This is a genomic window from Chitinophaga sp. S165, assembly GCF_003182155.1.
Lineage (GTDB): Bacteria > Bacteroidota > Bacteroidia > Chitinophagales > Chitinophagaceae > Chitinophaga.
The window spans coordinates 1-115,343 of the sequence record NZ_QGTG01000006.1 but is presented as its reverse complement, the minus strand read 5'-3'; the positions used below and the strand labels follow the sequence as shown (position 1 = coordinate 115,343).

The following is a 115,343-nucleotide window of genomic DNA, read 5'->3' as shown; positions in this document are numbered from 1 at the left end:
GCGCGTTGATGTTAAAATGGCTTCCCGTTACATCTGCATATAATGCATAAGCGCGGATATGAAAAGGCTGTTTAACGCTGTTAATAACCCGGAAGCTAGCCTCCCCTTCCACCTCCACTACCCGGGCAGCCACGCTGTAAGTGGCGGGGTACCTGATGGTACCGTCTGTATTTATCCAGACCAAAGTACCATCGGGCAGCGTATCTTTTGATCGCTGCCCGTTTGCCGGGATCTTTCTGAAAGATGCTGATTTCTCAGAACGCATCACAATAAGGTAGATACCCGGTCCCACTATCAGAAAAACCAGTGCCGCTACTGCGTACAGGTAATTGAGGCGATGTGAATAGATACGCCTGATAGGCAGGGTACTGTCTGCAGGAATAGGACGATCTATAGCCGTAGCTTTAGATACTACCGGCATCCAGTGCTCGTCAAATGCAGGAACAACCGGAGAATCGTCTTCCAGCAGCTTCGTTTTCTCCACTACCCACTGATTATGCCTGGAGGTGACGCTACTATGCGACACATCCTTCAGACATTGCCTCACCGACTGATGTACCGCGTTGATAGCACAGGTTACATTATCTACAGACAGCTTCATGGCGGTTGCTATCTGCACGGGGGACATTCCTTTCAGCCGGTGCAGTTCATAGATATGCCGGCGCTGTTCGGGCAATGCTACGATCGTATCATGGATCATGGACTGATACGCCCTGTAATGACGCATTTCCGGTGGAAGGTCTTCTTCGTACAATGGTGTGGGAAAAGGTTCATCAGGCGCTGTGTCCTGCAGATAATTATAACACTCCTGCAACCCTACCGAGCGCAGATAGGCATCCAGGTCTTTTATAAGGGGCAGTTTATCTCTATGCAACCAGATGATAATAAAGGTTTCCTGTAATACGGCACTGATACACCGGGGATCTCCCTTCAGGATAACAGCGATATCTGCATATACGAGGGGAGCTGTAGCCCTGAAGAATCGGGCAAACGAGGTTTCATTGCCATCGGCAATACTTTGTAACAGTTCTTTCCCGTGGTAATTAATCTCCAGCATATCCCGGCTATCTTAATAGGAATATACGAATTATATTGCATACCGCTCCATCGTCTGCGCCAGTTGTTCAGGCGCCATCACACCATCCGGACTATTCCCTGTAATTGTCGCCTCTGGCATCCCTTTGAATGTTGCAGACGCGGGTTCCTGTACGAATACAATACCACCACCTTTCTCTATAGCCTTCGCTCCTTCCAGGCCATCCATGCCCATACCTGTAAGGATGATGCCTATCGCCTTTGGACCCGCATATGCGGCCAGGGACCTGAAAAATATGTCCACTGCAAAGTTGATGATCTGCTCGGGTCCGCGGGGTATAAGTCTCAGTATACCGTCTTCAATCACCATGTATTTACCTTCCGGGATCAGATAGATATGATCGGGGTTTACCCTCATATCTTCCGCTACCCGCACTATAGGCAATGGCGTATACGTTTGCAACAGTATATCAAGTTTACTGGTATAATTCCTCAATAAGTGCTGCACAATTATGTATGCAACGCCTGTCTTCTTAGGTAAATGAGAGAAGAATACCTTTAACACCTCCAGGCATCCGGCGGAACATCCCAGTCCCGCAATGTAGAAATCTGGTCTCATCATGTTCTTCAATTCTTTAATGAACTAACATTCAAATATTAGGCTAAACAGATGCTCATGAGATTGCTGTTGACATACTGGTAAGGTCTTTGATCTCATTCATATATGCGCAAAAAATCCCCATCTTCAAAGTCTTCCGGGCGCACAAGGGCTAAGTTCCCCGCTACGGTATCGCCCATGCTGGCCACACTGGTAGATAAACCGGTATCGGAATCCGGCTGGATGTATGAAGTAAAATGGGATGGCTATCGCGCCATAGCCTTACTGAATAAGGAAGATATACACCTCATTTCCCGTAACAATAAATCATTCGATAAGAAATTTTACCCTGTGCTCAACGCATTAAAGGCATGGAATATCCACGCGGTTGTAGATGGGGAAATAGTCGTGCTCAAAGAAAGCGGGAGCTCCAGCTTCGGTGATCTGCAGAATTGGAGAAGTGAAGCCGATGGTGAATTGATCTATTATGTGTTCGATCTTTTGTGGCTGAATGGGTATGACCTTACACAACTTCCCCTCACACAACGCAGGGAATTACTGGAACAACTGTTCCCCGCACCTGATATTATCCGGCAGAGCGCAAGTTTCAACACCTCTCCTACCGAGTTCCTGGCTGCTGCAACAACGTTGGGCCTGGAGGGTATCATTGCTAAAAAAGAGGATAGCCTCTACTATCCTGGCGCACGAAGCAGCGAATGGTTAAAGATCAAGATCAACAAAAGACATGAAGTTGTTATAGGTGGTTTTACCAGGAACGAAAACTCTTCCAAACCTTTCAGCTCTTTGCTGGTAGGTGTTTTTGAGGATGGAAGGCTACAATACACAGGTAAGATAGGCACAGGCTTTACTACTGCACGGCAAAAGGAAATGATGCAGTTATTCAAATCACGTATCATTAAAAAATCGCCTTTTGCAACCGTTCCTGATATCAACAAGCCTTCACGTTTCCGCCCTAATCCTCCCAAAGCAGTGGCTACATGGTTGAAGCCCGATCTGGTATGCGAAGTAAGTTATGCTGAGATCACTTCGGATGGCGTAATGCGTCACCCCTCTTTCGAAGGCATGCGGGAAGATAAAGCTGCTAAAGACGTCGGAAAAGAAACGCCGCTACCTGTTAAGAAAGTAACAAAGAAAACAGGTACCGCTATTGCTCAGAAGATGTTAACACCTGTCATAGGCGGTAACCGTAAAACATTGCTTAATCCATCCGAAGATACCCAGGTACGGAACATCAACAAACACGAATTAAAGTTCGCTAACCTGAATAAAGTATACTGGCCCGATGAGAAGTATACCAAGCGGGATATGCTGAACTACTATTACCAGGTAGCGCCCTACATTCTTCCTTATCTGAAGGACCGTCCTCAGTCGCTGAACAGGTTCCCCAACGGTATTAAAGGCAAAAGTTTTTATCAGAAAGATGTAACGGGAAAGGCTCCCGACTGGATCAAGACCTTTCCTTATCATACCAGCGACGGCGAAGACAAGAACTTTATGGTGGGGACAGACGAAGCAAGCTTGTTGTATATGGCTAACCTGGGCGCTATTGAAATGAACCCGTGGAACAGCAGGATTCAAAAACCTGATCACCCTGACTGGTGTATTATTGACCTGGATCCGACAGAAAAGAATACCTTTGAGCAGGTAATACAAACAGCGATTGTCACCAAAGAAGTACTTGACAGTATCAAAACCCCTGGATATTGCAAAACATCCGGTTCCACCGGCATACATATTTACATACCGTTAAACGCAAAATATACTTACGATGAATGCCAGTTGTTCGGTAAATGGATCGCTACACAGGTACATGCGGCATTGCCTTCATTTACCAGTATAGAACGCATGACGCGCAACAGAAAGGGCAAGATCTATGTTGATTATTTACAGAACAGGCCTAAGGCCACACTGGCAGCCCCTTACTCATTACGTCCAAAACCAGGTGCTACGGTGTCCATGCCCTTACACTGGGAGGAAGTAAAAAAGGGACTAAAGATGAAAGACTTCAATATCACTAATGCTATTGCCCGCATCAATGAAATGGGCGATATATTCAAACCTGTACTCGGCAAGGGAATTGATATGAAGAAGATCTTACGTACAATGCAATGATGATATTTATTTATTAACCTTTAAATTCTACATTATGGCAAAGTATTCAAAAAAAAGCCAGGACAAAGTGGAAGAGAATATGCATGAAATGAAGAAAGGAAAACTGAAAAGCGGCAGAAGCGGAAAGAAGGTCACTAATCCTAAACAGGCTATTGCAATAGGATTATCAGAAGCCAGGAAATCCGGCGCTAAAGTACCTAAGAAGGCAGCTGCAAAGAAAGCTGCTCCAAAGAAAAAAGCGGCTGCTAAAAAGGCTGCTCCTAAAAAGAAAGCTGCTGCGAAGAAGGCCGCTCCGAAGAAAAAAGCTGCTGCGAAGAAAGCGGCTCCAAGAAAGAAGGCTGCTGCTAAGAAAGCTGCTCCCAGGAAAAAGGCGGCCGCTAGAAAGGCTGCTCCAAAGAAGAAAGCTGCTGCGAAAAAACGTGCTACGCCTAAAAAGAAGGCGGCTTCTAGATCTTGATGATTAGATAACGGGAAGACTGTAAAATGGCTTATTTCAACGCTGTATTTGCTATGGCAAATTCATTTTATGGTCTTCCTTCATAAATCGATAATTAGCTTTGTTTTCCTCAACACAAACATTAAAACATTCCCCTCAAGTGAAGATGTCAAATTCAACTCCAGGTCAGCTTGTTCTCCAGGTTCTATTATCTTGGTTTCTGTTAACATAAACTTATTCTCCTGCCCCTCAGAATCTCTTATCTGCAAATGCTCGCTCATGTTCGTTTGATTAAAAACACATCTGATACTGGAATTATTTTCAATGGTAATTGACAATATCAATTCCTCATATTGAACTGTAATCTTTAAATCTTCCACAATTGTCGGAATGTCTTTTCCCGACCAGATAATACTTGTTTCTATCCCCAGTAATCTTTTAACGAGATCACCTGCGTCTGTATAAGGATTTAGTTCGTAAACAGGCGTATCGGGCAGTAATCCGGAAGATGTTAGCTGATACCGAAGCCATGCCGAATTTTCCAGCGCAATTTCTGTCTTGTCTTTCAGCTTTGAAAACGTGTCAATATAAGTTTTCTTTTCATATTCAGGAAAATACGCACAGGTTAACAATCTTTGAATAACATCTTTGGACTTAGCAAAAGCAACATTTGATTTCTCAAAATGCAACAATATCCAATGCTCAAAAGAAATACTGGAAAATGCTATATTCACCTTCTTCCCATGAACCGGCTGATTGGCCAGCTCAAATGCTTCTTTATGTTTATTCCTATCAAACACAACCCAAACTTCATCAAAGTCGTCGATCCTCGATTGCGCTTCCTTAACAAGACCTAGTGCATGAGAAGAATGCATTTTATCATTCTTATCCGGATATATAGTTATTGCAAGATTAAAATCTTCTTCAACCATTTCCTTTATCCTTTCAAAGTATATCGGTTCGGTATTCTTGCCTTCACAGGCAATGAAGATTGAAGTAGGAGGAACTCGTTTTTTCTTACTCATTATCAAAAATGAATTCTATTTCCTTAATCTTTGGCTGACCACCAAATTTTCCGTTCATATACCATTTATCAAAAGGAGTATCGTCCCTAACGCCTTCAAAATCTTTTGCAGAGAACAACTCAGTAACACCAAATTTATCCTTCTCTGAAAACCAGATCTGATCTTTTCTGAAAACCTCTTTATCCAGCAAGGTGACCTCGTGCGTTGCAACAACCAGTTGACTGTTCTTTGTGTTGCTGACAGGATTATTAAATAACCTAACAAGGAATTTTGATAACTTAGGATGAAGACTGTTGTCTAACTCATCAAAGAAAATAGTTCCACCTCTTTCAAGCCGCTTCAGAATAATACCTCCCAATGCAAATAAGACATTTGTACCGGCTGATTCTTCTCTTAACGGAAGTTCCTTTACACCTACTTCATTTCCATTTTTGTATACTGTATGCTGTGCAGATACCCGGCTTCTTGTTATATTGTAATGTTCTTGGTCCAGGTCGTTCGTCCTGAAGGAATTTCCCCTATTGTCATCCAGATTTTCTCTGATACTTATGCCGCTGATCTTAGTATCGGCTATTCGGAGTAACTTATTTATTCTTTTCAGTAGGTTGTCATTCTCTGGTAACAATAACTCATTAGCAATCTCCTCCCTTAAACTATTAATTCTGATAATATCAAGTGCATTCCAGACTTCAATGCTATCAAAATAAAGATATACGGCTGTCAGAATTTCGTGAGGCAGGTCCCTTCCAAATTTAGATAACAACAACTGATTCCTGAACACCTGATATTCTTTATATCCCAGATCTTTCGACAATTTGCCTATATGTATAAAGTCGATATCCTTGCCGGTATTTTTTTCCGTTGGAGCGGCCCTTTTGAAGAGATTATGTTTTTGTCCCTTTGGATAATAGTCAAGCTCTTCGAGCAAAACCTCCTGTCTCGTGAATTCAATTGAATACCGGTATTTGATATAATTAGTTTCTGCAGGCAATGCAAAGTCGATTGACATCTTCGTTGGAGCCTGATCCGTATCCTGATCAAATAAAAAAGGCTCGTAATAACGTATACTACTTTCAACTCTTATATCTGTAGACTTCTTTATGAATTCTGTTAAATTGTAAAGAGCCCGTATAAAATTAGTTTTACCCGAAGCATTAGGGCCGTATATCACCGCCGACTTCAATAACCTCACTTTCTGCTGATTGGCCAGTTCAATTTCAAAGAAATTGTCTGCTTTACTTTGTCCTGCTTCAGCTTCAAGAGTGAAATCAAATGTATCCCGGATGGAACGGAAGTTTGTAACCGATACGCCTAAAATCATGACCAATAGTTATAAATCCTACACAAAATACACAAATTTAACGATAATTAGGACTATTCGTGAGATAAAAACAACCTTTCCTGCTTCTCCTTCCTTCCCGGTCAAAACCCTTTCCGTTCAACCCTCAAATTTTGCATATCAGATAATTATTATTTGTTTCGCACTAAATTTACACCTGATGAAATCAAAATTGTTGCTCATTGCTGTATCACTGATGGCCATTAAAGCCACGGCACAGCAGAAACATACAATTAGCGGAACCATTAAATCCAAAGCCAAAGGCGAAACCCTTATCGGCGCTACCGTGAGAGTCAGCGGAGGCGGCGGTACCGTTACCAACGAGTACGGATTCTATTCCATCACCCTCACAGACGGCAAACACAAACTGGAATACAGCTCCATGGGCCTCCAAACCGGCCAACTGGAATTCGTGCTCCGGAAAGATACCGTTATTAACCTCTCCCTGGAAGACGAATCTGTTGCCCTCGGAGCGGTAACCATCACCGGTACCAGCACCAAAAGAAGCCTGAGTACACCTCAGATGGGCCTGGAAAAGCTGACTACCAAAGAGATGAAGAATGTGCCCGTATTACTGGGCGAAAGGGATGCCATCAAAGTTATCCAGCTGCTGCCAGGTATAAAATCGGCAGGTGATGGTAACGCCGGTATGTACGTCCGTGGCGGTGCTGCCGACCAGAACCTGATACTGCTGGACGAAGCGCCTGTTTACAATGCCTCCCACCTGCTTGGTTTCTTCTCTACCTTCAATTCCGACGCGATCAAGGACATCGCTGTATATAAGGGCGGGATGCCTGCACAATACGGCGGCCGTCTGTCATCCGTACTGGATATCAAAATGAATGATGGTAACAACCAGGACTTCGGCGTTAGCGGAGGCATCGGTCTTATTTCCGCCAAACTGAACGTGGAAGGTCCTATCCAGAAGGATAGGTCATCCTTCCTGGTTACAGGCCGCCGGACCTATGCCGATATGTTCCTGAAACTGTCCAGCGATTCCAGTCTGAATAACAATAAGCTTTACTTTTACGATATCAACGCCAAGTTGAACTATGAGCTGGGCGATAAAGATAAGTTGTACCTCTCCGGTTACTTCGGAAAAGATAAACTGGGCGTTGGCGATCTGTTCGGTCTGCAATGGGGTAATACCACTGCTACCCTCCGTTGGAACCACATATTCAGTAACAAGTTGTTCTCCAACACTTCCCTCATCTACAGTAACTATGACTATACGATCTCTATCAACAGCGGTTCTGTAAATGCAGATATCTATTCGAAGATCAGGGACTATAACCTGAAAGAAGAGTTGCAATGGTACCCATCATCCAGCCATAGCGTTCGTTTCGGTATCAATTCCATTTACCATACCATTACGCCCGGGCAGGTTACTACTTCTGAAACTTCCCAGATCAATGCCAGATCGCTGGAAGACCGCTACTCGTGGGAGAATGCCGCATACCTGACCGATAGCTGGAAGATGTCTGACAACTTAAGCGTTACCTATGGTGTTCGCTTATCTACATTCAGCATCTTGGGTAAAGGTGATTTCTTCAACCTTGATAAAGAAGGCGAGATCCTGGATACCCTTCATTATAAAAAAGGAGAGTTCGTGAAGACATATGTCAACCTGGAACCGAGGCTGGCACTCAGTTACAAACTGAACACCACTTCTTCCCTGAAAGCTTCTTATGTACGCAATACACAGAATCTTCACCTGATATCCAACAGTACTACCAGTAGTCCTACGGATAAATGGGTGGCCAGCACCAACATCATCAAACCTGAAATATCTGACCAATACTCCATCGGCTTCTATAAAGACCTGTTTAACGGCGACTACGAACTGACTGTTGAAACTTACTACAAATCTTTACAGAACCAGATCGATTACCGAGATGGCGCGAACGTTAACTCTGTCAGCAACGCCATAGAATCAGAGCTGTTGTTCGGTAAAGGACGTGCTTATGGTATTGAGTGGTTGTTCAAAAAGAGAGTAGGTAAATTCAACGGATGGGTAAGTTATACACTTTCAAAAACAGAAAGACAGATAGACGGCATCAACGACGACAAGTGGTACAATGCACGCCAGGACAGGACGCATGACATAGCGATCGTTGCCATGTACCAGCTGAGCAAGAAGTGGACCTTATCTGCCAACTGGATCTATTACACCGGGGACGCTGTTACTTATCCTTCCGGAAAATATCAGATAGATGGTCAGACCGTATATTACTTCACAGGCCGTAATGCCTACCGTATGCCGAACTATCACCGTCTTGACCTCGGCGCTACCTTACAGCTGAAGAAACGCAGACGCTGGTCGTCAGAGCTGGCTTTCAGCGTATACAATGCTTATGGCAGGGAGAATGCATATACCATCACTTTCGAAGACAGTAAGGAAGATCCAAACAAGACAGTAGCTAAACAAACTGCGTTGTTCAAATTCATTCCTTCCATCTCTTATAACTTTAAGTTCTAATGACCATGCGTTATACATATATCCTACTAGGCGCAGCGCTGTTACTCGGCACTGCCTGTGAAAAAGAGATCGATCTTAATCTGAACGGCAATGACAATAAACTGGTGATCGAAGGTGTGCTGACAGATATCAAGGGCGATTGCAGCGTGAAACTCAGCCGGACGAAAGACTTTGCTGACGACAATACATTTGCCGGCGTTTCCGGCGCGAAGGTGCAGATCTTCTTCAATGGCGATACTACCTTGCTGGCAGAGACGACCACCGGCGTGTATACTGCTCCGGAATTATCTGGCGTTAGCGGCAATACATATGGATTGCTGGTTACCGTAGATGGTGAGCAATACTCTTCAACCTGTCGTATGCCATCGAAAGTACTGATGGATTCTTTGTCTATTGTAGAGGAAGATCTTTTCGGTGATATCACCAAAGTAACTAATGTCAGCTTTAAAGATCCTGGTAGTGAAACGAATTTCTATCGCTTCCAGCAGTATATCAGGGGCAATAAGGTAAAGCGTTATTACGTACGCAATGATGATCTTACTAACGGCAATGACATCAATGCACGTTTGTACATACTGGGTGAAGATGATGATGATCATGAGTATGACATCAATAGCGGTGACGAGGTAACTGTAGAGATGCTCAATATTGATGCTTCTGTGTATAAGTATTTCTATAGTCTCAGCAATAGTGCAACTGGCGAGAATGATTCAGCTACGCCTGCAAATCCTGTGAGCAATATTTCGGGAAATGCGATCGGGTATTTCAGTGCGCATACTGTGGAGAAGAAGACGATCGTAGTGCCTTAGTTGTTCTGGGCCTCTTAAACGGTTTGCGAGGCGCCGGCTGCGGTTTCAGTAAGAGATCGCGGTCGGCGCCTCTTTGATGTTACCTCACTCTCGATGCCTCCCAGCCAATCATTGCCATTTTACGGGTGCTTCCCCAATGATATTCGCCAAATTCTCCATTTGACTTAATAACCCTATGGCAAGGGATCAGGAAGGCTACCGGATTGCTTCCTACAGCTGTTCCAACTGCCTGATATGCCCGTTCTGCATTGGCGGCGGCAGCTACCTTGCCGTAACTGGACAGATCGCCCATAGGGATCTGTAATAACGCTTCCCAGACCTTCAGCTGGAAGGGCGTACCTTTCAGATGCAGCTTCACCTGCTCCAGCGTATTCCAATCCTGGGTAAAAAAGTATAATGCGTTTTGCTGGACCATATCGAGTACCTGCTGGAAGCGGGCATTGGGGAACTGTGCCTGTAAATGCCGGAAAGCCAGGTCCCGGTCATCTTCAAATGCCAGGTAACACAACCCTTTGGAAGTGGCCGCCAGGATCAGGGGGCCAAAAGGGCTCTCAGCATAGCTGTAGTTGATGGACAAGGCTTCTCCCCCGTTCTTATATTCACCCGGCGTCATTCCTTCAATTTTCATAAAAAGATCATGTAACCTGCCGGTTCCGGAAAGGCCTGTTTCAAGGGCGGTATCAAAAAGGGAAGCTTGTTTCTCTTTTAATAGCGCCTTTGCATATTCTACACTGAGATATTGTGTAAATTTCTTCGGACTAACACCTGCCCATTCCGTAAACATGCGTTGAAAATGGAATGGACTGAGGTACACATTTTCCGCTACTTCCTCCAGGGACGGCTGTTTCCTGAAATTGGTCTTCAGGTATTCAATTGCCCTGGCAATCCTTTCATAATTGGTCAATTCCTGAGAAATCATATCTATTTCATTTACAATACAAAAGTACCCATTCTCATTTATGACATAAACCCGATTCTTGCGGGGTTCATAACACCTAATTTTACCGTAATTTTGCCCCCTGATTATGAACACGAACCTGCCAATATTCGATATTCCGTCCACAATCCGGTACTATCTGTCTCTTGACAAAAAGGTGACACAAAGTTTCGGTATGGACAAGTACGATGAGCTGCTTCACCCCAACAATTTTGCTGTATTGAGCAACGAGGGAAGCGTGAAAAGCGGTCCTCCTATCAGGACTGATCATTATGCGGTCATTCTATGCATCAGAGGCACCTGCCAGAAAACGATCGGCGCCTTCACTTTCGATGTAGGCCCAAAATCTTTGCACATCGTATCGCCTAAACATACTACTTCTTTTGATAATGCCTCCGACGACCTGTTACTGTACATGGTCATGTTCAAGAAGGAGTTTATCACGGACACTTTTATCAAACAAAGTGCACTTGACCCCCTGATAGACCTCAATCCTTCCTGCGCCCCTGTATATACACTGGGAGACATGCATTTTCAGAAGACCAAACAGCTTTTTGAAAGGATTGACCGGGAATACCGCGAAAGCAACCCTTTTTTCCTCCAGATAGTGCGTTTACAGGTAGTAGAATTGCTGTATGAAGTGAACAGGGCCTTTGAAAAGTGCCAGGAGAGCCGCCCTAACCATCAGCTCACCAGACAATATGCCACTTTTGTCAATTTCCGGGACCTGGTCGAGGAACATTTCCTCGATAAAAGGACCGTCCAGGAATATGCCGATATGTTGCACATCACAGCCAAACATCTGAGCGAGATCGTCAAACAGGAAACCGGTAAAAATGCACTGCAGGTCATTCATAGCCGGCTGTACCTGGAGGCAAAACTGTTACTTACCACCTCCTCTCTCAGCGTTAAAGAAATTTCAGATCAGCTGAACTTTGATACCAGCTCACACTTTAGCCGGTTCTTCAAGAAGTTTGCGGATGAAAATCCGTCTGATTTCAAGAAATTATCTGTCGCGTAATCCGTCTTTCCCATCTACAAATATAGCGAGGGTGTTTTCTTAACAGGAGACACCTTCTCCTTTTATATCCTTCACTGTCCCGACTTCACTATACAATGTTAGGAAAGATTGTAAAACGTTTTCTGACAATGTATGCAGGACGCAAAATCGCGTATGCAGGACGCAGAATCGTGTATACAGGATGCAAAATCGCGGGGACGAAATGCATCCACTACCTCCCCAAAACTCGTGTAAACCCCGTCAGGACCAAATATCACGTGTGTTAACCAGGAGCAGGATCAATCTTTCATTTTGCGGTGTTTCTACAAGGTTTATACAAGCTTTATCTTACGTTCATCTTACGTTCAAAGACGTAAGATGAACGTAAGATAAAGCTTGTATAAACCTTGTAAAGTCCAGTTTGAATGCGCCTGGTTTCGGCTCAGTAAGGCAAACGAAAAGGCCGTCTCAAGTAAATGAGACGGCCTTACTCCATTGATTATAAACCCCTTAACAATTATGTCCTATGCTTGTCCTATGTATCCTAATGTTTATGCTTATAATTTGAAAGTGTATGCTACTCTTAGACCTATCAGATTAGCAGATTCGCCGTTGTCAACAAATTTTGAGTTACCGTCGAATTTAACCCCTGCGTCCAGGTAGTTACCTTTTCCAATTGGGATCAGGTAACCAATTTGTGGGCTATAGGTGAAGGCCGCTGTTTTATAACCGGTCGGACCATTGGTGATAAAGTTTACTCCGGCCTGTCCCTGTACATACAGATTATTGCTCTGGAAAGGATAATACCTTAAACCAGCCTTAACGGGAATCCACTGCAAATCATCTAAACCCGGTACATCTTCTGCGAAAACATTTGCAAAGCCTGCGTTCACATTTACATACAACGTTTTCTTAAAGATGGCATAATCTGCCTGTACGGAACCGCCTAAAGACCACTTGTAAAAATCGCTGAAATTCCCAACCGGTATTCCTGCTTCCGGACCTGCACTCAAAGAGAATGAAGGTCTTTGTGGTTCACTGTTGCCTTTCGTTTGTGCCTTTACTCCTACTGCTACTGCTAATAATAGTGCTAATGTGCTAATGCCTGTCTTGATCATCTTTTTCATCGTTCGTTCGTTTAATTTTTCTGTTAATCTTCAGTTCTGTTTATCGCAGCTGCTTTAATCAATCTGATGACACAAAATTATACCGTATCACATTGTCCATCAATTCCAAAAAGACGGATAAATCAACCAATTTTTCTGATCACAATAAAAATTTTAGACGCGCAGAAAAATTGGTTTCTTAAACCGTGATATTGGTTTTTCATATACCCTTTTCAGGTGCTACATTTGTGTCACGAAAAAAATAATTACAGTAATAAACAGTTGTAGGTTTAGGTAGAAACGGGTGTAATCATACACCCGTTCATTTTTTTTATACCCCTGTATAACCCACTCAGTAAGGAGTTCCGGCTTTAACAACCGTTTAGTAAGTAATGGTAATACCTGCACCAACTCCCATATCACTGTCATAATGCGTAGAAAGGGACAGATATTTCGTCATGATGTATCTGAAACCTGCCATGTATTCTTTATCTGTGTTAGCCATAAAATTAAACCGCAGTCTTCTTGTAATGGGTACATCTTCACGGCTTAACTGCACGCGTACACGTCCGTCAGTATCTACCGATGCATCTACAATGATCAGCAGCGGCAGTGTATATTCCACACCCGCATGTAATACGCTCCGGAAGTCTTTTGTATTGGATTGCCCGAACAGGTTCTTTTCTTTCTCACCATGCATTTTGCGATAACGTACGTCCCATCCGACATAAGGGAACAACCATTGCGTCGGACCCAAATATCTACCGAAATGACTTTCCGTTTCATACCCGTTGTCGCCATTCAATCCTACTCTCCATTCAGTACTTAACCTGTAACGGGTATTTGAGAACGCCAGTTCACCATCACTGCCATTGCTTTCAAGGCCGATCCTGGCAGACGGATGGATCTTCCTGTCATCCGCATATATTTTACGGATGGCTTTCTTCGGATCAGGTATTTCAGGATTAGCAGGAGAATCTTCGTACGTAAAGATGCGGCCCATACCACTCATCATGTGATAGAGGATGTGACAATGAAAGAACCAGTCGCCACTTTCCGTAGCTGCAAATTCTATGGTATCTGTTTCCATTGGCATAATGTCCAGTGTATTTTTCAGTGGAGAATAATCTCCCTGTCCGTTCAATACCCTGAAGAAATGCCCGTGAAGATGCATTGGGTGACGCATCATGGTACCATTGTAAAGAATGATACGGATGTTCTCTCCTTTTTTGATGAGGATCTTATCCGATTCAGATACTGTTTTGTTATTGATGCTCCACACATAACGGTTCATATTACCGCTAAGATTAAAACGCAATTCCTTTACGGGAGCATCCGGCAGATTGGTCTTTACCGGAGATTTCAACATAGCATAGTTCAATGTTACACCCGGATCTTCATCATACATCACGGCGTTCATATCCATCTGCTGAAGGCTCATCTGCATGTCCATATCATTCATCTGTCCGTTCATTTTCATCATGCCGTTCATCATCTTCATCCCTTCAAAATATTTCAGGCGGGGCAGTCGCGTTGCTTCATTCCGCGGACCACTACCCAGGAACAGAGAAGTTGCTTTAGTCCGGTCTTCCGCTGTGGCAAGGAATTCATAACTGCTGTCTGACGGAAGACTGACCAGTACATCATATGTCTCGGCCACGCCTACTATCAGCCTGTCTACTTCTACGGGCTCTACATCCATACCATCATTTGCTACGACGGTGATCTTGCCACCCGCATAGGTCAGCCAGAAATAAGTAGAAGAGCTGCCGTTCACCACACGCAGCCTTACTTTATCGCCAGCTTTGTACTGTGGCTGCACATCTACGGGTTTACCATTGCTGAACAACTGATCGTAGTATACATCGCTGACATCCATTGCCAGCATCCGTTTCCACTCGTTGGTCAGTTTAGTGGAAAAGTTTTTTGCCTTGATAGCTTCTGCATAACTCTGTACGCTGTTCTTCCTTACTGCATACCAGTCTGTTGCTGTATGCAGCGAACGGTCCACCTGATGCGGGTTCTCATTTGTCCAGTCGCTTAACAACAGTGTATGTTCTTTCTCATCGGGCGCATTTCTTTTCCTGATGATGAAAGCGCCGTACATGCCGCTTTGCTCCTGGAACATGGTGTGAGAATGGTACCAGTAGGTACCATTCTGCACGAGCGGAAATTTGTATAAGTGTGTTTCACCTGCTTTTATAGGTGCAGTAGTAAGATAAGATACGCCGTCATACCGGTTAGGCAGGATCAGGCCGTGCCAGTGTATGGAAGTTTCCATATCCATTTTGTTATGCACATAGATCTCGGCAGTGTCTCCTTCTGTAAAAGTGAGTACCGGCGCTGGTATGCCGCCATTGATCACCATCGCGTGTATCATCTTTCCCTTGCTATGGATCATTGAATCTGATACAAACAGATCATAACGGACAGTGCGGGGCACCTGTGAAAAAGCTGCTGTAAAGGACAGCAATACGATTACTGTTAACAGAAAACGTTTCATCTCTAAAGTATTAAACTGTTCCGGATTATTTGATTGTCTCTTTTACATTACCGCAGGTCAGCATTTTCTTACCGTAATAAGGATTCTTTACGGCAGCTTCCTCGCTTAACCAGTAGCTCTTCTGCATAGGACAATACAGCTGATATACCGGATCTGTGGACAGTTTAACGGCTTTTGCCAGGGTGTAGATATTGTTGGAGAATGTCTTGAATTTTTCGCGCTGTGCGTTGAGATCTGTCGAATTCGAAATTGCCAAAGCATCCGCAGAAAGCTTGTCTTTTAAAGGCATAAATGCTTTGTGCTCGTCGGCAGACAGTGTATTCATGTCCACGCTGTTGATGGCCTTTACAAATGCATCGGCTTTAGCGGCTGCAACACCTGCATCACTGCTTACAAGTGCATTTTTTACGTCGTAATAAAGCGACAATAATTGAGATAAAGATGGATTGGCAGCTTTCGCAGAGAAGGTTGCAAGTAATATAGTAGTGGCTATGATAAGACTTTTCATGTTGATTTGTGTGATTGTTTGAACAATAGGAATTAACACCTTAACAGTTATTAAGGTTTGCTTGTACATTCAAACAATGATCAAATCTGGAAAGACTGAATGGACACACGGATGTCCGTAGGAGGAGGATCCTGCGGCGGTGTTACATACCTGCGCAGTGTATTAAGATAAGCCTGTGAAGGGCCGGAAAGATATATTACTGGGTAGATGTACACTAATGCAGGAAGCTGCACCACTTCATCCTGCTGGACGTTACTTTTATCAAGCTGTTCGAATTTGACCATGCCATCGCCACAGCATTCATGCGGCGCTTTCTGGTGCTCATGATGCATGGCATGCATATCGTGCATGTGACGATGCTCGTTTGACCACAGATCACTTTGTATAGCGCAGGCAAAACCGACACCCGTATTCAGGAAGAATACAAGTAGCAGGAAGAGCGCCCGGAGTGATATGATGGTCTTTTTCTTCATTGACACAAAGATACAGCGGGTCCCGGCATAGTTGTTATATAATTCCGGCAGGAAGTTATATAATTTATGGAAGTGGTCAGTACGCGATCTTACACATCGTCACCATACCTGTTCTCGCCGTCATCCCTTTTTCAAGTATGATACTGATCTCGGCCAGCGTTTCCTTTTCTGCAAAGAAGCCATTGACAGTAAGCGGCTGATACCCGTTTTTCATGATCGTAAAAGGGTGTGTCTCTTTCAGGTCAAGGTATAGTGTGAAAGCGCCGGAAGCATCTGCGGCGATGGTGTCGTGTTTCCCTTCCAGGCTGATAACTACCCCCTGCAATGGCAGAAGGGTATCTTTGTTTCCGGAAAGCATCTTTTGTTCTACTACCCTCCCATGAAGAATAGCGATGGCTGTGTCTGGCTCTGTACCACAGTTAAAGGTATCGATCCGGCTTTCATGTTCGGAGGCGCAACTAGAGAATATGGTCCCAATAAATAGACAAGGGAGCAACATGCGGTTTAGCATCATGACATCATAAATTAATATCGAGGTGTACCCTAATGGCGTTCTGTTATAGCGCCCTTTCTGAATTCAGAAGGGTTCATGCCTCTGTACTTTTTAAAGATACGGTTGAAGTGGCTCTTGTCTGTAAATCCGAATTCGTCTGCAATTTCTACAATGCGCAGATTACTATGCAGCAGCCTGTTTTCAATCAGTTTAAGCTTGTAGTTGGTAATATACTGCTGCATCGTTTCGTTTGCATGCTTTTTAAAGTACCGTCCCAGGTAGCTCTCGGAAATCCCCAGGTGTTTGCTGATATATTCGGCTTTGATCTTTTCTGGCTGATATATATGCTGCTGGATATACTGCAGGATATCCAGGGCCTTTTCTTCTGTTTGCTCACTTATTTTTTCAGGCAATCCGGCGGCGATATTCCTCGCCACGATCAGGATCAATGTGTTCACATATTGTTGTATCAGCTCGCGATTATACAGGGCGTTATTCTCCTGTTCCCGTACGATCGCTTCCATAAGAGGGCCGATAATACTATTGTCGGCAGTATTCCTGATGATACAGCCTGGTTGATGACTGGCATTCTTGAGGATAAATTCCATTCGCTCCTGATCTGTCAGTTGCAATTTGTTTGACCTGATATAGAGATCATTGAAACGGATGAAAAGGAATTGTGTTGGCTGATCTATTTCAAAACAGTGTGCATCTTCCGGTGTAAGCAAGAACAGGTTTCCCGCTTTATAAGGATATCGGTCCTGGTTGATACGCTGATCTCCCGAACCGGATACGATGTACACAAATTCAAAGAATGTGTGTTTATGTTCCGGCCGGGGACAAACATCTAATACTTCTTTCAGTAGTATCTGGAAAGGTTCGTAAAGATTGTCTCTGATCATGTGCCTAAAGGTACGCTAAAAAGGCTAATGGAGGGAGCGTTAACACTATCTTTTCAGCCGGGATGCTGCCAGCAGGATGAGGGCTACTATCAATAGTGTGCGGACTATTTCACTGTAACTGCTTTTTTGCATAATGAATGCTTTAACTCTGGTCATTTTTGAGGTCGTTTTATATAGGGTGTTTGAAAATGAAAGGCCCGGAAAAGAAGCTGTTTCCGCGCTTCCTTTCCAGACCATCAAAATACTTTGTAATTGCTGTAATGCTCTGTCCGTACGGTTTATATCATCGTAGAATAATCAGTAGTTCTACGCAGGATCTTCCGCAGTATTACGCTTATTTAACTCATTATAAGAGAGTAATTTGCATACTCATCGGACAGGAATTTCACTTTGGCAAGTTTCGCTCTGTGTAAATGGAGCGGAACTTGTAAAGTGGAATTATCATTTACCAGATAGTGGTAAAAGAAAGATTGCCGTTAACTACCTGTGCATAGATGATACCAAGTGCTCTTGGTCCACCTGCAGTGTAGGCGCCACCACTTCCCTGGAAAGCAATAGGGCCATAGGTAACTCCATTGTTGGTATAAGTGATAAATGATGGAGTAGGGCCACCCGGGCTGATATGCCATACAATATCACCATAAGGGGTACCGGTCAGCGTACCATCAGTATCATAAAAAAAAGCAGTTTGTTTCGCAGGCACTTTCTGCGAATGGCTACCAGCAGCGTTTAATCCTGAAAATGAGAATAAAAGGCATACGATCAGGGTAATTGGGAAAACTTTTTTCATAAGATAACTATGTGATTTGGGTTAAGAAATAATCTCATACACAATATAAGATTATTTCTTAATGATAGCAAAATTATACATATCTATAAACGAATCCCTACCTGCACTTTACCGCTGAATGGCGCCCCTTCGGTGTAATACCAGATGCCGGAGGATGCATTGCCTGCTTTTCTGTCGCCGGACGCCATATATCGTTCATTCGTAATATTGTCCAGCAACACGCGTATAAAATATTTGCCTCGGTCATATGCTACACTTGCGTCCAGCTTCGTAAAATCGGGAATGTCAATGTTTGCAGCAGTACCTCTTTTAATAGCCGTCGTTTCTCCGAGGCTAAAAGACAATCCTTTGAGACTGCCATTCCTGATACCATACATTATCCAGGCGTTCACCTGTTGTTTAGGCCCCCTGGCATAACGTTTACCTACATTAGCTTCATTAGCGTCCTCACTGATAATGGACGACATAAGTGCATAATTCACGGACACGGTCAGATTATCCACCGGCATTCCCAATACATCCAGCTCCAGCCCCTTACTTCTTACCTGTCCTATCTGACGTGTCATACCTGCTGCTGCATCATAAGACAATACATTATTCCGTTTGATGACATATCCCGATACCGTAGTGGACAATAATCCACTGAACCATTCCTTTTTGATACCGGCCTCTGTATTTTTACTTCTGAGGGGAATATATAAATCTCCATTTGCACTGACACCGACCTGTGGCTGGAAAGACTGATCATACAAAGCATATACACTCATGCTGTTCAGTACCATCCACGTAATACCTGCTCTCGGCGTAAAAGAATTGTAGTAATAGTTTTTCTTCTGAGGAGCAGAATAACTTCTTTTGGATACTTCATTGTAAGTAAATCGTCCACCGAAAGAAATGATCACTTTCTTACCAATACTAACCGCATCATAAGCATAAGCGGCCAGCCATTCGTTGAAAGTGTTGTAGGTGTACAACTTATTGAACAAGCGTAGGCTATCTGTATTCTCACCATACTTCAGGTGATATTGATCAAACGGAAACAACCTGGAGCCTACTGCCTGGTAAATAGAGTCCTGTGAATTAGTATAGTCGATCCCTGTCAGTAAACGATGTGTAAAAAGCTGACCGGTCTTGAATGTACCGTTCAGAAACAACTGTGAAGAACCTGTTTGTCCTCTTCTGCGATGATTAAAAGTACTACGCGTGGTTGTGCCGTCGGCGTCAAAGCTTACCGCATTGAAAGTGCCGCCTTTGTAAAACGTCCACTGATCAAAGGGTGAAGTTTTAAATGAGGATTGGGACGTAAGTTTCCAATTATCGTTAAAGGAATGTACAAACTGTAGTCTCACAGTATGCTCATCTGCCTTTGAAACAGGCAATCCTGGATCGGCCATATAATTGTTCCGGCGGCCGTCTTTAAGGATAGTACTGTCGTAACCGCCCTTCGTGAATTGCGTACCATTTTCCGCACGGCTTAAGATCATGTTATACTCGAGTAACAGATATGTACGTTTATTGAAATTGTACTGTACTACCGGCGATAATACATATTTCTTTTTATTGAACCAGTCAGCAAAATAGTTTTGTGTTTCTACGGCGCCATTTATCCGATAAGAAAACCCTTTCTCTTTTACAGCACTGCCATAATCTATTGTTGCGCGATAAAAGCTGAACGACCCTGCGGTAGCGGTCACATTAAAGATCCTTGATTTTCCAGGCGTTTTAGTCACCACGTTAATAGCACCGCCAGGCTCACCATACCCATTGATAAACCCTGCAGGCCCTTTCACTACTTCAACGCTTTCAATGATAGACTCGTCTTCCTGTGAATTTTCATAGGTACCTCCGCCGATAAGACCATTGCGGGAAATATTCGCATTGAAGCCGCGCATGGTGATCGTATTGGCGCCAGAGAACACATTATCGGTAGAGAGGTATACGCCACTGGCGTTACGCAGTGCATCTTTCATTTCAAAACCGCCTTGCAATTGCAACAGGCGGTTGCTGATACCGGTAATGTTCTGCGGCGTTTCCAACAGGCGTCCTCCTAATTTGAGCGTGGCAGAGAGGCTGTCGGTCTTTACGGTGCGTTTTCTGGTTTCCACATTCACCTCCCTGAGGTGTCGGACTTTCATAGAATCTCCGGAGTGCTGAGCCTGTGCTGCCAGTGTGATGAGCAAAGAGAATAGCAATAATCGGTACATTTTATTCATGGTGCATATTTTAATGGTGATCATGTTTGTTCAACAGGTAAAGGGCAGCAACACCCAGTATAACGGACAGGGACAGTAAATAAAATGTGCCCCGCAATATGCTGCTATAAATAGATAATGATGTATGATGAAAAACGGGTATACTGGCGTAATCTGCCGGAGCAAACACTTTGTGGCTGAAAAAGAAAGGAAAGAAATAGGATTTCCATTCCTGGTGAAAGTCTTTTATTTCGTTCTCATAATGACTATAGTCTGCTACATCTGTATGGGCCACCTGGTTGAGAAGCGACTGAGTATAGACTGCCGGACAATAGTAGTACCCTGTTACCATTTCTTCGTGTTGTTGTTTTCGGATAGATTCATCCTTTGCTACAAAGCGGTCCATCTTTCGCGTTACCATATCATAATAGGCCATTAAACGACGTGAACTGGCAGCACTTGTATCATAGGCTCCTGCATCCCGGTAACGGGGATAATGGGCGTAAAAGCTATCCAAAAGTGCTTTCCTGGGCATATCCCATAATGCCCATTCCTGTTCACGCTGTTCTGCAGCAATGGTAGCGGTCTGAGTGGTCACTTTCCTGTCGTCCGCCTTCAGCCGGAAGAATGCAGGTAACAGGATCAATAACAGGATCCATGCAGTGATCATAGCAGCGATATTAAAGCCGGAAGATTTTCTGAAGGCTGCGATTAAACATATCAGCATACACCAGAAAAATATATAGGCGGCAGTAACAACACCCCAGGGCAATAATTCGTACCATCCACCACCTTGTATAATAGGGACTGCACTTGCCAGCAGCATAAAAAGCAGAAAGAACAACATCCATCTGATCAGCATTCTGGCAAGTAAAAGGACTAGCGGTTTTGCACCCTGCATTAACAGTAAGGAAAATGTTCCGTGTTCCTCTTCTCTCGACACGATGTTATAACTTACTCCTATTAACAACAACGGAAAGATGTAAACCAGTAAAAAGGACAAGTCGATATTGCCCGTCAGCAACTTCAGAGGATTATTGATCTTCTCCTCACTATGCAGGTAACTCCAGTTCACTTCCAGGCGATGGTAGTAACCGGCAACATCACTCATCCCCAGCGACAACATGGCAAGTGGAGCAGGTGGCAATACCGCAGCAGGCTTCAACTGGAACTGCACTACCGCAGGATGGGACAACTGCCTGTAAATACTTTTCCCTTCAGCTGTAGCCGTATCCGCCGTGGCGAATCTATTTACGAGACTATCAAAACGATGTGTATCGTTCGTGTAGATATCTTCCAGTGTATTCTTTCGCTCCTGTACTACTGTATGTCCATAATAGAGCGCGGCAATGCCGGTGACCGTCAACAACAATACCACGGGAAAAAACAAACGGTAACGTAGTAACCATTTCCATTCAAATCGGAGGATAGTAATGAAGCGGGACATCAGTAGAATATTGTTTTACGTCTGTTGAAAAAAAGTAGTCCGGCAAGCGGCATACACAACCATGCGATCAATGCCAGATAAGCGGGCATCAGTCGTTTATAAACCTCTTGTACCGGTGGTTGTATATAAGAAAATGGCTTCATCTGCCTGTAAAATTCCGGACCTGCTTTTCCTCCCTGCTCAAGTTTGTTATTCAACTGGCGGATAAAATCGTTCCGGTAATTCCGGGCTGCACGTTGAAAATGTGTAACAGCAGTAAGATCGGTACCGCATAATCCCATAGAGATTTCCCGCAATGCCATGAATGGATCTATCCATCTCGCATAGGCGTCATAGCTATTTTGCGCTTGTATCAGACTATCCACAGCTCCCATGTAAGTTTCATAGATACGTTCATTGTAGTCTTCAGTAGCCTGCATCCATAACGCCGCTGCATTAACGGGCAGACGTGAAAGACTATCCACCCGGTACTTCTTTAGCAGCGAGTCGTTGAATCTTTGCTGACGCACAGTTCTGGGCGACTTGCCATCCAGACCAAATTTCTCTGCATCGGACATTTTCTTTTGTACCGAGAAATGAGAAGGTAAAGGTGTTCTTCCTTCTGATATGACCGATAGCATTCTTGGCAGTAAGATGACGGTCGCCAGCCATACACCCAACAGGATCAGCAAGGCAGTACCAGATCGTTTTACCATGAAAGAGATCATCACACTCAATAAGGCAAAGAAAGCAGCATATATGAAATACGCGAACAATATTCCTGCAAGGCGATCATAACTTACCCGATACGTATCCTGCTGTATTATCAGCAGTGGTATGAGCACCAGCCATGCTGTGACAAGCAGTAAACCGGTTAATAAAAGTGCTGTCATTATCTTTCCAGTGAGCAGTAAACTATTTCCTGCACCCTGCAGTTGCAGGAGTTGCAATGTGCCGGCTTCTCTCTCTTTAGTATACATATCAAAGCACAGAAAGATCAGGAACAGCGGCAGGAATAACTGTAATACAGTGGCCACTGTCAGACTGCCGAAACGTACATAGCTGCCGGACGCAGGTACCGGAGGAGCAAGAAAACCATGCTGCTTATGCGCTTCTATACGGTATACATTACCAGTGAAATCTGTGATGCCTTTATCAAATGAATATAAGAGGGAAGGCTTACTGAAAACGTAAGTACCATAATGCGCAGCGCCATGTGCATTATCTACGTGTAGTGTTTCCCACTGATGCCTGAAAGTATCGGACGCCTCCTGTTGCTCCTGCAGTAACATATTCTGCGAACGCTGTGCCGTGACCAATGCTGCACACAGCAGTATACAAAGGATCAGCCATACAACGTAAATAGCAGGCATGCGGGAGTACATCCGCAATTCTTTGACGATTACAGTTCTTAGCATAAAGGCTTAATTATAGCAATAGAGGTCCTGTTACCGGGGGCGAGGCCTCACGCGGTACAGTATGACGTTGTTACATCAGTTTCGATAGTATGTGTATTATTTCACGGATGTAAAGATAAGGGTAGATTTTATTATTTGCAACAATGTTACATTTATTTATATTTGGTCTGAAAACCCGACAGCATGTTCAAGACGAAAAAATTCCCACTCTATAAACAATCTGATGTAATGGACTGTGGTCCCACCTGCCTGAAGATGGTGGCAATGCATTATGGTCGCCGGTTCCCCTTGCAACACTTGCGGGAATTGACTAAGAGCACACGACAAGGCGTGACGATATCCGATCTTATTGCCGCGGGGGAACAACTGGGTTTTAAAACATTCAGCGCGGAACTGCCGTTCACGGTACTCTCACAAAAAGCGCCTCTCCCCTGTGTATTGCATTGGGAGAAACAACATTTCGTTGTGTTGCACGATATCACAGCTACACATGCCTATGTAGCAGATCCTGCTTTAGGCCGCACTATCATGTATACCAAAGATCAGTTCATGGATGCCTGGCAGAAGGACGCGGGCAGCGGCACAGGCAGAGCGCTGTTCCTCGAACCTACAGCCGATTTCTATGCGCAGGAAAGTATCACTGAACCGGTTGTTTCATTAAAGACTTTATATCCTTATCTGCAAGCTCATAGAAAACAGTTACTCCCTGTGTTTGGCACGTTGCTGCTTGCAGCGGGATGCTCTCTACTTGTGCCAATACTGACAAAAGCAGTTGTAGACAAGGGGATCAATTCACATGACATTCCGCTCTTACTATTGATATGTATTGGGCAATTAATGTTGTTCCTGGGTCGCATGGGAATGGATTTCATTCGTGCACGGCTACTGTACAAACTCGGCACACGTATCAGTATTCAAATGCTGCGCTCTTTCATTCTGAAGCTAATGCGATTGCCACTTCCATTTTTTGATAATCGTCATGCAGGGGACAATATGCAACGCATTGCTGACAATCAGCGGGTGGAAGACTTTATGACATCTGTGTTTGTTACGTTCGTGATGGCTACCATCACCACACTTGTGCTGGGAAGCGTATTGCTTTATTACCACCTGCTGATCTTTTTGCTCTTCCTCGCAGGAGCAATATCGTCCATCATCTGGGCAAACTCATTCCAGGAAAAAAGAAAGATGCTGGACCAGCAGAAGTTCAAAGCCCTGGCGGCCAATCAGCAAATACTGCTGGAGATCTTCGGGGCCATGCAGGAAATCAAACTCACCGGCAGTGAAGACATCAAAAGCACGCAATGGCAGCAGATACAGGAAAGATCATTTGATCTGAAACTGGACAGCCTGCGCATGGACCAGTTTATGCAGGGCACTGGGCTGTTCATTAATGAGGTCAAGAACGTGTTGATCACATCGCTTGCAGCAATACTGGTTATTAAAGGGGAACTATCCCTGGGCACGATGTTAGCCATAACCTATATCTGCGGGCAATTAAACACACCGGTACTTCAACTGGCAGACTTCATCCGGTCTTCACAAAATACTCTTTTCAGCATGCAACGGATGGCAGAGGTGCAACATCAACCTGATGAAGATCAGCATGAGCAGGCAGTCCTGCCACTGACCGCAGCCAATGGTCAGGATATCGTATTAAAAAATGTACGCTTCCAATATGGCCATCAACACTCTCCTATTGTACTGAATGATATTCATATTACTATTCCCGCTGGAAAGATAACGGCTATTGTAGGTATGAGTGGCAGTGGTAAGACGACCTTACTCAAACTGCTACTGAAATTCTATGCACCGGTGAAAGGGCAGATCATGATCGGCGACCAAACACTTTCTTCTGTGAATGCAAGATCATGGCGCAAGCAATGTGGCGTGGTGATGCAGGACGGCTATGTTTTCATGGATACCATTGCCAATAACATCTATTGTGGTGCTGCAGACAGGAACACAGAAAGACTATATGCAGCCTGTAAAATGGCAAACATACATGAGTTTTTTACGGCCATGCCATTCGGTTATGATACCATCGTTGGCAGAGACGGATATGGTCTCAGCCAGGGACAGCAACAAAGATTACTGATCGCGAGAATGATCTACCGGAATCCAGCCTATATATTCCTGGATGAGGCCACCAACTCCCTGGATGCACATAATGAACGCGCTATCGTAAACAGCCTCGAACACTTCTTTCCTGGTAAAACAGTCGTCATAGTGGCACACAGGCTCAGTACTGTCAGGCATGCACACCAGATAGTTGTTATGGAACAAGGTTGTATCGTGGAATGCGGTACACACGAGGAACTGATACGCAGTAAAGGAGCTTATTATCATCTTATTAAAAACCAGCTGGAACTGGGCCAGTAAATAACCACGATCATGACTTTACAGGTATTCCCTTACGCATTTGTACGCTACACTTCTTTGCACCAGCAGGAGATGAATGTATTCGATCCGTCCGACAACATGCAGTTAGTCTTATCTAACCTGCGCATTTTACATGCAAGGAAGGAAGAAAGCAAAACACTTTTATGTGAGGAGCTTTTCAAGCAGATACAACAAGCCACTGATGACAAAAAACGACAGCAGCTACTCAATATCAAACGAGCTGTATTCAATGATAAGCTGCTTAATATCCCAGCTGGTGATGTAGGATTGGAAAAAGCCATCTCGCTTCATATGCAGGTGCTGTCCGCATTCCATGATATCGGCGATCAATGGCAGCAGATATTCCAGGATGAGATGATCAGGCACAGACAGGCGTTAAAAACATATGCAGAACAGGAACTGTTATGTAAAGGCATCCTGTTATCCAGTCATACATTATATACACAATTACCGTCATTCATCTCAAGGGACCCAAGTAGATTTCGTCACAAGGAATTGAAAACAGAATACAGCCTGCTGAAATACCTGACAAGGATGGCCTATAAAACTTCTCCGTTCAGTACATTTACGCATACCGGCATAGCTGTTCCTGAAGACGGTGAAATCCGATCCTCCCTTACATTGTCTGATTCCATACACGCTGGCATACGGCTAAACAATAAGTTGTTTGACTATCTGAGGCTACTGATGGTACATCATCCTGCATTAAATGAGATACTGGAAATACGGCTTAATCCAACGATACAAGACAAAGGGGCTTATCTTCAATTCCTGGCAAGCTACAGGAATATAGAATCCTTCCAGAAAATGCCCACCAGTGATATCACCAGCTGGTTGTTTTCTTTTCTCTCTTCACAGGAAAGACCGGTAACACTTGGTACGCTCACAGATACACTGTCAGCCTACGTGCCTGACGCAGACAGGTCTCAGGTGAAGTCATACTTATTGCAGCTGGTGGCGAACGGATATATAGAAACCGGTGTTGGTTGTTCAGGCATAGATCCGGATTGGGACCAGGCACTGATCACCTACCTGCAGGATAACGAAAAAAGCGTAGCCGCAATAAACCCACTCTTACGCCTGTTACAGCTATTACGTGACCAACGGCAAGCCTATGCTACAGCGACTGCAGCCGCCAGAGGGAAGATAATACAGGCAGCTGCTGCTGCACTGGAGAAGACGCTCGTCCAGCTACAGGAAGAAGCGGGACTATCCGGTCCGACTACGACCGGTGACGATCTGGCACATCAGGTGCAACAGGAAGCACGTACGCAAAAAGAAGGATTCAATGTAACGCGTTTCATGCTACAGCAGTTCCCTTCATCCGGTATTTTTTATGAGGACACCTATACGTCTTCTATGAGCACCTACCCTTCAGCAGAAATGCATACACTGGCAGAGAAGGCAGACCGGCTTTGTACATTGTTGGAATCACTGGATACCATGCAGTCAGAACGGATAAGAATGCGTGATTTCTTTCTCCGGCATTTTGATGCCGATCAACAGATTTCCGTTACAGAATTCTACTACAAATATTATCAGCTGGAAAAAAAAGTACAGAAGGAGATGTCAAGATCACACGTCTCAGTACAGGAAGATACTATCACCACAAAGTTGAGGCAATTACTGCAACTGAATGATATCAACGATGCCGGTGATGTTATTCGTCTGACAAATCCCGACTTCAATATATCTCCCGTAAGTACAACCACAGCGAGAGGAATGTTTGTCCAGCTATTCCGCCAGGGAGAGGAATTGTATGGCGTTATCAATAACTTGTTACCAGGGATGGGTAAAGTAGCCGGCCGATTCCTGGACCTTTTTGATCCTGCGGTCACAGCCAGCTTCAGGGAATGGAACGGTAACCTATATCCTGATAAGATGCAACTGGAGTTAAGTGATGGCTCAAGCTTCAATGCCAATATACATCCGCCATTATTATCCCAGGCTATCCGAATACCTGGTAGCCACAGTAATTACAGTGTTCATCAACAAACAGGCGTAGAAAATGTAGCGGTAAGATATAATCCCGCGACATCACTTTTATCGCTGGTCTATGTTCCTGATGGCAGAGAGATCTTTGCATATGATCTTTCCCTTCAATCATTTTTTAACCGGTCCAACTTCTATCAGCTCCTGGCACATTTCAATCCTGAACAGCGGATACCGCTCCGTAAACTTATTGAAGTGACCGATGAGAAATATGCAGCAGCGTTCAACATCACGGAAGCGGACATCATTTGCAAGCCCAGGATCACATTTGAGAAGCATATTATATTACGCCGGAAGGCTTGGGTAATTAAAGCCCACTCTATACCACAACAGGAAAGTAATGAAACAGATGCCGCCTATTACCTACGACTTAATAAGTGGCACGCTGAAAGCGGGATACCTGATCGTGTGTTCTTATTCCTTAAATCTTATGCTATACCTGCTACAAAAGAAGAGAAGTCAAATATGGCCAAAGATGATTACAAACCGCAGTACATTAGTTTTATACAACCGGTAATGGTGAACTTGTTTAAGAAGCTGTTAAGCAGGGCCGGCCAATATATTTATGTAGAAGAAATGCTGCCTCATGTATCACACCTGCAAGATACACCTGTAACAGAACACCTCATTCATTGGTATAAATACTAAAGTGATGCAAACGAAATGGCTTTCTGCATATCTGTTTTCCAATAAGGGGCTAAACAAAATATTGTGTGAACAGATCGTTCCTTTTCTGCAAGGAGCAGACGGGCATCTGCAAACATCAGCGCCGTACTTTTTTATCCGTTACGGGGAGGGCGGTCCGCATATACGCCTACGGGTAAAGATCCGCGAGGAAGACGAAAATATGATGCGGAAAATGCTCGGCAGGTATACTCCGGTACAGTATACCCCATACATACCGGAGACAGAAAGATATGGTGGACCATCTGCAATTGTGCTGGCAGAACAGCAGTTCTTCCTGTGCTCTGAGCATACATTATCGCTGTTCAGTCGCCCGGATTGGGATAACTCAAAAATATTTGTGCAAGCTATACAGATGAATATGGCGTTGCTGTACGCATTACAGTCTACACCAAATGAAACAATAAACATTTGCTCTCAGTTTATCAGGTCCTGGCTACCCAGATTATACAATGGGCGATCTGATATTCCCGGACAGGAGAAATATTTCCTGTTATTAATGGAAAAGAAATTTGAACAATACGCACCACTTCTTCTGCCACTATCAGTCAACTTCTGGACAACCTTACAACAGGAACAGTCGATATTACAAACTTATGCTGACAGGCATATTCCGTTATTCGGATATTATCAACGGCTGATCAATGATACGCAGAAAATGCGGGCTATTATGTGCAGCCTCCTGCATATGCAGCACAACAGACTTGGCATCCAGAATGCAGACGAAGCTTATATAACATTCTTCACCATGAAGTGTATGGAACATATATATGAACAGACTAACTGAACAAGTTTTGTTTGAGCATGAAATATACCGGATAGCAGATACCCTACTGACATCATTACAGCAAGACGAAGATGGCAGTTACTGGCAGCGTAAACGGGTATCAGAAGATGGCGTGGTTACCTACCTGCCAGAAACTACCGATATTTTTAACGGCAGTGCCGGTACTCTTTTATTCTTTCTGGACCTGTACCGCTATCAGCCCGACAGCCGTTATATTGATTGCTGCAACAATGTACTGGACCGTTTACTCAGGAAAACCTATACTACAGTTCCTGCGTACTATACTTTTTATACAGGCGCAACAGGACTGATCTATTTATGTATCCGCATGTATGAAGCGACAGGCATTTACAGGTATATTGAACAAGGTATTCAATTGGCCATACATCTGAAAAATGGATTCAGTAACGGTGTTGTAAAAGATGATCTGTTAAGCGGGCATGCAGGTAATTTACTTGCGATCAGTTATCTGTATGCGCATAGCGGAGAGATGTCACTGGTGAATATCATAAAGGACATCTGTGATATACTGATCAATCACGCGAGGATCTCAGATACCGGATTGAAATGGGATAACGAAAAATTTGCTTATGATAGCCTGACGGGGTTTTCCCATGGCGCGGCAGGCATAGCATATGCGCTGCTCGAAACGGGAAGATATTTCAAAGATGAAACGCTATGCTGGTTGGGCGAACAGGCGCTAGCATATGAAATGCAATATTATGACGCAGAGAAAAACAACTGGATGGACCTGCGGTTGAATAGTCTCAGGATACCGCCCGGAGAAATCATTGACTGGGACTTGCTATCATTCAAACCACGGATGAGTGATGCCTGTTCATGGGCACATGGAGCTACAGGCGCAACGTTGTCAAGACTGCATGCATATCATATTACAGGAAATACCAGGTATGCAGAACAGGCTAATCTGGGTATACAGCGAACATTGCGGGACATCTCAGCACCCTCCAGGAATAATTATACACTTTGCAGCGGCTACGGCGGTCATATCCTGTTACTGCTGAAAGCATCGGATGTATTGGTTGATGCATCACTGTATACAAAGGCTGTAATGTATGCACAGAATGCACTACATTTCTTCCGGCGGCATGGTACTTACAACACTTATTCGGCAGCAACACACGATGATCCGGCCTTGTTATCGGGCCTGGCAGGAATAGGATACCTCTATCTTCAGTTCCTCCTTCCCTACAGGGGTAATACTGTCCTCCATCCACAGATACCTGGCGATGTAACAGATCATGGAAGTCTTATATTGTACAATATAGCAGAGGTAAAAGCAAATATACTGGGAGCTCATTTTAAACAGACCTTGTCATTACAACAACCAGATATAATATGTTGGAAGAGGGTACAGAACATACAGGAACTTGAGCAATACCTCTTGAGACAGATCTGTAATGATCCACAGATCGAACTGTCAGAAATTTTCGAGTTTGAAAGGGGGATGACAACACTGTGGAAAATGCATAAAGGCATGCTGTGTTACAGAAAGAAGGGACAACAGTTACAGAGCATCTGCCGGAAAATAATAGCGTACGACGATAATACCCTGTTAAATAAAAAGCTGGTGCTCTGTTCACATGTTAAAATACATAGCGCACAAGCGGGATATAAAGTTATGTACTGCCAGGAACAAGGTGTTTCCATTCTTTCCGTGAACCGTTTACCAGGCCTGATACTTTCACAGCTACAACAGGCTAAGACAATAAACGATGTCGTCAACAACATCACTGCACATCATTTCCCCGGTCAGTCAACGGACCAGCAACAGCAAATAGTTATCGCCATTCTCGGACAGGTCAGGCTTTTACTGCAATACGGGTTGCTTACAGCAGCATAATAAAAAAAGCCGGGATAACTGTGACACCATCCCGGCCGGTTGTATGTTCTTACGAACAAACGTCCTGCATTAGCAGATCACGGTTTCGCATTCATGACCTTCATCATCTGTTAATTCAGTATGAGTAGGGTGCGAGTCTGTAGCATCGTGACCAGCAATACCACCTGCAAGGCGGCTGTTCATTTCGCTGTCAATACTTGTTACGAAGCTTTCGATCCGGAGATCGTCCAGGGTAAGTCTGAACTGATTTTCTTTCATAAAATAGTCTTTAATTGTTATGCCTACTATTCTGAGGGTTTCGGCTTCTCCCCGATTGCAATCAATTAAAGATAGATAAAATGCATCATTGTTTCAAAAATTACTCCATATTTATTTTTAGTATGACAGCATTTTTACTGATTTCAGGTGTACTTCTTTTTCACTTCACCAGCCAGTAATATACCGATACCTACAAATGCGAGGACTGCAACGGCTTTCAGCAATGTCTTCGTTGCACTGACAGCAGGGACATATTCAACACCGCTGATGCCTGCAACAGCGGGATCGTTCGAGTAACGGCCATTCGCAGGTACTGCTTTTTCTTTGAAGTTATCCGCCAGTTCCTGCAATGCTTTGAGCGCTTCTCCTTCCATCGGCATACCATGTCCTGTAGCTACGATAGATGGCTGTAAAGAGGCCAGCGTTTGCACTGATCTTTCTGCGGCATCCCAGTCGTAAGTAAAGTATCGCGGAGGACCTGAAAGGACCTTCTTTTGTTTCAATACAGAAAATAACGATTCCTGCTGTGTAGTCACAAAAGCATCACCTGCCAGTAACACATTATCCTGTTCACGGAACAGGCTTATATGTCCCGGAGCATGGCCAGGTGTATGGAAATATCTCCACTCTTTCAGGCCGGGTATATTCCCCTGTTCCGGCAGTAATAGTAATCGTCCGCCGAGGTCAATGGGGCCTCTGGGGAACAGAAAGGAGAGATAAGTAAACAATCCGCCACCGGCAGAAGGATCGGGCGGCGGATAGGAAGAACGCCCTGTCAGATAAGGTGCTTCCAGGTAGTGTGCATATATTGGGACATCCCATTCATCGGCCAGTTGTTTTACCGAGCCTGTATGATCGAAATGCCCATGTGTAAGGATAATGGCCGAAGGCGTGGCCTGGGGCCAGAACAACTCCTTTGCCACTCTTTTGATCCTGGCTGCAGACGTAGACAAACCGGCATCCAGCAGTACCCAGTGATTGGTCGTGGCGTCATGGATGAAGTATACGTTAACGATCTTGTCCCGCAACCCCCATACACCGGGAGCTACATAGAACCACTCATGCGTTGAGCATGCTTTAATTTTAACCAGCGCTTGTTGTTTTTTCATATTTTTCTGAATTAACATGAACACTGGTTATAACATCTCAAAACTCATGCTGGGTCGAACAGGCACAACCGTAACTAGTCTTCTTTGCTCCCATCGTCGGCCATTCTCACTATTCTCGGAGAGAATTTTGCAACAACATCTACCAGGTCCTTCTGCGCATCCATCACGATGTTGATATCCTTATAGGCCATAGGCGCTTCATCCAATCCGGCCCCGATCAGCGTTACATCATTGGCTTTTAATATGGCCTTCATTTCCAGGGAAGTAATATTCTGTATAGCGGCGGTACGGCTCATCTGACGGCCTGCTCCATGAGAAGCGGAATTGATCGCATGCTCCTCTCCTTTTCCTCTTACCAGGAATCCCGGAGCGGTCATAGAACCCGGAATGATCCCCATTACGCCTTTACCTGCTGGCGTAGCACCTTTTCTATGCACGATCACTTCTTCCCCGTTCCAGGTCTCTTTCCATGCAAAATTGTGATGGTTTTCCACTTTAGCCAACAGTTTACCTCCTATAGCATTCGCCAGTTTATGATGGATCACTTCATGACAGGCAGAGGCGTAGTCACCGGCCAGGTTCATCGCCAGCCAATATTCCTGACCAGCTTCGCTGTTCATATCCAGATAGGCCAGGTTAGCGGCTTCTTTTGGCAGCTTACACAGTTCTTTTGCCAAACGGGTATAGTAACCAGCAATGGTAGCGCCCATCCCCCTGGAACCGGAGTGGGACAACAGGGCAAGATATTTCCCTTTAGGGATATTCAGCGGTTGATCATCTTCAGCAAATTCAATAATACCCCATTCCACAAAGTGGTTCCCTCCACCGGAAGTACCTAACTGGGAATATGCTTTATCTTTCAGCTGTTTTATGAACTGGGTCATATTGAACTCTGCCCGGTCCAGTACGGCGTGTTCTGTACGGTGTTTTCCCTGGTAACCATGACCTGCGCCAAACCGGGTATGCTCTATCAGTTCCCGCATATATATATCCTGGTTTTCAATAAAGTGTTGCTCAGAAATATCAAAGATGGACAAGGCCATACGACAACCGATATCCACACCAACACCGTAAGGGATCACCGCATTCTTAGTAGCCAGCACTCCACCTATAGGCAAACCGTAACCCTGGTGGGCATCCGGCATTAAAGCACCTCCTACCGTAACCGGCAGCTTCATTGCCGTATCCATCTGCCGTATTGCGCCCGCATCAATATGATCAGCACCATACACCGAGAATTCTCCGGCGGTATCGTTCAGTATAATTGCGCTTTGTATCTCCTTCGCTTCTTCAATCATCTTTGTGGCAAGATCTTCCAGGATCTCATGGTCAAGAAAAGCTTCCGGCTGTTGTAACACATCTTTCATAAGGGACAGCAGGGTTTCACGCTCAGACTCCTGGTAATGTTTTTCCAGTACTTCCAGCGCCAGGCCGAGTATCTTACCCTGTTGATAACCGATAGCTAACAGATCATTGCCCTTAATATTGTTCATATGCATTTCTTATTTCGTTATAATAATAATGCAATATTCAATAAGGTATGCGCAGCTTTTTTGCGCACTTTGATCTGTTTAATATCTTTTTTTAGAATAGGCTCATTTTCATCGTCTTATAGCCACAATATTTTGAAAGGCGAAGATCTCAAAAGCCGCAACATTGTATTCTCCCAATGCGATCAGTCCGTCGGGCAGCATACGGTAGAAGTCATACCCGGGCAATATGTCTATTATGTCTTTGAAGAAGGTGCGCGAAATAACGTTCATTTCATTGAACTCTACCTGGACTACTTTTATCATGCCTTTTGCAATTGCCTGTCGCGCGCCTTTCAATACGTTCAATTCATTTCCCTCCGTATCAACCTTTAGTAACGCGATCTCCCTGATTCCATTATCTTCTATAAACTCATCGATAGTGGTCAGGTCAATAGCAATCTCTTCTACTTCGCTCTTACGGAAATCGGCAATTACTTCCTTGTACATACTGGCATGCTCTGAGCCTTTATTCTCGATGTAGTCGTAAATAAATGTCGTCAGCGCAGTCTCTCCTGCTCCCTTTTGTACCGGAATGAAATGATGCATGGATGCCGCCTCTTCCAGTTTATTGTAAGCCACAGGATGTGGCTCGAACGCGTAAATAGGCAGGGACACCTTCCTGTTACGCAACATCACAGAGTAACCGCCAATGTTTGCGCCCACATCGAGGATCACACCTTTATTGAACCTTCCGGTGGAGATCATATATTTCACAAAGGCATCTTCTCCGCTTATATAATCGTTTTCATGATTCATGATCCCCAGCCCTCTCATACTTAATTTATACAGGAGCAGGTTAATAGGATAAAGCGCTTTCCGCGCGAAAAGAAAGATATACACTTTTCTCAGGGTGTCGGTAACTGGATTCATTGTTTGGTTAGTTGATTTTTTGTGGAGATTATAATTGTTCCTGTAATCCTGTCATTACATTATGTACGGGCATTCCTTTAATACATTCATACCTGTCATATCCTGACAGATAATTGAGGTTTCCTTTTTTGTCGCGGCTTTCACGGAAACGGGAATAAACATATCCTTCTTCAGGTGTAAGCGCTTTCAACGGTCCCAGCCGGTTTTTCTTTATGAAATAAGCATTATTACCTATGGAATTAGAACCTACAAATGCATATCCTTTTTCTTCGGCCAAAATACACAGGGCCTTCAGAGAAGCCCCAAAGTATAGATGGCTGTAGTGTACCCGCTCTCTGACGAAATCCGGTTTATAAGGCACCGTTACCGCCCTGTCAATACCAAATACACTGTTATATTCCGCTATTACTATTACCGGCTCTACCACGTTGATTGCTTTCCATACCCAATAGTCATTACCGTCGATATCAACAGACAATAGTCCTATTTCTCCTTTTAGGCCCTGTGCAGTGATCAGGTCATTGATGTTCTCTGCCGTTATAAACGCCTGTACTGCTTTCAAGTCATGCTGATAATAAATATCATCCGACATTATATAACGGATGCTCTTTTGCGATCCATCAATTACAAGTCCTGACCAGTTATTATACTTCAGGAGGAAACGGGTATTTGACTCCACATAGTTTTCCACACCAAACTCTATGAATGTGGTTTCCGGAATATGTACCTTATTGATAAGGTATTGAATGATGCCATCGTCGCCCGTCTGTGAGAAGACTTTAAATTCAGCAGATGAAATATTATCAAGAACAGGCAATGCTTTATTCTGCCTGGCCAAAAGGGTACCTAACAATAAGAGGTCTGTTTGCTGGGCTTTCCGGGAGGTGTACAAAAAATGGTGCAATACATTCACCAACTTCTTCAATCGTTTCATCAGGAACATGGTAAGTGTTAAGTAATCGGAGCGCTCTCCTAAAATATGTTACCCCCATAAATACATAATAATATAATTATTGTTCATTTTGCGATAATTTCTAACATGTGCGATCCTACGCTTCTTTTCTGCATACCCAATATGACAAAGGCATACCTACACTTACATAACTTTCCCGGCATTTTTGCGCATGTGATATTTTTGTTTTAATTTGCTTCAGTCTGAGAATGCGTTAATCAATAAAATCTGCAAAGAATTATTTGCATATGATGGTGCCCCAACTGTCATAAGGTGTTTTATTGTTTCTACTTGATTACCGTTCCATGACTCCTAACACGTCTTCGCCAAGATATTTTTTTAGTCTGGATGCTATAAGAGGCTTTGCTGCGCTTATTGTTGTCCTATGCCACTGGCAATTCTATTTCTATAAGGATCAAACTATACAAACCAAACCCATAGAGGAGTTAGGGCTGCCATTATTCTCGTATCTATCCATCTTTTACCATCACGCTTTTTTTGCGGTAGATCTCTTTTTCCTCTTATCAGGGTTTATCTTCTTCTGGTTCTATGCCGATAAAATAGCCGGCAGGAAAACACCTTTCAGCAACTTTATCTGTTACCGGCTAACGCGCCTTTATCCTGTTCACTTTATTACGCTGCTGTCACTGATAGTATTACAATACATTATGGTGAGCAGAACGGGCCATACCTTCATTATGCAGAATAATGATACCTGGCACTTTGTGCTGAACCTGTTTGTTATACACAGCTGGGGATTTGAGCCGACACCTGCACTGAACGGGTTTAACGGCCCTTCCTGGTCTGTATCGGTCGAGCTGTTGTTATACCTGATGTTCTTCTTCATCAGCTGGAAAAAACTAAATCGTAATAAGGGACTGCTGATAATGATCGTTGTAGCGGGCGCTGTTATACAATATTTCTATTCTATGATAGGCCAGGGAATTTATTCCTTCTTTCTGGGAGGGCTTACCTATCATCTCTATGCCTGGCTTACTGAAAGAAAAAATGTACGCCGGGTCACCACTATCGTTACTATTGCCGCTATTGTACTCTGGGCGGTCGTATTGACAGAGTATGCATTTTCGTATATAAGGGATTTTTCAATGCTATTGATGAAGAAAGTATTGCCAGGAAAAGATGTAACATTTGATACCGCTTTGTTTAATCTATCCAGGAATACTTTTTTCAGAACTATTATTTCGCCTGTCACTATTCTAACACTTGCATTGTCGGAAACAACGAGAGGAGGCCTGAAAATAAAATGGGCGCTGGTATTGGGAAATGCCAGTTACGCGCTATACCTGCTTCATTTCCCGTTAATGGTCTTCTTCTTTATTGCCGTGGACACATTAGGGATCAGTCAGGAAGTGTTTCACTCTCCGCTTACAGTACTGATCTTCTATTCAGTGTTGATCCCACTAAGTATCCTTACTCATTATTATTTCGAATTGCCCCTGCAGGACCTGTTCAGAAAGCGGCTGCTCAGAAGGCCAACACCGGGTCTTGTTACTGTTGTCAATAATCAGATTACCACATAATACAGGCCACCAATATAGGACCTGCAACTGTTTATCACCTTGTTTTATTAATCGAAATCAGATATGATACCTAAATTCCATTTACTGTTATTCATTGTGGTAAGTCTCCTTACCGGCTGTGTCAATACTAAAAAGATCACCTATTTCAATGACCTCGAAAAAGCAAACGGAATTGAATCTGCCAACAAGCTACAATCGCTTAAAGTGCAACCGGGAGATATATTACAGATCACCATCACAACGATCGACAAAGATATTTCCCTGATACTGAACCCGGCGGCAGTCAACTCGTCACCTATGTCCACGCATGGCATGGACCCCGGCTACATCGTTGACAGCGCAGGTAATGTAAGTCTGCCGATGATCGGAAAGGTATATGTAAAGGATAAGACCACGACAGAAATAAATGACATCATCACGCAGGAGTTAAACAAGACGATCCGTAATCCTTATGTATCTACCCGCATTGCCAATTTCAGGGTTTCCGTACTGGGAGATGTGGCACGCCCGGGCTCTTACCAGATAGCAGGCGAGAGAGCTTCCGTCCTGGATGCCCTCAGTATGGCCGGCGATCTGAACGTCACGGCCCTCAGAGATGATATTATGATCATCCGTGAAGTGAACGGAGAAAAAACATATGCATCACTAAATCTGAATAATGGTAAAACACTTGCATCACCGTACTACTATCTCAATAATAATGATGTAATATATGTCAAGCCTGGCCCTAACAAACAATTCAACACATCCAAGATCGTACAGCTATTACCTGCTGCCATCGGCATTCTGTCACTCATTACCACCATCGTCATTGTTTCCGTAAAATGATACACCAAATGAACCGCAATAAAGAGATAAATAATAAAAATGCCATTATAGATCTTGGAGATCTGTTTAAGAAGCTGTTTTTCCACTGGCCCCTTTACCTTATCGTATTACTTATAGCCGCTGGTGGTGCTTTTGCATACCTGAAATATGCAAGGCCAAGATATATGTCCAGCGCAAAACTGTACCTGAAAGATGAAAAAAAGAACGGTGAGGAAACTGATCTGTTAAAATCGCTCTCACTGTTCAACAGCGGGAAGAACATTGAAAACGAGATGGAGGTACTTAAATCCCCTATCCTCGTTGAAAAGGTGATCCGCGACAATCGTTTCAATGTGCGCTACTTTGTGAAAGGCACGCTCCGTAATGAAGAGATCTATGAACAGAACCCGCTTGCACTGAAGTTTCTGGGCGACAGTACACACATAGGCAATTACATTTTCGACGTCAGGGAAGACAACAATCTGCTGAAGGTAAAGTGGGTGAATGATCCCAATGATGATGAACATGCTACATTCAACATCCACTCCGGTGAGCCTTTTATGGTGAACAGGGACAGGTTCAGCATTACATTCGACCCGACAGTACCGGATGCGGCCAGCAATACCTACAGGGTACAGATAGATTCGGTAGAAGAGCTGGCTTATAAAAAGATCGACGACATCGGCACAGCCCTGGTGAACAGGGACGCCACGGTTGTGATGGTGACCTATGAAGATAGAATAGCCTCCCGCACAGCACATTTTCTGAATGCACTACTGGATACTTATAACGAATATACCCTGGACGATAAGAACAGGGTAGCGCTGAAAACCATCAGGTTCCTGACTGTGCGTATCGACTCTCTCAGAGACGAACTCGGGTTCCTGGAAAAACAGGAAGAGCGGTTCAAGGTACAACGCGGCATTACCGATATAGAAGGCAGCTCCAAACTGGCGCTGGAACAAGTGAAAGAAGCCGATATCAAACTGAATGACGCCAACATGCAATTGTCTGTATTTGACCAGGTAGAATCTTATATCAATGACCCTTCTACTGATTATCCGTTTGCGCCCGTACTGGGAAATGTAGATCAGGCGCTGACAGGAATGATCAATCGTTATGAAGAGTTGCTGAAGGAAAAGAAAAGGCTTTCCCTTTCACTGCAGCCCGGTAGTATAATATTACAGAACACGGATGCACAGATCAACGATGCCAGGAAGACTATCAAAAACTATATCTCCGGCTATAAGCGCAATGCAGGTGTGGCCCAGAACCAGATGCAATCCAAAGTGAACCAGATCCAGGCCAAGATCGCCAATATCCCTGCTTACGAACGTGAGTACATCAATATCAAAAGGCAACAAAGTGTGAAAGAAAACCTGTACCTGCATCTGCTCAAAAAGAAAGAAGAAGCAGCTATCTCTTATGCCAGCAATGTAACTGACAATAAAGTACTGGCGCCTGCCTTCGTGCCATCCAAACCGGAATCGCCAAAGAAGACGCTGGTGTTTGTAGGCTTCCTTGCTGCCGCTCTTGTGCTGTGTACAGTATACGTTTACATCAAATATTTCCTCAACAATAAGGTACTGGACAAATCAGAAATAGAGCAAGCCTTTGGCAGGCCGGTCATGGCAGAGATCTACCAGGACGAAACAGGCACGAGAGATATGTCACTGCATAACAGGTCTGTATTGCTGGAACAGATCTTTAACCTGCGTACGAACCTCCGCTTCCTGCTCAACGAACATAACAGCTCGGCCACTATCATGATCACGTCCAGCATCTCGGGTGAGGGAAAGACCTTTATGACGGCACACCTGGGCAATGCGCTGACGGTTAATAATAAGAAGGCCATATTACTGGAACTCGACCTGCGCAAACCGAAGCTATCACGCTCCCTCGGACTGGATAACCAGGTCGGTGTTACCAGCTACCTCGTAGAAAGCAAAACATTAGATGAGATCATCAAAAAAGTACCGGGTACAGAAGGATTATATCTTATTTCCTCCGGACCTATCCCACCTAACCCGGTTGAATTGATTGAAAGCAGTCGCATGAAAGCGTTGCTGGAAACATTGAAACAGCGGTTCGATTATATCATTATTGACACTGCGCCGATCGGTATTGTATCGGACTCGAAGAGCCTGGCGCCATATGTAGATTGTACGCTGTTCATGGTGCGCTACAACTTCACATTAAAATCAAAAATGGCCGCTGTAGCAGAGAATATCAGGGAGAGTTTCTTCCGGAAAACAGGTGTCATTTTCAATGGTATAGAACAGGATTCTTTCTATCCATACTATTACTATGATCATTACTCGTATTCTGAGAATCGTCATAAGACAAAGATGTGGTCAGCATTTGCTAAAAAAATGAAACAACGCATTGCATAAGATATTCAGAAATAGCGGTTGGTTGCTGGTAGATAAACTTGCCAGGTTGTTCATAGGTCTTATCACGATGGCTATGATAGCGCGTCATATCGGCCCGGAGGCATTTGGCATCTGGAACTATGCGATCGCCCTGACAGCAATTGTGGGAAGCCTCGCCATTCTCGGGCTTGATAAAGTAGTGGTGAAGGAAGTAGTATCAAATCCTGATAGACAGGATAGCATTATTGCGTCTACACTGGCCATACGTTTTGCAGCAGGAATTATTGCATTCCTTTGCTGCGCCGCCATTGTGCTGGCCACCAAACGCCATTTGCCGGCGTACCTGTATTGTACCATCATCACAGCATTGAATATCATCATGCTGAGTTTCGATGTATTTGATTATTTCTACCAGGCAAAAAATGAAGTACATAAAGTAATTATTCCCAAGGTTACCCTCTTTGTGACCTTCTGTGTTATTAAGATCATGTTCGTATATTTTAACGGCACACTGCTTCACTTTGTATGGCTGTCATTTGCCGAGTTGCTGCTAACCTATCTGACGATACTGGTCTTTTATCTGAAAGAAGGCAACCGTCTTTTTACAGTGATCAGTTTTCCGGAGATGAAATATCTTTTCCTTCATAGCTGGCCGCTGATGTTCACAGGCGTGTTGATACTGCTATATGTAAAGGCCGATCAGTTATTGCTGGACACGTTAAGCACTTCGGTTCAACTGGGCGAGTATGCTGCGGCAGCAAGGATCTCCGAACTATGGTATGCACTTCCGACTGTACTGGCTACCGCCATATTACCGGGTTTAATATCCAAAAGACAGGAGAACATGTCTGCCTATATGTATGCAATTGAAAGATGGCTGCGTCTCTCTTTTTGGGTAAGTACGGCGATTGCAGTAGTGATGACTTTTTCATCAGCAGGCATCGCACACTGGTTGTACGGTGATCAATTCCCGCGGTCAGGGCTCATCTTATCCATTCATATCTGGGCCAATATTCCCGTATTCTTAAGCACTGCACTGATGCAATACCAGCTGATAGAAGGCGCTTATAAAACAAATCTTTATTCCAGCTGCGCAGGTTTGCTTGTAAATATTGTGATCAACATTCTGCTCATTCCATCTATGGGAGGAGTGGGTGCTGCCATTGCCACTGTTGTTTCCTACATCGTTGTAGGCACTACAGTGGTCGTACTGGACAAAACCGGAAGACTGGCGATGCTTATTCCCAGGATGATATCGCCCGCACTGGCCCTGGCAGATACAAAATACATCGTGGACGCCCTGAAATTATTTACAGACAATTTTTTATCAGTAATACGTGAAAAGTACTTGACGAAATGACGAGTGTAAAAAAAATAATAGCAACCCTTGCCTCAAAAGTTGCCCCACAGATCCGCTATCTGGCGCCTGCGTATAGCTCGGAAGGAGAAGATCTGATACTGAAGAGGATATTCGACAATAAGACCAATGGCGTATATGTAGATGTAGGAGCACATCATCCTTTCCGTGTATCGAATACATACCTGTTCTATAAAATGAAATGGACAGGCATTAACATAGACCCTATGCCTGGTTCCAAAGCATTATTCGACAGGTACCGGCCAGACGATGTCAACCTGGAAATGGGTGTATCGGCTGTGAGACAACAGCTGACCTATCACATTTTTAATGAACCGGCATTGAACACATTTTCCAATGCCAAAGTGGAGGAGTATACACAAGATCCAAAATATCAGGTGCTAAAAGAAAAAAAGATCGAGACATGGCCATTAGCTGATATCCTTGATCACTATCTGCCAGCCGGCAGGTCCATTGACTTTCTCACCATCGATGCGGAAGGACTGGACATGGATGTGCTGCGTTCTAACAACTGGAACAAATACAGACCCACCTACATATTGGTGGAGTCTGATCCCTTCCTGCTTTCGGATATGCAGCACTCCGAACTGGGACAATTTATGCAAGAGGCGGGTTATGCCATATTTGCGAAGACCTATTACACCTACTTCTTTAAAAACCTGCGTCATGAGTAAGTTATATGTTCAATATGGTTGCGGCCCATTCTCGGCACCTAAAGGCTGGAAAAACTTTGATGCCTCTCCTACCCTTCGCATACAGCAGCTGCCGCTGATAGGCGGCCTGCTAAAGAACAGGATGCACGTTACATTCCCAGAAGATGTACTGTTGGGAGATATCCTGAAAGACCTCCCTGGTATTGCGCCCAATTCCTGTGATGGTGTATACTGTTCTCATGTGCTTGAACACCTCGCTTACGACGACTGCCTGCTGGCTATCCGTAATACCTATAGTATACTTAAACCAGGCGGTTGTTTCCGCTGTGTGGTGCCCGACCTGGAAAGTGCAGCAAGGGAATATGTGCAGGATCTCAGCAACAATGACAGGGAAGCAAACACCAAGTTCCTGGAGAAAACCATGCTGGGAAAAAAACAAAGGATACGCGGGTTAAAGGGATTGCTACAGACTACCCTCGGCAACAGGGAACATCTGTACATGTGGGATACACCATCGTTGAAGAACATACTGCTACAGGCAGGTTTTACCCAGGTCAGGACCTGTAGCTTCAATGACTGTAAAGATGATATGTTCAGGCTTGTAGAAGAGGAATCGAGATTCGAGAATGCAGTAGCGCTGGAAGCGATAAAATAATTGAAATTGAATACACCTATTCTCCTATTAATTTTTAACCGTCCCCATCAGACGTTGCGGATACTCGAGAGTATACGGCAGCAACAACCTGCGCGGTTGTTCATTGCAGCTGATGGCCCTCGTCAGCATAAAGATAGAGAAGCTGCATTATGCAGTCAAACCAGGGAGCTTGTATTAAAACAGATAGACTGGCCCTGCGAAGTGCATACTTTATTCAGAGAACACAATCTTGGTTGTGCCACTGCTGTAAGTAAGGCCATTGACTGGTTCTTCTCACAGGTAGAGGAAGGTATTATACTGGAAGACGACTGCATGCCCGACCCTTCTTTCTATAATTTCTGTACAGTATTACTGGAACGCTACCGTCACGATACACGCATGATGCACATTGGCGGCAGTAATTACCAGGCGGGTATTACAAGAGGAAATGCCTCCTACTATTTCTCCCGTTACGCACACATCTGGGGATGGGCCACCTGGAGAAGGGCCTGGGAGATGTATGATTTCACATTGCTAAGATACAAAGGCGCATCAACGGAAGACCTGCCCATTGAATTTACCAGAGACCTTGAAGCGTTTTATGAACAGAAGATGGATACCTGGGATACGCAATGGTTCCTGTCAGTACTTTTTAACAAAGGACTGGCAATAACGCCTAACACGAACATCATCAGAAATATCGGTTACGGAAAAGAAGCAACACATACTAAAAGTGAGCCCGCATGGTTCAAAAAAATGGAATATGGCACTATTACACAACTCATTCATCCCGCTGAAATAACCGCAGACGCAGTAGCAGATGCTTATACGATGGATACGGTATTTAACTGCAGCCCACTTTTCTACATGGTAAAAAAGATCATTAAGAATAATACGCTCTTGTATAACCTGTACAAGCGCATATCATAATTTACTATGGCAGATACAATCTATGACATACTTGTAAGCAGCAATATATATGTGGAGGTTTTCAAGGAGACCATGCCACTGGTGATTGCCGGCGCCTTATTACACCTGCATTATAAAAACCGGATCACTGCACTGGAGGCCATCCTGTATGCGTTTGCCACAGAGGCGTACACGATGCTGCGGGTAGGACCTACATTTACCGCGACCTTCTTTGTGAGCATAGCCTTTATGTTTGAGCAGCTGCACCTGCTTATAAAGGGGCAGATATATGTTCACCGGAAGTATCTCCTATTGCTGATACTTCCTGCCCTGTCGAGTTTTGCCATCTTCCTGATCGTACAACTGTATAAGGACCCCTTCTATTATCCACCCGGTAAGCAAACGGCCTTCTATTTGCGACCGGTTTATTTCTATGTGAAAACATATCTGCCACTATTCGCTATCGGCGCCAAGATCCTGCAGGATAAGGAACAGATAACATTCGACTTCTTTTCCGGTGTAATGAAGAAGATCGCAAAGTTCTCTTTTGTGATAGCGATACTTCAGATCTTCTGCCAGATCATCCTACGCAATGAAACCCTCGGTGAGATACTGGGTTTGCAGCGCCGGTATATGATAGAGGCGTCCACATTTGTATTCAGTGTTCGTGTACAGGCGCTGTTTGGAGAGCCAAAAGTATTCAGCGCATTCCTTTCCCTGTGCATTCCACTGTTCATGAGAGACAAGGAATACCGCATGGCAGCCCTTGCTATAGTTATGGGTATCCTGACAGTATCTCAAACATTCTGGATCAATATGCTGTCGGCCACCCTCGTTTTTATGCTGGTATCCGGGATAGCTTCCACCAGGCTAAAAATAGCCAGCACACTGGGTATCATCATTGGGTTGTTCCTCATCATCGCTGAATCGAAAGAGTACTTTATAAAGCTGTATGCTAAAAATCAGAATAGCACCATGTACCAGCTTGTATTCAAACGATCCGTATACAGGTATGATAATGAGATCTGGCAGAAAAATAATGTGATACTGGGTATGCCTTTACAGCGCGATATGGAGCTGCCCGTGGTCGACTTCTTCAAAGATCAGCCCTACCTGCTCCTTTCGGGTTATGGCGCCGGTAACAGCACATTTATTCCTGCACAGTATTTCTTCGGACAGATGAACTATGAAAACAGATTGAATGGTATAGGCGGTCATAATCTCAATATGCGATGGTTTTATATACTGGCGGAATTCGGCATATTCTCACTGTTCATTTTCTTTTTCATACTCACGCAGACCAAACCTGGAATCCTCCCCTTTGAAAGCAGTTATTTCGCTTTTATATGGGTGTGTTTCTTCTTTAGTCAGATAGACCTCTTCCTGATCATTACAGCGTTGTTATGCGCTTATGATCCCGACGAAGCTCCATCGCTGTCAGTATATAAACCTGAATATTCTTACTAGGATCATGCAGATATTTCTCGACAATATTGTTTTCTCCATACAAAGAGCGGGCGGCGTGTCCGTTTACTGGTATGAGCTGTTGCAGGGCATGTGCAATGCGGGCCTGGCTGTCAATTTCCTGAATGCAAAACTTAATCCTGAGAATATCTTCGAACAACAACTGGACTACCGCAATCATCGCTGCATCCGTGAAAGCTGGATCCCATCCAAATATCTGCGCTATCTGCCCCTTCAGTATACACTGCCTCCCAACGCCATATTTCACGGCGGCTACCTGCGGGTTTCTCCTCAGAAGAATATTGTGAATATCATGACGGTACATGACTTTGCACATGAAAGAAGGATCGCTACTCCTTTTCCCCGCGGACTGGCAAACACCAGGCAAAAAGCATATGGCATTAAAAGAGCGGATGGCATTATCTGTATTTCCGACAGCACCAGGAAAGAACTGTTACACTTCTACCCTGATACCGATCCTTCAAAACTGAGAGTAGTCCACCATGGCATTGCAGACACTTTCTTTCCGCTGGACAAAACCAGATCATCCACCACAGAACTATCAGCTTTAGCAACCAGACCTTACATATTGTACGTAGGGGGCCGAAACAACTACAAGAACTTCAACATTGCAGTAGATGTCATTGCACAACTGCCTGCACAATATAAACTGGTGATAGCCGGTGGCGGCATCTGGAGTAAACAGGAGCAACTACTCGTGGAAGAAAAGATCCCCGGGCGTTATTTTATTATGGAAAATGTACACTCTTCAGATCTGAATATACTTTACAATTATGCCTGGTGTCTTCTTTATCCCTCCGCCTACGAAGGATTTGGATTCCCTCCCGGAGAAGCTATGAAGGCGGGATGCCCTGTAGTAGCTACCAACTCCACTTCCATACCCGAGGTAACCGGCAACGCAGGCCTGCTGGCAACTGAAATATCCGCAACTGCATTTACAGAAAAAATATTACTGCTGGAAGATCACGCATTCCGGCAAACGGTTATACAGAATGGTATTAAACAGGCAAGGTTATTCACCTGGCAGAAAAGTGTACAGGAGACGATACGTTTTTATAAAGATTGCTGGAACAATAAATTTTCGTTATGAATCTCATCTTCAAATTAGCAGAAGCTGCTAAAGTTTTCTTACAATCCGGCAGAGGCCTGACGTCATTGTTAAAAAAAGGCGTGTCCATTGCTTCAACACAGCTGTTGCACAATTGTAAACACTACATTCCGGAAGTAAACACTATCTTGGATGTAGGTGCTAACCGCGGACAGTTTGCCATGACCGCAGCACATTTTTACCCCAGGGCTGGCATCCACTCTTTCGAGCCCATACCTGCAGTGTATGCTTTGTTACGACAAAGCACGCGTAATATACCAGGTATACATACTTACAATTTTGCACTGGGCAGTACCAACGGGACGCTCGATTTTTACGCCAATCATTATTCGCATGCCAGTTCAGCACTGCACGTTTCTTCTTTACAACAGCAACTGCTTCCACAAACAGCAGAAGCAGATCAGATAAGTGTGCCTGTAAAATGTATGGATGATCTGCTACCAGACATTTCCGTTAAACATCCGGTTTTACTGAAACTTGACGTACAGGGATTTGAAAAGGAAGTGCTCAAAGGTGCGGTACATAGCCTGGAAGAAATAGATTATCTCCTGTTTGAAACTTCATTTGTGCAGATGTATGACGGAGAACCACTGTTTGATGAAATGCATAACTATGTAAAAGAGCTTGGCTTTGAATTTATAGCGCCTGTAGGCTTTTTACAGACAGATGAATTACAGATCCTGCAAATGGACCTGTTATATAAAAGAAAGAAATAGACCAAAAATCAGTTATCGCTACTAAAGTTATTTCATTGTATTACCAGGATCCCAAAAGCTCATCATTAAAGGCACGCTCAATTATAACCATTTATCATCGACTATATCCTAACGCGTATAAACCGGCATCCATATGAAACATCGTATTCATGCAAGTCAGTTTTTGAGGCAGACTGTTGATTATATAGTATTGACTGCCGCGTTTCTGTTAACACGACAATACATTGCAGCCAAAGGAGATGTGTTCCTGTCGGACTTCAATATTTTCTTACTGATGGCTAGTCTCATTACATGGACGGTAACAGGTACATCACTCCGTTTATACGACGACTATCAGAAAACAGCTTCATTCTCATTTGAGTTTGTAGCTATACTTAAGAATGTCTTGTTGCACGTTTGTGTATTTTCATTCCTGTTCTTTTACTTTTTTAAGTCTTATCCTTATCCGCGTACGTTCACGCTGTTATATGGCGGTTACTTATTTACAGGCATTATTACGACCAAGTATATTGTAAAGAAGTTGTTGCTACGCTGGAGGTCGCAGCACGCCAATCCCAAGAACGTACTGATCGTTGGTACAGGACAAACAGGAATGAACTTTTATCATACGATCACAACTAATAATCATTTCGGTTATAACTGTGTCGGTTTTGTAGATGATCACACCAATGCACAGATAAACGGCCGTTATCTCGGTAAGCTCTCTGAGCTGACACACATCCTTGAATCCAATGAGATTGACGATGTGATAGTAGCGCTTCCCGAAACTGCAAAGGAGCAAACAGCGGACATCATTATGGCAAGCGAAAGAGCAGCTAAAAGAGTAAAGATCATTGCGGATGTACACCAATACTGCACATCCACCACCAGTATGAATCTGCTGGGCACTATCCCCCTGGTGAACATCCGGTCATTCGCATTGGACGATCCAGGCCATCAGCGTCTGAAACGTGCGTTTGACATCGGTCTTACACTGTTCATCTTTATAGCATTCAGCTGGCTTTTTGTATTGATCGCGATACTGATAAAGTTGACTTCCAAAGGGCCTGTGCTCTTTAAGCAGGAAAGATGGGGACTGAAAAATAAAAAGATCACCTGTTATAAATTCCGCTCCATGAAAGTGCAGGCGTCTGAAGTGGACGAAAACGGGAAGTTCCTGCAGGCTACACGAGACGACCAGCGCGTAACAAGCATAGGGCGGTTTCTGCGTAAGACAAACCTGGATGAATTGCCACAATGCATTAATGTATTGATCGGCAATATGTCTTTCGTAGGACCACGTCCACACGCAACACCCCTTCATATAGAGGCAAGGGAAACTGTGGAACATTATATGCTGAGACAGATGGTGAAACCTGGTATTACCGGCTGGGCGCAGGTGAATGGCTGCAGGGGAGAAACCCGTTTCTCAGGGCAAATGCAGAAACGTGTAGACATGGATATCTGGTATATAGAAAATTATAGCTTCTGGCTGGATTGCCAGATCATTTTCCAGACAATGATGAATATGATAAAAGGAGATAAAAACGCCTATTGACGATATGCCTAAACGTTTATTATTGATAGGTGGCAATTTCGCACCGGAACTTACAGGAATAGGAAAATATAACGGGGAGATGATCAGATGGCTGGCAAATAATGGCTATGATTGTACTGTTATTACATCGTTTCCCCACTACCCCCAATGGAAAGTCCAATCTCCTTATGAGAAAAGCAGGTATTGGTTCAGAAAGGAGGTCGCTGAAAATAATAACGTCACTGTTTACAGGTGCCCGCAGTACATTCCTTCCAAGCCCTCGGGAAAGAAGCGGCTCCTGATGGACTTCACCTTTGCGATGTCTGCATCGGTTAAATTATTACAGCTGTTATTCACACGTAGTGTAGATGTTGTGGTGGTAGTAGCACCGCCCTTTCATCTGGGACTGCTGGCTACCCTGTATAAGAAGCTACGTGGCGCCAGGTTTCTTTATCATATACAAGACCTTCAGATCGAAGCGGCCCGCGATCTGAAAATGATCTCTTCCTCTTTCCTGTTAAGGTCATTGTTCGGGATGGAAAAATATATACTACGCCATGCGGATGTTGTCAGCAGTATTTCTGACGGCATGATGAAAAAGGTAGCAGAAAAAACAGGGCGGTCTATATCCTTTTTTCCGAATTGGGTAGACGTAGATCTGTTTCATCCGCTGACCGGAAGAGAACAGATAAAAACGGAATATGGATTTGCAGTAACTGACAAGGTGATATTACATGCCGGTGCTATCGGAGAAAAGCAGGGGCTGGAGGCTATCCTTTATGTAGCCGCCATGATGAAGGAACAGACACATGTCAAATTCCTGATATGTGGTGCTGGTCCTTACCGGGAGCAACTCAGGCAACACGCTACGGAATTGCAACTGAGTAATGTTCATTTCCGTGACCCGGAACCGTTTGACAGGTTTAACCGTTTTCTGAATATGGCAGATGTGCACCTGGTCATTCAGAAAGCCAGTGCCGGCGACCTCGTGATGCCTTCTAAACTGACAACTATACTGGCAGTGGGCGGGCTTGCATTGGTGACAGCGAATGAAGATACCAGCTTACATACACTGGTAAAAGACAATAATATAGGGATTGTAATAGCAGCAGAAGACAGGAACGCCCTAAAGGAAGGTATCTGTACGGCCATCAATAAAAGACAAGAGCATATCGCCAGGAATGCCCGGCAATATGCTCTCAATTATTTGGCTATTGATAAAATAATGTCCCGTTTGGATCGGGCAATATTTACTTCGGTCTCCACTTAAGGTTCGCACCACCTGTAGCGTTGGTCGCTCCGGCATTGTTAGAAATGAACTTCACGTTACAAAAGCTGACTAATGTAACTGTTCCGTCCACCGCCACATACACGGTACCTTCAGTTGCAGTAAAAGGCTGCTGTGTAGTGATTTTCACTGACACCCTTGCCTTACCCGGTTGAACGTCGCCAGTACCAGTCTGCACTGCATACTGACCTTCAGCTGGAGGTTGGTTGCCATTGAATTCAAAGTCAGCGATCGCCAGGTTGTTATTGTTGGCCTGAATCAGATAATTGTTTCCGTTAGGTCTTCCATCTATATCTATAAAAGAGATATTGGAAAACGGATCAATTTCTACCACGTTACTATCAAGACCGCAAGGGTTCCATGGACCAGTTACAACGATCGGGCTGGATGTAGCCGTATAAGTACATCCACCATTTGTTGTTACAGTGAGTGTGTAGGTCTGAGTTCCCTTTGGCGGATTTGGTATTTGTGGTTCTTTTTCATTAGAACTCCAACCGTCAGAGCGTGACCATGTAAAGGTCTTAGGCTCAGAAACGCCAAAAACAGATAATTTCAGGACGCCATTCTGGCCCAGAGGAGCGTTAGAATTGATCGTAAGATTTTGAGTAGGGCATACGCCTCCACCAGTGGTGGATCCACCGCTACCGCATCCTACTAATAACGCTGAAAAACCAATAAATGCTAATAGGAAATATTGCCGCATTGCTGAATGTTCATCAAAACTCTTAATAGTATTATTATAATATTTCAAACAATATTTTGAAATAAGATTCCGTTTAAATGGCTCTATTAGGATACACCTGTTGCTGGCTGACCAGAACCTGATACTCCGGACAACCGAAAAATCTCTTAAATCAGATAAAAACGACAATCTCAATGTTGGCATAATAGTTGCAAAAGGTGTAATTCGAGTAATAAATATAGTAAATAGTTTATTTATTAATATTTTTTTATATTAATAATGTGTGAAGACCATATCGTAGAACCAGATAGAAAAACCATGTAATATCTATCATTAACAAGGACTTGCAGGCTCAAATCCAGCCTATAATTTTTTTTCACTTTTAGTGGACAGGGAGGCCTTTTTCCCAGCTAAAAGGGTAAAAAGTACCCCTTTTTCGCATAAAATGAAAAAGGGCCGGAATGCTATTTCCGGCCCTGAAATCTTATAAAAGTGATCAATTCTATTTACCGATACTGATCGTTTGTTCAGATACGTTCCATCCTGCAACGGTAACAACCGCATTACCACTTTTTCCAATCGCATCACCACTGATGGTCACAACTTTCTCTTCTCCAGGTAACACCGATACATAGTTGTCGTTATAGAAAACAGGCAGAATGCGCTTCTTTGTTTTGCTATCTACCAGCGATACCCTGCTAAAGAACGCAACAGGGCCATTGGCCGGATTGCTGATCTTCACCCTAATACTGTCAGGACCAGCCTTTTGTGCCACTATCTGTACTTTCGCCGCCTGCATTTTCTGTAAGCCGGAGTAATTACCGGTACTATCAGGGAACCAATACAGGTTATCATCTATGATCTGCTGATCTTTATCCCTTAAACGAGCTGACAGGAACATCCCCTCTTTCGCGCCCATTTTATCCATCGCTCCCTTCACAGAGAGATACTTCTGTACCGTTTTGGGGCTGATCTCAGTAAATACTTGTGTAAGCTGCTTTTTCTCTCCCTTCATGTTATATACACTGAGTTCCAGCATAACATCGGAATGGTACCTGAAGGTGTTATTTACGGTATATATAGTACCATCTACAGGATTACACATAACGTGCAGCGGAGTAGCGCCGGTACGGTTTCCATATAAACAGGCATTGGGGTCCAGGTAATAATCATACATCTGACCACGTAAAGCTGTCCATGGGTTCTGGGTCTTCCAGATGATCACACCTGTATACCAATCCCACATATGGGCACTGAAGCCTTCCATCAGGCCGCGGTACTGGTCATAATTCACCAGCTGCGCCTTATTGGCGAAGTCCTTTACATCTTTTGCCTTACCATATGGATCTACAAAGTTGAAGTAAGGGATGTACTTATGATAATCCCATACGGAATCCACCCCACCCTTCATATTCTGCGGTACTTTCATATTTGCAGCCGGTATAAAACGCTCAAGTGATTCATAATCACCCACGCCAACGGAACCCACTTCCGAGTTGAAAGGGAATGTGCGCTCGTTCCAGAAAACGGATAAGGGCTGTATATTGTAAGGACCATCGCCATTACCGCCTAAAGTATTGTAAGACATACTGTCGGTATTAGAATAATGGAAGAAGAAACGGGTATTGTCCAGCGAAGGCAGTAAGGAATCCTTGATAGCTGCCAGAATATCCGCCGGAGGCGTGATCTCGTTACCACCGCACCAGAAAGCCAGTGAAGCATGGTTACGCAGCATTTTGATCTGATCGGCCACAGATTCAATGAACAGGTTATGATCGTCAGGATATTGACGGCGGGTCCACTGATCCTCTTTCTTCATAGGATCTACCCATCTTCCGTTACAATCGCCTGACATCCAGAAGTCCTGGAAAACCAGCAACCCATATTTATCGCAGGCTTCATAGAATTCCGGCCTTTCGGTCAGGCTTCCGCCCCAGATACGGATCAGGTTCAGGTTCATATCACGGTGGAAACGTATCTCCGCATCATAACGCTCTTTGCTGAAACGGAACATCGCATCGGAGGTGATCCAGTTACCGCCTTTAATAAAGATCTTCTGGCCATTTACAGCTGTTTCACGGCTGTTGGTGTGTGCATTCCAATAAGTTTGTATTTCCCTTACACCGAAGCTGATATCTTCAGTATCATCTACACCAGCGTTGTCCACAAATTCAAGCTGGAGGTTATACAGGTGTTGAGCACCGTAACCACTTGGCCACCAGAGCTCCGGTTGTTTTAATTCCATATCCGGCAACTGTACCGTTGTAGTAGCATTCGGCGCCAGTGTAACCTTTTTGGAAACAGTGTTTCCTGCCAGTTTATAACGCAGTGTACCTTCTACAGTTTTTGAAGTTGCATTTTCCAGTGTAGCAGCCACCAGGATGTTGGCAGACGCCTGCTCGCCTTCCGGTAATCTTACTCCGGGCACTTTTGTAATCACCTGCGGATCTTTAATACGTACAGCGCCGGTCTTTTCAATGGTCACCTTATCCCAGATACCGGTATTACGGTCACGCATTGGCTGGATCCAGTCCCAACCTGCAGTATATTGCGGTCCTACATTCTTTGCAATGGTACCATCGCCACCCTGGCCGCCGTTCGGATTTCCAACTACAGCAGGAGGATAAACGACTACAGCCAGGCGGTTTTTGCCATCTTTAGCCAGCCATGGTGTAATGTTATAAGAATGACGCAGATACGTTCCAAAATGAGTATTTGCATTCAGGCGGTGACCATTCAGATAAATGTCACAACCGTCATTCACCCCTCTGAAATGTACCCATACCTGGCCGTCAGCGCCGGGTTTCTGTTCAGTAAAGTCCTTTACAAACCAGTAAGTATAATGATCTCTTCCTGTGGTATAAATGTCCGGGATATGCTGGTTATTCATTCCATAGAAAGGATCAGGCACCAGCTTGTTATTCAGCAGTGTAGTTAACACTGTACCCGGTACAGTAGCCGGCAGCCAGCCTGAAAGTTTGTAGGAAGGCGCAGAAAGCGCTTCACCCTTAACAGTGACCTTTGCAATATTGCTACATTGCCATCCACTGTTCAGTTCATATTGGCTTTGTGCTGCCAACGGTAAAAAAGGTGCTAATAAAAGACCTGTTGCATTCAATAATTTTCGAACCATAAGATGCATGAAAGTTTATAGGCAGTGAGCCCCCTGTTCACTGTTCAGACAAAAATAGAGGTTGAAAGTGCAAATTCAAAATACAGGCAGGTTAATATTGGATAGACGGTAAGCCAGAAACGCGAAAGGATATTAAAAAAAATGCCGGTATAAGACTAAACCAGCAACTGTTTAAACCTACAACTGTTATACTATGCTGTCAAGCAGCATTAATAAACCTTTACAAAGATACAGCATTGAACAACTGAAAGAACCCGGTTTCCTATAGTATACTGCTTACCTGAAGGTTAGCTCTATGAACGGGCACAAAAAAAGGAGAAATCGATATGATCGCCTTCCCCCTTTTTACATGTGACTTTATATTATTCAATAGGATCCGATTCTACAATTACAACCTTTGCATAGATTGTATAATCAGGTGCCGGAGTGACTGTTCCATCAGCATTCTGTACTTCGATAAACAGTCTGCCATTAGTATACCTGTAAATGAACGTAGATCCGTTTAACACATCAGGAATGGCTTCCCAGGTTTCCTGATCTTCTGAAATATATACCAGTATACCACTATTCTGATTCGCGTAGTCATCTATTTCCGGAACTGGAATATCTACATATTGGGTTTGTGATCTTGAATCAAATTGCCATTGGTCTTTATCAATTACGTACTGAATAGTCTTGTTAGGTATAACTACTTCCTGGGTGATATTTTCTTTGGTGCAACTAGTGAATAGTATCCCCAGCATCAGCATTGGCAGAAGCAAAAGTGATTTCATAATAGAGCCGATTGATAGTGATTAAAATATAGATTGATATAATAGAATGAACTGTTATTTAGATATTGATTAAACATTAAATATCAAATAGGATGCCATAAAAGCGGCTATCGCCCGATAGCCGTCAGTGTTGACTTTGCGGCCTGTACAACAGCCGGATCAGGGCTGTTCAGCAATTGCCTGATCTGCTTTTCCTGTCCGGTCGCCTGCTTTTGCGCCAATACTGCCAGCAGCGTGAGCTGTGCAAACGGCGGCGCATCTTGCATTGCAACAGCAATACGGCCGGGCACTTCTATGCTCCTGATATTCAGCAGAATGTCTCCTATTGATTTTGTAGTCGCACTATCTGCAGTATTCATCATAGCCAGGAGTGGGCTAAGCATTTCTATACTTTGTAATTGTCCCGCTGCATTGACCGCAGCTGTTCTTACCTGCGGATCACTCTCTTTTAACGCTTTTGTAAATAAAGATATTGCGGCACGTTGTTTACTGTTTGCCAGCATTGTAATGATCGCTGCTTTCTTACGCCCGTCGGCTCGTTCTGCTTTCTGTATCCAGCGTTCTGCATTCGCGGCATTCATGTGTTTTATGGCCAGCACAAGCGCTGCTGCACGATACTCCTCGTCTTTATTGTCCACCGCCATTATTAACGTACCGGTGGCATCATCATCCAATAACAGATCTGTAACTATTTTTAAAGCTGCAATACGAAGATGCACAAGACTATCTGCTTTGCATTTTCTCAGGATGTTGGTAGCTGCTGTCATTGCAGGTGTGGTAGGCCAGTTATGGCCCAGGTTTGCTACGTACAACATGTATGCTGCTGTTGCACCGGTTTTATCATATCCGTACCCTACCCTATCCACAGCGGCTTCCATGATCTGTTTGCTGTCTTCACTTGCAATATTTGCCAATGCAAATAAGGCGGCTCTTCTTAAAACGGGATCGTCAGATTTCGCTTTTGCGATGATCGTTCCTTCTGCGGCCAGGTATCGCAGATCGCCGAGCGCCTTCACCAAACTGATCTCACATGCTCCCTTCGCTTTTCCTAACGCAGCTTCAAACGCCATCAACACTTCAGAACCTCCTATACTTGTCAACACACGGATAACCGGATCACAATAACGTGCGTTCAATAAGTATGGCTTTAATGCAGGCACTATACTCTTATCACCAAACAGCTGTAATTGTTCGATCAAAAATGTTTTATTCTCAGGTTGCAACGTTACTTTCAATGCTTTCAACCATGCGGCGATAGCTGTCTTACGCATTTCCTCGCGCGTGCCTGCCGATACATAGGCAGCATAACCTGCAAGCGCATATTGTAAACGTGTATTATCCCCCTTACCGGGAGGTTGTAACATTAAAGCCATTTCAGTTAATCCGGCCGCGCCTAAAGACCCGACCTGCATCATACAGCTGTCCAGTTGTTGCTGGCTGGCAGCCGGCAATCGCTTCAGTATACGGTTGATCTTCGCTGCATAAGGATGCTGTACAGATTGTGCATGTACGCAGATGCAACAAAAAAGGAAAACTATGGATAGTAACTTCTTCATCTTTTCAAATATCAGATTATGACCATGATGCACGTGCAGGCGGATCGATCAATCTGTTAGCTCCTTCATCCTGTAAAAACAATTGCTTCTCCGGATCAAATGAAAGCGAACGTCCCAGCTGCAATGCGATCTTTCCCATGTTCACCAGCGTACAGGAACGGTGACCATTTTCTTCATTCAGTGCAAACCGCTGACGGTCACGCACGGCTGCTATAAAATCAGTCACCTGTGGCGGTGGATCAGGATAGGCTGCAAGCTTTTTCTCAAGATCAGGTATATCAGAGCGGAAGCCTGGATATAACTTTCCGGAAGGCCCTGCAATAAATGCAGCATTCTCATCTCGCCCGTCCCCATCAAGTATAATGCGACAACCGTCACTGTAGGTATAAGTGATCCGCGACCACACACCAACAGCATCGGGATGCTGCTGCGGCGCTTCTATTTCTAAAGAAACAGGGCTTGTACTGTCTTTTCCCAATATGTATTGCACAGGGTCCAGGTAATGCTGTCCCATATCTCCCAAACCGCCCCCGTCATAATCCCAATAGCCCCTGAAGTGCTGGTGTACCCTGTGAGGATGATAAGGTTTATAGGGCGCCGGACCTAACCACCTGTCGTAGTTCAGCTCCGGAGGCACGGGAGTAACAGGTAGATTCGTCTTTCCGATCCAGTGTTGCTTCCAGTCGAAGCCGGTATGACGACTTAACGTCACCGTCAGTGGCCAGCCAAGCAGCCTTGCACTTACCAGTTTTTTTATGGGCTGCACCGGCGTATTCATACCATAGAAATTATCCGTAAAACGGAACCAGGTATTTAAACGGAACATTCTTCCGTATTGCTGCACGGCTTCTATCACTCTCTTCCCTTCACCGATAGTACGGGTCATGGGCTTTTCACACCAGATATCCTTTCCCGCACGGGCAGCCTCAATAGCGATCGTCCCATGCCAATGTGGAGGAGTAGCTATGTGTACAATATCTACTTCCGGTAATTGTATCAGTTCCCGGTAATCGTCAAATGTCTTCACGCCATCACCCAGTAAGGCTTTAGCCTCTTGCAGATGCAGTTTGTCGACATCACAGATAGCTACTACCCTGGTGCCGCCATATCCGAAATGACCCTTTCCCATTTGCCCTGTACCTATTACGCCCTTCGTCAGCTGATCGCTGGGAGCAAGGTATCCGCGTCCCAGTACATGACGGGGTACAATTGTAAAGGCAGCCACAGTGCCAAGGCTATTCCTGAGGAAAGACCTCCTGGATTGGTTCTTTTTCTGCTCCATCTTCGTGAATCAAAATTGAAAACTAGGAAGCAAGATATAAAAATGATTTTGCAAGTGTGAATTTCTGTGATAAGCGTATTGTCATTTACGACAAAATTTTTCTATATTCGTCCAGACACCGGATTATAATGTAACACAGACAGTTAACCATGACATCCTGATAACCCATAAACAAAATATTTTGGAAGCCCCGTCACCATTAATACACAACTTATGCCATCTCTGACCCGCTTCCTGTTATCCAAATTGACTAACAATGCTAAAAAAAACATTACCTGAATTGTCCGCAATTTTACTAACTGTGCTGTTTACTTATGCCAGTATCAGCAAGCTGCTACAGTACGATACCTTTAAATATCAACTGGGCCAATCGCCTTTTGTTACCGGGTATGCGGGCATTGTTGCCTGGGGTATTCCGGCCATAGAGCTGGTCACTACAGCTTTGCTGATGTTTCCTGTAACAAGGATGAAAGGCTTTTATCTTTCGTACGGGCTACTGCTTCTGTTCACCTTTTACATCTATGCGATACTGCATTACAGTTATTTTATTCCCTGTTCCTGCGGAGGGATATTGTCGCAGATGAACTGGGAGCAGCACCTGGTGTTCAATATCGTTTTTTCATTGATCGCACTTACCGGCATATTCACATTTCCGTTTAAGCAGAAAGCATAATACGACGTTTATTAAAGACACAACTCCTATGACAACAAGAGTACTTGTAACCTTATTCATTACTATAGCGGCCCTGTGCCTTATGTTTGCGCTCGTTCGTACATCCCGGCAGCAATACGATGTTAAACATGGATTTAACAGAACATTCAATCCCGGCGTCCGGCTTCAATTAGTCAAAAGTGTGCCTGTGGAAAGTTCACTCTATATTGCGGGACTAAGCAACGGGAACATCTATTTTCACACCAGTGACCCCTATAAAATTTTCTATACTGATACTACATTAAATCTCCTGAAGACAATCGTACTTCCAATTGATACTGCAATCAGTCCGTATCTGACAAATGGGTTCAGTACTGCTGTCAGATATCCTGCTGTTTTTATTTTCGCCTATAATGTAGCGTCTATCCTTATATATAATTTACAGGATGGAAAACAGGCTGTAGTACCTACACCTGGGAATTACAATAATGCAGTACAGATTTCGGATTCAGCTTTCATGCTGAAATATTTCACGGGCGATTCAACGGATCAATCGTTCTGTAAGCTGAACATCTTTACTACACAAGTGACTAAAAATACGCAACTCACTGAAGATCTTTCATCCGGCGGCATGCTACTTTACAATGAGCAAAATGCGGCTTGTTACTATGTACACAATTACAATAACCGCATTACAATATTTGATACTGCTTTTAACTCCGGACGAACAGCACATACCATTGACACGTTTACACAAAGCCAGATCCAGTACCTGAGTAAAAACAGGACAAACAGCGATGACATGTTATATAAGCCCAAAGGCGGCCGTATGCTGATCAACTATTTAAGTCAATTGTATGACGGGCGCTTGTATGTTAACAGTGTTATTAAAGCAGATAATGAAACCGTGTTAACAGACAAAAATGAAACAGCCATCGACATCTATAATGCTAATATGGACAAGTATCTTGAAAGTTTTCATCTCCCTGTTCCACATAAACAACATCTGAAATCATTTTGTATCTTTAACAGGAAAATACTAGCTACATATACTAACCACATTGCCCTTTATGAGTTCTCCGGCCTGAGTAAATGAGAATGCCCGAATGGTATTACATTTTTTTTCCGAATGGATAAGACTTACCTGGTATTGATTGTAAACCTTGCATTGTTATAAATGCATATCAGCCAAAATTTTGTCAGAAGATGAAACGTTTTAAAATAAACCACGTTATGGTGGCTTTATTATTGAGCGCTACAAGCGCATATGCTACCGGTATGCAAGCAAATGTATTGGACATATGCGCTACCGTACCCAGTACATCAGGGCCAAGCATTAACAGTGAATGCCCCTATTCTATAAGTACCCAATGTTGTTACATCTCAGCAGGAAGTTCCGCCCAATATGTAACACAAAGTCAGGGAGGATCCACTATTACCATCCGGCGGAACTCGTCGGCAATGGTAACGATCTTTGGTGTAAGACAATGAATTGTCAGGCTGGTATTAAATAGTAAAGAAACCGATAATAATGACTAATTTAGTTATAACAAACACCATTGATCCAGTTAAATCCAGTTAGCCATGAAACATTTAAAACTAAATCACATGCTGATCGCATTGTTGTTCAGCGGAGTTACTGCATTTGCCACCAGTAAGCAATCCAATTTTGTAGATCCATGCTCAACTGTACCAACGGTGTCGGGGCCTAGTATTAATAGTGAATGCCCCTATAGCGCCGTCATCCAATGTTGCTACATAGCTGCAGGAAGCTCCAGCCAATTTGTAACACAGACACAAGGTGGTGCTTCTGTTATCATCCGAAGAAATACTTCGCAGCCGGTCACTATTTTCGGGATAAAGAATTAACAACTGCGTCTTCCAGTAATAATATGTCAATCCACCGTTCTCCCTTTTGTAATACGAGGCCATACCTGCTTAGCGCCAGATTTAATGCATTCACATCATTCATTTTTGCTGTAATGCTGATATCTATATTGCCGGTAAAGCCAGTTTCGTCTATTATGATGGAAGATTCCAGCCCGCTATATCTTTCCGCTTTACTTCCTTCATTATAGCTTCTGATATAATCCATCAGCCGGGAGAACGGTGTATTCTTTAATTCCAGAAAGTATAAGTTTGCTTTCGCGTAACTATCTCCGCCTGCTGTTTTGAGTTTGCTGCTATCCTTCAGACTCAGCACATAACACGCAACCCTTCTCCTGACAATGTTACTCCTGACGCCAAAATATTTATAAAGGTCTTCCTGCATTCGATTCTTTAAAACCTGTTCTCCGGCTTCATCACTAATAAGGTCATAACAATACAGATCGCCTGTAGTTTCAGGTGGCTTCGAAAAGTTAACTTCCAGCTTCTGTGCTATCTTTTCATCTTTGATATTAAAAAAGACCCTGGGGACCGAAAGTAGCTCCTGCCCATCAATATCTTTTCCTATTTTCCCATAAGCAAGCCTGAACATCGTCAGCAGAGGTAAATTCCAGACGCGGATTCTGCGGTATGCATAGATACCTCCTCTGTCAAACGCACAACTTGGCGGGTATTTCTTATTGTAACCTGTTAACATTGAATAGCTGATCAATCCGTTGATCGAATCATTCAGCATCATTTTTTCTGCAATATTGCTTTCCTGGTAGAAATATACTGCCGGATGCTCTGCTTCAGATACAATATTTTCCCGTCTTCCAATGATAGTATCCAGCGAACCTCCATTTATTAACAACGCAATGTTATTCTCAGTCAATGCCTCATAACTTGTAAGTGCTTTTAACACACCAGTCCTGTCGATCCAAACGTAAAACGGGATATATTTGTGTGGAAATGCAAAGAACAAACTATCATTGGTATTATTAGGTCCTGCGGTAGCTGTCAACAAACTGAATCCTTTGTAACCTATATTCCTGAATAGCTCAGTAACGGTCCGGAGACTGTCATTGGTAATCGTAATAACCTGGAGATGCTCATTATATTTGTCCTGTATGTCCTTCAATTTGGGAAACTGGGCAAAGCAAGGCTGACAGTGGGAAGCCCAGAAATCAATCAATATCGCTTTCCCACGAAATTCGGACAAAGTAACCTCTTCGTCTTTATGATTCAGGACCTGACGCAACCGGAAATCAGGTACAACAGCGCCGACATCTAATGCCGTGCCTTCTATCTGATATTTAGCGGCGGGCGCTCTGTCCTGAGACAACGAGGGTGAATATGACAATACTGTCAATAGCAATACGAATAAATATCTAAACATAGCTTGTTTTATCTATCATTCTGTTGTATTCCACTTAACCTGATTTCGTCATCGGGAATAGGATATACATAACGGGGATCATTAGGGGCCAACTGATAAGTCATACCATTCACTACTCGGGTTATAGTCTTCGCAAAACGTGCGTCTTTATTTAATCGTCTCAGATCTGTCCATCGAAGACCACGGAAAATCAACTCTTTCCTTCTTTCCACCAACACTTTTTCCAGTGCCTCGGTTTGATCAGTAGCAGTCATATTCTCATACGTTCCTGTCTTCCACCTGGTCTTAAGCAATGTATTAACATCATCCATTGACCTGTTTATATCTCCCTTACGCGCATAACATTCCGCGCGGATCAGATATATTTCGTCTACAGCTATGCCACCAAATTGCGCAAAAACATCTCCGGAATAAGATCCTTTAAATGTAAAACCGTTTGCGCCCTGCCGGAAGAACAGTGATTTTCTGAGATCATTATCGTCATACTCCTTGTACAATAAGGAATCAACATAAGTGGAATTTATTCTTAGCAAACCGGTGCTCGACAACGTAGCATGTAACAATACGTCCTTATTAAGCGATTGGAATGATAATGTACCGCTGCCGTCTATCTGATTATAGTCCAGCAGATCATCATAAATAGCAAGAGAAAGACCAGCATATTCCAATGCCTTTCCATAATCTTTCAGCGTAAGGAAAACTCTTGCCAGCAAAGCAAATGCAGCTGCCTTGCAAGGGCGTGTTTTATATTCAGTAATATCTGGCAAAAGTTCAACTGCCGCTGTAAGATCGCCTATAATCTGATCGTAGGTTTCCTGTATGCTGGCGCGTTGATATAACCGCTGAATATCTGAAGACAATCTCAAAGGAATACCGGGATCAGAAGCGGCTGTAGCACTGTCATAAGGTTTGCTGAACTCCTCCGCCAAAGTATAAAAAGAAAATGCCCTGAAAAATAATGCAGATCCCTTTGCGTTCATGTATCCGGGAGCAATTACGTCCTCTGTCATATCTTCCAGACCTTCCAGTACAAGATTACAATAGTTCACTCTCGTGTAATTCCCGCCCCAATCAAGCGCGAGAGAATTGACCGGAAAAATATTTTTCCCCCATATATAGGCGTTTCTCTCACTTGCCTGTGTTAAGGCATTATAGCGGCCATCAACAATGTAGTAATTATCTGAACCGGCTTCTCCAAAAGAAGGAATATTGACATTCATCTGCTCAGAATTGTCCAATAGTGCCTGAAAGTCAGCAATTGTTTCCGGTACTGTTTTGGACTGGTCGGGTTTAACATCCAGTTTCTTTGTACAGGCAAAGAGTAAACTACTTAAAGCTATGTAAAAAAGTATGTGCCTCATCATTTTTACTTTATCATTAAAACGCCGCTTTACATCCAAGTGAAAACGTACGGGTTGCAGGATATCCCATCACATAATCAGGGTCCAGACCTGCCTTATTACTTTTCCATACAATACCCAAATTATTGGCATAGAAATATACTTGCAGGTCATCAATGCCTCTTTTTGAAAGAAACAAATGGTTTAGCGAATAGCCTAATCTTAAATCCTGCAGCCGGATATGATCTCCCTTTTCTATCAGTGGGCTCGAATATCTGTAAAAATTGTCTCTGTTATCAATTTCAGGATAGATCATAGAGGGTACATTGGTATGCAGTTCATCTCCCGGTTGTTGCCAGCGCAATAAATAATCTTTGTGTCCTCCACTCCAGAAATTGAACAGACTGTTATAAGAAATGGAAGAGCGCCTGAAGTAGTACCTTAATTTATAGGCAAGATTAACAGACAAACTGATTCTCTTGTAAGAAAACGTATTGCGTATGGCTCCGAATATAGTAGGACGGGCGGGGCCATTATAGGTAATGGAAGCCTCATCGTTACCACTCATAATCCCATTATAGTCTTTACTGATCTTTCCATCTAAGTAACCAAGCGGATCTCCTGTTTCCGGGTCCAGCCCTCCCCATTTATAACTGTATACACCATATACAGGCCGGCCAATAATGGGCAACAAAGCGGATGATGAACCATCCCCGATTGCTATCGCATCATTTAAGGTCGTGTTAAGTTTATACTCGGTTATTTTATCCCAGTTATAACTAAACAAAAAATCTGTGACCCAATTTATCTCACGGTTAACATTATAAGAGGTCAGACTGAGGTCTACCCCACCTCCTCTCATATCAGCAGAATTCCCTCTGAATATATTTGTTCCGACTTGCATGGCAACAATTTGATTGCCTATTAAATCAGTCCCTCTTTTGAGATAATATTCTATACTACCTCCCAGTATTTTATTTTTCGTTTCAAAATCAATCCCCACATTAAACATACCTGCCTTCTCCCATCTCAAAAAGGGATTAGGCTGGTTGGCAATACCAGCTTGTGGAAGTCCTACAGGATTTGCATTATCCGCATATGTAATTACCAGTTTACCAGAAAGGGCCGGGTCCAGATTACCGTTGTAACCATATGTCATTCTCATTTTCAGATATGGCAGCCAATCAATCCGATAAAAAGACGCTTTACTTAATTCCCATCCAAGCCCTACCGACCATAAAGGCACACCTTTCTGATTCGTTTTAACACCTAATATGTTACTTTGATCCAACCGGATGCTCCCGGAAATAGTGTACTTTCTATCAAGCGAATAAGAGGCATTTCCGAAGTAAGAAATAAATATATTACTATAACGCCTCAACATGTTTACATTCGGAATGTATCCGGCCTCTCCAAGATATCTGTAACCATCATAGTAGCGGCTATAATCCAATGCATTATTATAAGTATGGGTTTCCTTACTATAACCCATGTATATATGAATATTTTCTTCGGTAACCGTCTCCCGTTGCTCTACCCCGGCTATAGCAGCGAATGTATGACGATCATTGAAGGTCCTGTTAAAATTTAACTGTCCTCTGTAATTGTTAGAAGTAAGCTCTACCTGGTTTTCTGTCATCATTCCCCCCAGGGGTATAGGATGACTTACACTTCCGCCTTCTACTTGTGTGAACAGGTTAAAAAGACTTCTTACGTAATAAGAATTTACGCTGTTAAAGTCTTCCCGCTTACCTATTTGCTTTTCGAACTGATACTTTATTTCTGCATTTAATCCATCGATAATATTTATTTTAACACCAGGATTAAACCTGATATGATATTTCCTCTCTACATTATCGATCAGCTTAATTTCGTCCAGCGGCTTGTATGTCCAATCAAGCAGCCCATCACCTTTCAATTCGCTGATAAAGCTGTACCGAAAGTCTTTAGGCAATGGCATTGCATTTCCATTAGCATCTGCCAGTTGTGCATATGGATAATAAACACTCTTGCCGCCCCCAGGGGAAATGGTCCCAACGCTTCCGTCCCTATTATCTTTATTCAACACAAAAGATACCCCCGAAGACAATTCCACCCGGTCCCACAAATGAAATGTGCTGTAGTTATTGATCGTGAACCGGCTGGATGCATTAGCTACTTTATTATCTAAAAGCCTGTCGTATCCTACTGATAACAAATAGGCGGACTTGTCCCCGCCACTACTAACATTCACTGCATACTGCTGATTGACACTATTCCTGTAAAAATATTTTTCGTAATCTTTTCTGACATCATTCTTTCTGAGCTGGTCAATCGCAGCATCGGCTTCTGCAGCAGGCATCAACCCACTTCTTTTTTTATTCAGCAATTCAACAACGGGCGATATAACAGGATAGCTATAATCGTTAGACAGATCCGCATCATAAAAGCCTTTGTCAAACAAGGTTTTCTCTACGTCAATAAATTCGCTGGAACTTAGAAAAGCAGGATTATAAAAAAGATCCGGTTTAGAACCTATGGTAAGATTTGTATTCACTTCTACTTTAAGCGGTTGATGCAGTTTTCCTTTTTTAGTAGTGATAACAATTACACCGTTTCCTGAGAAAGCACCCCAGATAGAAGCAGCAGCAGCATCTTTCAGAATGGTAATACTTTCCACATCATTGGGATTCAGCAAATTGATATCTCCGTTATAAGGGAAATTGTCTACTACGACCAGCGGTTGTGCATTTGCAAGGATAGTGCTTCTTCCCCTGATTGAAATATAGGCTTCATTAGACAAGGGCGGAATATTCTTATTCGGAAATAAAACACCGCTGGTTACACCCTCCAAGCGCTCAAGTATAGTAGCGCCGACTCTGCGATTGAGTAACTGGTTATTCACCTGTACAAAAGAACCTGTAGCCCTTTCAGCGGGAATTCTCTGATAGCCATTACTTCTCACCGCTACCACGGCAAGATCGGTGATCATGGGCGCCAATACGACTCGAAGAGAAGCAGCCGATTTTACGATGATCTCCTGTGTTTTAAACCCAGTGTAACTGATCCTGATAATACTATCCGCGCTGGTCTTATGCAGAAAAAAGGCGCCTTTCTCATTTGTTCTTGTTCCACCTGTGCCTGCACCCGGAAGATTGATAGTAGCACCTTCCAGCGGTGTGCCATCTGCCATAGTAACGATACCTCTTACAATTACACCTTCCTCTTTGGTCGTACTTTCAGGTGCTTCCGTTCCTTCTTTCATGAAAATGCCGATCGTATTCCCACGCAGCTCCCATGAGTATCCGCGGATACTTAATATTTTATCCAGTACCTGTGTGAGCGGAGTATTGCTTTCATGCACTGTTACTTTGATCTGGTCATTAACAGACTGATTATTGTAGAAGAAATTATATCCTGTTTCTCTCTTTATGATATTGAAAAGTTCAGCAAGGCCAATGTTTTCATATTGCAGGGATATTTTTCGGTCCTTACGATGGCCCTGGGCCTGTGTAGTAAAATTAGCATAAGGGGAAATAAGTAGAACAATGACCCCGAGCCCATATAACATACGGACCCAACTAAGGTGAGACATATCATCAGGAATTATAGTGGCCAATAAAACGTTTACTACAATTGCACAATGCCTGAACAAACGAGTTTAACTATTGTATTTGTAGTGTGACAGGTTACCTGAAAAAGCTTTAGTGGACAAAAATCATTTTTTTTAAACCCGGGAAATCCGGTCCTGTTTTTTTAGCGTATATGTACTCAGTGCCAGAACAATCTCAATAAAAGACATCCACGATTCTCAGCCGCACGCAAGGACCTAAAAGACAAGCATTTACAGCACTGTAGCATTGTTTACGTACTTATCTCCGGATATTCTTTACAAATCGTTAACATGAGTACCCATAAGTTAATTTCAAAATAACATATATGTCTTTAGTACTTTCGCCCCGCTTTTTAAACAACACAAACTGTATCTGCTACCGGGGGAGAAGCACAACATTCGTAAATAGTAAAGGGTTTATATAATGCGTCATGCGAATACTAACGATCTGCCTGTTGCAGACGATAATGTTACATACGAAAATATATTTGAGGACCATGCCAAGGCACTATGGGCGGAAGCCTACCGGTTATTAAAAGATAGCCAGGATGCCAAAGACATTGTTCAGGAGCTGATCATAGAAATATGGGAAAAGCGCTCCCTGTCAAACGTACAAACCAATGTGCGGTCCTACCTGTTCCAATCTCTCCGTTACAAATGCTATCGCTATATTAAGAACAGGGATTCGGAAGATTGCCGGAAAGACGCCTGGTCGTTCTTCCAGGACATTTCCACCAAGGCAGAATCCCGCATAGAAAAAGAAGAGCTGAAACGTTCTATTTCTGCCGCGATCGACGCCCTTCCCATGCAGTCGTCCAACATCTTTACACAGGTCTTTGTTGAAGGTAAAAAAAGAAAGGAAGTGGCCCTTGATCTTGGCCTTTCCATCAATACCGTCAATGTACATATCTATACTGCCTGTAAAAAATTACAGGAGAAACTAAAAAAGGTCTTGTAAGCACTAAAGCTTTTATACTGGTATTGTCACTATGAGAAGTACATGAAGAGCAGATCCGACATACACGAGTTATTAATGCTTAAGCTTACAGGCGGTCTTAGTAAAGATCAGCAGGTAGAGATCGATGCATTAATTGAGAGAGATCCTGCCGTGAACGACGCCTGGAATAATATCCAGGACTATTACCTCCGGAACCCGAAACACAGGGCGGACTTCGAAAATATCTCAACCGGAGATATCATGTCCGGCATCAGGGAGAAAGTTCACAATCCGCAACAACGGTCCTTCCGCATCGGAAAACTGCTGATGGCTGTCGCCGTAGCAGCAGCTGTTACCGGAGCCGGAATATTCATTTATACGGTATTAAAAACCAACCATTCCTCTAAAGTCCTGTCGGCCGTTCATAAGCAGATTCCTGCTAAAAGTGTTTATCTTGAACTCAGGAATGGCCAGATCATAGACCTCTCGGGCGGAGAACAACATCCAAAAACGGAAGATGAGCAGGTTGTACTCAATAACAGCCGGAATACACTCACTTTCGTTGCAGACAGGGACGACAGCGGATTAAATAAATTGGTAGTACCTCCGGGTAAAGATTATTCCATAAGACTCTCCGATGGTACCGAGATCCGGATGAATGCCGGCAGTACCCTACAGTTCCCCTTCGGGTTCGCAGGTAACTCCCGCGAAATATCCCTTACCGGGGAAGCATATATAAAAGTAGCCACAGCAGCCGACCAACCTTTTACCGTACACACTCCTGACGCCACCATACAGGTACTCGGTACCGAATTTAATGTTAACACATATAATTCCGGGAAAGCCGCCATCTCATTGGTGCAGGGAGCCGTAAAAGTGCTGGCAGACAAACAGGAAGTAATCCTTAAACCAGGTTTCCAGGCAGATTGTACTACTCAAAATGGGATCAATACGCATCCATTTGATAAAAACGACGTACTTTCATGGCTGGAAGGAAAATATGAGTTCCAGGAGACACCGCTTAGTGAGATAATACCTATACTGGAAAGATGGTATGACGTCAAGATCATAACCGACCATCCTGCTGTAGCCAGAAAAACATTTAATGTGCAGATCAACAGATCAGAAGGGATAGAAGGTTTCCTGGAAATGTTGAAGATAATCCGAAGTGCAGACTATTATTACAAAAATGATACTATACATATTAAATAGTACCGTACGGCCGTAATGCCGCCGGAGAATACTATTATCTTCGTTTACGAACAATGCAAAATGAAATACCGGTACTTTATTCCTTTAGTGCCGGTTTTTTTTGTCCTCTCGTAAACAGTATATTATCCTAAATTAATAGGCAGGAGGCTTTTTTGAGTTTTTTTCCTCGTTTTCTAAACGCTCATCCAGCTGTTCATCACTCATTTCCCATTCCGCTTCATCCTCAGCTGATTCTGTTTCATCAAATGCTCCGCCCGATCCGGTATGTACTATTTCGTCTTCTTTACCGGCTTCGGATACATGTTCATTGTTCCTGTCTGAATATAAGTAAAAGTCTATCATACACATATTGAATAGGGCTATTCCCCGTCATTCAACATTTAATTTATGACTTTTTTTTCTTACCTGATAGCTTTTTATCTTCTCCACTGGAAATAAAAGGTACTGCCCTCCCCTAGTTTCGACTCTACCCACACCTTTCCCCCCTGAGTTTCTACCAGCAATTTCAGGATGTTCAGCCCTATGCCAGTGCCTTTGTCGTCCTCATTGTCCACTTTCTCGAACAGGCGGAAAATGCGCTCATTGTCCTTTTCCTCAATACCGGGACCGTTATCCTTAACGTAAAATTCATAAAAATCCCCGTCAGGCGTTCCCCCTATATAGATCTCCCCGGTTTCCTTATCGTTATATTTAATGGCATTTGTCAACAGGTTCTGAAATACCTGCTGCAGTTTCTGCTTGCTGGTATGGATCACCGGCATTCCCTCCTCTATCTCTATCCTGACATGTGCCGGTGGGAATAATAATCTGGTCAGCTGCTGCAGAAGGTCCCCCACGTCCACATCTTCCTCCATATGCCGGAACTGATGCTCCCGGCTGTAGTCCAGGATGGCAGTGATCATATCCGCCAGCTGGGATGTGGCATTGATAGCCATATTCGTATATTCGGTCAGGAAAACCGATTGGCTGATCTCTTCTTCCTCCTTCATCAGCATCAGCAATCCGGTAATACCAGACAAAGGCGACTTAAGGTCATGCGCCACGACGTGCATAAAGCGCTCCAGCTGACCGTTGATCAGCTCCTTATCTTTTAATGCCTGTCTTAATTCATGTTGATAAAGGTAGAGCCGCTCAAATACATCTACCTTAGCGCGGGTCATATTAATGTCTAATGGCTTGGACAGATAATCCACTGCCCCTTTTTCAAAACCTTTGAGCACATGGTACTCATCCTTGTTTATTGCGGTTACGAAAATGATAGAAATATCCCGGGTTTTAGGATTAGCCTTTAGCAGTCGTGCCACTTCAAATCCATCCATATCCGGCATCTGCACATCCAGCATGATCAGCCCGATATCTTCATTTTTTAAGACCTGTTTTAATGCCTCATTTCCTGACGTAGCGTGTATGAAATTCCTGTTGTCGGCAAGCAGCATCTGTTCCAATGACAGCAGGTTTTCCATCCGGTCATCTACTAACAGAATCGTAAATTTCTTAATCATCTCTAAACTCTTTTAACGGCTATTCTGAAGTATATACGAAACAATCCTTATTTACGTTTCACCTATTATTATTTTCTTAATGTTATCAATTGACAGCACTTCCACTCCTCCGCACATCTCAATAGCCGATTGCGGCATTGCCTCAAATGCAGCCGTCTGAGGGTCCTGAACAACTCCCCTGCCTCCGGCATTAATGATCTGGCACAAACCGGCAGCACCATCCTTGTTGGCCCCACTTAACAGTATGCCCAATGTTCTTGCGCCATACACTTCAGCGACACTGCTGAAGGTCATATCGATCGACGGACGGCTGTAATTTACCAATTCGGAATAGTCCAGCATGAAAGTCCTGTCTGCCTCTACCATCAGATGATAGTTCTGTGGCGCCAGATAAACACCATGTTCCCTGACAGGCTCTTTATCTTCCGGTTCAACAATTCTTCTGTTTGTAGATAACAAACGCCCCATCTCACTCTGTACATTACGAAGGCGATGCAGTACAATGATCACAGGCACTGTCAGGCCAGCAGGTAACGCGTCCAGCAGCTCTGTCAGCACCAGCAGACTCCCTGCCGAACCTCCGATTGTAATAACGTCAAATTTGCTATTCATAAAATGACTATCAAAAAAAAGAGCTGCTATTCTTTACGCCGGTATATCTTATTATGCGCATGCACCACTTCAAATTTCCCTTGCAGATCTGCAAAACGCATTGTTTCCTTAATCCCCATTGCCAGATATCCCCTTGATGACAAACTATCGAAAAAGAGCTGTAATACCGAGTTCTGAAGCTCCCTGTTGAAATAAATAAATACATTCCGGCAGCAGATCAGCTGGAACTCATTAAAGACCTTATCAGTAACCAGATTATGCTGAAAGAATGCAATATGCTGCCGTAGTTCTTTTTTGATAAGTACGTTGTCGTACCTGGCTGTATAATAATTGGAAAAGTCGGTCAGACCGCCCGACTGAATATAGTTCTGTGTAAAATCCTTCATGTTATCCAGCGGCAGGATACCGGCAGATGCACGCTCCAGATTAGCCGGGTTCAGATCTGTTGCATAGATCTTCGTCCTGCTTAACAGTCCTGCTTCCTGTAACAGTATAGCCATTGAGAATACCTCTTCTCCCGTAGAACAACCGGCATGCCATATTTTAATATTGGGGTAAGCTGCCAGTTTAGGTAAGACCTGTTCCCGTAAAGATTTGTAGAAACCAGGGTCCCTGAACATTTCCGTAACATTCACCGTAACGTACTGTATCAACCTGGAGAAAAGGTCCTGATCATTCACCAACCTGTATTTCAGTTCAAACGCGGAATTCAGTTGCATATGTCCCATAAAGCGGAGCAACCGCCGCTTTATAGACGCCTGTGCATAGCCGGTGAAATCGTATCCGTATTGTAACTTAATAATGTTGATGATATCAAGGAAATCAGCATTGGAGATAACCTCATTCATAATAAACTGCAAGATTTACACCATCCACACACGTATTAAAGACAATAGTTTGCTGCTGTCTATTGGTTTCGCAATATAGTCAGATGCTCCAGCTGCAATACACTTCTCCCTGTCGCCCGTCATTGCTTTCGCAGTCAGGGCTATTACCGGCAGGTGTTTATGCCGCACATTAGCCCTGATATGCCGCATAGCTTCATAGCCATCCATCTCGGGCATCATAATGTCCATGAGCACCAGCCGTATATCCTTATGTTCCTCCAGCTTTTCCAGTGCTTCTTTTCCATCTGCTGCAGGGATCACCTCGATGCCCTGTTCTTCCAGCAGTGCGCTGAGAGAAAATACATTCCGCATGTCATCATCTGCTAACAATACCTTTTTGCCTGACAGATCATTTTCCGACGCTGCAACCAGAGCCGTTTGTTTTTGGGGTGTCTCCTTCAGTTTATACAAAAAGAGTTCCAATTCATCCATCAATCTGTCGGTAGAAAATGTAGAATTTCTAACAATAGCTGCTGCTTCCTTTTTTAGTTTCAGCTCATCCGCCTCTGAAATATCGTGATCAAGGTATACAATGATAGGCGTCGCCTTACTGCCTGCCAGCTGTCTGAGCTTATTCAGCTTGCCGATGCCGGCCTCAATATCTGTTCCTGCGTCCAGGATAATGGCGTCATAGTTCTTTTGTTGCAGTTCACCGGCAGCCGCCTCCTGGCTCTCCACATGGTTGTACTGTGTTTTCAACTGCCTTTTATCGCTGAGCGATTGCAACGACGGATGGTTCAGTAATACGCCGTCAGATACGATCAGCACCTTCTTGAAACGCGCCTGCAATTGCTCACTGATTCCTGAAAATACCGACTCCATATCAGGCCCCTGCAAAGGCTTTTGCGTATAGCCTTCTATTTTATCCCTGATCTGGATGGATATTTCCCCTGCAGATATAACGTGTACAAGTATATGTTTAAGGTCCTCATGGCTCTTGAGGATCTTCAGCATGCTGGTACCATCTATCAGAGGTAGGTTCATATCCAGCAAGATAGCCGCCGGAAGGTATTTACGGGCAAAGAACAGACCGTCGTTACCGTTCAGGGCCACAATGGTCTTATATCCTTTATCCCTAGCAAAATCGCGGAGGATCGTTGCAAAGTTTACATCATCTTCCACTATCAGTATCGGCTTATCCTGCTTGTTTAAACTACTCCTGTCATCTGCTACCTGCATTGTTTCTGAGGCCGGATGTTCCGGGATCGGCACAACCGGTACCACCTCCGTTACGGGCAGCTCAATATTTCTCTCTTCAGCCTTCACAGTTACAGGCGCTCCATCGGTGTCCATCACTACTGTGAAGGTGCTTCCTTTTCCTTCCCTGCTTTCAAGCCTGATCTCTCCACCTAACCGCTTCATCAGTTCCTTACTGATGGAGAGCCCTAATCCTGTTCCACCGTACTTCCGGCTGGTAGAACCATCTACCTGTCGGAAAGCCTCAAAGATCAGTTGCTGCTTGTCTTCCGGAATACCTGTCCCGCTATCGCTTACTGCTATATGCAGTCCATCTGCCGCCTGCGTCAGACTGAGCTTAATAACGCCGCCACCGGGTGTGAACTTGAATGCGTTGGACAACAGGTTTTTGATCACCTGTTCTAACCGTTGCGGATCAGTATGGATCATCTCCGGAACACCCGGTAATATTTCAGTAGTAAAACGAATGTTCTTTTGCTCTGCTACCACATGGAACAACTGCTCCAGATCACTTACCATACCTTTAACAGATACTGGCTCTATGTTCATTTCCACTTTGCCTGCTTCTATCTTTGAGAGGTCCAGGATATCGTTTATGAGCTTCAGCAGGTCCGAGCCTGATTTATGAATGATACCGGCGTATTCTACCTGTTTATTAGTCAGATTGCTGTCCTTATTTTCTTCCAGCAGCCGTGCTAATATCAACACACTGTTGAGGGGCGTACGCAGCTCGTGCGACATATTTGCCAGGAACTCTGACTTATACCTGCTGCTTTGTTCCAGTTCCTGCGCCTTTTCAGACAGTTCTTCCCTCGCTATCTCCAGCGCCTTGTTCTGTACGCTCATTTCGTCATTCACCTGTCTCAGCTCTTCTTCCTGTACGCGTAATTCCTCTTCAGACGCCTGCAGGATCTCCGACTGGCGGGTCAGCTCTTCATTAGACTGTCGCAGTTCTTCCTGTTGCGTTTCCAATGTTTCTTTCTGCTCCTGTACGCGTTCCAGCAATTGCATTACCCTGGTCCTCGCGTCCGCAGCATTGATTGCAACAGCAATTGCATTACTGGTGGTACGCAATAACTCGAGCATGCCTGCTTCCACCTTTCCAAACACGACCAGTTCTATCACACCCATCAAGTCGTCGTTATGCCACAGGGGCAGACATACGATCCCTCCCGGTAACATATTACCACTGCCCGCTTCAATATTCCAGTAACTGGCAGGTACATTCTCTATAACCGTAATATCTTTTTTTGTGGCGGCATAACCGGTGATGCCTTCTTCCAATGCATACTCCCGTTTTACAGTGGCAGGAAGAGCTACACCCGAACATAATTTCAACAGACTGGTCTTTCCATCAAAACAATAGAATGCGCCGGCGGGTGCTTTCAGATATTTCACCATCACATCGAGACATCTTTTTGCCACCACACCCACTTCCAGTTCTCCACTCAGACTTTCGTTGATCTTCGACATTCCTGTCAGCAACCAGTTGTTATCAGTCGTTATCTTATTAAGATCTTCCACATCCTGTAGCTTTCTCCGTAGCTCCTGCTGGATCTTCATCCTGCTGCTCAGTTCACGGAAAGAAACGATCATCAGGGTAATGGCCACCAGCAAAATGAAAATGGTATTAAGGACTACCACGGTATTTGCTCTACTCACTGATGCCTTGTTAGCTGCTGTCCGGTTGATGAGCAGCGCCCTTTCCTCCCCGATCATTGCTGTAATCACACTATGTACGGTATCCAGATACACGCGCTCCTGATGCGTAACTTCCAACTGGTTACTAAACACATAATTACTGTCCCGTTTCAGATTTAATTCCTGCCAATAGTTCAGTAATCCGATCAGTCCATTCTCGACCTTACCGGCTCTGGCGTATTGTACAGGGTTATCTGCTACCAGCTTACGCAGGTCTCCTGCCAGCGGTAATATCTTCGGCCCGGTCTGATAGTATGGGTCCAGGAATTTCTTTACCCGTGTGCTCCTGTACGCTGCGCCTGAAGATTCAATTTCATACACGTACCGGTTCAGCCGCTGGGCAGTAGTGATCACTTCATAAGAATGCTCTACCCATTGTCCCTCAGTTCGCTGGTGTGTTAAGGTGAAATATGAAAAAATACCTCCTGCAGTTACCAGAATGAGGGCTAAAGCGAAACCTGTGAATAAGCGGAGTTTTAAGGTATTTTTCATGGTTATGTAACAGCCAATAGGATTTACGACAATAAGACCTCGCAAATATAATGAATACTCTTTCGTTAGCAGCGAAGGCTACCATTGCAGATATATATTTCTAAGCCTAATATGGGCTTTCTTTCAGACCGGCCCCTTACCTTTGATAAGGAGTCATAAAGAATGCACAGAACATATTATACACCTACAATAAGTAACAATTATTCGCTATGTGAACAGTGTGATAATTTCTCTGTATAAACAAATCTCTGCAAGCCATTTTTCAGTATATATAAGATCGAACCATAGAGACTATGAAAGATGCTCTCATACAAACTGATACAACTGCTATGTACGGTACGGCCTTCATATTCAGGTACCATACATCTATGCTGAAAGAAAGATCTTCCACCAGTGCGACTTTGCACCAAAAGCCAAATTTATGAGTAACAGGATCCTGCTCGTCGAGGACGATGAAGTAATGCCTAAAATAATGGAAAGGATACTTCATAAGGAAGAGTATAAAATAGAACATGTCACCAACGGGAAAGAAGCCTTTCAGCGGCTGGAAGATACCAATTATGATTATGACCTGATCATTACGGATATTATGATGCCATATGCAAGCGGTTTTGAGATCCTCAGCAAAGTGAAAACAAGAAAGGACGGTAAACCAATTCCGGTAATTATTGTTTCTAATGCAGGTAATGAGGAAATGATCCTCGAGGGTTTCAAGCTGGGAGCAGACGACTTTCTGAAGAAACCTGTCATTCCCGGCGAACTACTGATACGAGTAAAGCGCCTGCTAATGCAGTACGGCGCCAGATAATACATTGTTGCGTTACTTTCCTCTGAACCTTAACTAATTGACCAGTCCTGTATGGAATATAGCCTGTATGATTTCAGGGGTGCATCCCTGAATATTCAGATCGCAATTGTATTTATTGTCATTGCGGTAACTTTCACCATTATAGCCTACCTGTCTATACTTCGTGGCCGGTATAAGGCATATAGGCGGGAGAAAAAACTCGCCAGTCTTCACCCCGTTATAGACAATCTGCTGATGGAACACATCTTGCTCAACGACGAGCTGGCCAGTGATGTTCCGGCAGACCAGGTCGTTCTTCCCATAGACGTATTCCGGCTACCTGTATTTGAGCACAGATGGGCGAGGCAGGCCCTGATAGACCGGCTGCTTGACTATAGGAATAATGTACGTGGAGCCATGGGTGAACAACTCAGGAACCTGTATATACAGCTGGAACTGGATAAGGACTCCATCAGAAAAATGAAATCCCGCAAATGGGATAAGAAAGTACAGGCACTGGTTGAGCTCAGCAGCATGAATATGTCCATTGCCGACGTAACGATACTTCCTCTTACTAATAGCAGCAACAGGGAACTACGTGCGGCGGCAAGGCATGCGTATATCAAATTGAGCAAGAACGAGCCTTTCAAATTCTTTGACGTTGTAACAGAGCCCCTCCTTATGTGGGACCAGGTAGAGCTCTTTAAGATCATTTCCACTACCGAACATATCGCTATTCCCAACTTCGCCCAATGGATCACCTATTCCACTAATAAAAGCATTGTTTCTTTCTGCCTGAAACTGGTAGTGCATTACAACCAGATCAGCGCTTTACCTGCCGTACTGAAATTATTAGATACCAAAGACCATTACCTGCGTGCAGACGCTATCAACTGCCTGGGGAAACTGAAAATGGAAAGTGCAGAAGAAAAGTTACTTCAGATGTACGACAGTCAGCCACTGAACTGCCGGCTGGAAATACTGAAAGCAATAGGCCGCATCAACAGTGGCAAACATGTCGACTTCCTTCGCCAGGAATTCCTCCATGCCACTGATTTCGACGTTCGTAAAAATGCCGCCAAATCTATTATCAGGAATCAATGGGCAGCCAAAGGCATTGTGGAAGAACTGGTGGAAACCGCCACTGCCGAAAATAAACTGATCCTCAAACATAGTATGAACCCTTTAATTAAATTCTGACCGTGAGATGGGTAATATATGGGAAACGATAGGAAGATATTATGAATCCGCTGTTTTTATTTACGGTACACTACTGCTGATAACGTACGCGTTGCTAGCCGTATTTTCTATGATTGCGGTCCGGGCTTATGCCAGGAAGGATAAATTCCACCAGGAAAATATCCTGCTTAGCTCTCCGCTGGCCCCAGGTATTACCGTACTGGCCCCTGCCTTTAACGAAGGCCTGACCATCATCTTCAATGTGCGTTCACTGCTGACGCTGAACTATCCGAAATACGAGATCATCATCGTCAACGATGGCAGTACCGACAACAGCCTGGAGCAGATGATAAATGAGTTTGAACTGGTGCCTGTCGACTTTGCCTATAATGCCAAGATACAGACCAAACCTGTCAGAAAGATCTTCAAATCCACAAATCCTGCCTACGCTAAATTGATGGTCATCGATAAGGTGAATGGCAAGAGTAAAGCGGATGCTGTAAATGCCGGCATCAATGCAGCAGCTTATCCTCATTTTGTTTGTACGGATGTAGATTGTATTCTCGACAAGAACACTTTGCTCGAACTGATCAAACCAGTGATGCAGGAAGAAAAGAAACGCGTCATAGCTACAGGCGCTACACTTCGTATTGCCAATTCCTGCGAGTTCGACGAAGGTGTAATGACACGTATGCGCCCACCGAAACAACTCCTCCCCCGCTTCCAGGAAGTAGAATATATACGTGCTTTTGTGCTGGGTAAAATGGGTTGGAGCCTGCTGAACTGTGTACCAAACGTTTCCGGCGGACTAGGTTTATTCGACAAGGAAATTGCCATCCGCTCCGGCGGCTACGATCATAGCTCTTTTGGTGAAGACATGGAACTGATGACCCGTATGTGCCGCTATGCGCAGGATAATAAGATCGATTACGCCATCCGTTATATTCCCAAAACACTCTGCTGGACAGAAGCCCCTTCATCTGTCAAAATATTCAACCGTCAGCGCACCCGCTGGGCCAGAGGACTGGCACAGCTGATGTATGCGCACTTTGGCATGTTCATGAACCCGCGTTATGGAAAGATGGGCCTCATCATCTTCCCTTATAACTTCTTCTTTGAACTGCTCGCGCCTATCATTGAAATTACCGGTATCATTTATTATATCGTGATGACCTGCCTGGGCCTTATTGACTGGACTACGGCATCTGTGTTGCTGCTCTTCGTTTATACATACTCTGTAATGATCACTACCATAGCCATCGTGTGGGACCAGCTTGCATTCAGATATTATAAAACGTGGAAAGAAGTAGCTTTTCTCTGCTTAACACCTTTCATGGAATTTGTACTCTACCATCCATTGATAGTAATATTTGCTATCCGGGGATATTACAACTTCATTACGGGCAGGAAAAGTACCTGGGGGAATATGCAGCGCCGCGGCTTCCAGACTACACAAAAAGCAGCCGCTACGGTCACAGCGAAATAGCGAGCGGTTTATAACTATCATTATAAAAACCAGGAGATACAGTGGAATTGTTCAGAAATTTTTATGAAGGATTTGTTTTTATATATGGCTGCACTATGCTGTTCATGTATGCACTGCTGGCCGTTCTTTCCTTGCGCGGCATTATCAGGTTCCAGCGTAAGAACAGTTATGTAGACTATAATAAAATGCTGCAGTCGCCGCTGGCGCCTGGTATATCTATTATTGCTCCCGCCTTCAACGAAGGCGTAACGATCATCTCCAATGTACGTTCACTGCTTACATTGAATTATCCTCGTTTTGAGGTGATCATTGTCAACGATGGCAGTACAGACGATACCCTCACAAAACTGATCACCGAGTTTCAACTGGAGCAGGTGGACTTCGCTTACAACGAGCGTATCAAATCACAACCGGTAAAGAGGCTTTTCAAATCATCCAACTCTGCTTATGAAAAACTGGTGGTGATCGATAAAGTGAACGGGAAAAGTAAAGCGGATGCATCCAATGCAGGCATCAATGCGGCATCATATGACTACTTCCTTTGTACTGACGTGGACTGTATCATAGAAAAAGATACGCTGCTCCGAATGATCAAGCCGTTCATGGATGAGGAACACAATAAGATCAAAGAGGTGGGCGAACCTTGTCCTGAATGTGGTTATGTACATATGGTGGAAGACAGTATCAGAGTGATCGCTACCGGCGCCACACTGCGTCTTGCCAACTCCTGCGAGATAGATGAAGGTGTTATTACCCGCGTGCGCCCTCCCGAGAAATGGCTGCCCCGCTTCCAGGAAATGGAGTACCTCCGGGCTTATGTACTTGGTAAGATGGGCTGGAGTGTGATCAACTGTGTGCCTAACGTGTCCGGTGGCTTAGGACTATTTGATAAGGAGATCGCTATCAAAGCCGGTGGTTATGACAGTAAATCTTTCGCGGAAGATATGGATATCGTCACGCGTATGTGTACGTATATGATCGACAACAAACTGAAGTATGCGGTCAGGTACATTCCCACTACACAATGCTGGACAGAAGGCCCTCCCACCCTGAAAGTATTTGGCCGTCAGCGTACCCGTTGGGGCCGTGGTCTTGCAGAGATCATCACCATACATCGCAAAGTTATTTTCAATCCACATTATAAACGGCTTGGGCTGGTTGTATTGCCGTACAATCTGCTGTTTGAATTCCTTGCGCCGATTGTGGAAGTTACCGGCATCTTCTACTATCTCTACCTGATCATCACCGGTAATATTAACTGGCAGAATGCACTGATCCTGCTGGCATTTGTGTATTTCTATTCAGTGATGATCACCACTTTAGCCATACTGTGGGACCAGATCACCTACAAACACTATAAAACCTGGAGGGAAGTAATAGGACTGGCTTTAATGGCCTTTATTGAACCCTTCGTCTACCATCCGCTGATCGTGTTTTTTGCACTGAAAGGATATTTCAATTTCATAACGGGCAAAAAACACAGCTGGGGCAATATGCAACGCCAGGGCTTTGGCCAGCGGAAACCTGCAAATACTTAAGATGATGTCGCTATTCAAATATATACTATCCGGTACCGTACTTTGCTTTTCATTGCAGGTACGGGCACAGATCTTCAATAAGGGCAAAGATGCAGATGAACTGTATGAAGAAGCTGTGAAGGAAACACGGCTGAATCATTACCAGAAAGCAATACAGCTATCAAAAGAAGCCCTGCAGAAAAGGCCTGACTTTACAGACCAGGAGTTATTGCTGGGAAGACTGTACATGCTGACCGGCAATACCGAACTGGCGAGAAGATATGTAAAGCAGGTGCTGATCAAAGCGCCGACTTATCACGATGCTTATCTCTATGCCATTAATATAGAAATGACGGCTAAGAAACACCAGGAAGCCGAATGTTATGCGGACCAGGGTCTCTTTTACTTTCCGGAGGACAAGGAGCTGATGCTGAAAAAGCTTGGCATACTGGATGCTTCAGAAAGGTTCTTCCAGGGTGGCAATTATGCAACTGCTTTACTGGAAAAACATACGAACGATACAACTGTACAAAGAGCTTATACCGGTCACTTCCTGCTGGCCGGCCGCTACTACCAGCTGAGAAACAACCAGCTGCTTTCACAGCAGAACTATGAAAGGGCCCTGCTGCTGGACCCGGGTAATGCGGAAGCGAAAGCTGCTATCACCAGCATGTATATCAAGAGTGGCAGTTATACGCGTGCCATTGAACAGGTGAATGCTGAACTGGCCGAAAATCCCGGCTCTTATGAATTGATGATGCGTAAACTGGGACTATTGCAGGACATGCATGATTATCCCGAAGCCATTGACCAGTTACAGCAGATCCTGAAACGCTGGCCATCGGACGCTAAAGCCCGTGGTATGGAAACGCCCCTGCGGATGGAAGCAGCTGCCTGGTATGCTAATACAGACCCTTACCTCTTATATCAGGGCGTACTGGAAAAGAATCCGGGTAACAGGGAAGCCCTTGACAAAGTAATAGGACTAAGCATGTCCCGTGGTGCTTATCGTGAAGCTACAGCCTGGATCAACAGGGGCTTAAAGAATAACCCGAACGATCCGAAGTTACTTGCCCTTAAACTGGATGTACTGGAAAGCGACAGAAAGTACACAGAGGCAGCATTACTGGCCGAAAAGCTTTATGCTAACAACCGGTCCAGCACAGACCTGAAAAGCCGTTATACGGCCTTAAAAATAGCCAGCGGACGTGACTATCTCGCACAGCAGCAATACGACCTGGCACTGGCTGAATTCGATAAGGCCCTGCAAACAGATCCGAGGGATACGACCGCACTGGATATGATGGCCAATACCTACATCAGCCAGAAAGACAATGTGCATGCCCTCCAGGTGCTCGATCAGGCACTTGTTTCTTATCCCAGCAACAATCGTTTTTTACTGAAGAAGTCAGGTATTCTTGCCAGTATGGGGCAGTATGACGAAGCGGCTGCTATCGCGGAACAATTGTTACGTCAGTCACCAGCTGATCCAAGATATGCGGCCAATCTTACAGACCTGCACCTTACTGCAGGCCGTACGCTTTTGCAGGCAGAGGAATATGACATGGCAGCCAGAGAGTTCCGTACCGTACTGGCACAGGCGCCCGATAACCTTGAAGCGCTGAATTACCTGGTCAATCTCCATAATGCAACAGGACAACCCGATAGCTCATTGTTCTATGCTGATCTTGCACTGACACACTATCCTGACAATAAGGAACTGCTATTGAAGAAAGCCGGTATACTCACCGACATGAAACGGTATAACGAAGCCAATGCTATCTCCTACCAGCTGATGCAACGTTATCCTTTCACTGTTAAATACAGAACGGCATATACCGACGGACTCATTGCTGCGGCTTCCGCTTATCAGCGTAACAATGCGCCAGATAGCGCGCTGGCCATATACAGGCAGGTACTAGGTCTTAACAGAAAAGATTCTCTGGCTTTACTCAACAGTATTAATCTGCTTAGTGCCAAACAGGAATATGATAGTGCACTGCTGTACGCTAACCAGGGCATCCGCTTCTATCCGGACAATACGTCTTTCATACAGAAAAGAGCTGTTACACTGGAGAATAAAAAGATGTATGCAGAAGCTGCACTTGCGGCCGACTCTGTCGTTAAATTCAGTCGTACGCCGGAGAACCTCGACTATGCCGACTACCTGCACAGTAAAACAACGAAGAACCAGTTCGGTATGTTTTTCCTGCATTCAAGCTACGACTACCAGGACAATAGCTATAACATTGCCACACTCGAATACCGCCACTTCTTTAAACGTGGTTCGTACGCCGCCCGTCTGAACTATGCAGGACGTGAGCAAGGCACGGGGCTACAAGGTGAAGCGGAACTCTATTATACGCATAACCCTAAGTTGTACTCGTATGCGCTTGCCACATATTCCAATGAGCTGGTGTTTCCCAGGGCAAGACTGGCATACTCCCTCTTTAAAACATTTAAACATGATATAGAGGGTGAACTGGGTATCCGTTATCTGAGTGCAGATAGTTCTAACAGTGTTTCCGGAGTAGCGTCTATTGCCAAGACCTGGAAAGATTTCTGGGTTAACTTCCGGGCTTATTTCATCAGTGATTCTCCTGAGTTCTATACGTCTTACAACCTGACTGCCCGTTACTATATGAACCGTCAGCAGGACTATATTTCATTTAATGCCGGACTGGGTACCTCTCCCGACGACAGAAGCCGTCTTATACAATTCCCCAAGCTGGCAGGATTGTTGACCCGCAGTGTGGGAGCAGGTTATCAGAAAACATTCAGGTATCGTACTACTGCAGGGATATTCGGTACATGGATCAATCAGAAGATCACTACTATCGAATTTCAGAACCAGTATGATATCTATATAACCCTGCAACGCAAATTTTAATCACGTTATTCATGTTCAGAATGATGCACAGCTTATTGTTGATAATGACCTTGCTGACATACAACAGTTGCCAGTCCACCCGGGGGAATATCGATCTTGTATCTAACGGAAACTCCAGGTATGTGATCGTATTGCCTGATGAAGCAGGTAAACATGAAACAAAGGCCGCTAAGTTGTTGCAGGATTATCTGAAACGGATATCAGGCGCATCACTGAATATCATACCTGAAAAAACATATAAAGAGCAGCCAGGTATTTTTATTGGCAATACCGAACATGTAGAGCAGTTCCATAGTGGTAAACTCAAAGGGGAAAGCTTTTTCATTGCAACAGACAAACAGCATTTATACATCAGGGGAGGCAGCGGCAAAGGTATTCTCTATGGTGTGTATACGTTGCTGGAGGATTATTTTGGCTGTCGCAAATACGCTGCAATACCTGTCACAGTACCCACCAATAAAAATCTGCAACTGCCGCAGCAACTGATGGACAAACAGGAACCTGCATTTGTTTACAGGGAAACTTATTATCCTGCTGCCTTTGACAACGAATACCTGGAATGGCATAAGCTGCACCGGTTTGAAGATCTGTGGGGCGTATGGGGACATTCCTTCTTTAAGATTCTCCCTCCTAAAACATACTTTGCCGCACACCCGGAATATTATGCACTTGTGAATGGCAAACGGCAGGCCAGCCAGTTATGCCTGAGCAATGAAGAGGTGTTTAAGTTGATGGTCGCTTATTTCCGCAAGGCCATAGCTGATAATCCTGATGCACTTTATTGGTCCATTGCCGCAGAAGATGGCGGCGGTTTCTGTAACTGCGATCAATGTAGCAAAGCCAATGCAGAAGATGGTGGTCCGCAGGGCTCATTAGTCCGCTTCGTCAACCGGGTAGCAGCAGTGTTTCCTGATCGGCAATTCACTACACTGGCATATCAGTACACGGCACATCCCCCGCTTAAAACAAAGCCTGCAAGCAATGTGTATATTATGCTGAGCAGCATTGACGCTTACCGGCAGGAACCATTGAACAACATACCATCAGCAGCGGCTTTCAGGAAAGACCTGGAAGGCTGGGGTGCTATTACAGATCATATTTTTCTATGGGATTATACAACGCAGTTCACTAACTACCTGGCTCCTTTTCCCGACTATAACAATCTGCAGCCGAATCTTCAATACCTGTCAGCTCATAAGGTAACAGGCGTTTTCTCACAAGGAAGCGGCGATACCTATAGCGATATGGCAGCCTATAACAGCTACCTGCAAGCCAAACTACTGTGGAACCCATCCCTCACCACTGAGGCGGTAACAAACGATTTTCTGAACGGATATTATGGTAAGGCCGGCCCTTTCATCGGGCAATATCTGCAGACACTGATCTCCACATTGCACAACACTAAAACACAGCTTGACATCTACGGTAATCCGGTCAATAACTACAAGAACTATCTTTCTCCCGAAGCCATAGATCAGTATTCCAATCTGCTTGATAAAGCAGAAAAATCGGTAGAAGGAAATAATGATCTGTTGACAAGGGTATACAATACAAGGCTGCCACTGGAGTATACGGTATTACAACAATCGCGTTTTTTCGGCACGGAGAAGTTCGGATACCTGATCCCGGAAGGAAGTGGTTACATCGTAAATCCGCGCTGGCCGGAACGAGTAAGGAAATTTGTAGCGCAATGTAAACAGGCAGGCGTGAAAGAGTTATCGGAAGGCGGTGGAAATGCAGATGCATATCAACAGGAATGGGATACTATTTTCTCCCGCAAATGGATCAACAGCCTTGCATTTGGTGCAAAAGTCACTTTGTTGAACCCCTGGTCTGACGAGTATCCGGCCAAAAAGGAACGGACGCTTACTGATGGATTGCAGGGCGATAAAGATTTCAGCATTAACTGGCTGTTCATCTATGGAAAAGACATGGTAGCCACGATCGATATGGGTCAGGAAAAAACGATTAAGGAAGTGCAGATGAATTTCCTGCAGGACGCGCGGCATTATATTTTCAATCCGTCCGATATAATCATTGAAACATCCGCAGATGGGATCAATTTTACTCCGGCAGGCAAACAACAACCTGCACTCCTTGCGGAAGAAGACTACACGGCGGCATCACATACGTTCCGTTTCTCTCTGCCTTCAGTCCATGCACGTTTCGTGCGTGTAACGAGCCGTTGCCTCCAGAATGTACCGGCATGGAGAGGAGCGCCATCCGGCAAAAAAGCGGCTATCTGTTGTGACGAGATATTCGTTTTATAAAACAAGAGCGGCAATTGCACTTCTTCGCAATTGCCGCTCTTGAATATATCAGGTCCTGATTATTTCAGTTCCAGCACTACTACAGATGCAGGTGGCAGTTCTACCACCAGGTTATCTCCCTGTTTCTTTGCTCCTGTGAATTTCTCAATATGTACTTTATTAGGTTGCTCAAATGTATTGACATCAGTTGTTTTTGCTGAAGTCAGTACCTGTCCCGTAACCGCTTTCCATTTTGCCTCCTGTAGAGAAGTGGTAACGGTGATCTTTTGTGAAGGGTTCAGGTTTACAAGAGAGATATGTACTGCACCGGTTGAATCCAGGGAAGCGGAAGCATTCACTGCCGGAATTTTTTCGTTACCGGAAGTATAAGCAGGACTATTCAGCTGGATAGGCAGGTATTGCGCATCCTGGTGCACTTTGTAAAGATCAAATACATGGTAGGTAGGCGTCAGCAGCATTTTCTCCTTGTCGGTCAGGATCAGGGCCTGCAACACATTTACTGTCTGTGCCAGTTCCGCCATTCTTACACGGTCGCTATGGTTGTTGAAGATGTTCAGGGTGCTGCCGGCTATCAAAGCATCGCGCAGGCTGTTCTGCTGATACAGGAAGCCTGGATTAGTGCCAGGTTCCACATTGGTCCAGATACCCCATTCATCCACTACCAGGGCTACACGTTTTTTTGGATCGTATTTATCCATGATAGCGGAATGTTTGATCACCAGGGAATCCATTGCCAGGCATTTCCTCATGGTGGTGAAATATTCCTGTTCGGTGAAATTGGTAGCGGAGCCCTTGTCGTTCCAGGTCTTGGGAACGGTATAATAGTGCAGGCTCAGTCCCCACATTTGATTCAGGGGGATCTGTTTCATACAGGTTTCTGTCCAGTTGAAATCGTAGTCGCTCGCCCCGCTCACAATCTTTTTCAGCGGAGCACCCGGATAGTTACGTGCATAAGTAGCATAGCGGCGGTACTGGTCAGCATAAAAAGCAGGTGTCATATTGCCACCGCATCCCCAGCTTTCATTACCAACGCCCAGAAAGGTCACTTTCCAGGGCGCTTCGTGCCCGTTTTGCTTACGCAGGGCAGTCATAGGGCTAACGCCATTAAAGTTGAAATATTCAACCCATTTGGCCATTTCTTCCACGGTGCCGCTACCCACATTAGCAGATACGTAAGGTTCTGTTTGCAGCAGCTCACATAGTTCGAGGAATTCGTGCGTACCGAAACTATTATCTTCTGTTACACCACCCCAGTTGGTATTCACCATTTTAGGGCGTTGTTCACGCGGTCCGATCCCGTCACGCCAATGGTATTCATCGGCAAAACATCCGCCGGGCCAGCGCAGGTTCGGGATCTGGATCTTCTTCAGCGCTTCAACGACATCCAGCCGGATGCGGTCCTTTTTAGGCACATTCAGTGAGGGATCAACCCAAAAGCCATCATAGATGCAATGGCCGAGGTGCTCTGAAAAGTGTCCATAGATATGACGGCTGATGGTATGATCTGATTTAGGCTGCACCACCAGGCTGGCCGTATTTTGGGCTTGAGCTGAGTAAGCGAACACCATCAGTAACAGGAGTGATAACTTCTTTTTCATAATTTAGAATTTATGTAAAGCTGACTTGTCAAATGTTATGTGAAGACGTGGAATAAACACAAGATAGAAAAAATAACTGTCAATTATACAACTAATTTATTCCTCTCAAACTCAGGCCCCTGCAATATTTCATCACTTGTTGGCTGCAAGGCATTGATAGTATCAGTTCTGCGGTTGGATAAGCGTCTGTTTTTTTCAAAAAAAACTCCACCAAATATTTTGCGTTTTCAAACAATGTTGTACATTTGCCATCCCAATCGCAAAAGCAGCGAACGGGAATAAAAAAGTTCTTAATTAAAGAGGTTAGTTTAAATAAGCAATTGCTGAAGAAAACAGGATCTCTAGTATGCGGAAGTAGCTCATTTGGTAGAGCACGACCTTGCCAAGGTCGGGGTGGCCGGTTCGAGCCCGGTCTTCCGCTCAGGTAAAGTCCTGGTGTTTATGACGTCAGGGCTTTTTTTATTCTGACATCGATAAGCATTATCGAAAAACAGATAAATCAAAAGTTCTTAAAAGAAGAGGCCAGTTTAAATAAGCAATTGCTGAAGAAAAACCGGATCTCAAATACGCGGAAGTAGCTCATTTGGTAGAGCACGACCTTGCCAAGGTCGGGGTGGCCGGTTCGAGCCCGGTCTTCCGCTCAGCAGAAAAGTCCTGGTGTTTATCACATCAGGACTTTTTTTTATGCCCCTATATCTACAGATATCTTCCTTATTGTCTTGCGGACTCCTATACCATTTAGCTAGTCTCTGTCAACTATCATGAAATTCTCTGGATATCGCCTCATTTCCACTCATAAAATCATCTCATAAAGTTATTTTATAACATAAATCTTACTTATTATTAGGCTAAAACAAAACAAGGTATTTATACTGTCTCTGTAAAGGCGCTACTATAGCGCTTTATCAGAGATAACCCGTATATAACCCGTATATAAGCCGTATATAACCTGTATATAACCCATATCTAAAAGATACGGGTTATATACAGGTTATATACGGGTAGATTACAGTTTATATATGAGTTATCAGAACGAACCCTGCCTTACGAAGCGCCTATTTCAGGCCGTATGTAACGGTAATATTGCCTGAAACAATAAAAAAGCCCCCTGGTCAGACCAGGGGGCTTTCGCTAATATGATTAAATCGCTTATTTATATTTCGGGTTGTACAGGGTGTTTTCCGGTACAGCTACTTCAGGTTTGCCCTTGTAGCGATGTTTGTACAAATTATAGCATCCGCCTAATACAAAGGAAATGATGCAGAAGATTGTCACATAAAACAGGAAACGGGAAGATGATACCCAGCTACCGGTAAAGTCATTCTTATTTTCAACAGTATTGTGTTCCATAGCTATTTATTTCGCATTGCAAACTTACGTCATGTCAAATAATAATGCAAGTTATTTTTCCAGGGTCCCAAAAGTCCGGCGGTTCAGGAAATAATAACGCCAGATCATGATACCATGAAATACCCCGCTCATTTCCAATAGTCTTTTCTGTGGCAGGCGGTCTTTCGAGAACTGGTACTTTCTCCTCCAGCGGAAATAATCCCGGTAGGCACGCAATATAGCCGTCATATCTTTGGGTTTCCCTGCCACCAGGCTCTTCACCGCAGCCAGCAGGTCGAGGAAGAAGCGCTGGAATAAGATGATCCAGCGGTCGGCCGGATGCAGGTTCTTCCAAAGCATCATCAGGTTATTCCGGAAGTTCAGGTAAAGCTTACGGGGATTTCCCTGCGGCAGGCTGCCTCCTCCGACGTGATACACAATAGATTCCGGGCAATAACAGATACGGTACCCAGCCCTTTTCAATCGCCAGCAAAGGTCCACTTCCTCCATATGAGCGAAGAAATCGGAGTCAAAACCACCTACTTCATGGAAACAGGCAGAACGAATGAATAAGGCGGCTCCTGTGGCCCAGAATATGTCCTGGGCATCATCATACTGCCCTTTATCTATTTCGGTCGTATAAAGGATCCTACCCCGGCAAAAAGTGTATCCCAGGATGTCCATCCACCCCCCTGCTGCGCCGGCGTACTCGAATTCGTCCTTTTTATCGTAAAAACGCAGTTTCGGCTGGCAGGCAGCGATATGATGGTCGCGCACCATCTGGGCCACGACCGGCTCGATCCATCCCGGCTCCACTTCCACATCCTGATTAAGCAATACGTATATATCGGCCTTTACATGCTGTAAGGCCTGATTATATCCTCCCGCAAAACCGTCATTGGTCGGATTCTGAATAATGTTAACTTCCGGAAATTTAGCACGCACGAAAGCTACACTATCATCTGTCGAAGCATTATCTGCCACATACAACTGTAGGTTCCCGTAAGTGGAACTACATACCGAAGGCAGGAACTTTTCCAGAAAACTACGTCCATTCCAATTCAAAATAACAACTGCTACCGATGGTAATACAGACAAAAGCACTTTCTTTACGCGTGAATAATAATTTTTGCGTTACAAATATGCAACAAATTATTATAGCTTCGGACCACCTTCACACTAATTGCGCTTTATGCTTAATTTAGACGCCAAGTATGTTTAAACAGGTCATAGGCTGGAAGTTCGTACTGGTATCTACCGCAGTGATTATCATTGTAGGTACGATCTGGTATGTAAGCAGCATCGCCAGCAAACTGGAAGAAGAAGAAACAAAAAAAGTGGCTACCTGGGTGGCCGCTAACCGTGAATTGCTCCAGGCTTCCGACGAAGCAAACCTTAACCTGGCCGTCGAGATCATTACAAATAATACCAGCATTCCCGTTATTATCACAAATGAGAACGGCCATATCATCGATTCCCGTAACCTCGATACCACCAAGCTTTCCGGCAATCCGAAATACATGGAAGAAGAACTGGCCACTTTCAAGAACCAGCACCCTCCTTTCATCATGGAGATCGATGCAAAGAATAACCTCTATAACTATATTTACTACGGAGATTCCCTGATCCTCAAACAGGTACGCTACTACCCCTACATACAACTTATTGTAGTGGCCCTCTTTATCAGCATTGTACTGGTGGCGCTATCTACTTCCAACCGTGCCGTCCAGAACCTCCTATGGGTCGGAATGGCCAAAGAAACTGCCCACCAGCTGGGAACACCTTTGTCTTCCATAGAGGCCTGGATAGAGATCCTCAAAGACAATGAGGCTAATGAACTCGTCGCCACCGAACTAAGAAAAGATGTGGACAGGCTGAAGCTCATTACTGAACGTTTCTCCAAGATAGGCAGCGTGCCGCAACTGGAAGAGCGTGATGTGGTCAACCAGGTAGAGAGCATGGTGACCTACATCCGGAAACGATCGCCTCAGAAAGTAGTCCTCACCCTCCATTGCCAGGAACATGAAATTCCCGCCATGATCTCGCCCGCATTATTTGACTGGGTCATTGAAAACCTGCTGAAGAATGCACTGGATGCCATGGAAGGAAAAGGAACTATTGATGTTTATATAGAAAATCACCCGGCCAATATCATCATCGACATCGCAGATAGTGGTAAAGGCATCCCGAAAGCGAACTTCGAAAAAGTCTTCAAACCGGGCTTCAGTACAAAAAAACGAGGCTGGGGACTTGGTCTTTCATTAGCAAAACGTATTATAGAAGAGTACCATAAAGGCAGGCTCACAGTGCGTTCATCCGAGCTTAACAAGGGTACGACTTTCAGAATTTTGCTCAGAAAATGATAATAGTTATTAATTAAATTTGTTCATTATCAAAAAGCAATTAAATTTGCACCCACTTCAGACCTGCGGAGGTGGCGAAATTGGTAGACGCGCTACTTTGAGGTGGTAGTGCCTGAAAGGGCTTGGGAGTTCGAATCTCCTCTTCCGCACGAAAACATAAACCCGCTCTGATGAGCGGGTTTTGTTATTTTAACCACGTCACAGGGAGCCAAAATAGGGACAATCATTGTTGAATAATATAGCAATTCAATTATCACATTACCGATAGTATCACCACCGACTAATATAATAACCCGAATGTTCATAATATAAACAGATCATGAAGAAACTCACAATGATTGCAGCAGCTGCATTCTTACTATCCCTAACTGCCAATGCGCAGCTCCGCACACTTGCAGGCGACACTATCTGTACCAATTGCAGTGTTAATCAAATAGCAGAGAAAAAAGGTTATAAGTTTACCGGCATCTATGCAACAACTATTGGCTCGGCGTTTGGTGTAGTAATTTACGAGCAATTGTCCGGCAAACCTTTATTTGTAGACGCAGCCACAAAGGCTAAAGTACCCCTGCTCCTGAATAAATTCAAAGCTGAGAAATATAAAGGGTCCAATTACTTTTTTGAAGATATCCGCACTATGGTGAAAGAAGGTAAACTAACAGACCTTTATCTTATTGAGAAAGTTGGCAAACCAGAAAAGGTTTCTGAACTAGTGGAAAGTGGCCGGAACATCTCTGTATATCAATATGCAAAACTTGGTCTTACTGTTTATTTTTATAATAGTGTTGCTGTTAGATATATACGGGAGCAGGTTTAATCTATAAAAACCTGCAATTGTACGAAGCCGGTCTGATAAATTTGGCTTGTATGGGTCTGTCAGCATGCTTCATATACCAATAAAATATTATATTGGCAGCCAAAATTCAAGGCAATGGAAAAACTATTAGCTAAAAAAGGGATAGAATTTCTATCGTATACCGATGAAGAAGGCTCTCAGATAAGCTACGCTTTCACGAACAACATGCTGAAGCAGGGTATTATCGTCGTTTTGTCTGAATGGCAGTATGACCCTGAAGAAGAGGATGAAGAATCCGAAGAATCAGAAGAAACAGTTGAGATTAACGCAGACGAGCAGGATTGGGAAGAAGAGGATGGCGAAGCTGCTCCGGAGGCGCTTTTCGAAACTACAGTTTCAGTGATATCAACTAAAGGCGGCATTTCTCACGAATTCGGCATTTACGCAGATGACCGTGCTGTCGTACCTCCTATTTACCTCTACAGAGTTATTCTTGATCTGGTTGAGATCATCACCGGTAATGATGCTGACAGTTTGCCGGAAGTGTTGGAATCAGTTTCTACAACAGTTAGTTCTTCTGAAGACTATGCTGAGGATCCTGAAACGCGGAATCAGATGAATATTATGATAAAAGATCATCTGGAAAAGGCAGCGAGTTTATTAGCGGAAAGATAGTCTTTAAAACGGCTATAAATATTTACAAAGGGCTGGCCATATCGAGGCCAGCCCTTTGCTTTTAGCTTGTGTTTATTTTTTAATGGGGATACAGCTCTTTAGCGATAGCCCCCTGATGCGTTTCACACTGTCCGGTTATGAAAGTCGAACTTTTTCTTTAGTAAAAGAATAGAATGTTGAATGCTCGTTTCCCAATTATCATCAACTATTCCCTTCGCCTTTAAGTCAAAATGATTCATTGCCTCCAGTGCCTTTTCTGCCAGGTGCATAGTTAGCAGGTAAAATTGACGATATGAAAATCCTATAGTTTCATTTTCATTATACATTTCAACGATGCCTTCATCTACCCAAACGATATCATCGGTTATGTATGGACCATATATGAACCCGTTGTTTCCTGAACTGTAATTGGTTCCCTGCAATACATTTTCAACGAACACCAGAACATCCTTTATGAAAATGTCCCGAAAAATCTGGATAGCCGAATCTTCTTCAATCCTGTTCTCGAAAATATGAGTAATAACAAAAGGCTGCTCTTCATTTACATTATCACCTTCTTTAAAGGAAATGACATACAGATTTTTCTTTAACGGCATTTGCTTCACTTCCGGATAATGTGCATCAGCAATTTTTTCGTTTAACACTGGAATAGTGTTTCTAATTGCAACTTCCCATTCATCTGTTAATCCAGCCTCCTTTTTAAATTGAGGATCAGCCCAGGCCTCTAGTGCTTTTTCTACTATTTGGAGCAGAACTTCATAAAACTGCCTTTCACTTAACAATGTACTTTGAATAAGTGTAGAGATTTCTACAGTTCCCTCATCGCAGTAGATGGTATCACCGGAATAATACATAAACGTACACCCATGGTTATTATAATTAAACCCACCCTCCTTAAATATCTTTTCCATGCGTTCAGGCAACCGTTTGAGCGTGGACATGATATAAAGCAAACCACTTATTGCTGTTTTTGCGCCCACATCTTTTCGATCATCCGCATAGGTATAAACAAAAGGTGTCAGCGTTCTGGATAACACATTCGGATTAAGGTCTATTTTATATAAGTTCATACTTTACGAAAACGGTTACTAAGATATCCAGGTATAGTTCAAAAATTCAGGAGCTGAAAACTTTACTGTTGAAAAGACCAAATAAATACTCCAATTAACATAGCAAAGCCACTGAACAACAATCATCCAGTGGCTTTGCTGTATATGTAATTTCATCGGGAGTGCTGCTCTTTAGCCATTTTTATCGCATCCACATAAGCGTTCAGATCGAAGTCTGGATTAGGATTTTCCTCATATGCCCTGGTGATCATACTCTCTCTCAAAAAGAAATCATAACCAGCCTGAGTGGATACAAACCAATTCTCTTCAAGTAACAATTCCTCATTTTCCCAGCCCAGTTCTTTGTCTAACCTTTTAAGAAAAATAGGTATCCTAAAGTAGTTCAGCTTATATAGCTCAAGATTCCACTTAAAATCAAAAACCTCACTAATCATTGTCATAGGCAACCAATAATCAGTTTTCACAACAAAAACAAAATGTTGCTCTGAGATTCTAAAGTTTTCAATACTGACTAAGTTACTACTTGTTTGCTCTCCATTGGGCGTATACATTATTGTGTCGCCTTCAATATCAAACTCCGATGCATCCTTCAGATAGAATGCTTCTACCTGATCCAATAATTCATCGACTGTATCATACTCTAAAGACATACCACCAGTCAATCTTTTAGGAATTAATATCTTAGATGAAATGAGATTTTCCATTAAGATCCTCATACTTTCTCTAATCGCAGGATAACTTTCATTATGGTTCTCATAATATATTCCATCGAAGTGCCAACGGCCACAATCTCTAATCATATACTTAAAATTTTATAAACTCAACTTTTTCACCGTTCCAAATCACCTTTATCTTCTCGCCATTTGAAAATATAAAATGAAACTCATCAATTATTACGTTGTTTGAAGAATTTTCTCCTTTTGCATAAAGCTGATGTTTTAACTCCCGTAATATCTTTTCATCCTTTTCAATATTAGCCAGATCATCAGCTTCTACTAATATCAGCTCTACAATCCTCTTATCGGCACGCGCATCATATAATTGCTTAGCCGCACCTTCTATTTTGCCCTTACTCAACGGACCATCATTCGTTTTGAATTGATATGCCTCCAGATATGATTCCTGTCCTTCTACAGGTGCACTTTTTCTTATTCCCAAGTCTACATCATATTTCGTATTCGATCCAGGAGTTGGTTCCTTTTTGTCTTCAAAGCGCAAGCCTTTAGGTGTATGGCCGGCCTCCAATAACTCATCTGCTTTCTCCATAGCCTGAATAGATGATTTTAGCGTATGCTCATCTCCAGAGGCGTTCGATACAACGGTACGAAAATTATCAATCTTGACCAGCCCGGCCTTTTGCAATTCCTGTTGCTGATCTATCCTTGAATATATAGTTACATTATGCTGTTCCAACGCAACCTGTAAGCGGTCTATCGTTTCCCTTACGGTATATTGGCTTTTGCGGACCGTAACTCCTGCGGGGGTGGTCATGACAATACTTTAAAATATTAAACGGGAAATGGCTTAATCTTATTATAAGAGACGGGGGACTTTGCCGCTATTAGCACGTATCGCCTTTGAGCGGACTGTATTGAAAAACTCCGGCGTGAAACCCAGGTAGCTGGCAATATGTTTTTGCGGGATGCGCATGTCCAGTTCCGGGTATTTTGTCCTGAAATAATTATATCGTTCACAACCACTCATCGACAACAACTGTATCTGTTTGAGGTGGATCGTCGCCAGCGAATTCTGATATGAAATGCGGAAAAAACGTTCAAGACCCGGTACATCTTTCAAAAAACATTCTAATGCCATGTTAGATATATGCACCAACTCACAGTCTTCCAGCGCAACGATATTACAAAGTGCCGGAGCGTTAAATGTCCTGCTGTAAATATCGGATACCCAATAACCTTCTATTGCAAAGTAAGTGTTATGCTCCACTCCTTTCTCGTCGACATAATAGGTCCTTAAACAGCCTTTATTTACAAAATATTCATGGCGGCCATCGTCGCCTGCACGTACCAGTAATTCCTTACGCTTAAGCGTCTTAATGCTCAATAAAGAACAGAGTTTCATTTCCTCTGACTCAGAAAGTTGCGCATGTCGGCGTATGGTCGAAAGAAAACGTTCAAAATCCATATTAAAGCAGCTTTATTGGGTTGCAATAAAGTTCAGGATCCTGAACAACATAAAAAATTAAGGTACCTTAATTTTTCAGTTAGAACATATTTCTTATCTACTTAAATGTGAGGTAATTAACTAAGGCAGATTAAAGCGGTCCCCAGGCCGGCGGCCGCTTTAATCTGCCAGCCGCCTATGCTGATACAACAGGTACGCCACTGATAAATAATAAGTGGCAATCGGTATAAGCCCTTAAAACGATCTGCGTATCTTCTGCAGATAAACCTATGGCAACCGTTTCATGGCCGTCCATTGAAAAGCCTTCCGAAGAAGCTTCTACATGAAGAGAGCCTGACAGGAGATAGATCGTACCATTCCAGCCAGCCGGCAGCTGATGTGAGAAAGTCTTACCTGCAGCTATGTTCATATCAAGAAAGGTGATCCTTTCCGGTGTCGGCGTTTCGTTCACCATGCCTGCCGCCGACCCTAATACCACTTTTACTTTAACACCATCCACCTCTTTCTTTGGCATCTGTTCGGCCGGGATTAAAATACTTTTAGGCGGCAGATTACGTGTTTCGGCTGGGATTTCCAGGAATAACTGGAGGCCGTGAATTTTTGTATTTGCGGTTTCAGGATATTCGTGATGTGTAACACCACTTCCTGCCCATGTCCATAACAGACTGCCGGTAGTGATCGTTAAGTCCGTTCCCATGGAATCCTGGTTGTGATACGGTGCGGAATCATCAAACAGATAGCTCAACGCCGACATATGACGATGCTGGTGCGGGCCAAATACGTCACTGCTGAGACGGAAATCGTCAAAACCCATGATGGGGCTTAATAGTCCCGCATACTCAGTTCTGTTGGCTCTGAAAGCAGTAAAAGAAGCATTTCCTGTTTGTGCAAGCTCCACGATCCTGGACCTTTTAAGATCAGATAACATTACATTAAGCATAATTGTGGTTATTAGGTGATATAATAGATGATGATTTATTTATTATTAAAAATGTAGCGTTGCGTTTAAGCCTGTATACCATATATCATGAGCTGTTGCCGGAATCGCTTTCAAAAAAGCACCCCGCTGATAATACGTGCCGATAGCTGTTAGCCTGAATCTTGCATTATGCTGATAGGCAGCCAACAGTTCGAACATTTGCCCTACAGAACGTTCGCTGTTCGACGCCGGTAAGAAATATCCTCCGCCAGGACCGTAAATTCCATCACCCAGGGACTTCCTCCAGAACCGGTAATAGCCACCTGTGACATTAACCTTTGTGCAGGGCTGTATTCCTGTTCTCAGATGCACCAGGATAAGGTTCGCCGCTCCTGCGTTATCAATAAATCCGTAGTAAATAGCTTTGGGATAGATCGGGTTGAATGTTTGCAGCGAAGGTCCTGCCGCATTTTTATCGCCACTTGAAATAGCCGATTGCAGCGACACATTAGGTTTGACTCCCTTACCCGAAAACTGGTAGCCCAATGTTTGTGTCAACTTCCAGGCAGTAATATTGCCACCATTGAATTTACCTAACTGAAGATCACCTTCTGTGTACGCTGACCATCCGTTCTTATCGAAAGTCAGACCTGTACCGATCGTATTCCTTTTCTCCTTACCGGCACCCTGTGTAAACGTAGCTGTGCTCCTGTGTGTAAAAAGATAAAACAGGTCTATTTTACGGAGCCAGGACTCTTTATAGTTATGCGTGAACCAAGCCCCTGCTATTTTCTGGGAAGGATCGATCTGATCGTCAAAAAAGCCTTCATTTGTTCTTACCAATTCCATAGCAAAAACATCCAGTCTGTCATTCTCTTTTTCGATAATGACTTTCCCACCAACAAATGAACGATGAACATTCGCATCGCGAATATCAAGCAGACTGCCTACACCATAATGAAGCACCTGTTCTCCGATCCTGAACTTCAATACTGTCTGATTTGCCGTTTCGATGGCATATTCAGCAAACAGCTCTGTCAGCGCCAGTTTATTAACATCCTGAACTGGTCTTGGTCCACCGTTCCGGCCACTCTGGAAACTTGATTCAAGTTCTCCAAACACCCTGAAGTGTTTATTATAGTGAACATCAGCATGTAATAAGATCCGATGTAATAAATAACCATTATTATCCTGTGGCCCTATCCCCCAGAGATAATTATCAAACCGCTCATAGACCTCCCTTAAAGACCCACCGAGACTAATAAAGCCTTTATTGTTACGTATAGGAATATGTCCCAGCCGTGAGAACACATCAGCCGGTTTACCGGCACCTTCACTTTTAAGTGCTGGCCAATACTCTTCGGCGGCATCAGGCATATAACCGGTCCCTACTGAATCTGTCGTCTGAGAGAATGCATGATCTGCTATTCCAAATGAGCAGAACAACAGGGATAGCGCCCGGAGGCTTTTACGTATTTGTACATTAATATTCATATCGGTATGTGGCATTACCACAGCTTGCTTGATAGTTGGATCGCGGATATTATTTGTAGTCAGCCGTCACAGAACGTTCAGCTCATAGCGCAAAAATCTGCTTTTAGCCAAAGAAGGCGATTAAGATTTCTTAAGTTTTAGAAGAAGAAAAGAATAATTGATGATGGGTCCAAAGTCGGTAGAAAAATAAGATATCTTAATTTTTTTGGCCTGAAGAAAGAAGAGTTTTGTTGTGTTGAAAATTGAAACCTAAATCATCACAAAAAATAAAAAGAACATGAACACACAACCTTCAAAGCTTACCGCAGACAATTCACTGGTAATTCTGATCGACCACCAGCCTGGCTTATTGATGAACTGCAAAACTATCGAGCCGTTAACTATTAAGAACAATGTTGTTGCTTTTGCAAATGCCTTAAAGGTGTTGAATGTTCCTACTATTGTTACTATGCAAAGTCTTGGCGGTTTTGGGCCGATCACTAAAGATCTGGCTGATGCCTTGCCCGATGTAAAGCATGTTGACAGAACTATTATTGACGTTTGGCAGGAACCGACTATCCGGAAAATGATCGAGGATTCAGGCAAGACCCACATCATCCTCGGTGGTATTACATTAGAGGTATGCGCTATGTTCCCTTCACTGTCACTGCGTGAAGCCGGTTACCAGGTTTATACTGTGATGGACATTTCAGGCAGCCAGAGTGCAGACATCGAGAGATGGGCTTTACAACGCCTGGTACAAGCTGGCGCAATTCCTGTCAGCTTCACAGCTGTATTAATGGAAATGCTGGCGGACAATTCACGTGCCGAAGCTGGCGGCGTTTATGGTGCATTAAGCGCAAGCTGGGGCCTGCCTACTTTCCTGGCTGAATATAACAAGTGATCATTCTCCCCTCTTTAATTCTGCTACATAAAGCATCCTAAAATGAAAGCCGTCTCATAAGCGATTATGAGGCGGCTTTCGTTTCAACCAATATCTAACCATGGACCTGAACAGATACCAAGACAGCCCCGTAGAGACGATCATTTCCTTCCATAAGATGATCGTACACCTGGAGAAAGTTGCTACCAGCAACCAGGGTTTAAGTGCACAAAGGGCACAACAATTGCTGAAGTTAACAGCGCCTTATCCGGTTTTAAGGGAAGGTACAACTGATCCTTCCGCACTTGCGTCTATCAATGACGTTATCACTGAGCTGCTGGCTGAATTATTCCCTGCTATTCTGACTAACAACGAAATCAAAGCTGTCACTGTTCCTTTCCAGAATGTTCTATTGAATCCAAGCGACCGGTTACAACGTATTCTAAATGCGGCCGGACCGAAATTTGATATGGTGATCAGGAATTTCAATGATCATCAGTTTTATGTAAATACCTGTTGCCTTATTTTAAACCAGCACTATGGGACGAATTTTAATTTCGGCAGGCCACTGCTCTATGATATCCCCAACGCCCAAGGCATTATGAGGCATTACCGTATTCTCTATAATACGGACTTCATTGAATTGACGCCAACTGATAAAGCTGTTGACATACAACCAGAGGATATTGAATTGTTGCGTGACAGCTTCGATGACATTAATGTCTGGAAAAGATATTTCCCGAATGGCAGCTGGTTATTCAAAGGCTTCGCCATCATGAATCTTTTTGATGCTACGGTGGAACATGCGGTATCCACCCTAAAAGGATCGTTGCTAGGCGCTACCGATAGTGAAAAGCTGAAACATGAAATGCTGAAAGTCTTTCGTTCGATCTATAAAATACCTGATCTGAAATTCGGCTTTACCTCGTATAATGAAGCTGAGAATAAGTTTAGCCTTGCCACTTTCAATTCAAAACTAAACAGCTATCTTTTAAAAGATGGTAAGGAACAGGCATGTGCTGAGTTATCCCGGATCATACAACAGGACAAGTATTCGGTAATATCAGATGTGGGCAAACTGCTGCAAACAGAGCCTGAAAATGGAATGGCCCGGCTTCTAACAGAACAGCATATTCAAAGCGTCATATTAGCGCCGGTAATAAAAAATGGCGTACCGTTGGGTGTATTGGAATTGGCTTCACCCAATACCGGTGATTTAAACAGCATCAATGCTCCGCAGCTGGAGGCCGTGATGCCTTACATTTCGGATACCATAGACAAGCAGCATTCCTATATGCAAAATCAGGTACAGGCACTCATTCAGAATGAATACACCACTGTGCACCCAAGCGTTTACTGGAAATTCAGGAAGGAAGCTCAAAAAGCCCTGGACGCCCGTGCTGTAAAAAAGGAATATGCGTTAAGGGAGATCATTTTCCCTGATGTAATGCCATTATATGGACAAGTAGATATTAAAGGTTCTTCAACTCAGCGAAACACCAGCGTGCAATTGGACCTGTACGCCCAACTCAACGCTGCATTGTCACTTGTTAAATTATTGCAGCTAGAAACAGGTAAATTTGATCTGGCAGATACTATCAACTACCTTCAGGAATTGATAGCAAATGTTAAGAAATGTCTGAAAGCAGATTCCGAGCAATTTGTTCAGCATTATCTTGAAACGGTTATACACCCATTGTTTGAAAGTGCCACCGGATCCAATACGTCTCATCAACCGGCTATCGACAACTACTTCAAACAATGTAAAGGATCGGGCGATTATCACCTGAACCGGCGTAAATACGAGGATACCGTCGCACTTATCAATCGCAAAATGGCTACATTGATCGATGAGGCACAAGCGCCGGCACAAGCGATATTCCCTCATTATTACGAGCGTTTTAAGACTGACGGTGTTGAGCATAATTTATACATCGGCGCTTCCATTGCACCTGCAAAGTCGTATAACATTATGCATCTGTACAACCTGCGTTTATGGCAGTTACAGGTAATCTGCCATATGGAATCAGCCCATCAATCAATGAAAAAAGACCTCCCGTATCCGCTTGACGTCACTTCACTAATACTAGTTTATAACCATCGTATGTCTATTCAGTTCCGGATGGATGAAAAACGCTTTGATGTAGTGGGTAGTTACAATGCCCGATTTGAAATTCTCAAGAAACGTATTGACAAAGCTTGCATCAAAGATACAACAGAACGATTGACAGCAGCAGGCAAGATAGCGATTGTATATACCAGCAAGAAGGAAGAGACCGAATATTTGAGATACATCCATTTTCTGCAAGACAGGCAATTGCTTGGAAAACACATCGAGCTGGTAGATATTGAGGACCTGCAGGGAGTTTCGGGATTAAAAGCAATACGGGTCAGTGTAACGTCAATAAATGATATTCACACGCTCCCGATGTATTCGTACGCAGATATGACAGCAGCTAACTTATCTATGAATGAACTTCTCAGGTAGCATTTATCCCCGCCATACGCTACCTGCCTATCCGGGCTGGCCGGACAGTGTGCTATTCTGTCTATGCTTTCGGATTGGTTATTTTTCGTTTCGAGCGTAATACTTTTGCATGTACGGTATTAAAAAATTCAGGCGTTAAACCTAAAAAAGTAGCTATATGCTTTTGCGGAATACGGTCGGCCAGTTTGGGGAACCGCTCTCTGAAATGAACGTATCGCTCCTCTGCACTCATGTATAACATCTGAAGGTTCTTGAGGTGCTGGTTTACCAGGGAACGTTCATAAGAAAGCCTGAAGAACCGCTCAAGCTTCGGAACTTCTTCCATAAATTCTTCCAGTGCCTGATGGCTTATCTTTACCAGTTCTGAATTTTCAAGGGCTACAATATTACAATAAGTAGGGGCCATCTGTGTACGGCTATACAGATCCGATATCCACCAATCTTCTATTGCAAAATACAGATTATGTTCAAGCCCTTTCTTATCCACATAATATTCTCTGAGGCAACCTTTGTTAACAAAAAATTCATCTGTGCATACATCGCCTTCACGCAAGAGAAATTCCTTTCTCTTTAACTTTTTGATGGTCAGCAATGAGCAAAAAGCCTCTTCCTGCTCCGGTGTCATCAGCACATAGCGCCTTATATTCTCCAAGATATTATCGTATTGCATATCTGAATTATTTAGAACTAAAAGTTACAAATGTTAGCCTGGAACTTTTGTTAAAAATTAAGAAATCTTAATTTTTTTCATACCCATATCGAGGACTTTTGTGTCATAAAAGTTTGATACCAATGAACAAATTGAAGGAAGAACGTAAAGGTTTTGAAACCATTGGCAACAGTTATCCCGTTGCAGATAACATCACCCGCAGCAACCTGAATATCGCAGGCATTCCCTGCGCATGGTTTTCACCTGCCGACGCTCCGGAAGACGACATCGTGTTCTTTATTCATGGCGGAGGTTTTATCTACGGCTCCATCAATTCACACGCTCCTATGGTAAGCCACATCGCCCTGAAGTTGAATCGTAAAGTGTTGATGATCGACTATCGTCTGGCGCCTGAAAATCCTTTCCCTGCCGGCATCGACGACTGTGTGAGTGTCATCAATGCGATCCAGGATGAAAATCTCGGCGTTAAATTCAGCATCATTGGTGATAGTGCAGGCGGTAATATTACCATGGCGACACAACTCAGGCTTAAGGCACTAAACCGTCCGCCTGCAAAATATACGATAGTCATTTCCCCCTGGGTTGATCTCAGATGTATCAATCCTAGTTATACCCGTAATCAAAAAACAGACACTGTATTATCGCAGGCATACTTACAGCAATGCGCCGAAATGTACGCTCCGGGAAAAGATCTTACTACGCCTCTTCTGTCGCCCGTTAATGGCGACTTCCAGGGTATCGGGCCTGTATTGATATTGTGCGGTACCGCTGAAATATTGGAAGATGATTCTATTCACCTTCAAAACCGCTTACTCGAATGTAATGTGCAGGCGGAATTGAAATTATTTAAAGGAGAATTACATGTCTGGCCTTTTATGGACATCAGCAGTAAAGCTTCGCAAGAGGCATTAAACGATATGGCGGACTTTGCGACAAAGTCCGGTTTGGTAAAAATCTGATCAACGTATACAAACCGAAAAATTATGGAGAACAATTCAGCATTGCTATACGATGTGATCATCGTTGGTGGAGGATCGGCCGGAGCGGCCATGGCAAGTCGTCTTTCAGAGGACTCTTCAAGGAATGTTTTATTATTAGAGGGTGGGAAAGCCTATGCACCTGACGCTTATCCGGAAGTGATTGCAAAGGCAGACCACGTGACCGGTGATGCACAACATGACTGGGGATATTTCGGAGACACAGGTATCGCTGGCCGTAAAATACATGCATTCCGCGGCAAGGTACTTGGTGGTAGTTCAGGTGTTAATGCAGCGGTAGCCATTCGGGCACGCAAACCGGATTTCGATAAATGGGTAAAACTTGGTTTAAATAACTGGGCCTGGGACAAGGTGGTGGAAACCTATAAATTGCTTGAGCATACTACCGATGGCCAGGACTCCATACGCGGACGTAAGGGTTTATTTCCTATCCGGCAGGTACCGTCGGAAGAGCTAACGCCTGCACTGCGCGCCTTTGTTGCCGGTACTGTAAACGAGGGATTTAATCGTGTGGAAGATTTCAATGGTTATGAACAGGATGGTGTAAGTGCTTACCCTCTTAATGTATTACACGGCGTTCGCCAGAATACGGGGATGACCTATCTCAATGCTGATGTTCGTAAACGATCAAATCTCACCATCATTGGCGAACAAACAATTGATCGTGTGCTTCTTGAAAAGCAAAGGGCATACGGTGTCATCACTGCAGATGGCAGCGAATACCGTGGAAGAGAAATTATTCTCTCTGCCGGTGCGTTCGGTAGTCCTGCAATCCTGATGCGTTCAGGTATTGGTCCAAAAGATGATCTGGAGGCACTGGGCATTGATGTCATCAAAGATCTTCCTGTTGGTAAGAAACTCTATGAACATCCTTTTTACTACAATGTATATGAATTAAAGAGAGAGGCCAATGCTATGAGTCCCGCAGCAGGCGCAATTCTATGGACACGTAGCAAGAATGCACCGGAGGGAGAACTTGACATCCATGTTTCTGCAACCCATCTTTTTGCTCCAACACTGACTGAAACCGGCGGTGCTATTGTATTGGCTTGTGCCGTTACTACGCCTGAATCTACAGGTTTTGTCAGTCTGAAAAGCACCGACCCTCTTGACGCACCTACCATTGTATATAATATGCTGAAAGAACCGTCAGACCTGAACAGAATGGTAGAGGCTGTGAAGATATCCAGAAGCATCGGTCTTGATTCCTTATTCGGGTCGGTAAAACAACGGGAAATGTTCCCGGGAGAGTCTGTCAATAATGACATCGAATTAACAAAGGCAATATGCGAGCAGATTGACGGATATCAGCATCCTACCTCCACTGTTCCAATGGGATTGGAAAACGATCCGTCCGCAGTAGTGGACCAATGGGGAAGTGTATATGGCATACAGGGATTACGCGTTATTGATGCTTCCATTATGCCTGTTATAGTTTCAGCGCCTCCTAATGTAACAACCGTTATGATGGCAGAACATATCTTCAGAAACATTTACTGATTATTCCGTGAGGCATTATCTCCGGAAAACATACGAGACATAAATAATCCTAAACAGAACTTTAAACAATGAAAACAATTAACGTACCTACACGTGAACAGGTAAATCCACAATCACAGATTATTTTTGACGCTATCGCTAAGAAGCTGGGAAAGGTCCCTAACCTGTATGCAACCATAGGTTATTCAGCTGAGGCATTGAAAGCAATGCTGGACTTCGAGGAGACGTTAAATCATGGCATATTTACCGCGAAGGAAAGAGAGGCCGTTTATCTTGTCGTATCTCAGGTTAATGGTTGTGATTACTGCCTTGCAGCACATACAGTCATTGCCGGTATGAGAGGTTTTACTAAAGATGAAATTCTAAACAGCCGCAGAGGACAGGTAGCTGACCCTAAATTAAATGCTGTGCTGCAACTTGCAAAAGCGATAGCTGAGAATAAGGGTAATGTTAACAGTGCTGTTAAAGATGCATTTTTTGAAGCCGGCTTCAATGAAGCTGCACTCATAGAGCTTGCAGCGTTGGTAGCCCTTCGTACGTTCACGAACTACGTCTATGCACTTACTGCGATACCGGTAGATTTTCCGGCCGTAGAAAAGATCTGAATCAACTGAAGTTCTAATAGCCAACGGACTGTCTCCTAAGTCGTCTACCATAGAGACAGTCCATTTTTTTCCCTCTTCATTATAAGACTCATTGTTTAAAAACCAGATTATGCTGGAAGACCACTTGCTGATTATACTGTCATTGCTGTTTGTGACATCTATGCTTGCACTGGTAAGCGAAAGGATCAGGGTATCCTACCCCATTTTACTGGTACTGGCGGGATTACTGATCAGCTTTATACCTGGCGTACCGGCCATAAAGATGAAACCGGATATCATCTTTGTTATATTCCTCCCACCATTACTTTATTCGGCGGCATGGTATACGTCATGGACTGATTTCTGGCGGTTACGACGCCCAATCGGTTTGTTAGCATTCGGACTTGTTATTTTCACAGCCACTTCCGTAGCTTTTTTCTCACATTGGCTGATCCCTGATTTTTCACTGGCACTAGGCTTTTTACTCGGAGGCATCATATCTCCGCCGGATGCAGTTGCTGCCTCTTCTGCTTTTCAACGTCTTAAGGTGCCCAAACAGGTAGTATCAATATTGGAAGGAGAAAGCCTGATCAATGATGCTTCAAGTCTGATTGTTTTCCGCTTTGCGCTGGCAGCAATATTTACCGGTCAGTTCGCATTTTCGGATGCCGTGGGCAGCTTCTTTAAAGTGGTCATTTTCGGTGTTCTTATAGGCTTGGCCATTGCACACATAGTATATGCTATCCATAGGTTTCTGCCAACTACACCGGGCATTGATATTGCACTGACATTAATTTCACCTTACCTGATGTACCTGGCAGCCGAGCATTTTCACGGTTCCGGAGTACTTGCAGTTGTAAGCGGCGGCTTGTTCCTGTCTTTCCGCTCATCTGATATTTTCTCTTACAATTCCCGCCTGCAATCAGTTACAGTATGGAATGTAATTGTATTCCTCCTCAATGGTGTCGTCTTCATTCTAATCGGCTTGCAGTTGCCTGGCGTGATACAGGGAATTGGAAAGTACTCCATAATGGAATGTATCTATTTTGCTGTTGCCATCAGCTTACTTACTATCATTGTCCGGATCATCTGGGTATTCGCGGCAGCTTATTTTCCCTTATTTAACCGGCGTAATGCGAACCGGCAAGGACCGCGGGACTGGAAGACAGTATTTGTAGTAGGCTGGAGCGGCATGCGCGGTGTCGTATCTCTTGCATCAGCCCTGACGCTACCGCTCACATTATCTGATGGCAATGATTTCCCTTACAGGAGCCTGATATTGTTCATTACATTCGTCGTGATCTTATTCACACTGATCTTGCAGGGATTGAGCCTTCCCGTTCTTTTAAAATTTCTGAAGTTAGAAGTGAAGGACGATGATGCCGTGCAAGAGGCGGAGATCAGATATAAACTTGCAATAGCTGTGACTACCTACCTGGAAACACATCATCAGGACCAGATAGCCAGTAACCCTGTTTTCCGGCGTGTAAAAGAAAGGTATGATCGTGTTGCAGAACTGGCCGGTGAAGATATGGAAGGCAACGCATCCAGTCTTGAAATCATAAAAACCAATGAGGATATGTTGGTCAGGATAATTGACGTAAGACGAGAAGTGCTGAAGCAAATGCTACAGAAAAAGGAGTTCTCTGATGAGCTGATCCGGGCGAAACAACGCGAGCTTGACCTGGAAGAAGCAAGTGTCAGGAAATGATCATTAGCATAATTAAAAAGGACAGCCAGTTATAAACCTGCTGTCCTTTTTTATGTCCTTTGCTATGAGGCTCTCTATTTCTTCAGCACTCCGCTCACTTGCTCACCCAATACCTGGTATCCCTTTTCATTTGGGTGCAGTCTATCGCCCGTGAACAACGCATCATTCAGCGCGCTGCCATTCATGAAGCTTTTAGAAAGGTCAAAAAACTTACATCCGTTTGCCGCTGCCATTGCCTTTATTTTTGGGTTTATCTGCAACACCCGTTGTATCATATCACCGCGGGGAAGGATACCGCCTATTAAAATGGTAGCTGCCGGTTTCCTGTATCGTATCTGTTGTACAAGAAAAGTAAGCCCTTTAATGATCTCTTCATCCTTATTTAAGCCGAGGTTATTGGTACCGATCATAATAACGATCTTATTTCCCTTAAAATGGTCCAGTTCTCCATGATATACACGCCAGAGTACGTTTTCTATTCTATCCCAGCCAAAGCCGGCATTCTGCACATGCAACGGCGCCATATATTGCTGCCAGGCGGCCTCTCCCCGACCGGCTACTTTTTCTCCTTTGGGTTCTCCACCCCAATAGTTAATAATTGAATTGGCGAAGATGACGACCTGGGGATTGGTCTTCTCAATATTAGAGATAACATCTTCATGCCTTTTTCTCCAGTCATAGCCATCCCGGTATTGTTCAACAGCGTATTGTGTTGACAGTTCTCCCTTAGGCTCATGTAATATCTCACGGACCTTCTTCTCATAAGCCAACGCATATTGGACCATACCATAATCGTCGGGATGTACACCGTCGGTGGTACTGTTAACATCAAAGTTGATCTCCTTTTCTGTCAACATATAAAGTTCCTTTATACCATCTTTCTTCAATCCATTAAATATTTCGGTGATGGTATTACTGGCTTCATGATATGCGTTGATCTTTGCGGTATCCATACCCAGAGGCATGTTGCCCGCAGCATGTTCTGCCAATAGAATGGGTACATCAGGGTGTTGTTCACGCAGTTTGTTTATGCCATACATCAAACGATTCCGTACTGTATCTAACGGAAAGGACGTCTTATTTACAAGATTGGGCATACAATCCAGTATATAAAGTTTCGCGTCGACGCCGGCCATCACATCAAATACAGGAACATCAAAACGGCCATTACCGCTAAATCCGAGGTTGATCACTTTCCGGCTTATATTCCTCTCCAGTATATTCGTCCACGCCATTCCCGCCCTTGACGCTACTGCTCCCTGCATGATAGATGTACCATATGCTACGATAGGTTTATCCTTATCCGGCCTGCTATATTCAAATTTTTGCCCCTCAGGCACGCCTATGGTGATCCACCGCAATTCACTATATAATGGCAGGTACAGGTAGAAATCTGCCAGTCCGCCTGCATCTATGCTAAGATTGCGATATTCATACACGCAGGTATCTCCGAAGGAATATTTCCCTGGTGGCGCCCAATTCCATCCGCCATGTACATCTTTTCCAAACAAATCTATTCCGCTTACACCTGTAGCAGGCATATGAGGCATTGCATAATTTTTTCCCGCGACCGCATATCTTATAACAAAATTGCGGGCGGTAGTTTTGAAATGCAGGTATTCACCCGCGCTCTGTGTGGATTGCCTCCATACACCAGCGGATACCTTTGATTCAAGTCTTGCAGGTAAACGATGAAAAATATGGCCGGTATCCTGTTCACAAATACCTACGGCCCATTGGGCCTCATGCCAGTCATAAGAGACCTGTGCATAGGTCGTAGCTTCAACACATACGAATGCAAGTAAAAAAAGTAAGTTTTTAACCATAATGCGGAATAATTATTTCAATAGAACAGGCGGAATCTGTACTACTACCAACCCATCTGCCGGACAAATTAATCCAAAAAAGTTAACCTGCATATATGGTCCCTCATTTATTACCCTCTACCCATTGCCTTCAGTTTTGCCTGCCTTCCGTTGTCAGGTTTCACGTTCTTTGAATCATATCCGTTATTGAACGGTTTGGGAAGATTCGATGTAAACTCACCTTTTCTCTTTCTTAACATGCTGTTTTTGACGCTATAAAAATGTTCCACCACAGCTGTCAATTCTTTAAAAATTTCGAAGAGCAACTTTTCCGCCTCCTTATGCCATTGATCAAACTTGCCTACAAGTTTTTTGTCGCCAGCTTCCAGTGATGCCCGTCTTGCTTTGAATGCCATATTATCGAAAGTATGTTCCAGCACATGTTCTTCATTCTGGAACTTCCTGCAATACGCTACAGCGTTCCAATCTGAGTTTTTCATCTTACTGAGTGCATACGTATCATTCAGAAAATTAATCTCACATAAGCGGTCAATTTTCAGCAGCGTATCCTTTGAAAAGTTCGAAAACTTATCAGCATTTTTAGGATCGCCTGTGCCACCGTCAGCAGTTCTGAACGTTTTATGCTCTCTTTTTTCATTAAAACCGGCTACAGTCGTTCTGAGGTGCGTTATTCTCTTTACGGTGGTATCAAAGCCGCTTAAGTCCGTCTTTTCAGAACCTGAGTACCCGTTGTTATGCTGCTCTATGTCTTTTATGCCTTGTTCAAGCTTGCGTATCACTTTTTCAACCATACCGGGTACATCATTAAATATGTCAGCGCCCTTTCCGTTGTCATTGCTGTTTACATGGTCCCTTCCCATCTTATTTAATTTTTGTATGTATCCATTTATACTGTCCCTATACTGTCCCGGACAATGCCGCCCCGGGTAATGATATTCCCCTGGATATGACTCAATCCCGCACCTGCCTGTCATCAATCACCCAAGATAACATTGTCAGGCACCCAAAAGTACTGAAATACAACACTTTGCAATATCCCCAAAAGTGGTGGTCGGGCTAACCTAAATTTGTAATTTAGGGGTATGGAAAGATCAGATATCCCCCGCCTGGGACTGGAAACATTTACTGAGGTAAACTTTAAAGTTCCTTTTCTGACCGTGGAGCAGTATCCTCCGGATGCCAATCTTTTTGTCGTAGAGAACAGAGAGCGCTACCCCGTTAAAGATTATATATCTCCGAACAGAAGGCAATTTTACAAGATCTTTCATATGGCATCAGGAACAGGTGTGCTCACCGTAGGGCTGCATCAATATGTTATGAATGCCGGCGAAATCGCATTCCTACACCCGGATGAGATCATGTCCTGGCAAACTACATCAACAGAAACACGCGGGCACTTTTGCCTTATCCATCCTGATTATCTGGAACAGGAACCACACCTGCTGCAGTTATTAAGGAACTACCCTTACTTTCAGCCGGCCAAAGCGGTCGTTCAATTAACGGACACACAATCTTCTAATATTAACCGGTATTTCGAACTAATATGGACGGAAGACCGTGGACATAATGAAGATAAAAAACAGGCCATACTTTTGCATTTGCAGATGATCCTGCTGGAAGCCCAGAGAGCTGGCAGAAACCTCGCTGACGTGGCTGTGCCCGAAAGTTATCGTTATATACACGGATTTCTCTCTCTGCTGGAATCTACCTTCCAGGTAAAGACTACCGATGATGTCGTAAAAATCAAAACAGCGGGAGAGTTTGCGGATCAGTTGCATGTGCATCCCAATTACCTGAATTCCCTGGTCAAGAATCAAACGGGGAAAACATTGAGAGAGCATATACAGGACAGATTGCTCTATGAAGCCAAAGTACTGTTATTACAAACCGATTGGGACATTAACACTATCAGCTATACCCTGGGCTTCTCTGAACAAGCCGCTTTCACTTCCTTCTTTAACAGAAAAGAGCGCATATCCCCATCCAAATACCGGAAAAAAGAGGTTGCCTGAATGAATATTTGAAACTCACAATTATTCCTGTTATCCGATTAAATGCCACCCGGGCCAATGTAAGTTTCTTTGTACCATAAATCTTAAACAAAAAATTATGGGAACGCAAAAACAAACATGGTTTATAACGGGTGGTTCACAGGGGATCGGACTTGAACTGGTAAAACAACTACTTGCCGATGGACATAACGTTGCTGTAACCGGGCGCAATCTTCAAACAGTTAAAAGCGCTATTGATACTACTTCCTCTCAGTTTCTTCCTCTGCAGGTCGATGTTGCGGATGAGGCGAGTGTTGGCAAAGCTGTAGCGCAGACGATCGCACAATTTAAATCCATCGATGTACTGGTGAATAATGCCGGCTATGGTTTGATTGGCGGTATTGAAGAAACATCCGCAGATGAAGTACAGGCTATCTTTGATATCAACGTGTTTGGCCTCTTAAATGTGACCCGTGCTATATTGCCCCATATGAGAGCAGCAGGATCGGGGCATATCTTCAATTTATCGTCTGTTTTCGGCCTGATCTCTGGCGCAGCCTGGGGATTGTATTGTAGCACTAAATTCGCTGTGGAAGGTCTGTCTGAAGCATTAGCACAAGAAGTGCAATCCTTCGGTATTCATGTAACAATCATTGAACCCGGATATGTTCGTACCAACTTTCTCAAGTCCGGAGCTATCGTTCATCCGAAAAATCCGATTACAGCATATACCGCTATTGAGGAAGAAAGGCGCAAACATATGGAAGACATCCCAGGTAACCAGCCCGGCGATCCTGCAAAAATAGCTGGGGTAATTCTGGCTACATCAAGATTGAGCGAGCCACCTCTTCGTCTGTTATTAGGTGCAGATGCATTGCAATATGCCAATTACAAAATAGATATGTTACAGACCGGCATAGCAGCTAATAAAGAGATCACACTCTCTACAGATTTTTAACTGCCATTAAACACATTACGCATTGTTATCAGTGGTTGAGACGGATGTAATAACAAACTATTCATATATTGAGAAAAGGCTCCGATACCGAAGCCTTTTCTTAAAACCTAAACTTAAAATACACACAATGAATCAGATCAGCTCTGATATCTTTACCTGGGCTGCAGCAAGTGTGATGGCTAACTCCTCTTCACCATGAGCAGCACCATCTAAAATAACTACTTCTACATCATCGATCCCCATGATGTTGAATACGGTCTTTAAATATTCGGTCTGGAAATTCAAATGCTGGAGATACTCCCCTGGTCCGTATCCTGCATTCCCACGTACAAGGAACAGGTAAGCCTTTTTATTCTTCAACAACCCCGTATATGGGCTTTCAGCTTTGGGATTGATCAATACTGTTTCATTTACTCTGAGAACCTGGTCGAAATAAGCTTTCAGTGCACTTGGAATTGACCAGTTGTACATAGGCGTTCCCAAAACAATAACATCTGCGTCCTTTAATTCGCTGATCAACTTATTGCTGACTTCAAGCGCCGCAAAATCTTCTGCTGTTCTTAATCCTGCAGGTTTGAAAGCACCTGCTATCCAGGCCTCCGAAACGTGTGGTATATTTTCCCTTCCTACCTCACGATGAACCACACTGTCTTCCGGATTCTTTCCTTTCCATTTCTCAATAAACACTTCCGTTAAATACCTGCTAAGAGATCTGTCTTTCCTTGCGCTGGCGTTAATAACCAATACTCTGCCCATTACGTTAATTTTAGAGATTTATGTCGGTCGATTTAGTAAACCTGTCTATTCTATCTTTTTGCATCAATACTCCAGGGATATCCGGGAGCAGCAGCCAGCAGCAAACTTGAAAAACTCACCACAAACACAGCGTATGTAAATGGCGCTCTGTAGTCAGCAAAAAACAACATGCTTAAAGCGAAGATGAGGGTAAGGGCAAAACTACCATATGCGGCCATCCTTGTTTTATATCCTATGATCAGCATGATTGCAAATATTGCCTCTCCTGCAGTTGCCATGAGGCCCAGGAAAGACGCCGTAGCAAGGTTTACATATGGCACAAGCGTGTGTGTATAGGCAACAAAGTTATTCCAGTTACCCCATGCCACGCCTTTTGCCCCCGGAGCACCTAACCAGCCGATCCTGTCCATTACAGGTAATAGAAATCCTATACCTAAAGCCAGTCGCAATAATAATTGTGCAAGCGGATGTATTCCTTTCATATGAGCTACATTTTATATCTACAAAAGTATTGCGGCAGGCTGTGTTGATGGGGTGCCAGATATGTATATTCAGGTAGTCCAGTAGTTAATAATATTTGAACAAGCGTTTAGTTTCAGACGCCTGTATCTTCACGATATTTCGCCATTTTTGAATTCACCTGAACCATGCCTATCTTCGGTATCTGTCAACCATGTGATACATCAATTTCGGCTTATGCTTCCGTATAAAAATCTAATTGTCATAGATAAGAAAAGTAACGTAGCAGTGTACAAACAACTTGCGCTCCAGCTTATTAGCCTGATCCAGGAGGGAAAACTTCTTCCGGGCACTGAGCTTCCAAGTACCCGTACGCTGGCCGATGATCTTCAGCTGCACAGAAAAACTATTATGGCCGCTTATAATGCCCTGGTAACAGAAGATTGGATCGACAATTTGCCACGTAAAGGCTACACCGTCTCACTTCGTTTACCCGTTGTCAAACCCAGGTCGTATAATACGAACAGATTAGGATCGTATAAAGGAAGCAGCGGCTTCAGATTTGACAAGATGGATACGCTTTTTAGTCTCACGAAACCTCCCAGCGGCGCCCGTATTGTCGTAAATGACGGTTTCCCGGACGTCTCTCTTTTACCTACAGAAGCTATCTTAAAAGAATACAGAAATGTGCTCGATTATACTAACCTGAATAGAATCAGTACGTTTGGGGATGCAGACGGGTCAATTGAACTCAGAGGATCACTCTGCTCCTTTCTTAACCAGACAAGGGGCTTAGACATAGGAATAGAGAACCTGCTTGTTACCCGGGGTGCACAGATGGCTATTTATATTGCAGCATCGCTTATCATCAAGCCGGGAGATAAAGTTATTGTCAGTGATCCGAGCTATTTTATTGCCGATGCGGCATTTGAGAAACTTGGTGCACAACTCATCCGTGTGCCGGTAGATGATGAGGGAATGTGCACTGAAAAGCTGGAAGAAGTGCTCAAACACAACGACATAAAGATGATGTATGTTATACCTCATCACCACCAACCGACAACCGTCACTATGAGCGTAGACCGGCGAAACCATTTACTGCAACTGATAACAGCTTATAACATTGCCGTAATTGAAGATGACTATGATTATGATTTCCAATTTCAATATGACCCATATCTGCCCCTGGCAAGTGGCGATCATGGAGGAAATATTATCTATATAGGATCTGTCACTAAAGTATTGGGAACACCCTTCCGGCTGGGATATATCATCGCTACAAAAGAGTTCCTGATTGCGGCAGCGAAACTAAGAACGATCATTGACCTGAGAGGAGAAGTCGTTATCGAACATGTCGTTTCCGGCCTGATAGATAACGGAGAACTGATGCGTCACATAAAGAAATCCAACAGGATATATGCACAAAGATGTGACTTCCTCGCAGATCTGGTCACAAGTGAATTAGGTGATATTGTCGCTTTCAATAAGCCGTCAGGAGGAATGGCGCTATGGTTGAAGTTCAAACAGGAATACCCGCTCATCAGGGTACTCAGCAAAGCCGGCACCATGGGCTTAGCGCTAACAGGCAGTGTTTACAGTAAAGGTAAAGATGCCCGGTTCAATGCATGCCGGTTCGGGTTCGCGTCTCTTAATGAAGAAGATATGAAAGAAGCAATATCTATTTTAAGGAAATCTGCAGATAGCATAGGTAATTGATCCAGGCTTTTCCACGGGAAAATTTATAAAAAAATACTGGTACATCCATAAATAATTATCTGGTCCCATTCAGCTATTTTCTGCGCTTTTAACTTTGCGTCGTAAATTCTTTAAACGACTGAATATGCAGATATTAAAAGCAAAAACGCTGGAAGACATTGAATTTGCAAGGGAAGCGATCCTGCAGTTCCGTCAGAATCTTGATCCTGCCACTTTCGTAAAACAAACTTATGAGATGATGGAGAAAGAGTACTTTGAACTGGCTTATATTCCCTCTGCAGACAATAAAAAAGCAGCAGCATTTATTGGCTACAGAACAATGAACATGCTCCGCACGGGAAAAATAATTTATGTGGATGATCTCTTTACTTTACCCGAGTTCAGAGGTCATGGTTATGCAGGAGCCTTACTTGATTATGTACATAAAGAAGCGGAAGAAAACGGTGTCAACACAGTTCATCTAGATAGCGGATTTGCATTACATCCGGCCCATCGTTTATACCTCAGTAAGGGTTATATACTGGCATGCCACCATTTTGCCAGGCCAACTCAGGCTAAATGATTTTCCTGAATATACAATATACAAGATGCGATAGCCTGGCCATCTTTTTTGAGATAGCATCCATCTTTATGGATCACTAGCAGGCTTCTTATTTAACATTCTGTTTTCGATAAACATTCCAACGTATTGAAGGACCAAATGAGCCCCGCGCGTTCCTGCGTGGGGCTTTTGATGATGTCTTGCATTGTTACAGGTAACGTCCATAAGCAAACTTTTTTTCACGGGTCAAAGCAACATCTTTAGGGTCTATGCCATCCATCGGTGCCAGGCTGGTAAATTAAAGCGTATTTTGGAATGTTCTTTCATCAGAAAGAAGCCATTCATAAACCGTGAAAGCGGTTTTTTATGTGAGCAGCAATTCCTTTACAGTTCGATTCCCCGGCAGATCTTTCACTGCCGCAATGACCCTGCCGCCTGCAGGCAGCGCAGTGGCTTTATAATACCAATCTACTCCGTTACGGCCTAAAACTGC

At 43.9% G+C, this 115,343-nt stretch carries 92 protein-coding genes and 3 tRNA genes (1 of these 95 running past the window's edge); 48 read left to right on the top strand and 47 right to left on the bottom strand.

Translation table 11 applies throughout. The features are described 5' to 3' along the window. Window positions 1-1,057: the 5' portion of a FecR domain-containing protein gene (locus C7475_RS21770; protein ID WP_110055519.1), read on the bottom strand. 179 nt of this gene lie to the left of the window's left edge; only the first 1,057 of its 1,236 coding nucleotides appear in the window; the start codon lies at window positions 1,055-1,057; its stop codon lies beyond the left edge, outside the window. A 30-nt stretch (window positions 1,058-1,087) separates the two neighbouring features. Further along, on the bottom strand, window positions 1,088-1,657 hold the full coding sequence (locus C7475_RS21765) for a chemotaxis protein CheB (protein WP_110055518.1): 570 nt from the start codon (window positions 1,655-1,657) through the stop codon (window positions 1,088-1,090). A gap of 102 nt (window positions 1,658-1,759) precedes the next feature. Here C7475_RS21765 and ligD point away from each other — a divergent pair, with 102 nt between their 5' ends. Both ligD and C7475_RS33315 read left to right on the top strand, forming a co-directional pair. Continuing rightward, entirely contained in the window at window positions 1,760-3,766 is a 2,007-nt protein-coding gene (ligD, locus tag C7475_RS21760; protein WP_233259925.1) for a DNA ligase D, read from the top strand. Window positions 3,767-3,800: 34 nt separating this feature from the next. Next, window positions 3,801-4,223 (top strand): DUF6496 domain-containing protein, encoded by a 423-nt coding sequence (locus tag C7475_RS33315; protein WP_146217614.1) that lies wholly within the window; start codon window positions 3,801-3,803, stop codon window positions 4,221-4,223. An 80-nt stretch (window positions 4,224-4,303) separates the two neighbouring features. Here the strand turns inward: C7475_RS33315 and C7475_RS21750 are convergent, their stop codons facing one another. Together C7475_RS21750 and C7475_RS21745 are read right to left on the bottom strand one after the other, a co-directional pair. Then, window positions 4,304-5,227: an RloB family protein gene (locus C7475_RS21750; RefSeq protein ID WP_110055516.1), complete on the bottom strand. Its 924-nt coding sequence runs from the start codon at window positions 5,225-5,227 to the stop codon at window positions 4,304-4,306. Continuing rightward, entirely contained in the window at window positions 5,220-6,548 is a 1,329-nt protein-coding gene (locus C7475_RS21745; RefSeq protein ID WP_110055515.1) for an ATP/GTP-binding protein, read from the bottom strand. The genes C7475_RS21750 and C7475_RS21745 overlap by 8 nt, the downstream gene beginning before the upstream one ends. A gap of 178 nt (window positions 6,549-6,726) precedes the next feature. On the opposite strand from C7475_RS21745, the gene C7475_RS21740 reads away from it, so the two are divergent. Both C7475_RS21740 and C7475_RS21735 read left to right on the top strand, forming a co-directional pair. After that, window positions 6,727-9,045 carry a TonB-dependent receptor gene (locus tag C7475_RS21740; protein ID WP_110055514.1) on the top strand — a complete coding sequence of 773 codons (2,319 nt, stop codon included), beginning with the start codon at window positions 6,727-6,729 and terminating at the stop codon, window positions 9,043-9,045. 5 nt (window positions 9,046-9,050) lie between these two features. After that, window positions 9,051-9,854, top strand: coding sequence for a DUF4249 domain-containing protein (locus tag C7475_RS21735; protein ID WP_158286578.1), 804 nt, complete (start codon window positions 9,051-9,053; stop codon window positions 9,852-9,854). A gap of 79 nt (window positions 9,855-9,933) precedes the next feature. Here C7475_RS21735 and C7475_RS21730 read toward each other — a convergent pair whose 3' ends face one another. Continuing rightward, window positions 9,934-10,773 (bottom strand): bifunctional helix-turn-helix domain-containing protein/methylated-DNA--[protein]-cysteine S-methyltransferase, encoded by an 840-nt coding sequence (locus tag C7475_RS21730; RefSeq protein WP_110055512.1) that lies wholly within the window; start codon window positions 10,771-10,773, stop codon window positions 9,934-9,936. A 106-nt stretch (window positions 10,774-10,879) separates the two neighbouring features. Here C7475_RS21730 and C7475_RS21725 point away from each other — a divergent pair, with 106 nt between their 5' ends. Further along, window positions 10,880-11,812, top strand: a complete 933-nt coding sequence (locus C7475_RS21725) for an AraC family transcriptional regulator (RefSeq protein WP_110055511.1) — start codon at window positions 10,880-10,882, stop codon at window positions 11,810-11,812. Window positions 11,813-12,348: 536 nt separating this feature from the next. On the opposite strand, the gene C7475_RS21720 is transcribed toward C7475_RS21725, so the two are convergent. The 10 genes from C7475_RS21720 to C7475_RS21670 form a co-directional block, all read right to left on the bottom strand. Continuing rightward, entirely contained in the window at window positions 12,349-12,918 is a 570-nt protein-coding gene (locus C7475_RS21720) for a hypothetical protein (protein WP_110055510.1), read from the bottom strand. A 361-nt stretch (window positions 12,919-13,279) separates the two neighbouring features. Beyond that, window positions 13,280-15,400 (bottom strand): multicopper oxidase domain-containing protein, encoded by a 2,121-nt coding sequence (locus C7475_RS21715; protein WP_110055509.1) that lies wholly within the window; start codon window positions 15,398-15,400, stop codon window positions 13,280-13,282. Between the two features lie 25 nt (window positions 15,401-15,425). Next, window positions 15,426-15,908 (bottom strand): DUF3347 domain-containing protein, encoded by a 483-nt coding sequence (locus tag C7475_RS21710; RefSeq protein ID WP_158286577.1) that lies wholly within the window; start codon window positions 15,906-15,908, stop codon window positions 15,426-15,428. Between the two features lie 80 nt (window positions 15,909-15,988). After that, complete coding sequence (locus C7475_RS21705) at window positions 15,989-16,381, bottom strand: hypothetical protein (protein WP_110055507.1); 393 nt, start codon at window positions 16,379-16,381, stop codon at window positions 15,989-15,991. 76 nt (window positions 16,382-16,457) lie between these two features. After that, on the bottom strand, window positions 16,458-16,895 hold the full coding sequence (locus C7475_RS32805; RefSeq protein WP_146217613.1) for a hypothetical protein: 438 nt from the start codon (window positions 16,893-16,895) through the stop codon (window positions 16,458-16,460). A gap of 29 nt (window positions 16,896-16,924) precedes the next feature. After that, window positions 16,925-17,776, bottom strand: coding sequence for an AraC family transcriptional regulator (locus C7475_RS21695; protein WP_110055505.1), 852 nt, complete (start codon window positions 17,774-17,776; stop codon window positions 16,925-16,927). 445 nt (window positions 17,777-18,221) lie between these two features. Continuing rightward, entirely contained in the window at window positions 18,222-18,566 is a 345-nt protein-coding gene (locus C7475_RS21685; RefSeq protein ID WP_110055503.1) for a hypothetical protein, read from the bottom strand. Between the two features lie 83 nt (window positions 18,567-18,649). Then, entirely contained in the window at window positions 18,650-20,779 is a 2,130-nt protein-coding gene (locus tag C7475_RS21680) for a TonB-dependent siderophore receptor (protein WP_158286576.1), read from the bottom strand. 10 nt (window positions 20,780-20,789) lie between these two features. Next, on the bottom strand, window positions 20,790-22,205 hold the full coding sequence (locus C7475_RS21675; RefSeq protein WP_110055501.1) for a DUF3526 domain-containing protein: 1,416 nt from the start codon (window positions 22,203-22,205) through the stop codon (window positions 20,790-20,792). Continuing rightward, window positions 22,205-23,602 carry a DUF3526 domain-containing protein gene (locus tag C7475_RS21670; protein ID WP_110055500.1) on the bottom strand — a complete coding sequence of 466 codons (1,398 nt, stop codon included), beginning with the start codon at window positions 23,600-23,602 and terminating at the stop codon, window positions 22,205-22,207. Before C7475_RS21670 ends, C7475_RS21675 begins: the two co-directional genes overlap by 1 nt. 183 nt (window positions 23,603-23,785) lie before the next feature. Here C7475_RS21670 and C7475_RS21665 point away from each other — a divergent pair, with 183 nt between their 5' ends. The 4 genes from C7475_RS21665 to C7475_RS21650 are packed head-to-tail and all read left to right on the top strand — an operon-like array spanning window position 23,786 to window position 31,332. Further along, entirely contained in the window at window positions 23,786-25,984 is a 2,199-nt protein-coding gene (locus tag C7475_RS21665) for a peptidase domain-containing ABC transporter (protein ID WP_110055499.1), read from the top strand. Window positions 25,985-25,996: 12 nt separating this feature from the next. Further along, the gene (locus tag C7475_RS21660; protein WP_110055498.1) at window positions 25,997-28,645 is read left to right on the top strand and encodes a lantibiotic dehydratase; all 2,649 of its coding nucleotides are present in this window, start codon (window positions 25,997-25,999) and stop codon (window positions 28,643-28,645) included. Window positions 28,646-28,649: 4 nt separating this feature from the next. Continuing rightward, entirely contained in the window at window positions 28,650-29,468 is an 819-nt protein-coding gene (locus C7475_RS21655; RefSeq protein ID WP_110055497.1) for a thiopeptide-type bacteriocin biosynthesis protein, read from the top strand. Then, a complete protein-coding gene (locus C7475_RS21650) occupies window positions 29,452-31,332 on the top strand; it encodes a lanthionine synthetase LanC family protein (RefSeq protein ID WP_110055496.1) in 1,881 nt (626 codons plus the stop codon). The genes C7475_RS21655 and C7475_RS21650 overlap by 17 nt, the downstream gene beginning before the upstream one ends. Window positions 31,333-31,401: 69 nt before the next feature. Here the strand turns inward: C7475_RS21650 and C7475_RS21645 are convergent, their stop codons facing one another. The 5 genes from C7475_RS21645 to C7475_RS21625 form a co-directional block, all read right to left on the bottom strand. Continuing rightward, complete coding sequence (locus tag C7475_RS21645) at window positions 31,402-31,590, bottom strand: pinensin family lanthipeptide (protein WP_110055495.1); 189 nt, start codon at window positions 31,588-31,590, stop codon at window positions 31,402-31,404. Between the two features lie 143 nt (window positions 31,591-31,733). Beyond that, window positions 31,734-32,699 (bottom strand): MBL fold metallo-hydrolase, encoded by a 966-nt coding sequence (locus C7475_RS21640; protein ID WP_110055794.1) that lies wholly within the window; start codon window positions 32,697-32,699, stop codon window positions 31,734-31,736. Window positions 32,700-32,773: 74 nt separating this feature from the next. Next, window positions 32,774-34,192 (bottom strand): RtcB family protein, encoded by a 1,419-nt coding sequence (locus C7475_RS21635; protein ID WP_370445437.1) that lies wholly within the window; start codon window positions 34,190-34,192, stop codon window positions 32,774-32,776. 108 nt (window positions 34,193-34,300) lie between these two features. Continuing rightward, window positions 34,301-35,101 carry an FkbM family methyltransferase gene (locus C7475_RS21630; protein WP_110055493.1) on the bottom strand — a complete coding sequence of 267 codons (801 nt, stop codon included), beginning with the start codon at window positions 35,099-35,101 and terminating at the stop codon, window positions 34,301-34,303. A 28-nt stretch (window positions 35,102-35,129) separates the two neighbouring features. Next, on the bottom strand, window positions 35,130-36,035 hold the full coding sequence (locus tag C7475_RS21625) for a hypothetical protein (RefSeq protein WP_233259924.1): 906 nt from the start codon (window positions 36,033-36,035) through the stop codon (window positions 35,130-35,132). Window positions 36,036-36,358: 323 nt separating this feature from the next. On the opposite strand from C7475_RS21625, the gene C7475_RS21620 reads away from it, so the two are divergent. From C7475_RS21620 to C7475_RS21565, 12 genes are all read left to right on the top strand, one after another. After that, a complete protein-coding gene (locus tag C7475_RS21620) occupies window positions 36,359-37,594 on the top strand; it encodes an acyltransferase (protein ID WP_110055492.1) in 1,236 nt (411 codons plus the stop codon). 63 nt (window positions 37,595-37,657) lie between these two features. Beyond that, window positions 37,658-38,422, top strand: coding sequence for a polysaccharide biosynthesis/export family protein (locus C7475_RS21615; RefSeq protein ID WP_110055491.1), 765 nt, complete (start codon window positions 37,658-37,660; stop codon window positions 38,420-38,422). A gap of 8 nt (window positions 38,423-38,430) precedes the next feature. After that, a complete protein-coding gene (locus C7475_RS21610) occupies window positions 38,431-40,794 on the top strand; it encodes a polysaccharide biosynthesis tyrosine autokinase (RefSeq protein ID WP_158286575.1) in 2,364 nt (787 codons plus the stop codon). After that, the gene (locus C7475_RS21605; RefSeq protein ID WP_110055489.1) at window positions 40,787-42,133 is read left to right on the top strand and encodes a flippase; all 1,347 of its coding nucleotides are present in this window, start codon (window positions 40,787-40,789) and stop codon (window positions 42,131-42,133) included. The genes C7475_RS21610 and C7475_RS21605 overlap by 8 nt, the downstream gene beginning before the upstream one ends. Beyond that, the gene (locus tag C7475_RS21600; protein ID WP_110055488.1) at window positions 42,130-42,825 is read left to right on the top strand and encodes an FkbM family methyltransferase; all 696 of its coding nucleotides are present in this window, start codon (window positions 42,130-42,132) and stop codon (window positions 42,823-42,825) included. Before C7475_RS21605 ends, C7475_RS21600 begins: the two co-directional genes overlap by 4 nt. After that, on the top strand, window positions 42,818-43,459 hold the full coding sequence (locus tag C7475_RS21595; RefSeq protein ID WP_110055487.1) for a methyltransferase domain-containing protein: 642 nt from the start codon (window positions 42,818-42,820) through the stop codon (window positions 43,457-43,459). Before C7475_RS21600 ends, C7475_RS21595 begins: the two co-directional genes overlap by 8 nt. A 6-nt stretch (window positions 43,460-43,465) precedes the next feature. After that, entirely contained in the window at window positions 43,466-44,368 is a 903-nt protein-coding gene (locus C7475_RS21590; protein WP_110055792.1) for a glycosyltransferase family 2 protein, read from the top strand. Between the two features lie 6 nt (window positions 44,369-44,374). Beyond that, complete coding sequence (locus tag C7475_RS21585; RefSeq protein WP_110055486.1) at window positions 44,375-45,814, top strand: hypothetical protein; 1,440 nt, start codon at window positions 44,375-44,377, stop codon at window positions 45,812-45,814. Between the two features lie 4 nt (window positions 45,815-45,818). Continuing rightward, a complete protein-coding gene (locus tag C7475_RS21580) occupies window positions 45,819-46,922 on the top strand; it encodes a glycosyltransferase family 1 protein (RefSeq protein ID WP_158286574.1) in 1,104 nt (367 codons plus the stop codon). Then, window positions 46,919-47,656, top strand: a complete 738-nt coding sequence (locus C7475_RS21575; RefSeq protein WP_110055484.1) for an FkbM family methyltransferase — start codon at window positions 46,919-46,921, stop codon at window positions 47,654-47,656. The genes C7475_RS21580 and C7475_RS21575 overlap by 4 nt, the downstream gene beginning before the upstream one ends. A 133-nt stretch (window positions 47,657-47,789) precedes the next feature. After that, a complete protein-coding gene (locus C7475_RS21570; protein WP_110055483.1) occupies window positions 47,790-49,193 on the top strand; it encodes an undecaprenyl-phosphate glucose phosphotransferase in 1,404 nt (467 codons plus the stop codon). Between the two features lie 4 nt (window positions 49,194-49,197). After that, entirely contained in the window at window positions 49,198-50,442 is a 1,245-nt protein-coding gene (locus C7475_RS21565; protein WP_110055482.1) for a WcaI family glycosyltransferase, read from the top strand. Here C7475_RS21565 and C7475_RS21560 read toward each other — a convergent pair. The 5 genes from C7475_RS21560 to C7475_RS21540 form a co-directional block, all read right to left on the bottom strand. After that, window positions 50,423-51,163, bottom strand: a complete 741-nt coding sequence (locus tag C7475_RS21560) for a hypothetical protein (protein WP_110055481.1) — start codon at window positions 51,161-51,163, stop codon at window positions 50,423-50,425. The genes C7475_RS21565 and C7475_RS21560 overlap by 20 nt on opposite strands. Before the next feature lie 481 nt (window positions 51,164-51,644). Continuing rightward, window positions 51,645-54,275 (bottom strand): glycoside hydrolase family 2 TIM barrel-domain containing protein, encoded by a 2,631-nt coding sequence (locus tag C7475_RS21555; protein WP_233259923.1) that lies wholly within the window; start codon window positions 54,273-54,275, stop codon window positions 51,645-51,647. 362 nt (window positions 54,276-54,637) lie between these two features. Further along, a complete protein-coding gene (locus C7475_RS21550; RefSeq protein ID WP_146217612.1) occupies window positions 54,638-55,048 on the bottom strand; it encodes a hypothetical protein in 411 nt (136 codons plus the stop codon). Window positions 55,049-55,155: 107 nt separating this feature from the next. Further along, the gene (locus tag C7475_RS21545; RefSeq protein WP_110055478.1) at window positions 55,156-56,604 is read right to left on the bottom strand and encodes a HEAT repeat domain-containing protein; all 1,449 of its coding nucleotides are present in this window, start codon (window positions 56,602-56,604) and stop codon (window positions 55,156-55,158) included. Between the two features lie 16 nt (window positions 56,605-56,620). After that, the gene (locus tag C7475_RS21540; protein ID WP_110055477.1) at window positions 56,621-57,886 is read right to left on the bottom strand and encodes a Gfo/Idh/MocA family oxidoreductase; all 1,266 of its coding nucleotides are present in this window, start codon (window positions 57,884-57,886) and stop codon (window positions 56,621-56,623) included. Window positions 57,887-58,142: 256 nt separating this feature from the next. On the opposite strand from C7475_RS21540, the gene C7475_RS21535 reads away from it, so the two are divergent. The 3 genes from C7475_RS21535 (at window position 58,143) to C7475_RS21525 (ending at window position 60,029) form a co-directional block, all read left to right on the top strand. Next, window positions 58,143-58,559: a MauE/DoxX family redox-associated membrane protein gene (locus C7475_RS21535; RefSeq protein WP_110055476.1), complete on the top strand. Its 417-nt coding sequence runs from the start codon at window positions 58,143-58,145 to the stop codon at window positions 58,557-58,559. 28 nt (window positions 58,560-58,587) lie between these two features. Then, window positions 58,588-59,634 (top strand): hypothetical protein, encoded by a 1,047-nt coding sequence (locus C7475_RS21530; protein WP_110055475.1) that lies wholly within the window; start codon window positions 58,588-58,590, stop codon window positions 59,632-59,634. Window positions 59,635-59,744: 110 nt separating this feature from the next. Further along, a complete protein-coding gene (locus C7475_RS21525; RefSeq protein WP_110055474.1) occupies window positions 59,745-60,029 on the top strand; it encodes a hypothetical protein in 285 nt (94 codons plus the stop codon). A 355-nt stretch (window positions 60,030-60,384) separates the two neighbouring features. On the opposite strand, the gene C7475_RS21515 is transcribed toward C7475_RS21525, so the two are convergent. The 3 genes from C7475_RS21515 to C7475_RS21505 are packed head-to-tail and all read right to left on the bottom strand — an operon-like array spanning window position 60,385 to window position 66,717. Further along, window positions 60,385-61,803, bottom strand: coding sequence for a TlpA disulfide reductase family protein (locus C7475_RS21515; protein WP_110055472.1), 1,419 nt, complete (start codon window positions 61,801-61,803; stop codon window positions 60,385-60,387). Window positions 61,804-61,811: 8 nt separating this feature from the next. Further along, entirely contained in the window at window positions 61,812-63,164 is a 1,353-nt protein-coding gene (locus C7475_RS21510; protein WP_158286573.1) for a RagB/SusD family nutrient uptake outer membrane protein, read from the bottom strand. Between the two features lie 16 nt (window positions 63,165-63,180). Further along, complete coding sequence (locus C7475_RS21505) at window positions 63,181-66,717, bottom strand: SusC/RagA family TonB-linked outer membrane protein (RefSeq protein ID WP_110055470.1); 3,537 nt, start codon at window positions 66,715-66,717, stop codon at window positions 63,181-63,183. 442 nt (window positions 66,718-67,159) lie between these two features. On the opposite strand from C7475_RS21505, the gene C7475_RS21500 reads away from it, so the two are divergent. Beyond that, window positions 67,160-67,693 (top strand): sigma-70 family RNA polymerase sigma factor, encoded by a 534-nt coding sequence (locus C7475_RS21500; protein WP_110055469.1) that lies wholly within the window; start codon window positions 67,160-67,162, stop codon window positions 67,691-67,693. A 42-nt stretch (window positions 67,694-67,735) separates the two neighbouring features. After that, window positions 67,736-68,884, top strand: coding sequence for a FecR family protein (locus C7475_RS21495; RefSeq protein ID WP_110055468.1), 1,149 nt, complete (start codon window positions 67,736-67,738; stop codon window positions 68,882-68,884). Window positions 68,885-69,016: 132 nt separating this feature from the next. Here the strand turns inward: C7475_RS21495 and C7475_RS21490 are convergent, their stop codons facing one another. The 5 genes from C7475_RS21490 to C7475_RS21470 all read right to left on the bottom strand — a co-directional run bounded on the left by C7475_RS21490 (window position 69,017) and on the right by C7475_RS21470 (window position 75,275). Then, window positions 69,017-69,226 carry a hypothetical protein gene (locus C7475_RS21490; RefSeq protein WP_110055467.1) on the bottom strand — a complete coding sequence of 70 codons (210 nt, stop codon included), beginning with the start codon at window positions 69,224-69,226 and terminating at the stop codon, window positions 69,017-69,019. Window positions 69,227-69,300: 74 nt separating this feature from the next. Continuing rightward, window positions 69,301-70,386, bottom strand: coding sequence for an ATP-binding protein (locus tag C7475_RS21485; RefSeq protein ID WP_110055466.1), 1,086 nt, complete (start codon window positions 70,384-70,386; stop codon window positions 69,301-69,303). Window positions 70,387-70,437: 51 nt separating this feature from the next. Next, window positions 70,438-70,998 (bottom strand): chemotaxis protein CheB, encoded by a 561-nt coding sequence (locus C7475_RS21480; protein WP_110055465.1) that lies wholly within the window; start codon window positions 70,996-70,998, stop codon window positions 70,438-70,440. Between the two features lie 26 nt (window positions 70,999-71,024). Next, on the bottom strand, window positions 71,025-71,846 hold the full coding sequence (locus C7475_RS21475; RefSeq protein ID WP_110055464.1) for a protein-glutamate O-methyltransferase CheR: 822 nt from the start codon (window positions 71,844-71,846) through the stop codon (window positions 71,025-71,027). 15 nt (window positions 71,847-71,861) lie between these two features. Then, window positions 71,862-75,275 carry a response regulator gene (locus tag C7475_RS21470; RefSeq protein ID WP_110055463.1) on the bottom strand — a complete coding sequence of 1,138 codons (3,414 nt, stop codon included), beginning with the start codon at window positions 75,273-75,275 and terminating at the stop codon, window positions 71,862-71,864. A gap of 421 nt (window positions 75,276-75,696) precedes the next feature. Here C7475_RS21470 and C7475_RS21465 point away from each other — a divergent pair, with 421 nt between their 5' ends. From C7475_RS21465 to C7475_RS21440, 6 genes are all read left to right on the top strand, one after another. Then, window positions 75,697-76,083: a PleD family two-component system response regulator gene (locus tag C7475_RS21465; protein ID WP_110055462.1), complete on the top strand. Its 387-nt coding sequence runs from the start codon at window positions 75,697-75,699 to the stop codon at window positions 76,081-76,083. Between the two features lie 51 nt (window positions 76,084-76,134). Next, window positions 76,135-77,262 (top strand): HEAT repeat domain-containing protein, encoded by a 1,128-nt coding sequence (locus tag C7475_RS21460; RefSeq protein WP_110055461.1) that lies wholly within the window; start codon window positions 76,135-76,137, stop codon window positions 77,260-77,262. A gap of 7 nt (window positions 77,263-77,269) precedes the next feature. Continuing rightward, complete coding sequence (locus tag C7475_RS21455; RefSeq protein ID WP_110055460.1) at window positions 77,270-78,727, top strand: glycosyltransferase; 1,458 nt, start codon at window positions 77,270-77,272, stop codon at window positions 78,725-78,727. Between the two features lie 95 nt (window positions 78,728-78,822). Beyond that, entirely contained in the window at window positions 78,823-80,265 is a 1,443-nt protein-coding gene (locus tag C7475_RS21450; protein ID WP_233259922.1) for a glycosyltransferase, read from the top strand. Window position 80,266: 1 nt separating this feature from the next. Beyond that, a complete protein-coding gene (locus tag C7475_RS21445) occupies window positions 80,267-83,134 on the top strand; it encodes a tetratricopeptide repeat protein (protein WP_110055458.1) in 2,868 nt (955 codons plus the stop codon). Window positions 83,135-83,154: 20 nt separating this feature from the next. Next, a complete protein-coding gene (locus C7475_RS21440; protein WP_233259921.1) occupies window positions 83,155-85,404 on the top strand; it encodes a DUF4838 domain-containing protein in 2,250 nt (749 codons plus the stop codon). Between the two features lie 59 nt (window positions 85,405-85,463). Here the strand turns inward: C7475_RS21440 and C7475_RS21435 are convergent, their stop codons facing one another. After that, window positions 85,464-87,002: an alpha-N-arabinofuranosidase gene (locus C7475_RS21435; RefSeq protein WP_110055456.1), complete on the bottom strand. Its 1,539-nt coding sequence runs from the start codon at window positions 87,000-87,002 to the stop codon at window positions 85,464-85,466. 348 nt (window positions 87,003-87,350) lie between these two features. On the opposite strand from C7475_RS21435, the gene C7475_RS21430 reads away from it, so the two are divergent. Both C7475_RS21430 and C7475_RS21425 read left to right on the top strand, forming a co-directional pair. Continuing rightward, window positions 87,351-87,423 (top strand) — tRNA-Gly (locus tag C7475_RS21430). A 147-nt stretch (window positions 87,424-87,570) separates the two neighbouring features. Further along, window positions 87,571-87,643 (top strand) — tRNA-Gly (locus C7475_RS21425). A 508-nt stretch (window positions 87,644-88,151) separates the two neighbouring features. Here C7475_RS21425 and C7475_RS21420 read toward each other — a convergent pair. Both C7475_RS21420 and C7475_RS21415 read right to left on the bottom strand, forming a co-directional pair. Next, window positions 88,152-88,352 carry a hypothetical protein gene (locus C7475_RS21420; protein WP_110055455.1) on the bottom strand — a complete coding sequence of 67 codons (201 nt, stop codon included), beginning with the start codon at window positions 88,350-88,352 and terminating at the stop codon, window positions 88,152-88,154. Between the two features lie 51 nt (window positions 88,353-88,403). After that, window positions 88,404-89,435 carry a glycosyltransferase family 2 protein gene (locus tag C7475_RS21415; protein ID WP_233259920.1) on the bottom strand — a complete coding sequence of 344 codons (1,032 nt, stop codon included), beginning with the start codon at window positions 89,433-89,435 and terminating at the stop codon, window positions 88,404-88,406. A 110-nt stretch (window positions 89,436-89,545) separates the two neighbouring features. On the opposite strand from C7475_RS21415, the gene C7475_RS21410 reads away from it, so the two are divergent. The 4 genes from C7475_RS21410 to C7475_RS21395 all read left to right on the top strand — a co-directional run bounded on the left by C7475_RS21410 (window position 89,546) and on the right by C7475_RS21395 (window position 92,165). Further along, window positions 89,546-90,694 carry a HAMP domain-containing sensor histidine kinase gene (locus C7475_RS21410; RefSeq protein ID WP_110055453.1) on the top strand — a complete coding sequence of 383 codons (1,149 nt, stop codon included), beginning with the start codon at window positions 89,546-89,548 and terminating at the stop codon, window positions 90,692-90,694. Window positions 90,695-90,759: 65 nt separating this feature from the next. Beyond that, window positions 90,760-90,843, top strand: a tRNA-Leu gene (locus C7475_RS21405). A gap of 170 nt (window positions 90,844-91,013) precedes the next feature. Further along, window positions 91,014-91,511, top strand: a complete 498-nt coding sequence (locus C7475_RS21400; protein ID WP_110055452.1) for a hypothetical protein — start codon at window positions 91,014-91,016, stop codon at window positions 91,509-91,511. Between the two features lie 114 nt (window positions 91,512-91,625). Beyond that, window positions 91,626-92,165: a hypothetical protein gene (locus tag C7475_RS21395; RefSeq protein WP_110055451.1), complete on the top strand. Its 540-nt coding sequence runs from the start codon at window positions 91,626-91,628 to the stop codon at window positions 92,163-92,165. A gap of 122 nt (window positions 92,166-92,287) precedes the next feature. Here C7475_RS21395 and C7475_RS21390 read toward each other — a convergent pair whose 3' ends face one another. The 6 genes from C7475_RS21390 to C7475_RS21365 form a co-directional block, all read right to left on the bottom strand. Then, on the bottom strand, window positions 92,288-93,235 hold the full coding sequence (locus C7475_RS21390; RefSeq protein ID WP_110055450.1) for a hypothetical protein: 948 nt from the start codon (window positions 93,233-93,235) through the stop codon (window positions 92,288-92,290). Between the two features lie 152 nt (window positions 93,236-93,387). Next, on the bottom strand, window positions 93,388-94,035 hold the full coding sequence (locus tag C7475_RS21385; protein ID WP_110055449.1) for a hypothetical protein: 648 nt from the start codon (window positions 94,033-94,035) through the stop codon (window positions 93,388-93,390). Between the two features lie 4 nt (window positions 94,036-94,039). Next, window positions 94,040-94,726: a hypothetical protein gene (locus tag C7475_RS21380; RefSeq protein ID WP_110055448.1), complete on the bottom strand. Its 687-nt coding sequence runs from the start codon at window positions 94,724-94,726 to the stop codon at window positions 94,040-94,042. Between the two features lie 42 nt (window positions 94,727-94,768). Further along, window positions 94,769-95,377 carry a Crp/Fnr family transcriptional regulator gene (locus C7475_RS21375; RefSeq protein ID WP_110055447.1) on the bottom strand — a complete coding sequence of 203 codons (609 nt, stop codon included), beginning with the start codon at window positions 95,375-95,377 and terminating at the stop codon, window positions 94,769-94,771. 175 nt (window positions 95,378-95,552) lie between these two features. Further along, the gene (locus tag C7475_RS21370) at window positions 95,553-96,317 is read right to left on the bottom strand and encodes a pirin family protein (RefSeq protein WP_110055446.1); all 765 of its coding nucleotides are present in this window, start codon (window positions 96,315-96,317) and stop codon (window positions 95,553-95,555) included. Window positions 96,318-96,362: 45 nt separating this feature from the next. Beyond that, entirely contained in the window at window positions 96,363-97,790 is a 1,428-nt protein-coding gene (locus C7475_RS21365) for an alginate export family protein (protein ID WP_158286572.1), read from the bottom strand. 277 nt (window positions 97,791-98,067) lie between these two features. Between C7475_RS21365 and C7475_RS21360 the strand changes: the two genes are divergently transcribed. Further along, window positions 98,068-98,673 (top strand): isochorismatase family protein, encoded by a 606-nt coding sequence (locus C7475_RS21360; protein WP_110055444.1) that lies wholly within the window; start codon window positions 98,068-98,070, stop codon window positions 98,671-98,673. 100 nt (window positions 98,674-98,773) lie between these two features. Next, a complete protein-coding gene (locus tag C7475_RS21355) occupies window positions 98,774-101,140 on the top strand; it encodes a GAF domain-containing protein (RefSeq protein ID WP_199236271.1) in 2,367 nt (788 codons plus the stop codon). A gap of 61 nt (window positions 101,141-101,201) precedes the next feature. Here the strand turns inward: C7475_RS21355 and C7475_RS21350 are convergent, their stop codons facing one another. Beyond that, a complete protein-coding gene (locus C7475_RS21350) occupies window positions 101,202-101,810 on the bottom strand; it encodes a Crp/Fnr family transcriptional regulator (protein ID WP_110055443.1) in 609 nt (202 codons plus the stop codon). Between the two features lie 122 nt (window positions 101,811-101,932). Here C7475_RS21350 and C7475_RS21345 point away from each other — a divergent pair, with 122 nt between their 5' ends. The 4 genes from C7475_RS21345 to C7475_RS21330 all read left to right on the top strand — a co-directional run bounded on the left by C7475_RS21345 (window position 101,933) and on the right by C7475_RS21330 (window position 106,603). Next, entirely contained in the window at window positions 101,933-102,769 is an 837-nt protein-coding gene (locus C7475_RS21345; protein ID WP_110055442.1) for an alpha/beta hydrolase, read from the top strand. Window positions 102,770-102,793: 24 nt separating this feature from the next. After that, window positions 102,794-104,308 (top strand): GMC family oxidoreductase, encoded by a 1,515-nt coding sequence (locus tag C7475_RS21340; protein ID WP_110055441.1) that lies wholly within the window; start codon window positions 102,794-102,796, stop codon window positions 104,306-104,308. A 68-nt stretch (window positions 104,309-104,376) separates the two neighbouring features. Then, on the top strand, window positions 104,377-104,913 hold the full coding sequence (locus C7475_RS21335) for a carboxymuconolactone decarboxylase family protein (RefSeq protein ID WP_110055440.1): 537 nt from the start codon (window positions 104,377-104,379) through the stop codon (window positions 104,911-104,913). A gap of 109 nt (window positions 104,914-105,022) precedes the next feature. Continuing rightward, complete coding sequence (locus C7475_RS21330) at window positions 105,023-106,603, top strand: Na+/H+ antiporter (protein WP_110055439.1); 1,581 nt, start codon at window positions 105,023-105,025, stop codon at window positions 106,601-106,603. Window positions 106,604-106,677: 74 nt separating this feature from the next. On the opposite strand, the gene C7475_RS21325 is transcribed toward C7475_RS21330, so the two are convergent. Together C7475_RS21325 and C7475_RS21320 are read right to left on the bottom strand one after the other, a co-directional pair. Further along, window positions 106,678-108,429 carry an SGNH/GDSL hydrolase family protein gene (locus tag C7475_RS21325; RefSeq protein ID WP_110055438.1) on the bottom strand — a complete coding sequence of 584 codons (1,752 nt, stop codon included), beginning with the start codon at window positions 108,427-108,429 and terminating at the stop codon, window positions 106,678-106,680. A 110-nt stretch (window positions 108,430-108,539) separates the two neighbouring features. Then, window positions 108,540-109,289, bottom strand: coding sequence for a hypothetical protein (locus tag C7475_RS21320; protein ID WP_110055437.1), 750 nt, complete (start codon window positions 109,287-109,289; stop codon window positions 108,540-108,542). Window positions 109,290-109,511: 222 nt separating this feature from the next. Between C7475_RS21320 and C7475_RS21315 the strand changes: the two genes are divergently transcribed. Further along, on the top strand, window positions 109,512-110,441 hold the full coding sequence (locus C7475_RS21315; RefSeq protein ID WP_110055436.1) for an AraC family transcriptional regulator: 930 nt from the start codon (window positions 109,512-109,514) through the stop codon (window positions 110,439-110,441). Between the two features lie 97 nt (window positions 110,442-110,538). Further along, complete coding sequence (locus C7475_RS21310) at window positions 110,539-111,378, top strand: oxidoreductase (RefSeq protein WP_110055435.1); 840 nt, start codon at window positions 110,539-110,541, stop codon at window positions 111,376-111,378. Window positions 111,379-111,510: 132 nt separating this feature from the next. Here C7475_RS21310 and C7475_RS21305 read toward each other — a convergent pair whose 3' ends face one another. Further along, window positions 111,511-112,134, bottom strand: coding sequence for an FMN-dependent NADH-azoreductase (locus C7475_RS21305; protein WP_110055434.1), 624 nt, complete (start codon window positions 112,132-112,134; stop codon window positions 111,511-111,513). Window positions 112,135-112,184: 50 nt separating this feature from the next. After that, window positions 112,185-112,616 carry a DoxX family membrane protein gene (locus C7475_RS21300; protein ID WP_110055433.1) on the bottom strand — a complete coding sequence of 144 codons (432 nt, stop codon included), beginning with the start codon at window positions 112,614-112,616 and terminating at the stop codon, window positions 112,185-112,187. Window positions 112,617-112,830: 214 nt separating this feature from the next. Between C7475_RS21300 and C7475_RS21295 the strand changes: the two genes are divergently transcribed. After that, window positions 112,831-114,309, top strand: coding sequence for a PLP-dependent aminotransferase family protein (locus C7475_RS21295; protein ID WP_110055432.1), 1,479 nt, complete (start codon window positions 112,831-112,833; stop codon window positions 114,307-114,309). 124 nt (window positions 114,310-114,433) lie between these two features. Next, the gene (locus C7475_RS21290; protein ID WP_110055431.1) at window positions 114,434-114,871 is read left to right on the top strand and encodes a GNAT family N-acetyltransferase; all 438 of its coding nucleotides are present in this window, start codon (window positions 114,434-114,436) and stop codon (window positions 114,869-114,871) included. The last annotated feature ends 472 nt before the right edge of the window (window positions 114,872-115,343 follow it).

Excerpts from the sequence above, each read along its gene's own strand:
- C7475_RS21765 (WP_110055518.1), bottom strand. The coding sequence starts at position 1,657 with ATGATGAGACCAGATTTCTACATTGCGGGACTGGGATGTTCCGCCGGA.
- ligD (WP_233259925.1), top strand. The coding sequence starts at position 1,760 with ATGCGCAAAAAATCCCCATCTTCAAAGTCTTCCGGGCGCACAAGGGCT.
- C7475_RS33315 (WP_146217614.1), top strand. The coding sequence starts at position 3,801 with ATGGCAAAGTATTCAAAAAAAAGCCAGGACAAAGTGGAAGAGAATATG.
- C7475_RS21750 (WP_110055516.1), bottom strand. The coding sequence starts at position 5,227 with ATGAGTAAGAAAAAACGAGTTCCTCCTACTTCAATCTTCATTGCCTGT.
- C7475_RS21745 (WP_110055515.1), bottom strand. The coding sequence starts at position 6,548 with ATGATTTTAGGCGTATCGGTTACAAACTTCCGTTCCATCCGGGATACA.
- C7475_RS21740 (WP_110055514.1), top strand. The coding sequence starts at position 6,727 with ATGAAATCAAAATTGTTGCTCATTGCTGTATCACTGATGGCCATTAAA.
- C7475_RS21735 (WP_158286578.1), top strand. The coding sequence starts at position 9,051 with ATGCGTTATACATATATCCTACTAGGCGCAGCGCTGTTACTCGGCACT.
- C7475_RS21730 (WP_110055512.1), bottom strand. The coding sequence starts at position 10,773 with ATGATTTCTCAGGAATTGACCAATTATGAAAGGATTGCCAGGGCAATT.
- C7475_RS21725 (WP_110055511.1), top strand. The coding sequence starts at position 10,880 with ATGAACACGAACCTGCCAATATTCGATATTCCGTCCACAATCCGGTAC.
- C7475_RS21720 (WP_110055510.1), bottom strand. The coding sequence starts at position 12,918 with ATGAAAAAGATGATCAAGACAGGCATTAGCACATTAGCACTATTATTA.
- C7475_RS21715 (WP_110055509.1), bottom strand. The coding sequence starts at position 15,400 with ATGAAACGTTTTCTGTTAACAGTAATCGTATTGCTGTCCTTTACAGCA.
- C7475_RS21710 (WP_158286577.1), bottom strand. The coding sequence starts at position 15,908 with ATGAAAAGTCTTATCATAGCCACTACTATATTACTTGCAACCTTCTCT.
- C7475_RS21705 (WP_110055507.1), bottom strand. The coding sequence starts at position 16,381 with ATGAAGAAAAAGACCATCATATCACTCCGGGCGCTCTTCCTGCTACTT.
- C7475_RS32805 (WP_146217613.1), bottom strand. The coding sequence starts at position 16,895 with ATGATGCTAAACCGCATGTTGCTCCCTTGTCTATTTATTGGGACCATA.
- C7475_RS21695 (WP_110055505.1), bottom strand. The coding sequence starts at position 17,776 with ATGATCAGAGACAATCTTTACGAACCTTTCCAGATACTACTGAAAGAA.
- C7475_RS21685 (WP_110055503.1), bottom strand. The coding sequence starts at position 18,566 with ATGAAAAAAGTTTTCCCAATTACCCTGATCGTATGCCTTTTATTCTCA.
- C7475_RS21680 (WP_158286576.1), bottom strand. The coding sequence starts at position 20,779 with ATGAATAAAATGTACCGATTATTGCTATTCTCTTTGCTCATCACACTG.
- C7475_RS21675 (WP_110055501.1), bottom strand. The coding sequence starts at position 22,205 with ATGTCCCGCTTCATTACTATCCTCCGATTTGAATGGAAATGGTTACTA.
- C7475_RS21670 (WP_110055500.1), bottom strand. The coding sequence starts at position 23,602 with ATGCTAAGAACTGTAATCGTCAAAGAATTGCGGATGTACTCCCGCATG.
- C7475_RS21665 (WP_110055499.1), top strand. The coding sequence starts at position 23,786 with ATGTTCAAGACGAAAAAATTCCCACTCTATAAACAATCTGATGTAATG.
- C7475_RS21660 (WP_110055498.1), top strand. The coding sequence starts at position 25,997 with ATGACTTTACAGGTATTCCCTTACGCATTTGTACGCTACACTTCTTTG.
- C7475_RS21655 (WP_110055497.1), top strand. The coding sequence starts at position 28,650 with ATGCAAACGAAATGGCTTTCTGCATATCTGTTTTCCAATAAGGGGCTA.
- C7475_RS21650 (WP_110055496.1), top strand. The coding sequence starts at position 29,452 with ATGAACAGACTAACTGAACAAGTTTTGTTTGAGCATGAAATATACCGG.
- C7475_RS21645 (WP_110055495.1), bottom strand. The coding sequence starts at position 31,590 with ATGAAAGAAAATCAGTTCAGACTTACCCTGGACGATCTCCGGATCGAA.
- C7475_RS21640 (WP_110055794.1), bottom strand. The coding sequence starts at position 32,699 with ATGAAAAAACAACAAGCGCTGGTTAAAATTAAAGCATGCTCAACGCAT.
- C7475_RS21635 (WP_370445437.1), bottom strand. The coding sequence starts at position 34,192 with ATGAACAATATTAAGGGCAATGATCTGTTAGCTATCGGTTATCAACAG.
- C7475_RS21630 (WP_110055493.1), bottom strand. The coding sequence starts at position 35,101 with ATGAATCCAGTTACCGACACCCTGAGAAAAGTGTATATCTTTCTTTTC.
- C7475_RS21625 (WP_233259924.1), bottom strand. The coding sequence starts at position 36,035 with ATGAAACGATTGAAGAAGTTGGTGAATGTATTGCACCATTTTTTGTAC.
- C7475_RS21620 (WP_110055492.1), top strand. The coding sequence starts at position 36,359 with ATGACTCCTAACACGTCTTCGCCAAGATATTTTTTTAGTCTGGATGCT.
- C7475_RS21615 (WP_110055491.1), top strand. The coding sequence starts at position 37,658 with ATGATACCTAAATTCCATTTACTGTTATTCATTGTGGTAAGTCTCCTT.
- C7475_RS21610 (WP_158286575.1), top strand. The coding sequence starts at position 38,431 with ATGAACCGCAATAAAGAGATAAATAATAAAAATGCCATTATAGATCTT.
- C7475_RS21600 (WP_110055488.1), top strand. The coding sequence starts at position 42,130 with ATGACGAGTGTAAAAAAAATAATAGCAACCCTTGCCTCAAAAGTTGCC.
- C7475_RS21595 (WP_110055487.1), top strand. The coding sequence starts at position 42,818 with ATGAGTAAGTTATATGTTCAATATGGTTGCGGCCCATTCTCGGCACCT.
- C7475_RS21585 (WP_110055486.1), top strand. The coding sequence starts at position 44,375 with ATGGCAGATACAATCTATGACATACTTGTAAGCAGCAATATATATGTG.
- C7475_RS21580 (WP_158286574.1), top strand. The coding sequence starts at position 45,819 with ATGCAGATATTTCTCGACAATATTGTTTTCTCCATACAAAGAGCGGGC.
- C7475_RS21575 (WP_110055484.1), top strand. The coding sequence starts at position 46,919 with ATGAATCTCATCTTCAAATTAGCAGAAGCTGCTAAAGTTTTCTTACAA.
- C7475_RS21570 (WP_110055483.1), top strand. The coding sequence starts at position 47,790 with ATGAAACATCGTATTCATGCAAGTCAGTTTTTGAGGCAGACTGTTGAT.
- C7475_RS21565 (WP_110055482.1), top strand. The coding sequence starts at position 49,198 with ATGCCTAAACGTTTATTATTGATAGGTGGCAATTTCGCACCGGAACTT.
- C7475_RS21560 (WP_110055481.1), bottom strand. The coding sequence starts at position 51,163 with ATGCGGCAATATTTCCTATTAGCATTTATTGGTTTTTCAGCGTTATTA.
- C7475_RS21555 (WP_233259923.1), bottom strand. The coding sequence starts at position 54,275 with ATGGTTCGAAAATTATTGAATGCAACAGGTCTTTTATTAGCACCTTTT.
- C7475_RS21550 (WP_146217612.1), bottom strand. The coding sequence starts at position 55,048 with ATGAAATCACTTTTGCTTCTGCCAATGCTGATGCTGGGGATACTATTC.
- C7475_RS21545 (WP_110055478.1), bottom strand. The coding sequence starts at position 56,604 with ATGAAGAAGTTACTATCCATAGTTTTCCTTTTTTGTTGCATCTGCGTA.
- C7475_RS21540 (WP_110055477.1), bottom strand. The coding sequence starts at position 57,886 with ATGGAGCAGAAAAAGAACCAATCCAGGAGGTCTTTCCTCAGGAATAGC.
- C7475_RS21535 (WP_110055476.1), top strand. The coding sequence starts at position 58,143 with ATGCTAAAAAAAACATTACCTGAATTGTCCGCAATTTTACTAACTGTG.
- C7475_RS21530 (WP_110055475.1), top strand. The coding sequence starts at position 58,588 with ATGACAACAAGAGTACTTGTAACCTTATTCATTACTATAGCGGCCCTG.
- C7475_RS21525 (WP_110055474.1), top strand. The coding sequence starts at position 59,745 with ATGAAACGTTTTAAAATAAACCACGTTATGGTGGCTTTATTATTGAGC.
- C7475_RS21515 (WP_110055472.1), bottom strand. The coding sequence starts at position 61,803 with ATGTTTAGATATTTATTCGTATTGCTATTGACAGTATTGTCATATTCA.
- C7475_RS21510 (WP_158286573.1), bottom strand. The coding sequence starts at position 63,164 with ATGAGGCACATACTTTTTTACATAGCTTTAAGTAGTTTACTCTTTGCC.
- C7475_RS21505 (WP_110055470.1), bottom strand. The coding sequence starts at position 66,717 with ATGTCTCACCTTAGTTGGGTCCGTATGTTATATGGGCTCGGGGTCATT.
- C7475_RS21500 (WP_110055469.1), top strand. The coding sequence starts at position 67,160 with ATGCGTCATGCGAATACTAACGATCTGCCTGTTGCAGACGATAATGTT.
- C7475_RS21495 (WP_110055468.1), top strand. The coding sequence starts at position 67,736 with ATGAAGAGCAGATCCGACATACACGAGTTATTAATGCTTAAGCTTACA.
- C7475_RS21490 (WP_110055467.1), bottom strand. The coding sequence starts at position 69,226 with ATGATAGACTTTTACTTATATTCAGACAGGAACAATGAACATGTATCC.
- C7475_RS21485 (WP_110055466.1), bottom strand. The coding sequence starts at position 70,386 with ATGATTAAGAAATTTACGATTCTGTTAGTAGATGACCGGATGGAAAAC.
- C7475_RS21480 (WP_110055465.1), bottom strand. The coding sequence starts at position 70,998 with ATGAATAGCAAATTTGACGTTATTACAATCGGAGGTTCGGCAGGGAGT.
- C7475_RS21475 (WP_110055464.1), bottom strand. The coding sequence starts at position 71,846 with ATGAATGAGGTTATCTCCAATGCTGATTTCCTTGATATCATCAACATT.
- C7475_RS21470 (WP_110055463.1), bottom strand. The coding sequence starts at position 75,275 with ATGAAAAATACCTTAAAACTCCGCTTATTCACAGGTTTCGCTTTAGCC.
- C7475_RS21465 (WP_110055462.1), top strand. The coding sequence starts at position 75,697 with ATGAGTAACAGGATCCTGCTCGTCGAGGACGATGAAGTAATGCCTAAA.
- C7475_RS21460 (WP_110055461.1), top strand. The coding sequence starts at position 76,135 with ATGGAATATAGCCTGTATGATTTCAGGGGTGCATCCCTGAATATTCAG.
- C7475_RS21455 (WP_110055460.1), top strand. The coding sequence starts at position 77,270 with ATGGGTAATATATGGGAAACGATAGGAAGATATTATGAATCCGCTGTT.
- C7475_RS21450 (WP_233259922.1), top strand. The coding sequence starts at position 78,823 with ATGCTGTTCATGTATGCACTGCTGGCCGTTCTTTCCTTGCGCGGCATT.
- C7475_RS21445 (WP_110055458.1), top strand. The coding sequence starts at position 80,267 with ATGATGTCGCTATTCAAATATATACTATCCGGTACCGTACTTTGCTTT.
- C7475_RS21440 (WP_233259921.1), top strand. The coding sequence starts at position 83,155 with ATGATGCACAGCTTATTGTTGATAATGACCTTGCTGACATACAACAGT.
- C7475_RS21435 (WP_110055456.1), bottom strand. The coding sequence starts at position 87,002 with ATGAAAAAGAAGTTATCACTCCTGTTACTGATGGTGTTCGCTTACTCA.
- C7475_RS21420 (WP_110055455.1), bottom strand. The coding sequence starts at position 88,352 with ATGGAACACAATACTGTTGAAAATAAGAATGACTTTACCGGTAGCTGG.
- C7475_RS21410 (WP_110055453.1), top strand. The coding sequence starts at position 89,546 with ATGTTTAAACAGGTCATAGGCTGGAAGTTCGTACTGGTATCTACCGCA.
- C7475_RS21400 (WP_110055452.1), top strand. The coding sequence starts at position 91,014 with ATGAAGAAACTCACAATGATTGCAGCAGCTGCATTCTTACTATCCCTA.
- C7475_RS21395 (WP_110055451.1), top strand. The coding sequence starts at position 91,626 with ATGGAAAAACTATTAGCTAAAAAAGGGATAGAATTTCTATCGTATACC.
- C7475_RS21390 (WP_110055450.1), bottom strand. The coding sequence starts at position 93,235 with ATGAACTTATATAAAATAGACCTTAATCCGAATGTGTTATCCAGAACG.
- C7475_RS21385 (WP_110055449.1), bottom strand. The coding sequence starts at position 94,035 with ATGATTAGAGATTGTGGCCGTTGGCACTTCGATGGAATATATTATGAG.
- C7475_RS21380 (WP_110055448.1), bottom strand. The coding sequence starts at position 94,726 with ATGACCACCCCCGCAGGAGTTACGGTCCGCAAAAGCCAATATACCGTA.
- C7475_RS21375 (WP_110055447.1), bottom strand. The coding sequence starts at position 95,377 with ATGGATTTTGAACGTTTTCTTTCGACCATACGCCGACATGCGCAACTT.
- C7475_RS21370 (WP_110055446.1), bottom strand. The coding sequence starts at position 96,317 with ATGCTTAATGTAATGTTATCTGATCTTAAAAGGTCCAGGATCGTGGAG.
- C7475_RS21365 (WP_158286572.1), bottom strand. The coding sequence starts at position 97,790 with ATGAATATTAATGTACAAATACGTAAAAGCCTCCGGGCGCTATCCCTG.
- C7475_RS21360 (WP_110055444.1), top strand. The coding sequence starts at position 98,068 with ATGAACACACAACCTTCAAAGCTTACCGCAGACAATTCACTGGTAATT.
- C7475_RS21355 (WP_199236271.1), top strand. The coding sequence starts at position 98,774 with ATGGACCTGAACAGATACCAAGACAGCCCCGTAGAGACGATCATTTCC.
- C7475_RS21350 (WP_110055443.1), bottom strand. The coding sequence starts at position 101,810 with ATGCAATACGATAATATCTTGGAGAATATAAGGCGCTATGTGCTGATG.
- C7475_RS21345 (WP_110055442.1), top strand. The coding sequence starts at position 101,933 with ATGAACAAATTGAAGGAAGAACGTAAAGGTTTTGAAACCATTGGCAAC.
- C7475_RS21340 (WP_110055441.1), top strand. The coding sequence starts at position 102,794 with ATGGAGAACAATTCAGCATTGCTATACGATGTGATCATCGTTGGTGGA.
- C7475_RS21335 (WP_110055440.1), top strand. The coding sequence starts at position 104,377 with ATGAAAACAATTAACGTACCTACACGTGAACAGGTAAATCCACAATCA.
- C7475_RS21330 (WP_110055439.1), top strand. The coding sequence starts at position 105,023 with ATGCTGGAAGACCACTTGCTGATTATACTGTCATTGCTGTTTGTGACA.
- C7475_RS21325 (WP_110055438.1), bottom strand. The coding sequence starts at position 108,429 with ATGGTTAAAAACTTACTTTTTTTACTTGCATTCGTATGTGTTGAAGCT.
- C7475_RS21320 (WP_110055437.1), bottom strand. The coding sequence starts at position 109,289 with ATGGGAAGGGACCATGTAAACAGCAATGACAACGGAAAGGGCGCTGAC.
- C7475_RS21315 (WP_110055436.1), top strand. The coding sequence starts at position 109,512 with ATGGAAAGATCAGATATCCCCCGCCTGGGACTGGAAACATTTACTGAG.
- C7475_RS21310 (WP_110055435.1), top strand. The coding sequence starts at position 110,539 with ATGGGAACGCAAAAACAAACATGGTTTATAACGGGTGGTTCACAGGGG.
- C7475_RS21305 (WP_110055434.1), bottom strand. The coding sequence starts at position 112,134 with ATGGGCAGAGTATTGGTTATTAACGCCAGCGCAAGGAAAGACAGATCT.
- C7475_RS21300 (WP_110055433.1), bottom strand. The coding sequence starts at position 112,616 with ATGAAAGGAATACATCCGCTTGCACAATTATTATTGCGACTGGCTTTA.
- C7475_RS21295 (WP_110055432.1), top strand. The coding sequence starts at position 112,831 with ATGCTTCCGTATAAAAATCTAATTGTCATAGATAAGAAAAGTAACGTA.
- C7475_RS21290 (WP_110055431.1), top strand. The coding sequence starts at position 114,434 with ATGCAGATATTAAAAGCAAAAACGCTGGAAGACATTGAATTTGCAAGG.